The organism is Thermaerobacter nagasakiensis, assembly GCF_055396825.1.
This window is the reverse complement of record NZ_AP043740.1, coordinates 172,591-287,933: the sequence shown is the minus strand read 5'-3', so window position 1 is coordinate 287,933 and position 115,343 is coordinate 172,591. Positions and strand designations below refer to the sequence as shown.

At 72.0% G+C, this 115,343-nt stretch carries 92 protein-coding genes and 1 pseudogene (2 of these 93 only partly in view); 76 read left to right on the top strand and 17 right to left on the bottom strand.

Features of this window, described 5'->3' with window-relative positions; genetic code table 11:
* Together glmM and glmS are read left to right on the top strand one after the other, a co-directional pair.
* A protein-coding gene (gene glmM / locus ACZ5T9_RS01200; RefSeq protein ID WP_464833508.1) for a phosphoglucosamine mutase crosses the window boundary here: on the top strand, positions 1-1,284 show its 3' portion. It extends 78 nt beyond the left edge of the window; 1,284 of the gene's 1,362 nt are visible here — the last part of the coding sequence; the start codon falls outside the window, past its left edge; it ends in the stop codon at positions 1,282-1,284.
* Positions 1,285-2,184: 900 nt separating this feature from the next.
* On the top strand, positions 2,185-4,014 hold the full coding sequence (gene glmS / locus ACZ5T9_RS01195) for a glutamine--fructose-6-phosphate transaminase (isomerizing) (protein ID WP_464834466.1): 1,830 nt from the start codon (positions 2,185-2,187) through the stop codon (positions 4,012-4,014).
* 187 nt (positions 4,015-4,201) lie between these two features.
* On the opposite strand, the gene ACZ5T9_RS01190 is transcribed toward glmS, so the two are convergent.
* Positions 4,202-5,521 (bottom strand): chromate transporter, encoded by a 1,320-nt coding sequence (locus ACZ5T9_RS01190; RefSeq protein WP_464833506.1) that lies wholly within the window; start codon positions 5,519-5,521, stop codon positions 4,202-4,204.
* A gap of 17 nt (positions 5,522-5,538) precedes the next feature.
* Positions 5,539-7,167: an ABC transporter ATP-binding protein/permease gene (locus ACZ5T9_RS01185; protein ID WP_006904611.1), complete on the bottom strand. Its 1,629-nt coding sequence runs from the start codon at positions 7,165-7,167 to the stop codon at positions 5,539-5,541.
* Positions 7,168-7,599: 432 nt separating this feature from the next.
* On the opposite strand from ACZ5T9_RS01185, the gene ACZ5T9_RS01180 reads away from it, so the two are divergent.
* The 5 genes from ACZ5T9_RS01180 to ACZ5T9_RS01160 all read left to right on the top strand — a co-directional run bounded on the left by ACZ5T9_RS01180 (position 7,600) and on the right by ACZ5T9_RS01160 (position 12,916).
* A complete protein-coding gene (locus tag ACZ5T9_RS01180; RefSeq protein ID WP_006904610.1) occupies positions 7,600-8,484 on the top strand; it encodes a GntR family transcriptional regulator in 885 nt (294 codons plus the stop codon).
* 66 nt (positions 8,485-8,550) lie between these two features.
* Entirely contained in the window at positions 8,551-9,495 is a 945-nt protein-coding gene (locus ACZ5T9_RS01175; protein ID WP_464833505.1) for a ribokinase, read from the top strand.
* Positions 9,496-9,659: 164 nt separating this feature from the next.
* Positions 9,660-10,613 (top strand): nucleoside hydrolase, encoded by a 954-nt coding sequence (locus ACZ5T9_RS01170; protein ID WP_464833504.1) that lies wholly within the window; start codon positions 9,660-9,662, stop codon positions 10,611-10,613.
* A gap of 329 nt (positions 10,614-10,942) precedes the next feature.
* On the top strand, positions 10,943-11,770 hold the full coding sequence (gene deoC, locus ACZ5T9_RS01165; RefSeq protein WP_006904607.1) for a deoxyribose-phosphate aldolase: 828 nt from the start codon (positions 10,943-10,945) through the stop codon (positions 11,768-11,770).
* Between the two features lie 243 nt (positions 11,771-12,013).
* Positions 12,014-12,916 carry an MBL fold metallo-hydrolase gene (locus ACZ5T9_RS01160; protein ID WP_464833503.1) on the top strand — a complete coding sequence of 301 codons (903 nt, stop codon included), beginning with the start codon at positions 12,014-12,016 and terminating at the stop codon, positions 12,914-12,916.
* A gap of 9 nt (positions 12,917-12,925) precedes the next feature.
* On the opposite strand, the gene ACZ5T9_RS01155 is transcribed toward ACZ5T9_RS01160, so the two are convergent.
* Positions 12,926-14,032, bottom strand: coding sequence for an aminopeptidase (locus tag ACZ5T9_RS01155; protein WP_464833502.1), 1,107 nt, complete (start codon positions 14,030-14,032; stop codon positions 12,926-12,928).
* Between the two features lie 169 nt (positions 14,033-14,201).
* Here ACZ5T9_RS01155 and ACZ5T9_RS01150 point away from each other — a divergent pair, with 169 nt between their 5' ends.
* Positions 14,202-14,894 carry a class I SAM-dependent methyltransferase gene (locus tag ACZ5T9_RS01150; protein ID WP_464833500.1) on the top strand — a complete coding sequence of 231 codons (693 nt, stop codon included), beginning with the start codon at positions 14,202-14,204 and terminating at the stop codon, positions 14,892-14,894.
* 132 nt (positions 14,895-15,026) lie between these two features.
* Here ACZ5T9_RS01150 and pdo read toward each other — a convergent pair whose 3' ends face one another.
* From pdo to ACZ5T9_RS01130, 4 genes are all read right to left on the bottom strand, one after another.
* Complete coding sequence (pdo, locus tag ACZ5T9_RS01145) at positions 15,027-15,677, bottom strand: protein disulfide oxidoreductase (RefSeq protein ID WP_464833499.1); 651 nt, start codon at positions 15,675-15,677, stop codon at positions 15,027-15,029.
* Positions 15,678-15,791: 114 nt separating this feature from the next.
* Complete coding sequence (locus ACZ5T9_RS01140) at positions 15,792-17,261, bottom strand: FAD-dependent oxidoreductase (protein ID WP_464833498.1); 1,470 nt, start codon at positions 17,259-17,261, stop codon at positions 15,792-15,794.
* A 110-nt stretch (positions 17,262-17,371) separates the two neighbouring features.
* The gene (locus ACZ5T9_RS01135) at positions 17,372-17,773 is read right to left on the bottom strand and encodes a DUF302 domain-containing protein (protein ID WP_006904601.1); all 402 of its coding nucleotides are present in this window, start codon (positions 17,771-17,773) and stop codon (positions 17,372-17,374) included.
* A 168-nt stretch (positions 17,774-17,941) separates the two neighbouring features.
* Positions 17,942-18,307 carry an ArsR/SmtB family transcription factor gene (locus ACZ5T9_RS01130; RefSeq protein WP_006904600.1) on the bottom strand — a complete coding sequence of 122 codons (366 nt, stop codon included), beginning with the start codon at positions 18,305-18,307 and terminating at the stop codon, positions 17,942-17,944.
* A 346-nt stretch (positions 18,308-18,653) separates the two neighbouring features.
* Here ACZ5T9_RS01130 and ACZ5T9_RS01125 point away from each other — a divergent pair, with 346 nt between their 5' ends.
* The 64 genes and pseudogenes from ACZ5T9_RS01125 to ACZ5T9_RS00810 all read left to right on the top strand — a co-directional run bounded on the left by ACZ5T9_RS01125 (position 18,654) and on the right by ACZ5T9_RS00810 (position 98,836).
* Positions 18,654-18,995, top strand: a complete 342-nt coding sequence (locus ACZ5T9_RS01125; protein WP_006904599.1) for a rhodanese-like domain-containing protein — start codon at positions 18,654-18,656, stop codon at positions 18,993-18,995.
* 23 nt (positions 18,996-19,018) lie between these two features.
* Positions 19,019-20,221, top strand: coding sequence for an MBL fold metallo-hydrolase (locus tag ACZ5T9_RS01120; protein ID WP_464834465.1), 1,203 nt, complete (start codon positions 19,019-19,021; stop codon positions 20,219-20,221).
* A gap of 15 nt (positions 20,222-20,236) precedes the next feature.
* Positions 20,237-20,845 carry a sulfurtransferase TusA family protein gene (locus ACZ5T9_RS01115; RefSeq protein ID WP_464833495.1) on the top strand — a complete coding sequence of 203 codons (609 nt, stop codon included), beginning with the start codon at positions 20,237-20,239 and terminating at the stop codon, positions 20,843-20,845.
* A 75-nt stretch (positions 20,846-20,920) separates the two neighbouring features.
* Positions 20,921-21,319, top strand: coding sequence for a DsrE/DsrF/DrsH-like family protein (locus tag ACZ5T9_RS01110; protein WP_464833494.1), 399 nt, complete (start codon positions 20,921-20,923; stop codon positions 21,317-21,319).
* 117 nt (positions 21,320-21,436) lie between these two features.
* The gene (locus tag ACZ5T9_RS01105; RefSeq protein ID WP_464833492.1) at positions 21,437-22,210 is read left to right on the top strand and encodes a sulfite exporter TauE/SafE family protein; all 774 of its coding nucleotides are present in this window, start codon (positions 21,437-21,439) and stop codon (positions 22,208-22,210) included.
* 365 nt (positions 22,211-22,575) lie between these two features.
* A complete protein-coding gene (locus tag ACZ5T9_RS01100) occupies positions 22,576-24,081 on the top strand; it encodes a YVTN family beta-propeller repeat protein (protein ID WP_464833491.1) in 1,506 nt (501 codons plus the stop codon).
* Between the two features lie 388 nt (positions 24,082-24,469).
* Complete coding sequence (locus tag ACZ5T9_RS01095) at positions 24,470-24,868, top strand: holo-ACP synthase (RefSeq protein ID WP_464833490.1); 399 nt, start codon at positions 24,470-24,472, stop codon at positions 24,866-24,868.
* A 206-nt stretch (positions 24,869-25,074) separates the two neighbouring features.
* Complete coding sequence (locus ACZ5T9_RS01090; RefSeq protein WP_464833489.1) at positions 25,075-26,910, top strand: NAD(P)H-hydrate dehydratase; 1,836 nt, start codon at positions 25,075-25,077, stop codon at positions 26,908-26,910.
* Between the two features lie 231 nt (positions 26,911-27,141).
* Positions 27,142-28,332 (top strand): alanine racemase, encoded by a 1,191-nt coding sequence (gene alr, locus ACZ5T9_RS01085; protein WP_464834464.1) that lies wholly within the window; start codon positions 27,142-27,144, stop codon positions 28,330-28,332.
* An 89-nt stretch (positions 28,333-28,421) separates the two neighbouring features.
* The gene (locus ACZ5T9_RS01080) at positions 28,422-28,640 is read left to right on the top strand and encodes a hypothetical protein (protein WP_006904590.1); all 219 of its coding nucleotides are present in this window, start codon (positions 28,422-28,424) and stop codon (positions 28,638-28,640) included.
* 1 nt (position 28,641) lies between these two features.
* Entirely contained in the window at positions 28,642-28,992 is a 351-nt protein-coding gene (locus tag ACZ5T9_RS01075) for a type II toxin-antitoxin system PemK/MazF family toxin (RefSeq protein ID WP_006904589.1), read from the top strand.
* A gap of 70 nt (positions 28,993-29,062) precedes the next feature.
* Positions 29,063-30,094 (top strand): asparaginase, encoded by a 1,032-nt coding sequence (locus tag ACZ5T9_RS01070; RefSeq protein WP_006904587.1) that lies wholly within the window; start codon positions 29,063-29,065, stop codon positions 30,092-30,094.
* 91 nt (positions 30,095-30,185) lie between these two features.
* Positions 30,186-31,109 carry a uracil-DNA glycosylase gene (locus ACZ5T9_RS01065; protein WP_464833488.1) on the top strand — a complete coding sequence of 308 codons (924 nt, stop codon included), beginning with the start codon at positions 30,186-30,188 and terminating at the stop codon, positions 31,107-31,109.
* A complete protein-coding gene (gene tsaE / locus ACZ5T9_RS01060) occupies positions 31,106-31,591 on the top strand; it encodes a tRNA (adenosine(37)-N6)-threonylcarbamoyltransferase complex ATPase subunit type 1 TsaE (protein ID WP_006904585.1) in 486 nt (161 codons plus the stop codon). The genes ACZ5T9_RS01065 and tsaE overlap by 4 nt, the downstream gene beginning before the upstream one ends.
* Positions 31,588-32,670: a tRNA (adenosine(37)-N6)-threonylcarbamoyltransferase complex dimerization subunit type 1 TsaB gene (gene tsaB, locus ACZ5T9_RS01055; RefSeq protein ID WP_464833487.1), complete on the top strand. Its 1,083-nt coding sequence runs from the start codon at positions 31,588-31,590 to the stop codon at positions 32,668-32,670. Before tsaE ends, tsaB begins: the two co-directional genes overlap by 4 nt.
* 190 nt (positions 32,671-32,860) lie before the next feature.
* Complete coding sequence (gene rimI / locus ACZ5T9_RS01050) at positions 32,861-33,466, top strand: ribosomal protein S18-alanine N-acetyltransferase (protein ID WP_464833486.1); 606 nt, start codon at positions 32,861-32,863, stop codon at positions 33,464-33,466.
* Entirely contained in the window at positions 33,463-34,524 is a 1,062-nt protein-coding gene (gene tsaD / locus ACZ5T9_RS01045; protein ID WP_006904582.1) for a tRNA (adenosine(37)-N6)-threonylcarbamoyltransferase complex transferase subunit TsaD, read from the top strand. Before rimI ends, tsaD begins: the two co-directional genes overlap by 4 nt.
* A gap of 16 nt (positions 34,525-34,540) precedes the next feature.
* Positions 34,541-35,191 (top strand): acyltransferase, encoded by a 651-nt coding sequence (locus tag ACZ5T9_RS01040; RefSeq protein ID WP_464833484.1) that lies wholly within the window; start codon positions 34,541-34,543, stop codon positions 35,189-35,191.
* Between the two features lie 279 nt (positions 35,192-35,470).
* The gene (gene murC / locus ACZ5T9_RS01035) at positions 35,471-36,907 is read left to right on the top strand and encodes a UDP-N-acetylmuramate--L-alanine ligase (protein WP_464833483.1); all 1,437 of its coding nucleotides are present in this window, start codon (positions 35,471-35,473) and stop codon (positions 36,905-36,907) included.
* 214 nt (positions 36,908-37,121) lie between these two features.
* Positions 37,122-38,609 (top strand): IMP dehydrogenase, encoded by a 1,488-nt coding sequence (guaB, locus tag ACZ5T9_RS01030; protein WP_464834463.1) that lies wholly within the window; start codon positions 37,122-37,124, stop codon positions 38,607-38,609.
* Positions 38,610-38,676: 67 nt separating this feature from the next.
* Entirely contained in the window at positions 38,677-40,101 is a 1,425-nt protein-coding gene (locus tag ACZ5T9_RS01025) for a bifunctional folylpolyglutamate synthase/dihydrofolate synthase (RefSeq protein WP_464833481.1), read from the top strand.
* 153 nt (positions 40,102-40,254) lie between these two features.
* On the top strand, positions 40,255-41,439 hold the full coding sequence (locus ACZ5T9_RS01020; RefSeq protein ID WP_464833480.1) for an acetyl-CoA C-acetyltransferase: 1,185 nt from the start codon (positions 40,255-40,257) through the stop codon (positions 41,437-41,439).
* Positions 41,440-41,546: 107 nt separating this feature from the next.
* Complete coding sequence (locus ACZ5T9_RS01015) at positions 41,547-42,977, top strand: molybdopterin molybdotransferase MoeA (protein WP_464833479.1); 1,431 nt, start codon at positions 41,547-41,549, stop codon at positions 42,975-42,977.
* The gene (gene moaC / locus ACZ5T9_RS01010; protein ID WP_464833478.1) at positions 42,974-43,594 is read left to right on the top strand and encodes a cyclic pyranopterin monophosphate synthase MoaC; all 621 of its coding nucleotides are present in this window, start codon (positions 42,974-42,976) and stop codon (positions 43,592-43,594) included. Before ACZ5T9_RS01015 ends, moaC begins: the two co-directional genes overlap by 4 nt.
* A gap of 66 nt (positions 43,595-43,660) precedes the next feature.
* Entirely contained in the window at positions 43,661-44,185 is a 525-nt protein-coding gene (locus ACZ5T9_RS01005; protein ID WP_464833476.1) for a MogA/MoaB family molybdenum cofactor biosynthesis protein, read from the top strand.
* Positions 44,186-44,460: 275 nt separating this feature from the next.
* Complete coding sequence (gene groES, locus ACZ5T9_RS01000) at positions 44,461-44,787, top strand: co-chaperone GroES (RefSeq protein ID WP_006904573.1); 327 nt, start codon at positions 44,461-44,463, stop codon at positions 44,785-44,787.
* An 18-nt stretch (positions 44,788-44,805) separates the two neighbouring features.
* The gene (groL, locus tag ACZ5T9_RS00995) at positions 44,806-46,425 is read left to right on the top strand and encodes a chaperonin GroEL (RefSeq protein WP_006904572.1); all 1,620 of its coding nucleotides are present in this window, start codon (positions 44,806-44,808) and stop codon (positions 46,423-46,425) included.
* Between the two features lie 195 nt (positions 46,426-46,620).
* Entirely contained in the window at positions 46,621-48,195 is a 1,575-nt protein-coding gene (gene guaA, locus ACZ5T9_RS00990; RefSeq protein WP_464833475.1) for a glutamine-hydrolyzing GMP synthase, read from the top strand.
* An 889-nt stretch (positions 48,196-49,084) separates the two neighbouring features.
* Positions 49,085-52,105, top strand: a complete 3,021-nt coding sequence (locus ACZ5T9_RS00985) for an ATP-binding protein (protein ID WP_464833474.1) — start codon at positions 49,085-49,087, stop codon at positions 52,103-52,105.
* Between the two features lie 83 nt (positions 52,106-52,188).
* Positions 52,189-54,564 (top strand): ATP-dependent helicase, encoded by a 2,376-nt coding sequence (locus ACZ5T9_RS00980; RefSeq protein ID WP_464833473.1) that lies wholly within the window; start codon positions 52,189-52,191, stop codon positions 54,562-54,564.
* A 185-nt stretch (positions 54,565-54,749) separates the two neighbouring features.
* Entirely contained in the window at positions 54,750-57,044 is a 2,295-nt protein-coding gene (gene ligA / locus ACZ5T9_RS00975) for an NAD-dependent DNA ligase LigA (RefSeq protein WP_464834462.1), read from the top strand.
* 535 nt (positions 57,045-57,579) lie between these two features.
* The gene (locus ACZ5T9_RS00970) at positions 57,580-58,740 is read left to right on the top strand and encodes an ABC transporter ATP-binding protein (protein WP_464834461.1); all 1,161 of its coding nucleotides are present in this window, start codon (positions 57,580-57,582) and stop codon (positions 58,738-58,740) included.
* Positions 58,737-59,765, top strand: coding sequence for an ABC transporter ATP-binding protein (locus ACZ5T9_RS00965; RefSeq protein ID WP_006904563.1), 1,029 nt, complete (start codon positions 58,737-58,739; stop codon positions 59,763-59,765). Before ACZ5T9_RS00970 ends, ACZ5T9_RS00965 begins: the two co-directional genes overlap by 4 nt.
* Positions 59,766-60,175: 410 nt before the next feature.
* The gene (locus ACZ5T9_RS00960) at positions 60,176-61,927 is read left to right on the top strand and encodes a peptide ABC transporter substrate-binding protein (RefSeq protein WP_464833470.1); all 1,752 of its coding nucleotides are present in this window, start codon (positions 60,176-60,178) and stop codon (positions 61,925-61,927) included.
* A 245-nt stretch (positions 61,928-62,172) separates the two neighbouring features.
* Entirely contained in the window at positions 62,173-63,102 is a 930-nt protein-coding gene (locus ACZ5T9_RS00955) for an ABC transporter permease (protein ID WP_006904561.1), read from the top strand.
* A gap of 4 nt (positions 63,103-63,106) precedes the next feature.
* A complete protein-coding gene (locus ACZ5T9_RS00950; RefSeq protein WP_464833468.1) occupies positions 63,107-64,078 on the top strand; it encodes an ABC transporter permease in 972 nt (323 codons plus the stop codon).
* Positions 64,079-64,094: 16 nt separating this feature from the next.
* Positions 64,095-65,105: an ABC transporter ATP-binding protein gene (locus ACZ5T9_RS00945; RefSeq protein WP_464833467.1), complete on the top strand. Its 1,011-nt coding sequence runs from the start codon at positions 64,095-64,097 to the stop codon at positions 65,103-65,105.
* A gap of 3 nt (positions 65,106-65,108) precedes the next feature.
* Positions 65,109-66,158 (top strand): ABC transporter ATP-binding protein, encoded by a 1,050-nt coding sequence (locus ACZ5T9_RS00940; RefSeq protein WP_006904558.1) that lies wholly within the window; start codon positions 65,109-65,111, stop codon positions 66,156-66,158.
* A gap of 517 nt (positions 66,159-66,675) precedes the next feature.
* Positions 66,676-68,394, top strand: coding sequence for a peptide-binding protein (locus ACZ5T9_RS00935; protein WP_464833465.1), 1,719 nt, complete (start codon positions 66,676-66,678; stop codon positions 68,392-68,394).
* Between the two features lie 90 nt (positions 68,395-68,484).
* A complete protein-coding gene (locus ACZ5T9_RS00930) occupies positions 68,485-69,456 on the top strand; it encodes an ABC transporter permease (protein ID WP_464833464.1) in 972 nt (323 codons plus the stop codon).
* Positions 69,453-70,514 carry an oligopeptide ABC transporter permease gene (opp4C, locus tag ACZ5T9_RS00925; RefSeq protein ID WP_464833463.1) on the top strand — a complete coding sequence of 354 codons (1,062 nt, stop codon included), beginning with the start codon at positions 69,453-69,455 and terminating at the stop codon, positions 70,512-70,514. The genes ACZ5T9_RS00930 and opp4C overlap by 4 nt, the downstream gene beginning before the upstream one ends.
* A gap of 38 nt (positions 70,515-70,552) precedes the next feature.
* A pseudogene (locus ACZ5T9_RS00920) lies at positions 70,553-71,575 on the top strand (ABC transporter ATP-binding protein); the annotation flags it as partial.
* 185 nt (positions 71,576-71,760) lie between these two features.
* On the top strand, positions 71,761-72,816 hold the full coding sequence (locus ACZ5T9_RS00915) for an ABC transporter ATP-binding protein (RefSeq protein WP_464834460.1): 1,056 nt from the start codon (positions 71,761-71,763) through the stop codon (positions 72,814-72,816).
* A 401-nt stretch (positions 72,817-73,217) separates the two neighbouring features.
* Entirely contained in the window at positions 73,218-74,573 is a 1,356-nt protein-coding gene (locus ACZ5T9_RS00910; RefSeq protein WP_464833462.1) for a M20/M25/M40 family metallo-hydrolase, read from the top strand.
* Between the two features lie 87 nt (positions 74,574-74,660).
* Complete coding sequence (locus ACZ5T9_RS00905; RefSeq protein ID WP_464833461.1) at positions 74,661-75,875, top strand: M24 family metallopeptidase; 1,215 nt, start codon at positions 74,661-74,663, stop codon at positions 75,873-75,875.
* A 173-nt stretch (positions 75,876-76,048) separates the two neighbouring features.
* Positions 76,049-76,342 (top strand): Asp-tRNA(Asn)/Glu-tRNA(Gln) amidotransferase subunit GatC, encoded by a 294-nt coding sequence (gene gatC / locus ACZ5T9_RS00900; RefSeq protein ID WP_006904550.1) that lies wholly within the window; start codon positions 76,049-76,051, stop codon positions 76,340-76,342.
* On the top strand, positions 76,339-77,808 hold the full coding sequence (gene gatA, locus ACZ5T9_RS00895; RefSeq protein WP_464833460.1) for an Asp-tRNA(Asn)/Glu-tRNA(Gln) amidotransferase subunit GatA: 1,470 nt from the start codon (positions 76,339-76,341) through the stop codon (positions 77,806-77,808). Before gatC ends, gatA begins: the two co-directional genes overlap by 4 nt.
* On the top strand, positions 77,805-79,445 hold the full coding sequence (gene gatB, locus ACZ5T9_RS00890; RefSeq protein ID WP_464833459.1) for an Asp-tRNA(Asn)/Glu-tRNA(Gln) amidotransferase subunit GatB: 1,641 nt from the start codon (positions 77,805-77,807) through the stop codon (positions 79,443-79,445). Before gatA ends, gatB begins: the two co-directional genes overlap by 4 nt.
* Positions 79,446-79,639: 194 nt before the next feature.
* Positions 79,640-83,350, top strand: a complete 3,711-nt coding sequence (locus ACZ5T9_RS00885) for an efflux RND transporter permease subunit (RefSeq protein WP_464833458.1) — start codon at positions 79,640-79,642, stop codon at positions 83,348-83,350.
* 360 nt (positions 83,351-83,710) lie between these two features.
* On the top strand, positions 83,711-84,466 hold the full coding sequence (locus tag ACZ5T9_RS00880) for a geranylgeranylglyceryl/heptaprenylglyceryl phosphate synthase (protein WP_464833456.1): 756 nt from the start codon (positions 83,711-83,713) through the stop codon (positions 84,464-84,466).
* A complete protein-coding gene (gene dat, locus ACZ5T9_RS00875) occupies positions 84,441-85,319 on the top strand; it encodes a D-amino-acid transaminase (protein WP_464833455.1) in 879 nt (292 codons plus the stop codon). The genes ACZ5T9_RS00880 and dat overlap by 26 nt, the downstream gene beginning before the upstream one ends.
* Before the next feature lie 24 nt (positions 85,320-85,343).
* Positions 85,344-85,856, top strand: a complete 513-nt coding sequence (locus ACZ5T9_RS00870; RefSeq protein ID WP_464833454.1) for a metallophosphoesterase family protein — start codon at positions 85,344-85,346, stop codon at positions 85,854-85,856.
* Positions 85,857-85,983: 127 nt separating this feature from the next.
* Complete coding sequence (locus ACZ5T9_RS00865) at positions 85,984-87,852, top strand: ABC transporter substrate-binding protein (protein ID WP_464833453.1); 1,869 nt, start codon at positions 85,984-85,986, stop codon at positions 87,850-87,852.
* A 298-nt stretch (positions 87,853-88,150) separates the two neighbouring features.
* Positions 88,151-88,519 carry an NADH-quinone oxidoreductase subunit A gene (locus tag ACZ5T9_RS00860; protein WP_006904542.1) on the top strand — a complete coding sequence of 123 codons (369 nt, stop codon included), beginning with the start codon at positions 88,151-88,153 and terminating at the stop codon, positions 88,517-88,519.
* The gene (locus ACZ5T9_RS00855; protein ID WP_006904541.1) at positions 88,510-89,091 is read left to right on the top strand and encodes an NADH-quinone oxidoreductase subunit B; all 582 of its coding nucleotides are present in this window, start codon (positions 88,510-88,512) and stop codon (positions 89,089-89,091) included. Before ACZ5T9_RS00860 ends, ACZ5T9_RS00855 begins: the two co-directional genes overlap by 10 nt.
* A 199-nt stretch (positions 89,092-89,290) precedes the next feature.
* Positions 89,291-89,947: an NADH-quinone oxidoreductase subunit C gene (locus tag ACZ5T9_RS00850; RefSeq protein ID WP_006904540.1), complete on the top strand. Its 657-nt coding sequence runs from the start codon at positions 89,291-89,293 to the stop codon at positions 89,945-89,947.
* Positions 89,948-90,082: 135 nt separating this feature from the next.
* On the top strand, positions 90,083-91,258 hold the full coding sequence (locus tag ACZ5T9_RS00845) for an NADH-quinone oxidoreductase subunit D (RefSeq protein WP_006904539.1): 1,176 nt from the start codon (positions 90,083-90,085) through the stop codon (positions 91,256-91,258).
* Positions 91,258-92,220 (top strand): NADH-quinone oxidoreductase subunit NuoH, encoded by a 963-nt coding sequence (nuoH, locus tag ACZ5T9_RS00840; RefSeq protein WP_006904538.1) that lies wholly within the window; start codon positions 91,258-91,260, stop codon positions 92,218-92,220. The genes ACZ5T9_RS00845 and nuoH overlap by 1 nt, the downstream gene beginning before the upstream one ends.
* Positions 92,221-92,236: 16 nt before the next feature.
* Positions 92,237-92,716 (top strand): NuoI/complex I 23 kDa subunit family protein, encoded by a 480-nt coding sequence (locus ACZ5T9_RS00835; RefSeq protein ID WP_006904537.1) that lies wholly within the window; start codon positions 92,237-92,239, stop codon positions 92,714-92,716.
* Positions 92,713-93,453 (top strand): NADH-quinone oxidoreductase subunit J family protein, encoded by a 741-nt coding sequence (locus ACZ5T9_RS00830; protein WP_464833452.1) that lies wholly within the window; start codon positions 92,713-92,715, stop codon positions 93,451-93,453. Before ACZ5T9_RS00835 ends, ACZ5T9_RS00830 begins: the two co-directional genes overlap by 4 nt.
* On the top strand, positions 93,453-93,767 hold the full coding sequence (nuoK, locus tag ACZ5T9_RS00825) for an NADH-quinone oxidoreductase subunit NuoK (protein ID WP_116901165.1): 315 nt from the start codon (positions 93,453-93,455) through the stop codon (positions 93,765-93,767). The genes ACZ5T9_RS00830 and nuoK overlap by 1 nt, the downstream gene beginning before the upstream one ends.
* Before the next feature lie 70 nt (positions 93,768-93,837).
* Positions 93,838-95,721, top strand: a complete 1,884-nt coding sequence (gene nuoL, locus ACZ5T9_RS00820; protein ID WP_464833450.1) for an NADH-quinone oxidoreductase subunit L — start codon at positions 93,838-93,840, stop codon at positions 95,719-95,721.
* Entirely contained in the window at positions 95,721-97,271 is a 1,551-nt protein-coding gene (locus ACZ5T9_RS00815) for a complex I subunit 4 family protein (protein WP_006904533.1), read from the top strand. Before nuoL ends, ACZ5T9_RS00815 begins: the two co-directional genes overlap by 1 nt.
* A 2-nt stretch (positions 97,272-97,273) precedes the next feature.
* Positions 97,274-98,836, top strand: a complete 1,563-nt coding sequence (locus ACZ5T9_RS00810) for an NADH-quinone oxidoreductase subunit N (RefSeq protein ID WP_006904532.1) — start codon at positions 97,274-97,276, stop codon at positions 98,834-98,836.
* A 140-nt stretch (positions 98,837-98,976) separates the two neighbouring features.
* Here ACZ5T9_RS00810 and ACZ5T9_RS00805 read toward each other — a convergent pair whose 3' ends face one another.
* From ACZ5T9_RS00805 to extP, 8 genes are all read right to left on the bottom strand, one after another.
* Positions 98,977-99,390: a universal stress protein gene (locus ACZ5T9_RS00805; protein ID WP_242823390.1), complete on the bottom strand. Its 414-nt coding sequence runs from the start codon at positions 99,388-99,390 to the stop codon at positions 98,977-98,979.
* Between the two features lie 35 nt (positions 99,391-99,425).
* Positions 99,426-100,757, bottom strand: a complete 1,332-nt coding sequence (locus ACZ5T9_RS00800; RefSeq protein ID WP_464833449.1) for a cation:proton antiporter — start codon at positions 100,755-100,757, stop codon at positions 99,426-99,428.
* A 111-nt stretch (positions 100,758-100,868) separates the two neighbouring features.
* On the bottom strand, positions 100,869-101,666 hold the full coding sequence (locus ACZ5T9_RS00795; RefSeq protein ID WP_006904528.1) for a hypothetical protein: 798 nt from the start codon (positions 101,664-101,666) through the stop codon (positions 100,869-100,871).
* A gap of 170 nt (positions 101,667-101,836) precedes the next feature.
* Complete coding sequence (locus ACZ5T9_RS00790; protein ID WP_464833447.1) at positions 101,837-102,889, bottom strand: c-type cytochrome; 1,053 nt, start codon at positions 102,887-102,889, stop codon at positions 101,837-101,839.
* Between the two features lie 30 nt (positions 102,890-102,919).
* Positions 102,920-103,048, bottom strand: a complete 129-nt coding sequence (locus ACZ5T9_RS00785) for a hypothetical protein (protein WP_006904526.1) — start codon at positions 103,046-103,048, stop codon at positions 102,920-102,922.
* Between the two features lie 150 nt (positions 103,049-103,198).
* Entirely contained in the window at positions 103,199-104,062 is an 864-nt protein-coding gene (locus ACZ5T9_RS00780; protein ID WP_006904525.1) for a QcrA and Rieske domain-containing protein, read from the bottom strand.
* Between the two features lie 48 nt (positions 104,063-104,110).
* On the bottom strand, positions 104,111-104,890 hold the full coding sequence (locus ACZ5T9_RS00775) for a menaquinol-cytochrome C reductase (protein ID WP_464833444.1): 780 nt from the start codon (positions 104,888-104,890) through the stop codon (positions 104,111-104,113).
* 98 nt (positions 104,891-104,988) lie between these two features.
* Positions 104,989-105,759: a selenite/tellurite reduction operon b-type cytochrome ExtP gene (gene extP, locus ACZ5T9_RS00770; RefSeq protein ID WP_006904523.1), complete on the bottom strand. Its 771-nt coding sequence runs from the start codon at positions 105,757-105,759 to the stop codon at positions 104,989-104,991.
* 658 nt (positions 105,760-106,417) lie between these two features.
* Here extP and nrdR point away from each other — a divergent pair.
* From nrdR to ACZ5T9_RS00755, 3 genes are all read left to right on the top strand, one after another.
* The gene (gene nrdR / locus ACZ5T9_RS00765) at positions 106,418-107,038 is read left to right on the top strand and encodes a transcriptional regulator NrdR (protein WP_464833442.1); all 621 of its coding nucleotides are present in this window, start codon (positions 106,418-106,420) and stop codon (positions 107,036-107,038) included.
* 15 nt (positions 107,039-107,053) lie between these two features.
* Positions 107,054-110,872, top strand: coding sequence for an LAGLIDADG family homing endonuclease (locus ACZ5T9_RS00760; protein WP_464833441.1), 3,819 nt, complete (start codon positions 107,054-107,056; stop codon positions 110,870-110,872).
* 472 nt (positions 110,873-111,344) lie between these two features.
* Positions 111,345-112,091 carry an SDR family oxidoreductase gene (locus ACZ5T9_RS00755; protein WP_464833439.1) on the top strand — a complete coding sequence of 249 codons (747 nt, stop codon included), beginning with the start codon at positions 111,345-111,347 and terminating at the stop codon, positions 112,089-112,091.
* A 146-nt stretch (positions 112,092-112,237) separates the two neighbouring features.
* On the opposite strand, the gene ACZ5T9_RS00750 is transcribed toward ACZ5T9_RS00755, so the two are convergent.
* Positions 112,238-113,293, bottom strand: a complete 1,056-nt coding sequence (locus tag ACZ5T9_RS00750; protein ID WP_464833438.1) for a DMT family transporter — start codon at positions 113,291-113,293, stop codon at positions 112,238-112,240.
* 162 nt (positions 113,294-113,455) lie between these two features.
* Between ACZ5T9_RS00750 and ACZ5T9_RS00745 the strand changes: the two genes are divergently transcribed.
* Positions 113,456-113,890, top strand: coding sequence for a CBS domain-containing protein (locus ACZ5T9_RS00745; RefSeq protein ID WP_242823306.1), 435 nt, complete (start codon positions 113,456-113,458; stop codon positions 113,888-113,890).
* 240 nt (positions 113,891-114,130) lie between these two features.
* On the opposite strand, the gene ACZ5T9_RS00740 is transcribed toward ACZ5T9_RS00745, so the two are convergent.
* A protein-coding gene (locus ACZ5T9_RS00740; protein ID WP_464833437.1) for a tetraprenyl-beta-curcumene synthase family protein crosses the window boundary here: on the bottom strand, positions 114,131-115,343 show its 3' portion. 104 nt of this gene lie beyond the right edge of the window; the window shows 1,213 of its 1,317 coding nt (coding positions 105-1,317); its start codon lies beyond the right edge, outside the window; the stop codon is at positions 114,131-114,133.

Genomic DNA, 115,343 nt, shown 5'->3' with positions numbered 1-115,343 from the left:
GGCCGGGCCCTGGCCCGGGTGCTGGAGGAGCGTGGCGGCGGACAGCCCCGGATCGTGGTGGGCCGGGATACCCGCGCATCGGGAGAGCTGCTGGAGGCGGCATTGAGCGCCGGCCTGATGTCGGCCGGCGCTCTGGTGGTGCCCCTGGGGGTGATGACCACGCCCGGGGTGTCGTATCTCACCGGGGCCCTGGGAGCTACGGGCGGGGCCGTGATCTCCGCCAGCCACAACCCGCCGGAGTACAACGGTATCAAGTTCTTCGACCCGCAGGGGCGCAAGCTGCCCGACGAGCTGGAGGAAGCCGTCGAGGGACTGGTGGCCGAAGCCGGCGGCGGGGCCGGGTTCGTCCCGCCGGTGGGCGGAGCCGTGGGGCGCCGGCAGGCGGCGGCGGACGCCGGCGACCGGTACCTGGCCCACCTCCGGCAGGTGGCCGGGACCGGCCTGGAGGGTCTCCGGGTGGTTCTGGACTGCGCCCACGGCGCCGCCACTCCCTGGGCGCCGGCGGCCTGGCAGGCGGTGGGGGCCCGGGTGACGGTGATCCACGACGCGCCCGACGGCACCAACATCAACGTGGGCTGCGGCTCCACGGCTCCTCAGGCGCTGGCGCAGGTGGTGCGCCAGCAGGGGGCCGATCTGGGCCTGGCCTTCGACGGCGACGCCGACCGGGTCATCGCCGTGGACGAGCGCGGCCACATCGTGGACGGCGACGCCATCCTGGCCATCCTGGCCCTGGACATGGCCGCCCGGGGCGAGCTGGCGGGCAACACGGTAGTGGCGACGGTGATGAGCAACCTGGGGCTCGAGCGGGCCCTGAAGGCCGCGGGCCTGCAGCTGGTGCGTACCCGGGTGGGCGACCGGCACGTGTTCGAGGCCATGGAGCAGGGCGGGTTCGTCCTGGGCGGCGAGCAGTCGGGGCACATCATCCTGCGACACCACGCCGTCACGGGGGACGGCATCCTCACCGGCCTGGCCCTGGCGGCGGTCATGGTGCGGGCGGGCAAGCCCCTTTCCCAGCTGGCGGCGGTGGTGCAGCCCGTGCCCCAGGTGCTGCTCAACGTGCCCGTTGCCCGGCGGGACGGCTGGGAGGAGGAGCCGTCCATCCAGGCGGCCATCGCCGCGGCCCGGCAGCGGCTGGGCGAGGACGGTCGCATTCTGGTGCGGGCCTCGGGCACCGAACCGCTGATCCGGGTCATGGTGGAGGGAGACGATGCTGCCCTGGTCCGAGAGCTGGCGGAGTCGGTGGCGGGCGCCATCCGGCGCGCCCTCGGGTCGCCGGCCGATTGACAGGGGACGGGCCGGGGCGCATAGAATGGGGTGCCTGCAACAGGGTGGTGCCCTGGCGGGTTGCCCGGCCCAGCACCGGGTCGCCGGCCAGGCACCCCCGCGCAAGGGAGTCGCAGGGCACCGGGGGCGCGCGGCGGCATGGTGAGCGCCGGTGTCCGGGGAGGAGGTGAGGGCCGAGGGCCGGTGGCGGGCAGGAGCTGGTAGCCGGTAAGGCGGAAGCCGATCCGAACGCCGCCCATGGGGAAAGGGAGCCGCGAGGTGCGGCCGTCACGGACCGTCCGGTAGCGGGTTCGTCGCGGTGCACCATGAGGGTTTGCCAGGACAGACCGAAAGCAGGAACGGAGCCTGCTAGCGCCAGGACTCGCCGGCGGCAGGCCGGCGAGTTGACGAGGACCGGGCGTATCGAAGGTTTCGGCGGATCGCCCGGCGGTTGGCCACGACCGTGAGCGGCCCGGCAAAACCCGGGAGCGATCCCGGGGACAAGACGGGCCAGGTGGCGCGAACCCTCACCCGCCATCCCGCCTCCAGTGCATCGCCCTTCCCCATGCCCTCAGCGGGTTTCCCCGTGCTGTTTTCCCAGAAGGGTGTCCGTGTCAACGGGCCGTGCCAAAGGGCGCCCTGCGCGCATCGTTGGCGGCTGCCGCTGCGGTCGGCGCGGCGCGACCGGGGGTTCTCGTGTGCGCCCGGGTTGTGGGGTCCTGGTCCTGCGGCGCCGGCCCAGGGGCCGTCCTGTGCGGTTGCACGCCAGGGCACCCCGGGCAGGCGGGCCGTTCCGTCCTGACCGGCCGGCGGGCCCGCATGCAGGCCGGCCGGCTCGCATGCATCCCGGTTCAACGCTCGAGGCAGCGGCTGCGCAACAGGTGTAGCCAGGCGGAGGCTGCGAGGAGGGACATGGCGAACATGTGCGGCATCGTCGGTTACGTCGGACCCAAGCAGGCCGTTCCCATCCTGATCGGCGGCCTGCGGGCGCTGGAATACCGCGGCTACGATTCGGCGGGCATCGCCGTCAGTTACAACGGCACGGTGGACGTCCGCAAGCGCCAGGGGCGCATCGACGGCCTGGAGCAACTGCTGAGCCAGCGACCCCTGCGCGGCACGGCCGGGATCGGCCACACCCGCTGGGCCACCCACGGCCGCCCTTCGGACGAGAACGCCCATCCCCACACCGACTGCACGGGCGCCTTCGTGGTGGTGCACAACGGGATCATCGAGAACTACGCCGAGCTGCGGGACGAACTGGCGGCCCGGGGTCACCGCTTCGCCTCGGAGACCGACACGGAGGTTGTCGCCCACCTGCTGGAAGAGCTGTACGACGGCGACCTGGTGGGGACGGTGCGCCGCGCCGCCCAGCGGCTGCAGGGTGCCTATGCCCTGGCGGTGCTGACCCGGCGGGAGCCCGGCAAGATCGTCGCCGTCAAGCAGGCCTCGCCCCTCATCGTGGGCCTGGGTGAAGGCGAGAACTTCCTGGCATCGGACATCCCGGCGCTCTTGCCCCACACCCGCCGCGTGATCCCGCTGGAAGAGGGCGAGATGGCCGTCCTGACCCGCGACGGCGTCCAGCTGCTGCGCCTTGACGGCACCCCGGTGGAACGGGAGCCGATGTTCGTCCAGTGGGATCCCGGCCAGGCGGAGCGGGGCGGCTACCCCCACTTCATGCTCAAGGAGATCCACGAGCAGCCGCGGGCCGTGCGGGATACCCTCTCGGGGCGGGTGCACCCCTCGGGGGAGGGTGTGATCCTGGACACGGTGCGGTTCGACCCCCAGTGGATCCAGCAGCTGCGGGCGGTCTATCTGGTGGCCTGCGGCACGGCCTACCATGCCGGCCTGATCGGCGGCCGGCTGATCGAGCGGCTGGCCGGCATCCCGGCGTGGACGGAGATCGCCTCCGAGTTCCGTTACCGGGAACCCCTGGTGGACGAGCGCACCCTGTTCGTCGCCATCAGCCAGTCGGGCGAGACGGCCGACACCCTGGCCGCCATGCGGGAGGCGAAGCGCCGGGGTGCCCGGGTGCTGGCCATCACCAACGTGGTCGGCAGCTCCGTCGCCCGCGAGGCCGACGACGTGGTCTACACCTGGGCCGGGCCCGAGATCGCCGTGGCGTCGACCAAGGCCTACACCACCCAGATCGTCGCCCTGACCCTGCTGGCCGTGCACCTGGCCGAGCTGACGGGCTTCACCGGGCCCCTGGGCCGGAAGAACCTGCTGGAGAGCCTGCGCCAGCTGCCCGAGGCGGTGGAGGCCGCCCTGCACGTGGAGGAGGACATCAAGGCCATCGGGGAGGCGGCCGGCGGCTGGCGGGATGCGTTCTTCATCGGCCGCGGGCTCGACTACTTCACGGCCCTGGAAGGCCAGCTCAAGCTGAAGGAGATCTCCTACATCCACGCCGAGGCCTATCCGGCGGGCGAGCTCAAGCACGGCACCCTGGCCTTGATCGAGCAGGGGACGCCGGTCATCGCCCTGGCCACCCAGCCGGCCCTGCGGGAGAAGATGATCAGCAACATCGAGGAGGTCCGGGCCCGCGGCGCCACCGTCTACGCCGTGGTCCGGCGCGACCTGGGCGGCTTCGAGCGGTACGCACGCCAGACGGTGAAGCTGCCCGTGGTGCATCCCTTGCTGATGCCCGTGGTGGCGGCGGTCCCCTTGCAGCTCCTGGCGTATTACGCGGCCGTCGCCAAGGGCACGGACGTCGACAAGCCGCGCAACCTGGCCAAGAGCGTGACCGTGGAGTAAACCGTCACCGGATGGCACACCGGGGCCGGGATGCCGGAAAACCGGTAGACCGCGAAGATCCCGCGTCCTGAGCCGGATTGCAAGGGACGGGCGCCGCGGAGCGAAAACGAAGCTGAAGCCGGGCAGGCCGGAGGTTTCCCAAAGTCGCCTGCTCGGCTTCGTTTCTTGCCCGGGTGGCGTCGCCCGGTCAGCGGGGCAGCAGCAGGCCGGTGGCCGCGCCCGCCGCAATCAGCCAGGCCGAGTTGAGCCGGGTTCGTCCCAGGATGAGCAGGGCGCCGGCGAACAGCCCCGCCGTCCAGAGGTTGAACACGGCGGTGCGGGCCAGCTGCCAGGTGACCCCCGCCATCAGGGCGAAGGAGGCAACGTTGAGCCCGTCCAGGGCCGCTGCCAGGACCGGGGAGCGCCGCAGCCGGTCCGCCAGGGGCCGGATGGCCGCCACAAAGACGAAGGCCGGCAGGAAGATGGCCACGGTGGCCACGGCTGCCCCCGCCCAGCCGCCGGTGACATACCCGACGAAGGTGGCGGTGGTGAAGACGGGCCCGGGGGTGAACTGGCCCGCGGCGATGGCGTCCAGCAGCTGCCGCTCGGTGAGCCAGCCCAGCCGCTGGACGAAGTCCCGCTGCAGGAAGGCCAGCAGCACGTACCCGCTGCCGTAAAGGACCGACCCGATCTTCAGGAAGGTGAGGAACAGGGTACCCAGGCTGAAGGGTACCGGCGCCGTACCCGCCGCCGCCAGCAGGACGCTGCCCAGGCCGGGGCCGCCGGCCGTTCCCAGGACGCCTACCGCCAGGGTGGACCGCGGCGGCCGCTGGCGGGACTGGTGGTGAGGTTGGTGGCGAAGGGCGGCGGCCCCGCCCCCCAGGGCCGCTGCGGCGAGAAGCAGCAGCAGCTCATGGACACCGGCCAGGTAGAGGGCCAGGATCGCCAGGGCCAGCGCGGCCCGGCCTGCCGCGGCCGGAACCCCGCCGGCCGAGCCCGCGCCGGCCCGCAGGGCGGTGGCCAGCTGGCGCCGGGAAACCGGGACGGGGACCCCCCGCCCGCCAGGCTCCGGCCGGTCGCCGCCGGCAGGCGCTGCGGCCGGTCGGGCGGCCGGGCGGAAGACGGTGCGGCCCAGGCTCCACAGCGCCTGGACGACGATGGCCAGGACCACGGGCAGCGCGCCTTCGAAGAGGCGCTCGGCCACCGGCGTCCGGCCGTAGACGGTGTACGCATGGGCCAGCACCCCGACCATCACCGCCGCCGGCACGATGAAGCAGGCGCCTGCGGCCAGCCATCCCCGCCAGCCGGCCCGTTCCATCCCCAGGTGCATGGCCAGCTCGGTGGAGTTGGGCCCGGGGATCAGGTTCGTGATGCTCAGCAGGTCGAGGAAGCGCCGGTCGTCCAGCCAGCGCCGGCGCCGGACCAGTTCTTCCTGCATCATGGCAATGTGGGCGGCGGGCCCGCCGAAGGCCACCACCCCCAGCCGGAGGAACACCGCAGCCACTTCCGCGACGCTGCTTCGTCCCAAGACCGATCCTCCTCCCGTCAGGCGATGCTGCCCAGCCGCCCTGTCCTGCGCGCCCAGGCCCATTGCCGCCGCGCCACCAGCCATCCCACCCCAAGCCAGAGGAACGCCACGCCCCAAGCGGCAAGCAGCACCGGCCCCAGCGGCCCACCCTGCCACGTTGACCGCAGGCCGTCCACCACCCGCGCCAGCGGCGAGACGGCATTGAGAACCTTAAGCGGAACCGGTATGGCACCCGGAGGAAGAAAGAACCCTGAGAAAACCAGCAGGTAATACAGGAACACCTCTACCAGCGAACCGACTTGTTTGTAACGAAGGGATAGTCCCAGGGCGACCAGGCCGCAACCGATCATCCCTCCCAGGCCCGCCAGAGCCAGGGGAAGTGCTGGCCAGCCCACGGTTCCCCATCCGCTCAACAGGGCACGGGGGCCGGTCAACACCGCCGCGATGACCGTGAACATGGCAACCCAGGTGCAGGAGAGCGCCAGCTCCACGCCTACCGTAGCGGCCAGCCACCGGGCAGGGTGGGTGCGGGTGACCAGGACCTGCTGGGCCGTTCCCAGATAGGCCTCCTCCAGGGCCATGTTCCCCATCTTGGCAACCACGTGGGCGCTCAGGTACCAGAGTCCAAAACCCAGCACCCGCAAGGCCAGTTCCGCCGGCGGCGCTCCGGGGACCGCAAACAAGGCGCCCAGAAAGAAGATGCACTTGATGGAGAGACCCACCAGGAAGTCCAGCCAGTACCGCCGGTACTCCGCCCGCTTCTTGATCCAGGCCGCCCGCAAGGCGTTGCCGAAACGGGGTTGCGCCCCCGGCGGCAGGGTCAGGCTGCGGGAAGATTCAGCTCTCGATGCGCCCTTGGAGGTAAGCCGCCCCGCTGCCTGCCGGATCGCGTGTGGGTGTTCCGTCCCGGTGGCTGTCTTCCTGACCACGGCCAGATAAAGGGCTTCCAGTGCCTCGGGTCCGCCAACCTCATCGGGTGTCGCCTCGATCAGGATCCGGCCACCTTCAAGGATCAGGTAGCGTGTACCGACGGCGCAGGCAAAGCTGGCGTCATGGGTGGCAATGAGGAGGCCGAGGGCGGGATCCATCTCGTCCCGGATGAACCGGCGCAGGTTGTGCTGGGCTTCGATGTCCAGACCCAGGGTCGGCTCATCCAGCAGCAACAGCGGAGCCCCTCGGGTGAGGGCTACAGCCAGCGCCAGCTTCTGGCGCTGGCCCCGGGAAAGGGACTGGGTGAGGTGGCCCGCCTGCTGATCCAGGCCCAATGCTGTGAGGGCCTGAAGGGCGCGCCGGCCGGCTTCCGCCGGCGGCCACCCGTTGAGCAAGCCGAAATACAGTACGTTTTCCAGGGCCGTCAGGTAGGCGTAACTGTTGCCCGCGTCTTCGAACATCACGCCCACGCCCTGGGCGCGCCATCGCGCGGGGTGAACCGGCACACCGCCCAACCAGATCTGGCCCCGGTCGGGCTGGACGAGGCCCAGGATACACCGGATCAGGGTGGTCTTGCCCGCACCGTTCCGGCCGAGCAGGATCACGCGCTCACCCGGGTCGATGCGCAGGTTGACGCCGTCGAGAGCCTTGGGCCCGTCCGGGTACCGCTTCGCAAGATCACGTACTTCCAACAGGGGAACGGGATACTGCTCCATGCCCCTTGTGTTCGCCGCCGGCAGGCGGTGTCCTGGCCCGCCGGCGGTGCCCGTTCTGCCGGAGGGGCCGGTGTGGCAGTCATGCCCAGCCCGGGGCCGTCACGAAGCCGTGACCGGCCCGGGATGGTCACGAATGTGAATGAAAATTCATGGGTCCACCCCGTTGACGCTTTCCTCCGCCCCATGATAGCCTCCAGATGGGGCATGTACGTCTATAGACCTCTACCCCAGCCTCTGCTGGGGTCCCATGGGTACGCCCAAGGGCACCGGCGGCCCGCCGGCGCGGCGCGGTCCCGGTGCCCGTGGGCCTTTGGGGGGGCAGCAAAGACTCTCCCGTCGAACGAGGGCACCCAGCCCTAGCGGCATGGCCGCCTTGGGTCGTCGCACCCGGGTGCCGGTGGCCAGGAGTCGAGGGGAACCGGGGGGATGGCGGTGGACGGACCGCAGCTCGACCGGACCAGTCCCGTTCCGCTCTACCTGCAGATCAAGGAGTGGATGCTGGACCAGATCCGGACGGGCCGCTGGCCGCAGCGCTACAAGCTGCCTGCCGAGGAAGACCTGGCCGGTGCCGTCGGCGTGAGCCGCGGCACCCTGCGCAAGGCCATTGCCGAACTGGTCCGGGAGGGCGTGCTGCACCAGATCCACGGCAAAGGCACCTTCGTGACCGCCGGTGGCATCGAGCAGCCGCTGGCCCAGCGCCTTTCCGCCTTTTCCGAGTTGCTTGAAGAACGCGGCATCCGCTACAGCACTCGTGTGCTGCAGCAGCGGGTGGAGGAGCCTGCCGGGCGGGTGGCGTCCCTGCTCCGGCTGGAACCCGGGCAGCAGGTGGTCCACCTGGCCCGCATCCGGCTGGTCGAATCCTGTCCGGTGGCCTACATGGAGAACTACGTCCCGGTCCACCTGGCGCCGGGGCTCGAGCGGGTCGACTTCGCCCGGCAGGGGCTGTTTCGCACCTTGGAGCAGGATTACGGCCTGACCCTGGCCTGGGGCCAGCGCACCTTCGAGGCCCTGGGGGCCGAGGGCGAGGTGGCCGAATACCTGGAACTGCCCGCCGGGGCACCGGTGTTCTACATCCAGCAGGTGGTCTACCTGGACGACGGCCGCCCCGTCGAGTTTTCCGACGTCTGGCTGCGCGGCGACCGGTTCCGCCTCTCCGCCGTGATCCGGCGTCCCCGGGAGGGACGCGGCGAGGGCCGGGGCCGGGAACCGGCGGGGCTGCCGCGTGGCCTGCAGCCGGCGGGTGCCGGCCTGGAACCGGGGAGGCCGGCGCCCGCGGGGGCATGGCCGGATCCCAGCGGGGCCAAGCTTTGCTTCTAAGTCGCCCGTTGATCCGTTTCCTTCGCGCCGATCGGCGGCATGTCGGCGTGCCCAGGGGGATTCGCCATGGCAGGGCAGAGTGGGGGCCGGCGGCCCGTGGTGACGGTGGTGGGCAGTTTCGCCGTCGGCCTGACCTTGCGGGCCGACCGCTTCCCGGTGGCCGGTGAGACGGTGGTGGGGCGGGACTTCGACCGCGGGCCCGGCGGCAAGGGCAGCAACCAGGCCGTTCAGGCCGCCCGGCTGGGTGCGGACGTGGAGTTCGTAGGGCTGGTGGGCGACGACGACCTGGCTGCCATCGCCTGGGAACTCTACCGCCGGGAGGGAGTGGGCACCCGGTACCTGGGCGTGGTGCAGGGCCGGAACACCGGCGTCGGCTTCATCGTGCTCAATGCGGCGGGGGAGAACCTGATCGTCCTGGACCCCGGCGCCAACGAGTGCCTGGAGCCTTCCCACGTGGAACGGGCTCGGGAGCGCCTGGCCCGGAGCCACGTGGTGCTGACGCAGCTGGAGATCCCGGCCCGGACGGCGGTCCAAGCGTTGCGCCTGGCCCGGGAGGCGGGGGTGACGGCCATCCTCAACCCGGCCCCGGCCCGGCCGTTGCCCCTGGAGGACCTGGCCCTGGCGGACATCGTCACGCCCAACGAGACGGAGCTGCGCATCCTGCTGGGCCTGGCCCCCGACGACCCGTCCGATTCCCTGAACCTCTGCCGGCGCCTGCTGGATGCCGGCGTGCGGACGGTGGTCCTGACCCGCGGCGCCCGCGGCGTGCTGGTGGTCGAACCCCGCGGGGTGACGGAGGTGGCGGCCTTCCCGGTCCCGGTGGTGGACACCACCGGGGCGGGCGATTCCTTCAGCGCCACCCTGGCGGTTTCCCTGGCCGAAGGACGGCCCCTGATGGAGGCGGTGCGGCGGGCAGCGGCGGCCGGAGCCCTGACCTGTACTGCCCTGGGGGTCATCCCGGCCCTGCCGCGGCGGGAACAACTGGAGGCGTTCCTTGCCGCCCGCGGCTAGCGGAGGGCCCGGCGGAGCCGGGGCTGCCGGCGGGGACGGGCCGCAGGCGGCGCCGGTCGAACCCGTCCCGGGCGGCAGGCGGTGGCCGGCGAGGCGGCAAGGTTCCGGCCGGCTTGATCTGCCGGCACGGGCTGTGCCCAGGTCGCGCAGAGGAGGAATGGGGATTGCCGGTTCGCTTGATCGTCGACACCGATACGGCGGGGGATGACGTCAACTCCCTGCTCATCGCTCTGCTCCATCCCAACATCCAGCTGGAGGCCGTCACCATCTCGGTAGGGAACGTGGGCTTCGAGCAGCAGATCGAGAACGCCCTCTACACCATCGAGATGGCCGGGCGCAGCGGCCAGGTCCCGGTCTACCCCGGCTGTGCCGTTCCCCTGGTCAACGAGTGGGTGGCGGCGGACTACGTCCACGGCCGCGACGGAATGGGCGACTCCTTCTTCCCCCGGGCGCGGCAGCGCCCCGAGCCCCAGCATGCCGTCGACGCCCTGATCGAGCGGATCCACGCGGCACCGGGTGAGCTTACCATCCTGGCCCAGGCGCCCCTGACCAACATCGCCGTGGCGGTGACCCGGGACCCCTCCATCGCCCGCAAGGTGAAGACCCTCTACATCATGGGGGGGACCTACTTCGCGCCCGGGAACATCACCCCCGCAGCGGAGTACAACTTCTACGTCGACCCCGAGGCCGCACGGATCGTGTTCCGGGCGGGGTTCGACATCCGGCTGGTCGACTGGGGTCTCTGCGTCCGGGACACGGTGCTGGATGACGGCGACCTGGAGGACATCCGCCGGCTGGATACGGAGCTGGCCCGGTTCTACCTGCAGGTGAACCGCGTGGTGCGGCAGTTCAATGAGACGGTGGGCATCCGGGGCGTGACCCACCCCGACTCCATCGTGGCGGCCATGATCGCCGATCCGGCCATCGCCCGCGGCTGGCAGCCCTGCCAGGTGGACATCGAGACCCGGGGCGAACTGACCCGCGGCGCCTCGGTGATCACCCCGGCGCAGTACGCGGGCGTGGAGAAGCGGGTGGAGAAGCCCAACGCCCAGGTGTGCCTGGGCGCGGACCGGGAGCGGTTCAAGGCCCTGCTGATGGACATCCTGGCGCGGCGGTAAGCTTGCCGCGGCCGCAGGCGGGCACGAAGCCGGCGGCATGGACAGCGAGGCGTCCGGCCGGCGGGACAGCGGTACGGCGGGCGGTGGCGGGACCGCAGGAAGGGCGCCGGTGGTCGCAGGGCGTGGCGGCCAGTTGCCCACCGGACGGCTCGCGCGGCCCGCCCGCCTGGCCCGCTGGACGGGGGCCGAGACCGGCCTGGTCCGCTGGACGGGGGCCAAGACCGGCCGGTCAGGGGGCATGGCGGCCGGCCAGGGCAGGAGGACGGCCGGGCGGGGCAGCGGGGTGCCGCGGGACGGGGCAGCAGGCAAAGAAGGAGGCGGGTCGTCCTGTGACGGCAGAAGGTTATCCCAGCGGGGCGGTGGCCGGCGGGGCGGGGCGCAGCGGGGCGCGTCTCGCCCGGTTCATCCAGTCGACCCTGATCGCCAGCGACGTGACGGAGGAACAGGTGGTGGCCCACTGCCGGGCGTGCCTGGAATACGGCTTCCACGCGGCCATGGTGCCGCCGCTGTGGGTCCCGGTGGCCCGCCGGGTCCTGGCCGGCTCGCCGGTGCGGGTGGCGTCCTTCGTCGACTTTCCCCTGGGCTGCATGACCACCTCCGCCCGGGTGGCCCAGGCCCGGGAGCTGGCCGAACTGGGCGTCGACGAGATCGACGTGATGGTGCCCCTGGGCCTGTTCCGCAGCGGCCGGCTGGACGACTTCCGCGCCGACCTGGAGGCGGTGGTCCGGGCGTCCCGGCCGGCCGAGACCAAGGCCATGCTGGAGCTTCCCCTGCTGAACGCTGCCGAGCGGGAGCAGATGGTCCGGCTGGCCGTGGCGGCCGGTTTCGACTGGGTCAAGAACGCCAGCGGCGGTGCCGTGGGCGTGGCCACGCCGGACGACATCCGCTTCCTGCGCCAACGGGTGCCCGCCGGCGTGCGGGTCAAGGCTTCGGGGGGCATCAAGACGGCGGCCCAGGCCTGGGCGCTGATCGACGCGGGGGCCGAGCTGCTGGGCACCAGCGCGGCCGTGGCCCTGGTGACGGGGCGGGCCGGTGGGGACGGGTCGCCGTCCCGCCGGGGCGGCGACGGGGCCGCCGGTTCTTCCCGGGACGAACCGGCCGGCCACGCCGGTGCGGGCGCGGTCGGCCCCGGGCGCGACCCGGCGGTCACCTATTGACGGCATGCGGGGCCATGGCCACGGGCGGGTGAGGGCGGGCGGGGTCATCGCCCTCGACGGGACGCTGGCGGGGAAGCCGGGCCCCGCCAGCAGGTGAGGAACGGCAGGCGATGGAAGAAGGGCCGGAGGCGCGGGTCGCCCCGGCCCTTCCCGTGCCGATCCGGGGCGCCCTTTGGGAAGCCAGGGCACCCTTGAGAAGCCCCGCCAGGGGGAGCGGGGTGCGACGAAGGGAGTGGCGGCGCCATGGAACCGGTCCCGCTGACAGCGAGGGTCACCCTGTTGCACGGCGCGGTGAACAGCGGGCTGGTGCGGACTGGGGACGGCCTGGTGCTGATCGACACAGGCCTTGACCGGTCCGCGGCCAACAAGATCCTGCGGGCTGCGGAGGCCACGGGGGAGCCCGTGCGGGTGGTGCTCAACACCCATGCCCACGCCGACCATTTCGGCGGCAACGCCCAGATCCTGCGCCGCACCGGTGCCCGGGTCTGGGCCCCCGCCGGGGAGGCGGAGGTGATCCGCCACCCCCTCTACGAGCCGGTCTACCTGTTCGGCGGGGCGGCGCCCGTGGCGGCCCTGCAGAACCGGTTCCTCCTGGCGGAGCCGTCGCCGGTGCATCAGGAGCTGGTACCCGGGCAGGTCCTGGAGCTGGGCGGCGTGGCGCTGGAGGTGGTGGACCTGGCCGGCCACAGCCTGGCCCAGGTGGGGTTCTGCGTCGACGGCGTGTTCTTCGCCGCGGACAGCTTCATGGGCCTCGAGCCCCTGGCCAAGCACCCCATTCCCTACCTGGTGGACGCCGGGCGGATGCTGGCATCCCTGGACCGGGTGCGCCAGGTGGATGCCCGCTGGTTCGTCCCCGGCCACGGCCCGGCGGTGCCGGCGGGCCCGGAACTGCAGCAGGTGCTGGAGGCCAACGCGGCGGCCGTCCGCCGCCTGCTGGACTGGGCTGCTGCCCGCCTGGGGCAGGGGCCCGCGGGAACGGAGGACCTCCTGGCCGAGCTGGCCCTGCACCTGGGGGTGGCCATGGACAACCCCGCGGCCTACGTGCTGAACCGCACCGCCCTGCTGGGCGTGCTGGCCACCCTGGAGCGGGAGGGTGCCGCCCGGGTCGAGGTGCGGGAGGGGCGGTGGTGGTGGGCGGCGTCGTGACCGCCCCACCTACCCCTCGATGAGGAACCGCCCCTCGCGGTAGATCAGCTCGCCGTCGGCGTAGATCTCGCCGCCCTGGCGCAAGTCGCAGATCATGTCCCAGTGGATGGCGGACCGGTTCTTCCCCCCGGTAATGGGGTAGCTGGCCCCCAGGGCCAGGTGGACGGTGCCGCCGATCTTCTCGTCAAAGAGCAGGTTGCGGCTGAAGCGGGTGATCTGGTCGTTGGTGCCGATGGCGAACTCGCCCACGTAGCGGGCGCCCTCGTCGGCGCCCAGCAGCGCCTCCAGCAGGTCCTGCCCGCGGGCTGCCCGGGCTTCCACCACCCGGCCGTCCTCGAAGCGGAGGCGGATGTCCTCGATCTCCTTCCCCTGGAAGATCCCCGGGAAGCTGAAGCGGATGGTGCCGCGGACGCTCTCTTCCACCGGGCCGGTGAACACCTCGCCGTCGGGGAAGTTGATGTGGCCGTCGGCGTTGATCCAGGTCCGGCCGGCCACCGAAAGCGTCAGGTCGGTGCCGTCACCCACCACCCGGATCTCCCGCACGCCGTTCAGGAACGCCACCAGCCTCTGCTGGCGCCGGCTCACGGCCTGCCAGGAGGCCACCGGGTCGTCGTCGTCCAGGCGGCAGGCCGCGAAGACGAACTCCTCATAGTCGCTCAGCGACATGCCGGCTTCCTGGGCCAGGGCCTGGGTGGGGAAGAGGGTGACGCAGTACTTGCCGCCCTGGCCGATGCGGGACATCAGCTTGTCGGCCAGAGGCCGCCGCGCCTCCTGCATGATGGCCAGGCGGCGAGGGTCGACGCCGCTGAGGGCCTTGACGTTGTGGGGCGCGTGGATCACCAGGGCGTGCCGGTATTCCTCAAAGGCGATCCGCTCCAGGGGGGTCAGCACCCGCAACTGCTCTTCCGACGCTTCCTTCAGGTAGATCTCACCCAGCCCCTCCAGCTGGGCCAGGACCTGGGGAAAGGCACCCACCCGGAGGGCTTCCCGGTAGATGGCCTGGACCAGGGGCGTGGCCAGGTCGGAGGTCTGGATGAGGAAGTGGTCGCCGGCCTCCAGGCCCAGGGAGTAGCGCACCAGCACCTGGGCCAGCTTCCGCACGCGGGGGTCGGTCACCGTCAACGCTCCTTTCCGGTCTTAGGATTGCGACGCGGGGGCGCGGGGTTCCTCCCGGTGGCAAACTACCGGTACAGTAGCACCGGGAACGACCAGTCCCGGCCGTCGTCCTGCTGACCGCGGAGGCCGGGCCGCCGTTCGGGGTCCGAAGGAAGGGGGAGGTGGGGGCATGGCATGCCCGCCGTTTGCGCCGAACCATGACGGCGCGGCCAGCCACCCCGCGCCGGAGGCTGGGCGCCACGGGCGCAGGGGCCACGGCGCCGGGCACCACGGACCGTGGGAGGCCCAGGTCTCCTGGGCGGAGATCTTCGAGCACCAGCAACGGCGTCAAGCCCTGGTGGAGGAATGGCTGGAGTGGCTGGATCTCCGGCCCGGGGATCACCTGGTGGACCTGGGTGCAGGTCCGGGGCTCACCAGCCTGCTGGCCGCCCACCGGGTGCGGCCCCATGGCCGCGTGTACGCGGTGGACCACTGGCCCGAGGCCCTGCGCTTTCTGCGCCGGCAGGTGGAGGGGGAGGGCCTGGACAACGTGCACGCCGTCCAGGCGGACATCGCCCAGGACGACCTGGCCGGGGTCATCCCGCCCCAGCATGCCCGCAAGGTGGTCCTGGCCCATGTGCTCCACCATATTCCGGATCCCCGGGCGGTCCTCGGTCGCCTTCATCGCTGGCTGTTGCCGGGCGCCCGCATGGTGGTGGCGGAGTTCGATCCGGAGGGCGCCGGCGAGGTGGGCCCGCCCCGGGAGGAGCGCATTGCTGAAGCGGACCTGGCCGGATGGTTGGCCGGTGAGGGCTTCACGATCCTGGGCCGCAAGCACCATCCGGAGCATGAGCAGTACGCCATCCTGGTGGAACCGGCCTGACCGGGGTATCCGAGCCCCTGCCGGCCGCCCGTGGCCCCAGCCGGCCGCGCGTGCGCGCTGCCGGCAGGGCACCACGACAACCCGCCGGCCTCCCCTGGAGACCGGCGGGTTGTCGTGGGCGAGGGAACCCTGTCAGGAAAGGGCCTCCTTGATCAACGCCAGCAGGTGCGGTTCCGGTGCCGCGCCTTCAACGGCAGCCGACCCGTTCACCACGGTCTTGGGAACACCGAAGACCGCGAACCGGTTGGCCAGATTGGGGAACTCCATGGCCTCGATGGCGTCAGCCCGCACCCGGTCGCTGGCGAGGGCCATCTTGTGAGCCAGGCGGACCGCCCGGGGACAGTACGGTCACGTCGGCGTGACGAATACCTGCAGGTGGACGTCGGTGTCCAGCGACCGCAGGTATGCCTCGGTTTCCGGGGACAGCCCCGCGACACCGCGGGAGACGTCGACGATGTCGTCGATCAGCGTCCCGAACTCGTAACCGGCCGGAATGCCGTAGAACCGCATCCCGGTGTCGCTGCCGTCCGCCCGGGCGAACAGGATGGCCGGGACCATGTCGACGCCGTGGCGCTCGGCCAGCTCGGGTTCCCGTTCGACATCGTGGACCTCGAGGGTGATGCGGTCGTCGAGCTCCGCCACCGCTTCCAGCAGCTGGCGGGTGTCCTCGCAGTAGGGGCACTCGTCTTTGTCCGCGCGGACGAACAGCTTGAGGACCACCGGTGATTCCATCGCCTCAAAGCGCCGCTGGATCTCCCGCCGGTCCTGCTCGGAGATCTTCATCCCTTCCGTCACCTCCTCTCGGGGATCCCTCTCTTTGCGGATCCCGGGAGCCCCGGCCGGGCGGCGCGCCGGCTGCCGGTTGGCGCCGAACGGGCACCGCCCGACCGGAAACCTTCAAAACCTCCAAAACCAGTGAAACCAGCGCTCTCGGGAACAGTGTTCCCGCCTGCCGGGGCGACCGGCTGCATGCGCCGCCGGAGACGCATCTAGTCCGCCGCCCCGGATGGCGTTCATGGCCTGGCGAGCGGCCACCAGCACCGGATCCCACACGGGCGCGAAGGGGGGTGCGTAGGCCAGGTCCAGTTCGTAGAGCTGGTCCACCGTCATGCCTGCATGGAGGGCTGCCACCAGCGCGTCGATGCGCAAGACGGCGTCGACCGGTCCCGCCATCTGGGCGCCCAGCAGGCGGCCGTCAGGCCCGTGGACCAGCCGTACGTGCAGCTTGCCGGCACCGGGGTAGTAGTGGGCGCGGGAGCCGTGACGGATCGTCGTGGCTGCGGCCTCCAGGCCCGCCAGTGCGGCCTCGCGGGTGGTCAGGCCCGTCCGGGCGACACCCAGGTCGAAGACCTTGACGATGGCCGTACCCAGCACCCCGGGGAAGCGGGCGTGGCCGCCGGCGGCGTTCTCGCCGGCCACACGCCCCTGCTTGTTGGCGGTGGTGCCGAGGGGAATGTAGGCGCGCCGGCCGCTGACGCGGTGGAGGGTGTCGGCGCAGTCGCCGGCGGCATAGACCGCCGGGTGCGACGTCCGCATGAACTCGTCCACCTTGATCGCCCGCCCGGCACCCAGCTCGATGCCCGCCGCCTCGGCCAGCTCGGAATTGGGCCGCACGCCCACGGCCACCAGGACCAGATCGGCCGGCAGGGTGCGGGCGTCGGTGTCCAGCGCCCGCACGCGGCCACCGTCGCCCAGCACGGCCCGCGCCCCCTCGCCCAGATACAGCGCCACACCGTGGCGGCGCAATTCAGCGTGGACCAGCTCGGCCATCTCCGGGTCCAGGTTCGGCATGACCTGGGGGAGGCGCTCGACGATGGCCACCTCCATCCCGACGGTGACCAGGGCCTCGGCCATTTCAAGCCCGATGTAGCCGCCGCCGACGACCACCGCCTTGCGCCGCCCCTGGGCCACCAGGGTCCGGGCGTGCTCGCGGACGGCGATGCCGTCCTCGACCTGCCGGACGAAATGGACACCCTTCAGGTCGAGGCCGGGGATGGGCGGCTCGACGGGCCGGGCGCCCGTGGCCAAGATCAAGGTGTCGAACTCCACCTGTCGCTGGCGCCCGGTCACCAGGTCGCGTACCTCCAGGTAGTGTTCGTCCGGATGAATGGCCGTGACCTCGTGCTGGACGTGAACGGCGATGTCGCGTTTCTGGCGGAAGAACTCCGGCGTGTAGACCACCAGCTCACCGGGTTCGCGAACCAGGCCGCCGACGAAGTAGGGCAGGCCGCAAGACCCGTACGAGACGAAGCCGCTGCGCTCGAACACCTCGATCTCCAGGTCAGGATCGAGGCGACGCGCCCGGGAGGCGGCGCTCATGCCGGCCGCGACGCCCCCGACCACCACCAGGCGCTTTCTCCGGGACATGGTCCACCATCTCCTGTGGGCGCGGGGCGGCGGCGGGTACGCCGGGCCGCTCGCCCCGCACCGGTCCCCACCGGCGCGGCCTGGCCGCCCCGGAACAGGATGCGGCGGCCTCAGCGGGCCGCCGCATCCACCGCCGCGCGCAGCTCCTGTTCCACCTCGGTCGCCAGGTCACGAAACCGCTCGTCGCCCAGCAGGCCGATCAGCGTCTGCGGGCGCAGCAGGCCGATCTTCGTGCGGTTGCCGTCGTTGCGGTCGGCGTACACCACGATCTTGCAAGGCAGCAGGTAACCGACCTTCTGATCGGTCTCCAGGGCCTGCTTGGCCTTGGCGGGATTGCAGACCTCGAAGATGTGGAACTCGGGTTCGAGGTGGAAGCCCTTCTCTTGGAGCTTCTCGTTGACGTGCAGGTGCCAGAGGGCGCTGAACTTCCGTTCCGCCAGCGCGGACTGCAGCGCTTGGATGGCCTCGTCCACCGGCTTGTCCGTGGCCACCGTATAGTCCAGCTCCGCCATCGCCGATCCCTCCCTGCGGTTCCTACCTGCGCTGGGCCCTGACCCGTTGGGCTGATGTGTCAACGGGCCGGCAGGCCCGGTGGGGGTTGTGCGGCGTGACCTGCCCGGTACGGGGCGCCGGCGCGCTTGGGGGCAGCCCCGCAAAGCATGGCGTACGGGCTCGCCTCGTCACGGCTGCCCGGGTTGCGGACCGGCGCCGCCCTGAGCGGCCAGCATCGCACTGCGCCGCAAGTGCTCGAGGAGCACGTGGCGCACGGCCTGGCACGCTTCCAGGATCTCGCGCGAGGCGAGCCGGTAATACACGTTGAGCCCTTCCTTCCGCGACTCCACAAGCCCGTACTGGCGCATGAGGGCCAGGTGCTGGGAGAGGTTGGCGGTGGTGGTGTCGACGACCCGCGCCAGCTCACCGGCCGTCATCTCACCGCCGGCCAGGGTATAGAGGATCTCCAGGCGCTTGGGGCTGGCCAGCACATGACAGAGTCGCGCCTGCAGCTCCAGCAACTGCTTTTCCGTGTCCGTCCGCTCCGCAGTCATGGGCTACCGCTTCCCCGGCTCCTTGCTAAGTAACTTCTAAACTACTCCCAATATGATCCCCCGTGCGCCCGCTGTCAAGTCGATCTTCTCCTGCGCCCCGGCGCGTCATCCGGATCACGGTGGGCGCACCGCGTGCCCCCGGCCCAACCCGGCGCCCGGTCCGGCCGGAACGGCCGGCACGAATCCGCATGGGGGTTGCGCGCGGGGCAGGCACCTCGTAAACTGGTTGCTAGTTTCAGTAGTTGCTTAATCTCAAATAAGAATAGGCGTCATCCGGCCGAGCCCGGCAGGTGGCCCGCAGGCGCCCCGGACCGCTGGTCCGGCCGGGACCAAAGGGGGGAACACCATGGCGATGCGCGCTCCGTGGCCGGACACCGTCACGCCCGAGGAGCTGCGCCGGCGGCTGGAGGCGGGCAACGCCCCGCTGATCATCGACGTGCGCGAGCCCGACGAGTACGCCGGCGGGCACATCCCGGGCGCGCGGTTGCTCCCGCTGGGGCAGGTACCCGTGCGGTACCGGGAGTTGCCGTCCGACCAGGAGATCGTCCTCGTCTGCCGGAGCGGGAACCGCTCCGGCCTGGCCCAGCAATGGCTGCAGGGGATGGGTTTCCGCAACGTCCGCAACCTGGTGGGCGGCATGCAGCGGTGGAAGGGCCCGGTGGAATACGGCCCCGGGCGGGGTCGCTGAGGGGAGGGACAGAGGTGGAGCCGATGACGCGTGCTCCCTCGGAAATCGATGCCGCTGAGCTCAAGCGGATGCTGGACCGGGGCGAAACCCCGTTCCTGATCGATCTCCGCAACGACGAGGAGTTTCGCCGCTGGCGGATCGAAGGCCGCCAGCCCCTGCAGGTGATCCACGTGCCGTACTACGAGATCCTGGCCGAGGCCGAGGAAGACGACCTCGTCGCATCCGCCAAGGCCTACGCGCGCCGGCACTGGGTGGACCACCTGCCCCGGGAAGGGCGGATCGTGGTCGTGTGCGCCCACGGCGGCACCTCCGGGTATGTGGCCCAGGGGCTCCGCGAGCTGGGCTATGACGCCGTCAGCTTGCGCGGCGGCATGATCGCCTGGGGCGACCATTACGAATTCGTCCCCGTGGTGGAGGAAGAGGGCCTTGCCGTTTATCAGATCAACCGCCCGGCCCGCGGCTGCCTGAGCTATCTGGTGGCCTCGGAGGGGGAGGCGGTGATCATCGACCCCCTGCGCCACGCCGAGCGCTACCTGGAGTTCGCGCGCCGGCACGGCCTGACCATCACGCGGGTCCTGGACACCCACGCCCACGCCGACCACATCAGCAGCGGCGCGGAGTTGGCAGAACAACTGGGCGTGCCCTATCACCTGCACCCCTACGACGCCATTCACCCCATGGACGTGTTGCCCGCTACCTTCCGCTACCAGCCGGTGTACGACGGGCAGGAGTTCCGTGTGGGCCGTGCCACCTTGCGTGCAATCCACGTGCCCGGCCACACCCTGGGCCAGGTGGTCTACCTGCTGGACGGTCGCTACCTATTCAGCGGTGACACCATCTTCGTGGAGTCCATCGCCCGGCCGGACCTGGGTGGCCGGGCCGAGACCTGGACGCCCCTTTACTACCGGTCCCTTCTGCGCCTGATGGAACTGCCGGACGCGACGCTGGTTCTTCCCGGGCACTTCAGCCGGCCGCAGGAAGCGGACGCCCGCGGCCGCGTCGCCGGTACGCTGGGCGACCTCAAGCAGTCGAACGAGGGCCTGCAGGCCCTGGCAGCAGGCGAGCGGGCTTTCGTCGACTTCATCATGGGCCGCTTGCCGGAGTTCCCGCAGCAGTACGTGGACATCAAGCGGGTGAACACCGGTTTGCTGCGGCCGAGCGAGGAGCAGGCGTCCGAGCTCGAACTGGGGCGCAATGTCTGCGCGCTGGCGGAAGAAGCAGCCTGAGGGAGGGAGTCGTCCGTGAACGCTACGTTCAAGCCGAGCGCCACCGTGGATGCCCGCGGCCTTTCCTGCCCGTTGCCGATCGTGCGGGCGCGCAAGGCGATCGATGCCCTGCAGGTCGGGGAGATCCTCGAGGTGCTGGCGACCGACAAGGGCGCACCCGCCGATTTCCGGGGCTGGTGTGAGCAGACGGAGCACAAGTTCCTGGGCGTGGTGGAGGACGAAGGTTTCCTCCGGCTGTATGTCAAGAAGCTGGTCCCGGAAACCAAGGAGAAGGGACAGCTCTTCGAGCGCGAGATCAGCAGCCAGGAACTGGCCCGGCGCCTCGAGGCCGGGGACGCCCTGACCGTTCTCGACGTGCGGGAACCGGAGGAGTACGAGGCCGGCCATATCCCCGGTGCCCTCTCCGTACCCATCGAGACGCTGTCCGAGTTTGCCGCCAGGCTCGACCGCACGGCGGAGATCGCCGTGGTCTGCCGCAGCGGCCGCCGCAGCGCCTATGCCTGCCGCATCCTGCAACAGGCCGGCTTCGAGAAGGTGGTCAACGTCGTGCCGGGCATGTCCGCCTGGTCGGGCCCGGTCGAGCAGGGCGGTGCCGGGGACGCCCCGGCACCGGCATCCCGCTGACGTCACGCCGGCGTTCGGGTGCCACGGGTCAAAACGGGCTTCCGGAACGGCGAATTCAGGAGGGAGGGGTCCACGGTGTCCGTCCGTCGCGTGGCCATCATCGCCAGCCACGGGAACATCGACGACGCGTACAAGGTGCTGAACATCGCCACGGCAGCCGCCGCCATGGGGGCGGAGGTCCAGGTCTTCTTCACCTTCGATGGCCTGAAGATCATCCATAAGGAAGCGAACCGGCAGTTGCCGGTGCCCGAGCACCTGCAGCCGGCGCTGGAGGGCTTCAAGAAGAACAACGTGCCTTCGGTGCCTGAGCTGCTGGAGATCGCCCGGGAATCGGGAGTCAAGCTGATCGGCTGCCAGATGACCATGGACGTCATGGACATCGGTCTCGACCAGCTGGTGGACGGGGTCGAGCCCGGCGGAGCGGCCACCTTCCTGGCCTTCGCCGCTGAGGCGGACGTCAACGTCACCTTTTGAACGGTGGGAACGGGCGCCCGGGACCGGACCCGGGCGCCCGGTGCACCCCGCGGCCATGTGCGGTAACGGGGCGCTTCAGGAAATCTGAGGACATGGGACAAGGGGAGGAAGGTCCGGATGAGCGCCCTCCTTTTCCTGATCGGCCTGGCCGGCGGGTTCTTCTCGGGATTGCTGGGGCTCGGCGGTGCGATCCTCATGGCTCCGCTGCTCCTGTTCGTCCCGCCGCTGTTCGGCTTCCCGGCTCTGGACATGAAGCAGGTGGCCGCCATCACCATCGTGCAGGTGTTCTTCGCAGCGCTGTCCGGCATGGTGGTCCACTGGCGCAACCGGTTCGTCCACAAGGATCTGGTCCTGACCATGGGAGGAGCCAGCGCCCTCGCCGCCCTGGCGGGCGGCCTGCTGTCCGATCTGGTGAACCCCCGCGCGTTGCTCCTTCTCTTCGCCGGCGTTGCCACGGCCGCGGGCGTGCTGATGTTCCTGCCCCGCCGGGAAGAAGATCCGGACGCGACGGCGGACCACGTCCGCTTCAATCGGCCGCTGGCGGTGGCCATCGCCCTGGCGGTGGGGTTGGTGGGCGGGCTCGTCGGGGCGCCGGGCGCCTTCATCTATGTGCCCTTGATGATGTACGTGCTCAAGATTCCCACCCGGGTCACCCTGGGCTCGACCCTGGCCATCGTCCTCTTCACCGCGGCCTTCGGCATGGTGGGCAAGGTGGCGACGGGGCAGGTCGACTGGCCGCTGGCGCTGGCGCTGGTGCTGGGTTCGGTCCCCGGGGCCCAGGCGGGGGGGTATCTGTCGAAACGGGTCCGCGCCGGTGCGCTGCGCTGGATGGTCGCCGTCGTGGTCTGGGGGTCCGTGGTCCAAATGTGGCGCCAGGCCGTCTCCGGGTAACAGATTGTGCCGGCCGGGCAGGCCTCATCGCAAGAGGATTTCGGTCGCCAGCACCGAATACGGTGCAAGTGATATGGCAGTGCAAGTGATACGGAAGTGCAAGTGATACGGAGCTTCGATGCCGCGGTGACCGGCGGCCTGCGGGCCAGCGATGCCCTGAACATCTCAGGCCTGTGCGTGCAAGGCGCTGGTTCCCCGCGGCAGTGTCGTGCCTTGAAGGGGGTCCGTCGATCATGGGAGGGCACCGTCACGCGTCCGTGGAGCCATGCCGTGCTCGCGTACGTCCCGGCTCGCATGGGGCCACCCGCCTTGGCCTGGCCGGGCTGGTGGCCGCATCGCTGTTGCTCGCCGCGTGCGGCGGGGTGATGACCCCGGCGGCAACCTTCGATCCCGACTACGAGGTGCGCTGGTACGAGTCCCAGAACGCTGCCGGGCCGGAACTTGATCCGAAGTGGGACGGTAACGGCTGGCTCTACGTTGCCGACGAGGTGAGTCAGGGTGTCACCGTGGTCGACCTGGCCACGGGCGAGCCGGTGCAGTTCATCCGCACCGAGGGCGGGGTACCGCACCACCCCTACATTACCAAGGACCAGCGCTGGGTGCTGGTGACCATCCGCTACGGCGACTGGGTGGCGGCCATCGACACGGAGAACGGCAACAAGGTGCGCCGCATCGACCTGCCCAAGTCGGCCGACGGCAAGCCGGCGGGACCGCTGCACATGGGCATGACGCCGGACGGCCGGTACGCGCTGGTCACGCTGAACGGCTCCGGCGCCGTGGCGGTGCTGGATGCCACGGACCCCAAGTTGCTGCGTGTAGTGGAGGTCGGGAAGAAGCCCCGTGACGTGGTGGTCACCCCCGACAGCAAGAAAGCGTACGTGAGCCTGCAGGCCGACACGCGGGTGGCGGTGATCGACCTGGCGAACTGGAAGGTCGAGCACATCACCCGGACGGATACGGACTACGGCAGCGGTTCCGGCAGCGGCCTGGGGATGTCGGCCGACGGCAAGTACGTGGCCGTCGCCAATACCCTGGATGATGAAGTGATCATCATCGACACGGCGACGGACCAGATCGTCCACCGGGTCGGGAACGTGCCCAAGCCGGTGAACGTGGAGTTCCTGGGCAAGACCCACGTCATCTCCACCGGCAACCGTTCCGACGGCTCCTTCTCCTTCATCGATGCGGACAAGGGCCAGCTGATCAAGACCGTGAAGACGGGGGGCGGGGCCAACATCGCCTACTACGGTCCCGACGGCAACGTGTGGGTGAACCACAACGGCGCCCAGCACATCAGCGTGCTGGACTTCGAGACCTTCGAGGTCATCAAGGAGATCCCGGTCGTCCAGAACCCGCACTGGATCTACTTCTCGCCGGACGGGAAGACCGCCTACGTCACCAACTGGGGCGCCAACTCGATCTCCATCATCGATGTGGAGAAGATGGAGCGCGTCAACACCGTGACGGTGGGCCTCAACCCGAACGGCCTGGCGCTGAAGTCCAACGTCCCGCCGGACGTCATCGCCCGGTGGCAGGAGAACAAGGACCAGGCCAAGGAGGTCATCGCCAAGGCCGCCAGGCTGGTGATGCCGGAGCCCCGCTCGGAGGCCGAGGCGTTATTCTTCCAGAAGTGCACGATCTGCCACGACGTGGGCCGCATCATCCGCAACAACGCCCGGGGTGACCAGTGGGACGCCATCGTGGAGAAGATGCGGGGCAACGGGGCTCCCATCAACGACCAGGAGGCCAAGATCATCGCCGAGTATCTCAAGAGCGACCAGCACCGTAGCCTCAACATCAAGACCGAGCTCCAGATCGAAAAGCCGTTGGACCCGGCCAAGGGGTACGACGACGATCCCGCCATGCCTTAGGCGGGAGCTTGCGGCCAGGCCATCGGAAGCCGCCGCAGGAGCAGGATGCTCAGGCCGGCAGCCAGGGGAGGTCCGGCAGAGTAGGCCTGGCGACGTCACCGCAAAAACCAGCCCGGCGGGTGAGCCGGGCCAACCGTCACCATGCTGCCGAGCGCCCTTCCCGCAGTTGACGGGAAGGGCGCTCCGCCTATGGCGGGTGCACCGGCCGGGCGGGACCGCTCGAGGCGTCCACGGCCGGGAACCCGCACTGCAGCCCCACCCGCTCGCCGGAGGGGCAGCGCGCTCCCTGGCAGGGCCGTTTCATCCCGGACCGCCCGGTCTCCCGTTCCCGGTACCTTTTACCGGGCCGCCCGCTGCGCTAGAAAGAGGAGAGAGGGGAGCGAAGGGCGTGATCGTCGGGACCGGGATCGACATCGTGCAGGTGGAGCGCATCGAAGCCATCCTGCGCCGCCGGGGGTGGCGCTGGGCGGAGCGGGTCTTCTCTCCGGACGAGCTGGCCGCCGCCGGCACCGGGCCCCACAGGGCCCGGCGCCTGGCGGCCCGCTGGGCGGCCAAGGAGGCCTTCGCCAAGGCCTTGGGCACGGGCCTGCGGGGGTTGCGCTGGCGGGACATCCGGGTCCGCCAGGACGAGGGGGGCCGCCCGTGGCTGGAGGTCGCGGGCCGGGCGTCCGCCCTGGCCCGGGCGGCCGGCGTCCGACGCATCCACCTCAGCCTCTCCCACGACGGCCAGTGGGCGGTGGCCCAGGTGATCCTGGAAGGGGCCGGCCCCGGGGAGGGACGGCCGTGAGGGCGGAAGAACCGGCCGGAACCGCAGGGCCCGAATCTGTAGGTCCCGCAGCCGGGATGCCGGCCCCACCCGGCCGGGCATCCGGGATGCCGGGAGGGGCCGCCTCGCTTCCTGGACAGCCGCCGGCGGCTGCGACAGGGGTTTCCGCCACCGGCGTCGCACCGGGCGGCCGTACCGTCCTGGAAGCGGAACCCCGCCCTGCAGGGGTGTGGATCCTCTCCGCTGCAGCGGTCCGGCGCGGCGACCGCCTGGCCGCCGAAGCCGGGCTGGGCGGCCCGGTGCTCATGGAGACGGCGGGGCGCACGGCGGCCACCCTGCTCTGGAAGGTGGCAGGCCCCTTCTCGCCGCGGGAGCCCGTGGTGGTGCTGGCCGGCGGCGGGAACAACGGCGGCGACGGGATGGTGCTGGCCCGCTGGGTGGCCCGCTGGGCGGGGCCTGCCGCGGTGAAGGTCTTCCTGCTGGCGGAGCCTGCCCGGTTGCGGGGCGAGGCGGCGGTTCAATGGTCGTTGCTGGCCCGTTCGGGCGTGCCGGCGATCGCGCTGGCGGGCGAACCGGCCCCGGGCGCCCGGCAGGAAGCCCGCCAGAACCCTGGGGCGGAGGGCGGGGTGGTGCCGGCGGCGGACGCGTTCTTCTACCACCTGGAAGCCGCCGTCGCCCGCGCCCGGGTGGTGGTCGATGCCCTGCTGGGCGTGGGTGTGCGGGGTGCCCTGCGTCCCCTGGCCGCCCGGGCCCTTCAGGTGGTGGGAGCTGCGGGGGTGCCGGTCTTCGCCCTGGACTTGCCCTCGGGCCTTGACGCCGACACCGGGGAGGCGGCGCCGGTGGTGCCGCGCGCCACCTGGACCGTCACCTTCGCGGCGGCCAAGTGGGGCCTCTTGCTCGGCCAGGGCCCGGAACGGGCCGGGCAGGTCTTCGTAGCCGACATCGGCTGGCCGCAGGAGACCGGCACAGGCGCGGGTGGGACGGGCAGTGAGACGGAAGCCGGCGCGCCCGGCGGCGGCAGCGAAGGATTTCCCTCCGCCCGCGTCCTCGAGGCGGCCTCCGTGGCGGCCCTCCTGCCCCACCGGCCCTGGGATGCCCACAAGGGCTGGGCGGGGCACGTCGTCGTGGCCGGCGGCCGCCCGGGCCAGGTCGGGGCCGCGGTCCTGGCGGGCACGGCCGCCCTGCAGGCCGGGGCGGGCACCGTGACCCTGGCCGTGCCCGCCCCGGTGCGGGCCGAGGCCGCGGTCCACCGCCCGGAGATCATGACCTGGGCCCTTCCCGCCACAACCGGCGGCGAGTGGGATGCGGCGGCCGCCACCGCGCTGGCGCAGCGGGAAGGGGAGCGCCGCGGCCGGGTGGTTCGGGTCATCGGCCCGGGGCTGGGCCAAAGCCCGGGGGCGGCGGCCTGCCTGGCCGGATGGCTTGGACTCGACGGTCCGCCCGCTACCCGCGGGCCCGAAGATCCTGGGCCCGGGGCTGGTTCGCCTGCCGGTGTCCCGGCGTTCCCGCCCACCGTTCTGGACGCCGACGGGCTCAACCTGGCGGCCCGCCTGGGCATCGACCGCCTGCGGGAGCGGCCGGGATCCTTCCCGCTGGTCCTGACGCCCCATCCCGGCGAAGCGGCGCGGCTGCTGGGCTGGACCACGGCCCAGGTGCAAGCCCGGCGGCCCCTGGCGGCCCTTGAGCTGGCCCGCCGGTCGGGAGCGGTGGCCGTCGTCAAAGGGGCCGGCACCCTGGTTGCCGGGCCGGCGGGCGATCTGTACGCCTGCACCCGCGGCCACCCGGGCATGGCCAGCGCCGGCATGGGCGACGCCCTGGCCGGCATCGTGGGTGCCATGCTGGCCCAGGGGCTGGAACCTCTGGCCGCCGCCTTGGCGGCCGTGTTCCTCCACGCCCTGGCGGGGGAACTGGCAGCGCCTGCGGCCGGCGTCCCCGTCCAGGCCACGGAGGTCATCGCCCGGCTCCCCGCCGCCTTGCAACGGGTCCGGCGCGGGCTGCCCCGCAGCGCCGAAGCCCTGGGCGTGCCGGGAGTGGCGTGGTTGCGGCCGCCGCTGGCCGGCTGAGACGGCCGGGGAGTCCGGCCGCTTGGCCGGCCGCCTCTTGGGATGGCCCGGTGGCCGGCCTGCCTTGCGGACCGCTGGGGAAGCTGTGACGGCGAGACGGCCGCCGGCGGGACTTGCCGCCGCCGGCGACAGGGTCCCGGGCCGGACCGGCGAACCCATTGAGGTGCGGCCGTGGCCGGGGAGGGCCACCGGCGGCGCCGTTTCGACCACGTCACCGCCAGCGGAGGAGGAGTGGCCTTGGAAGGGCCGGGCCGGGGGCGGCCGGTGCGCCCCACCTGGGTGGAAGTCGACCTGGACGCCATCGCCCACAACGTGCAGACCCTCCAGCGGCTGGCCGCCCCCGCGCAGCTCATGGCGGTGGTCAAAGCCGATGGTTACGGCCACGGTGCGGTGATGGTCGCCCGCACCGCCCTGGCCCACGGCGCCCGGCGCCTGGCCGTGGCCGTAGTGGAAGAAGGCGTCCACCTGCGGCAGTCCGCCATCGCTTGCCCCATCCTGGTCATGGGCTGGATCCCGCCCTGGCAATACGCCCTGGCCCTGCGTTATGAGCTGGAGCTGGCGGTCAGCAGCGAGGAGGAGGCCCGTGCCCTGGCCGAGGCCGCCCGGCGGGACGGCCGCAAGGTGCGGGTCCACATCAAGATCGACACGGGCATGGGGCGCCTGGGCCTGCGCTGGGACCAGCCCCGGCTGGCGGAGGTCGTCGCCCGCATCGCCGGCCTGGGCGGCCTGGAGGTGGCCGGCGTCTTCACCCACCTGGCCACGGCCGACGACCCCGAGGCTCCCTTGACCGAAGACCAGCTCGGTCGCTTCGACCGGGTGCTCCAGGCCCTGGACGAACGCGGCCTGCGGCCGGGCTTGCGGCACGCTGCCAACAGCGCCGCCCTGCTGCGGCTGCCCGGGGCCCGGTACGACCTGGTGCGGCCGGGCATCGCCCTGTACGGGCTGGAACCCTTCCCCGGGGCGGTGGCGGCCTTCGGCCTCCAGCCGGCCCTGGCGTGGAAGACCCGGGTTGCCCTGGTCAAGGAGGTGCCGCCGGGCACTCCCATCAGCTACGGGGCCACCTTCGTCACCCGCCGCCGCTCCCGGATCGCCACCCTGCCTGTGGGATACGCCGACGGCCTGCGCCGGGCGCTGTCCAACCGCGGGCAGGTGCTGGTGGGCGGCCGGCGGGTGCCCATCGTGGGCCGGGTCTGCATGGACCAGGTGATGGTCGACGTCAGCGATGCCGGCCCCGTGGCCGTGGGCGACGAGGTGGTGCTGATCGGCCGCCAGGGCGGCGAGCAGATCACCGCCGACGAGATGGCCGGCTGGATGGACACCATCGGGTACGAGGTGGTGACCGGCATCGGCCGGCGGGTTCCCCGCATCTACTTACGCGGGGGCCGTCCCGTGGCGCAGGCGCCCCTGTCCCACCTTCTCTGAGGGAGCCGGTGGCGGGAAGGGAGCCGGCGGGCCGGCGGGCGCCGGTTCGTCCAAGCACGGGGAGCGAGGACCGCAAGGGGTGATGGGCGGTGGCGGAAGACGCCCAGTGGCAGGCGGTGGCCGCTGCGGCCACGCCTTCGCCCCCGCCGGCAGGAACCGGCGCGGGCACGGCAGGGTCCAACTTCACCGAGGAGGGCTTGCGCCGCGGCTATCAGGAGATGGGCCCCCTCAACCAGCGGCTGGCAGAGGAATGGCTCCCCGGGGAACTGGAACCCCGGCGCTGGGATTGGGGTGGGGAGGGCGGTTGACGTGGACGTCCGCCGCGGCGACATCTTCTTTGCCGACCTGAGCCCCGTGGTGGGGTCCGAACAGGGCGGCATCCGTCCCGTGCTGATCGTCCAGAATGATGTGGGCAACCGGTACAGCCCGACCACCATCGTGGCAGCCATCACCTCCCAGATCAACAAGGCCAAGCTGCCCACCCACGTGGAACTGCCGGCGGGCAGCTACGGGCTGGAGAAGGACTCGGTGGTGCTCCTGGAGCAGATCCGCACCATCGACAAGCGGCGGCTGCTGGAGCGGGTGGCGCGGCTGGATGCCGGCGCCATGCGCCGGGTCAACCTGGCGCTGGAGATCAGCCTGGGCCTGCGCGAGATCTAGGACCCGCCGGCAGCCAGGACCAACCGGCAATCCAGGACAAACCCGTGCGAAGGCGATTGGAGACGGTGGCATGGAACCCGAATGGCTGGTGGAAGTGACCCGGGGCGGCTGGGTGGAGAGCCGCCATGCCGGTCACGCGGTGGTGGTGGACAAGCAGGGCCGGGTGGTGGCGGCCCTGGGCGATCCCGAGCACATCACCTTCCTGCGGTCAACCCTCAAGCCCTTCCAGGCCCTGGCGGTGGTGGCGGCGGGTGCCGCCGGCGCCTTCGGCTTCGATGACGCCGAGGTGGCGCTGATGTGCGGTTCCCACGCCGGGGAACCGGAGCACGTGGAACGGGCGGCCGCCATGCTGGCCAAACTGGGGCTGGGGCCGGAGCACCTGGCCTGCGGGCCCCACCCCCTGTCGAGCCCCGCGGCCGTCGAGGCCCTGAAGGCGGCGGGCGGCGAGCCCACCCGGCTGCACAACAACTGTTCGGGGAAGCACGCCGGCATGCTGGCACTGGCGCGGTACCGGGGCTGGCCGGTGGAGGGCTACCACCGGCCGGACCACCCGGTGCAGCAGGCGGTACGCCAGCTGGTGGCGGCCCTGACGGGTCTCGAGCCCGGCGGTCCCCGCTGGCGCGAGGCGGTGGACGGCTGCGGGGTGGTCACCTTTGCCTTGCCCCTGGTGGACGTGGCCCGCATGTTCCGGTACCTGGGACGCCCCGACCTCTTGCCCCCCGGTCTCGACCACCTGGGACCGGCTCTGGAACGGATTCGGCGGGCGCTGATCGCCCATCCCACCATGATCCGCGGGGCCGGCCAGTTCGACACCGAGGTCATCCGGGCCACGGGCGGGGCGTGGATCGGCAAGGTGGGGGCGGAGGGATATTACGCCGGAGCCCTCGACACCGGGCACGCCGTGGCGCTGAAGATCGCCGACGGCCAGGATCGCGCCCGGCCCGTGGCCATTCTGGCCCTGCTGGGGCGGCTGGGCCTCCTGCCGCCGGGGGCCGGGTCCCTCCAGGCGCGGTGGGGCCGGGTGGCGGTGACCAACACCCGGGGTGAGACGGTGGGCGAGATCCGGCCGGCGGGCCGACTGGCCGGCGGGCCCTCGAGGTAGGCGATCCCCGCGGCGAGCCGAACCGGCATGTGGTGGAGGGACCGTGGCCGGGGAGGGGACCGGCAGCCGGTGGAGGAGGCGGCCTGGTACCGTGGCACGACCGGAAGCCGAGCTGATGCGCATCCACGACATGGCGACGCTGGAGCAGGTGGTCAAAGGCTGCACCGCCTGCGGCCTGCGGGCAGGGTGCCGAGGGGTGGTCTTCGGTGACGGCAACCCGTCGGCCCGCCTGATGCTCATCGGCGAGGGGCCCGGGGCCGACGAAGACCGCCTGGGGCGGCCCTTCGTCGGCCGGGCCGGCCAGCTGCTGGACCGCATCCTGGCGGCTTGCGGGTTCGACCGGCAGCGCCACGTCTACATCGCCAACATCGTCAAGTGCCGGCCGCCCGGCAACCGCACCCCCACCCCGGAAGAACGGGCCGCCTGCCTGCCCAACCTGCGGGCCCAGATGCGGCTGGTGCAGCCCGTGATCGTGGTGCTCCTGGGATCCACCGCCCTGCAGGCGCTGGTCGACCCCGCCGCCCGCATCAGCCGGGCCCGCGGCCAGTGGATCGTCCGGGACGGGGTCTGGTACATGCCCACCTACCACCCGGCGGCCCTCTTGCGTAACCCGGCCCTGAAGCGGGAGTGCTGGCACGATTTCAAGAAGGTGATCGACAAGTACCGGGAACTGGTCGACCCGGCCCACGTGGCGCCCCACTACCCGCCGGGTGCGGAAGGGCCGGCCCCGGCGGCGGACCGGCGCCGCGTCCCGGCGGGCGAGGAACCCTGGGCGGCGGGGAGCGCCGCGGCCGCGGGGAGCGCTGGCGGGCCGGTGGCCGGCGCGGCGGGAGCCGCAGCGGAGGAAGCCGCTGCGACCCGGGAGCCCGAGGGCGGGACCCCACCGGCCGGCTCCAGGGACCGGGTTCCGCCTGGCGACAGCGTGCCGTCCGGGAACGGCGTCCCGCCCGGGGACGGCGTCCACCAGTTGAACCTCTTTGACCAGGCGGGCGGCGAGGGGGGGAGCCGCCGGTGACGGGCTCCCGGACCGTGACGATCCCCTCCGCGGAGGCGATGGAGCGGCTGGGTGAAGGCCTGGCCGCCGCCCTGGCGCCGGGCGACTGGATCGCCCTGACCGGACCCCTGGGGGCCGGCAAGACCACCCTGGTCAGGGGACTGGCCCGCGGGCTGGGCTACCGCGGGCGGGTGGCCAGCCCCACCTTCACCCTGGTCCACCTCTACCGGGGCCGCCTGCCCCTGTATCACCTGGACCTGTACCGCCTGGAGGGCGAGGAGGCCTTGCGGGACGTGGTCGACCCGGCGGAGATGGAGGCGTCCGGCGCCGTGGTGGTGGAATGGGCCGACCGGGCGCCGGGGTGGATCCCCGCCGGAGCCCTCTGGCTGGAGCTGGCTCCCCTGCCGGCGGGGGAGGGCCGCCGGGTGACGGCCCGGGCCCAGGGGCCGCGGGCCGCGCGTCTCCTTGACACCCTCCCGGGAAAGGACGGCGGCTGGCATTGACCTGGATCCTGGCCATCGACACCTCGGGGCCCCGCTGCGGGGTGGCCCTGGTGCGGGACGGGGAGCCCGCCGGGGCGGAAGAACTGGCCGCGCCGGGCACCAACCGCGCCCTGATGCCGGCGGTGGACCGGCTCTGCCGGCAGGCCGGCATCGGCCCCCGGGATTTGGGCGGGGTGGCGGTGGCCTTGGGCCCCGGCTCCTTCACCGGCCTGCGCATCGGGCTGGCAGCGGCCAAGGGGCTGGCGGTGGCCCTGGGCTGCCCCCTGGCCGGCGTCGGGACGCTGGATGCCGTGGCCCTGGCGGCCGCTGGGGCACCCTCCGCACCCTCCCGGGACGGGGCGGCCGGCCGCCTGTGGCTGGTGGCGCGGCCCGCCCGGCGCGGGGAGTTCTACGCAGCGATCTACTCGCCGGGCGGCCGTGGGGCCGAAGCCGCCGGTGATCCTGCCGCGGCGGACGGGCCCGCCGGGACGGCGACCAGCAACCCGGTGGCCGCGGCCCGGCCGGCAGGCAGCATCCCGCTCCTCCGGCGCCTGTGGGGTCCCGGCCTGGTGAGCGCCGCGATGTTGCGGGAATGGCTGGCCGGGCCCGCGGCGGTACCGGCGGTAGCGGCGGTGCCGGCGGTGCCCCCGGCGCCGGCCGATGCCTCCCGCCTGGCCGGCGCTGAACGCGACACCCGGGCGACCCCGGGGGTGGCGGCCGGGGGCTGGGTGCTGGTCATCGACCCGGTGCACGGGGCCGAGTTCGCGCCGGGCGGCCGGGACGGGGCCAGGGCAGGCCGGGAGGACCGGGAAGCCCAGGGAGACCGGGGGGACCGGGGTGGCCGGGCCACGGCGCCGGCGGGGGAGGGCCCGGCAGGTTCGGCTCCCGGCCCGGGACCGGGGCCGGGCCCCATGGTGGTGCCCGACCCCGGGGCCGTTCCCCTGGCGGTGGCCCGGCTGGCCCAGGACCGGCTGGCGGCGGGGGGCGACGACCCCGGCACCCTGGCGCCCCTGTACCTGCCCGCCGGTTCGACCTACCGGCCTTACGTTCATCCCTCTGCCCACCCCATCCCCCCGTCCGGGACGGGGCGCAGCTCCTGACGGGCAGGTGGGCTGCGGTGCACGGGTTTCCCCCGCCCGCCCACTGGCCGGGGCGGGACATGGCCCACCGCCCGAAGGCCCCTGGCTGCCCGGGGGGAGCCGGCGACGCGCGGTAACCCCTGCCGTGGCCCGACACGCCCCGGCAGGGCAAGATGCTATGATGGAACTGCCCTCGCGGGAGGTGAGCGGGGTGGCCCTATCCCATGACGTGCAGAGCCAGCCCGGCGAGATCCGCATTGACCCCATGACGCCGGGCGATTTGCCGCTGGTGCTGGCCATCGAGCGCCGCTCCTTCCCCACCCCCTGGTCGGAGCGGGCCTTCGCCAGCGAGCTGCGCGACAACCTCTATGCCGACTACATCGTGGCCCGCCACGGGGACCGGCTGGTGGGGTACGCGGGCATGTGGTGCATCCTGGACGAGGCCCACGTCACCACCATCGCCGTCGACCCCGAGTTCCGGGGCCGGGGGATCGGCAACCGCCTGCTCACCGCCCTGGAAGAACGGGCCCTGCGGTACGGCTGCCGGCGCATGACCCTGGAGGTGCGGGTGAGCAACCACGTGGCGCAGCGGCTCTACCTGCGCCATGGCTTCCGCCCCTGCGGGATCCGGCGGGGTTATTACGTGGACAACGGGGAGGACGCCATCATCATGTGGCGCGACCGCCTGGACCCGCCGGGACCCGTGGCGGCGGAGGGGGAGGACGCCCCGCCCACCGGCCGGGATGCCGGGCTCCAGGCCGGGACGGAGCCGGCCACCGGTGCCGGCGCGGCCCCTGGCGGGAGCGAGCGCCCGTGAGCCGGCCCCACCTCACCCTGGGCATCGAGACCAGCTGCGATGAGACCAGCTTCGCCGTGGTGGCGGGCGGCCGCCGCATCCTGGCCAACGTGATCCTCAGCCAGACGGGCGAGCACGGCCGCTACGGCGGCGTGGTGCCCGAACTGGCGTCCCGGCGCCACGTGACCAACGCCGTGCCCCTGCTGCAGGAGGCCCTGGCCCGCAGCGGCATCACCCTGGCGGAGGTCGACCTGGTGGCGGTGACCCGCGGGCCGGGCCTGGTGGGCGCCCTGCTGGTGGGGGTCTCCCTGGCCAAGGCCCTGGCCTGGGCCCTGGACAAGCCGCTGGTGGGCGTCCACCACCTGGCGGGGCACATCTACGCCAACTTCCTGGCCGGTCCCGGGGACGAACCGGCCCCCGAGCCCCGCTACCCCGCGGTGGCGCTGGTGGTGTCGGGCGGCCATACCGACCTGTTCCACCTGCAGGAGGGCGGGGGCCTGGCCTGGCTTGGCGGCACCCGGGACGACGCCGCCGGCGAGGCCTTCGACAAGGTGGCCCGGGAGCTGGGGCTCGGCTACCCGGGCGGGCCGGTCATCGACCGCCTGGCCGAGCGGGGCGATCCCCAGGCCTTTCCTTTCCCCCGGGCCATGCTGGACGACGACTCGCTGGATTTCAGCTTCAGCGGCCTCAAGACGGCGGTGCTCTACGAGCTGGAGCGCCGGGGATGGCGCGACCCGCAGCGGCGGGGCGAGCTGGAGGCCCGCCTGCCCGACCTGGCCGCCAGCTTCCAGCAGGCCGTGGTGGACGTCCTGGTGGCCAAGACCCTGCGGGCCGCCCGGCAGGTGGGGGCGCGGCAGATCTACCTGGCCGGCGGCGTGGCGGCCAACCGGCGCCTGCGCCGGGACCTGGAGGCCGCGGCCCGGGAGGCCGGCCTGAACCTTGCCTGCCCGCCCCCGGTTCTCTGCACCGACAACGGGGCCATGATCGCGGCGGCGGGGTATGCCGCCTGGCGGCGGGGGCGCCGGGACGGGCTGGAGCTGGACGTCGATCCCGACCCGCCCCTGGACGAATGGTTTTAGCGCGGGAGGGGTGGCCATGGTGGCGGCAGGGGACGGGCAGGCCCAGGCGCGGCGCGGAGGCGGCCGGCCGCCGGGGGAGATGGCCTGGTCCCAGGCCCTGGCGGCCGCCGGAAGCGGCAACCCAAGGCCGGGCGGGGCCGGTTCGTCCGGCGGGGAGGGGGCCTGGCAGGCGGTGCCGCGCCAGCAGCGGCTGCGCCGGCACCCGGTGCCGCCGGGGCGCAACTCGCTGCACTACTGGCGGGAGGCCAAGAGCCTGCCCCGGGTGGCGTGGAACTTCCTGGTGATCTCCCTCTGCCGGATCCTGCCCTGGTTCGGGGTGAAGAACTTCCTCTACCGGCGCCTGGGGATGAAGGTGGGCCGGGACGTGGCCTTCGGCCTCATGGCCATGGTGGACGTCTTCTGGCCGGAACTGATCGAGGTGGGCGACAACAGCATCATCGGCTACAACACCGTGCTTTTGGCCCACGAGTTCCTCATCGGCGAGTACCGGACGGGGCCGGTGGTCATCGGCCGCGACGTGATGATCGGAGCCAACTGCACCGTCCTGCCCGGCGTGGTGATCGGCGACGGCGCCGTCGTGTCGGCCCACTCCCTGGTCAACGCCGACGTGCCCCCGGGCGCGGTGGTGGGTGGCGTGCCGGCCCGGCCCATCGGCTGCCGGGGCTGAGGGCGGCGGTTCCGCGCATGCCGCCGGGGCCGGCGGCGGCCGGGAGCAGGCCGCCGGGTTGCTGGCCGGGCCGGTCCCGCCCGGTGCGAATGTTTTCCAGCCCGCGACCCCAAGCTAGCCTTCAGAAGCTCTGGCTATAGGCCCCGGCAGGCCGCCGTGGCAACCCGCGGGCCCGCGGCATACATCGTGAAGTGCGCCGGGCGGCCGGCGGTGGACAAGGGAACGGGCGGCGCGATGCGAATTCATGGGGGCATAGATGCAGGGAAGGTGGAACGGGCGATGGAGGAACCGGGGTACGCGCCCCCCATGGACTGGTCGGGCAAGCGGGTGCACTTCATCGGTATCGGCGGTTACGGCATGAGCGGCCTGGCGCGCGTGCTCCTGGCCCGGGGCGCCCGGGTCAGCGGGTCGGACGTGCGCCCCTCCGATCGCACCCGGTGGCTGGCCGGGAACGGGGCGGAGGTCCACATCGGCCATGATGCCCGCCACGTGGCGGGTGCGGACCTGGTGGTCTACAACACCGACGTGCCGGCCGACAACCCGGAGCTGGTCGCCGCCCGCCAGGCGGGCATCCCCGTCTGGCACCGTTCCCAGGTCCTGGCCGACCTGCTCAACCACCGGCAGGGCGTGGCGGTGACGGGCACCCACGGCAAGACCACCACCACGGCCATGACGGGCCTGGTGCTGGTGGCCGGCGGGCTCGACCCCACGGTGCTGGTGGGCGGCGAGGTGCCGGAGTTCGGTGCCGCCACGGCGCGGCTGGGACATGGCCCCTGGGTGGTGGCCGAAGCCTGCGAGAGCGACGGCACCTTCCTGCGCTACTTCCCCCGGATCGCCGTGGTCACCAACGTGGAGCCCGAGCACCTGGACCACTACGAGGGCGACTTCCGGCGGCTGCTGGATGCCTTTCGGGGCTTCCTCGGCAACGTGCGGCCGGGCGGCCTGGTGGTGGCCTGCGGCGACCACCCCGTGGTCCGGCAGCTGCTGGCCGGTCTGCCGGCCGGCCGGGTCCGGGTCGCCCGTTACGGCGTGGAGGCCGAGGACTGCCACCTGCGGGCCCGGGACGTCCAGACCGGCCCGGAGGGAACGCGCTTCAGCGTCTGGCAGGACGGCCGGCCCCTGGGCGAGGTCACCCTGGCGGTGCCGGGGGAGCACAACGTGCTGAACGCCCTGGCCGCCCTGGCGGTGGGGCTGGAGGTGGGCGTTCCCTTCGGCGTCGCGGCGCAGGCCCTGGCGGGGTTCCACGGTGCCAAGCGGCGCTTCCAGGTGATCCACGACCGGGACGGCATCCTGGTGGTGGACGACTACGCCCATCACCCGACGGAGATCCGGGCCACCCTGCGTGCGGCGCGGCAGCGCCGGGGCGCTGCGGGGCGGGTCATCGCCGTCTTCCAACCCCAGCGCTATTCCCGCACCCGCCTGCTGATGGACGAGTTCGCCCGGGCTTTCGGCGACGCCGACAAGGTGATCCTTACGGAGATCTACGCCCCGCCGGGCGAGCGCCCCATCCCTGGCGTCTCCAGCGCCGTCCTGGCCGAGCGCATCGCCCAGGAAGAGGGGCGGCCCGTGGATCTCTTCGCCAGCCGGGAGGACCTGATCGAGCACCTGCTGGCCACGGTGCGGCCCGGCGATCTGGTGCTGACCATGGGCGCCGGCGACATCTGGACGGTGGCCCGGGACCTGGCCCGGCGCCTCCAGGCGGTGACGCCGGCCTGACGGGTCGGCCGCGACCCGTACACTGGTCGCGATCCGTACACTGGTTTCCGGTCCCCATTGAAAGGCCCACCCTGCCGTGTTACGTATGGAACCAATAACCCGGGTGCGCCGGGCGGCCGGCTTCGTCCCCGGCCCGCCCGACCGCCATGAACCCGGTGGGGAGGGGCGAAACGTGAGGGCCGATCCGATCACGGCCGGACCGGCCGGCGACGGGCTGGCCGGAGGAACCGGCCGCGCGGCCGCCGGCAAGATCGCCGGCGAAGGACTCACCTTTGACGACGTGCTGATCATCCCCGCAGCCTCGGAAGTGCTTCCCCGCGACGTCGACGTCTCCACCCGCCTGACCCGCCAGCTGCGCATCCGCATCCCTCTGGTCTCCGCCGCCATGGACACCGTCACCGAGGCCCGCCTGGCCATCGCCCTGGCGCGGGAGGGCGGCATCGGCATCATCCACAAGAACATGCCGCCCGAGCGGCAAGCGGCCGAGGTCGACAAGGTCAAGCGCTCCGAGCACGGGGTGATCGTCGACCCCTTCTCCCTCTCACCCCATCACCGGGTGCGCGATGCCCTGGAGCTCATGGCGCGCTACCATATTTCCGGTGTCCCCATTGTCGACGGCCACGGGATCCTGGTGGGGATCATCACCAACCGGGACGTGCGCTTCGAGGAGGATCTGGAGCGGCCCATCGCCGAGGTGATGACCCGGGAGGGCCTGGTGACGGCGCCCGAGGGCACCACCCTGGCCCGGGCCCGGGAGATCATGCGGCAGCACAAGATCGAGAAGCTGCCGCTGGTCGACGGCGCGGGCCGGCTGCGGGGGCTCATCACCATCAAGGACATCGAGAAGGCGATCCGCTACCCCAACGCGGCCAAGGACGAGCGGGGGCGCCTTCTGGTGGGAGCGGCGGTGGGCGTGGGCCCGGCGGGCCTCGAGCGGGCCGATGCCCTGGTGGAAGCCGGCGTCGACGTGCTGGTGGTCGACAGCGCCCACGGCCACACGCGCAACGTCCTGGAGACGGTCCAGGCCCTCAAGCGGCGCCATCCCCAGGTGCCCCTCATCGCCGGCAACGTGGTGACCGCCGAGGGCACCCGGGCGCTGATCGAAGCGGGGGCCGACGCCGTCAAGGTGGGCGTGGGGCCGGGCTCCATCTGCACGACCCGGGTGGTGACGGGGGCTGGCTTCCCCCAGCTCAGCGCCATCCTGGACTGCAGCCAGGAGGCGGACAGGTTCGACGTGCCGGTCATTGCCGACGGGGGCATCAAGTATTCGGGCGACATCGTCAAGGCCCTGGCCGCCGGCGCCAGCGCGGTGATGATCGGCAGCCTGTTCGCCGGAACCGAGGAGGCGCCGGGCGAGCTGGAGATCTTCCAGGGCCGCAGCTTCAAGGTGTACCGGGGCATGGGCTCCCTGGGCGCCATGAAGGAGGGGGGCGCGGAACGCTACTTCCAGGAAGGCGAGGCGAAGTTCGTCCCCGAAGGGGTGGAGGGCCGCGTACCCTATCGCGGCCCCCTGTCGGAGACGGTCTTCCAGCTGGTGGGCGGCCTGCGGGCGGGCATGGGCTACGCCGGGGCGCCGGACATCGAGACCTTGCGCCGCCAGGCCCGGTTCGTCCGCATCACCAGCGCCAGCCTGGTCGAGAGCCACCCCCACGACGTCACGGTGACCAAGGAGCCCCCCAACTACTGGCTGGGCCGGGTCTGAACGTTCGGAACACCTTCTGAGCCCGGGCGGGACGAGCCGGCCCGGCCGCCAAGGTGGGACGCCAGGGTTGCAGGAACGGAAGAGCGGTGCGGAAGGGCGGGCGCCGGGCCAGGCAGCGGTAGCCTACCTGCAGGGGCTCGGCCGTTTCGGCATGCGCCTGGGGCTGGAGCGCATCCGTGGCCTGCTGGAGCGGCTGGGCCACCCCGAGGAGGGCCTGCCGCCCGTCTACCACATCACCGGAACCAACGGCAAGGGGTCGACGGCCAGCCTGATGGAGGCCATCCTGCGGGCGGCGGGCTACCGGACGGCCCTCTTCACCTCCCCCCATCTGGTCCACTACGAGGAGCGGTTCCGCTTCGACGGCCGGCCGGTGTCGGGGGTGGAGCTGGCCGCCGCCGTCGAGCAGGTGCGGCGGGCAGCGGCGGCCCTGGCGGCCGGCGGAGGGGTGGAGCCGCCCACGGAGTTCGAGGTGGCGACGGCCGTGTTCTTCCTGCTGGTCCAGGCGCGGCGGCCCGACGCCGTGGTGCTGGAGGTGGGCCTGGGCGGCCGCTATGACGCCACCAACACGGTGCCGCGGCCGGTGGTGGCGGTGGTCACCAACGTGGCCCTGGACCACACCGACCGGCTGGGGCCCACGGTGGAAGCCATCGCCTACGACAAGGTGGGCATCGCCCGGCCCGGTGTCCCCCTGGTGACGGGCGCCCTGGATCCGGCGGCCCTGGCGGTCCTGCGCCGGGAGGCGGCGGCCCTGGGGGCGCCCTTGTGGGAGGTGCGCCCCGAGGAGGCGGCGCCGGAGGCGCGGGATCCGCGGGACCAGGGCGGGCAGGCGGCGGTGGCCACCTACCGGCTGCGCTCGGCGGGTCCGGACGGGGCCTGCTGGGACTACCGGGGGCCGGCCCCGGTCCCCGCCCGCTGGGACCGGCTGCCCCTGGCCCTGGCCGGACCGCACCAGGTGGCCAATGCCGCGGTGGCGGTGACGGCGCTGCTGGCGGCCGCCGCGACGGAACGGGGCCTGCCGGTGACCCGGGAGGCGGTGGAACGCGGCCTGGCCGCTGCGCGCTGGCCCGGCCGCATGGAGCGGGTCCGGTGGCGGGGCCGGGAGATCTGGCTGGATGGGGCCCACAACCCGGCCGGCATGGCGGCCCTGGCCCGGACGGTGGCGGCCCTCTGGCCCGATCGCCGGGTGGTGCTGGTGGCCGGCATGCTGGACGACAAGGACGTGGAACAGGCGGCGGCCGCCATCGCCCCGGTGGCGGCGCGGGCGGTGGTGACGGAGCCCCCCTCGCCCCGGGCCGCCCGGGCGGAGCGGCTGGCCGGGGCGCTGGCCGCACATGGGGTGGCGGTGGCCGTCCAGCGGGAGCCTCTGGCGGCCCTGGAGCGGGCCCTGCAGGAAGCAGGACCGGGCCAGCCCGTGCTGGTCTGCGGCAGCCTCTACCTGGTGGGGACGGTGCGCGCCCAGCTGCTGGTCCCCACGGCGGCACCCGGCGGCTGACCTTGCGGCACGCAGGGAACGGACCCTTACAGCCCGAACTGCCCGGTAGAGGCCGGCCCTGTCGCCCCGGCGGGTTCGCCGGCGGCGTCCCCGGGGCCGGGGCATCGCCTCGGATTTGCTCCATTGAGGCCGGCCGTGCGGGGGGAGAGTTCGGTGAAGCAAACCGTGATCATCGACGGGGCACGGACGCCCTTCGGCAAGTTCGGCGGGGCCTTGAAGGACGTCCCGGCGGTGGAGCTGGGCGCCGTGGCGATCCGGGCGGCCCTGGAACGGGCCGGGGTCGCCGGCGACCAGGTGGACTACGTGCTGATGGGCATGGTCGTCCAGGCGGGGGCGGGCCAGATTCCCTCCCGCCAGGCGGCGGTCAAGGCGGGGTTGCCGGTGACGGTGCCCTCGGACACCATCAACAAGGTCTGCGCCTCCAGCCTGCGGGCCGTGAACCTGGCGGATGCCCTGATCCGGGCCGGGGATGCGGCCGTGGTGGTGGCGGGCGGCATGGAGAGCATGAGCCAGGCGCCGTACCTGGTGCGCCAGGCCCGCTGGGGCGCACGCATGGGCCACGGCGAGCTGGAGGATGCCCTGCTCACCGACGGCTTGCTCTGCGCCTTCGGCGGCTGCCACATGGGCGTGTACGGCAGCCGGGTGGCGGCGGAGTACGGCATCACCCGCGAGGAGCAGGACCGCTGGGCGCTGCGCAGCCACCAGCGGGCCGTGGCGGCCATGGACGCGGGGCGGCTGGCGGAGGAGATCGTCCCCGTGGAGGTGCCGGGGCGCAAGGGCCAGGTGACCCGGGTGGAGGCCGACGAGGCGCCGCGCCGGGACACCAGTTACGAGAAGCTGGCCGCCCTGCCCCCGGCGTTCGAGAAGGACGGCACGGTGACGGCGGGCAACGCCCCGGGCATCAACGACGGCGCCGCCGCCCTGGTCCTCATGGAGGCCGAGCGGGCCCGGGCCCTGGGCCTCAAGCCCCTGGCCACCATCGTCAGCCAGGGGCAGGCCTCGCTGGACCCGCCCTACCTGCACACCGTGCCCTATTACGCTGCCGAGCGGGCCCTCCAGAAGGCCGGCCTCGGCTGGGACGACATCACCCTCTTTGAGGTGAACGAGGCCTTTGCCGCCGTGGCCCTGACCACCATGAAGCTGGGCGGCTGGGACCCGGAGAAGGTGAACGTCAACGGCGGGGCCGTGGCCCTGGGGCACCCCATCGGTGCCAGCGGCGCCCGCATCCTCCTGACCCTGGCCTACGAGCTGCGGCGCCGGGGCGGCGGGTACGGCATCGCCACCATCTGTAGCGGTGGCGGCCAGGGCGAGGCGACCCTGATCCGGGTGGATTCGTAAGCCCCGGGCGTCGTCCCGCCGGCACAGGTTGCGGCTCGCAGGCTCGCCCGTCCTGCGGCCTGCGGGCGCGCCCAGGCGGCGGCCCGCAGCGAGGGGAGGTGCCTGCCGTGGCGGGGTACGAACCCGAACCAGGCCACGAACCGGACGTTGCGGCTCGCGCCGGGGAACCCCGGGCCCCCGCGCCCGCGGGGGCGGGAACCGCGGCCGGTAGCGCATCCCAGGGACCGGTCCCGGATCCGGGCGGTGGGCCGGCACCGGCTTCCTCGCCGGAGTCCGGCCTGCCGGGCGGTGGCTTCCGGGCGCCCTTCCCCAGCGCCGGGCTCCCCACGGTGGCCGAGGCCCTCCAGCGGATCCTGGCGGCGGCAGGGCGGCCGCCCCTGGCGACGGAAGAGGTGCCCCTGGCCGCGGCCCTGGGCCGGGTGCTGGCCAAGCCCGTCTACGCCCCCGAGGACGTCCCGGGCTTTCACCGGGCGACCGTCGACGGCTATGCCGTGCGCAGCCAGGACCTGCGGGGCGTGGAGCCCGGCCGGCCCGCCCGCCTGCAGGTGGCGGGCCGGGTGCTGGCCGGCCAACCCGCCCGGGTGACGGTGGAACCCGGCCAGGCGGTGGCCGTGCCCACGGGCGGGATGCTGCCGCCCGGCGCCGATTGCGTGGTCATGTTCGAGCACACCACCCGGGAGGGACCGTGGCTGCTGGTGCACCGCTTTGCCGGCCCCGGCGACAACGTCATCGCCCGGGGCGAGGACGCCGCCGCCGGCCTGGCCCTGTTGCCGGCCGGGCGCCGGCTGGGGCCCGCGGAGCTGGGTGCCCTGGCGGGCGCGGGCGTCACCCGCCTGACCGTGGCCCGGGGACCTCGGGTCGCCCTGCTGCTGACCGGCGACGAGGTGGTTCCTCCCGGCCGGGAGCCTGCACCCGGCCAGATCCGGGACATCAACGGGGTGGCCCTGGCGGCCGCCTTGCGGCAGGATGGCGCCGAACCCCTGGACCCCGTCTACGTGCCGGACGAGCCGGACGCCTTCCGGCAGGCCCTGGGGGCCGCCCTGGCGGCTGCCGACCTGGTGCTGATCTCGGGCGGCAGCTCCGTGGGCGAGCGCGACCTGACGGCCGAGCTGGCCGCCGAGCTGGAGCCGCCCGGCGTGATCCTCCACGGCATCGCCCTCAAGCCGGGCAAGCCCACCCTCTTCGCCATGGCGGGGCGCAAGCCGGTGTTCGGCCTTCCCGGCAACCCCGTCTCGGCGCTGGTGGTCTACCGGCTGCTGGTGCGGCCGCTGATCCAGCGCTGGCTGGGGCTTGCACCCGAGCCCGGTCCCGGCCCCCGCATCCGGGCGCGCCTGGAGACGGCCCTGCGCCGCCCGCCGGGCCGGGAAGAGTACGTACCCGTGGCCCTGATCTGGCGCGGGGGCGAGTACGGTGCCCGCCCCCAGCCCCGCAAGTCCGGCCTGATCTCGGCCCTCACGGGCGCCCAGGGGCTGGTCCACCTGCCCCTGGAGATCGAGGGCCTGCCGGCGGGTGCGGAGGTGGAGGTGATCCCCTGGTGAGGGAGCCCTTGCCTTCCGGACAGGGAGCGGTTCCCGGCGCCGGGGCGCCGGCCGGCGCCGGAGGGACCGGGCCGGGCCTGGCGGCAGGGGACCAGGGATGGACCCACCTGGACGGGGCGGGCCGGGCCCGGATGGTGGACACCAGCGGCAAGCCCGTCACCCTCCGCGAGGCCGTGGCCCGGGGCCGGGTGCGCATGGCGCCGGCCACCCTGGCCCGCCTGCGCGCGGGCGACGTGCCCAAGGGGGACGTCTGGGCCGTGGCCCGGGTGGCGGGCATCCTGGCGGCCAAGGAGACCGGCCGGCTCATCCCGCTCTGCCATCCCCTGCCTCTGGACGCGGTGGCCGTCGACTTCCGGCTCGGCGCCGAGGGCGTGGAGATCCAGGCCACCGCCCGCACCACCGCGCGCACGGGGGTCGAGATGGAAGCCCTGACGGCGGTCACCGTGGCCGCCCTGACCCTGATCGACATGTGCAAGGCCCTGGACCGGGGCATGGTGATCGAGGCCGTCCGCCTGGTGCGCAAGACCGGCGGGCGCAGCGGCGAGTACACTCGCCCGGACGAGCCGGCCTGGGAGGACCTGGGCGAGCCGGTGGGGCCCCCGGGCCCGCAGCCATGACGGAAACCCGTGCCCCCGGGGCCCCGCAGACCCGCAACCCGGGGGACCGGAAGGGAAGGTGAAGGCGTGCGGGTGGCGATCCTGACCGTGAGCGACGGGGTGAGCCAGGGCTGGCGCCGGGATGAGAGCGGCGAGTACCTGGCCCGCTGGGCTGCCGAGGGCGGGGCGGTGGTGGTGGAGCGCGGCGTCGTGCCCGATGACCGGGACGCCATCGCCCGCTGGCTGCGGGCCGCGGCCGGGCGGGCGGACATCGTCTTCACCACCGGCGGCACCGGCCTGGGGCCCCGGGACGTCACGCCGGAAGCCACCCTGGACGTGGTGGAGCGCCTGGTGCCCGGGCTGCCCGAGCGGATGCGGGCCGCCACGGGCGCGGCCAACCCCATGGCCTACCTTTCCCGGGGGGTGGCGGGCATCCTGGGCCGCACCCTGATCGTCAACCTGCCGGGCAGCCCCCGGGGGGTGGCCGAGTGCCTGGCGGCGCTGGAACCCTTGCTGGCCCATGCCGTGGCCATCCTGCAGGGGGGCGGTCACGACGCGCCGGGCCACCCTCTGCCGCCCCCGCCCTCAGGCGCACCCTCCGGCCATGCCTGACCCGCCACGCATAAAGCGCCCCTCGCGCGGGAACAGGATAAGCGGCCGAGTTGGGAGCGGCGGCCAAATCGGGGCTTGACGACCGTTTTTGGCCGCCTTACCATAGTCGGTGGCTTAGCACTCTCCGAAAGGGAGTGCTAACAGGACAGGCGTCGTAGCGGCCCGGGGGCTCCGGCCCGCCGGCCCGCCGGCCGGTCATCCTGCAACCCATCATCCAAGCGCTGTGGCCGGGCGCCCCGGAACCAACCTGCATCCTTTCAGGGAGGTGCACGGCGGTGAGCGTTCAGCCGCAGCCCAAGGGAGGGACCGTTTCGGTGAAGCTGCGCCCTCTCGGCGACCGGGTGGTCGTCAAGGTGCTGGAGGAAGAGGAGCGGACCAAGGGCGGGATCATCCTGCCGGACACGGCCAAGGAGAAGCCCCAGCAGGGTGAGGTCCTGGCCGTGGGCACGGGCCGCATCCTCGAGAATGGCCAGAAGGTGCCCCTGGAGGTCAAGGAAGGTGACCGGGTCATCTTCTCCAAGTACGCCGGCACCGAGGTCAAGCTGGATGACGAGGAGCTGCTGATCCTCAGCGAACGGGACATTCTGGCCATCGTTCAGTAACCGAGGAGGGGAAGCGGCATGCCGAAGCAGCTGGTCTTCAACGAGCAGGCGCGGCGCAGCCTCGAAAAGGGGCTGAACACCGTCGCCAACGCCGTCAAGATCACGCTGGGGCCCAAGGGCCGCAACGTGGTCCTGGAGAAGAAGTTCGGCTCCCCCACCATCACCAACGACGGCGTGACCATCGCCCGGGAGATCGAACTCAAGGACCCCTTCGAGAACATGGGCGCCAAACTCCTGACCGAGGTGGCGACCAAGACCAACGACGTGGCCGGTGACGGGACCACCACCGCCATCGTGCTGGGCCAGGCCATGGTCCGCGAGGGCATGAAGGTGGTGGCCGCCGGCGCCAACCCGATCCTGGTCAAGCGGGGCATCGAGAAGGCGGTCGCCGCCGTGGTGGAGGAGATCAAGCGGATCGCCAAGCCCGTGGAGACCAAGTCGGCGACCCAGCAGGTGGCCTCCATCTCCGCCAACGACGAAGAGATCGGCAAGATGATCGCCGACGCCATGGAGAAGGTCGGCAAGGACGGCGTCATCACGGTCGAGGAGAGCAAGACCCTGGACACGACCGTCGAGGTCGTGGAGGGCATGCAGTTCGACCGGGGCTACCTGTCGCCGTACTTCGTCACCGACCCGGAGGCCATGGAGGCCGTCCTGGAGGACCCCTTCATCCTGATCACCGACCGCAAGATCTCCTCGGTCAATGACCTGTTGCCGGTCCTCCAGCGGGTGGTGGAGCGGGGCAAGCCGCTGCTGATCATCGCCGAGGACGTGGAGGGCGAGGCCCTGGCCACCCTGGTGGTCAACAAGATCCGCGGCACCCTGCAGTCCTGCGCGGTGAAGGCGCCCGGCTTCGGCGACCGGCGCAAGGCCATGCTGGAGGACATCGCCATCCTCACCGGCGGCCAGGTGGTCTCCGAAGACCTGGGCATCAAGCTGGAGAACGTCACCCCTGACATGTTCGGCCGCGCCAAGAAGGTGGTCGTGGAGAAGGAGAACACGACCATCGTCGAAGGCGCCGGCGATCCGCAGAAGATCAAGGCCCGCATCAACGTCATCAAGCGGCAGATCGAAGAGACCACCTCGGACTTCGACCGCGAGAAGCTGCAGGAGCGGCTGGCCAAGCTGGCCGGCGGCGTGGCCGTGATCAAGGTCGGCGCGGCCACCGAGGTGGAGCTGAAGGAGAAGAAGTACCGCATCGAGGACGCCCTCTCCGCCACCCGGGCGGCGGTGGAGGAGGGCATCGTCCCCGGTGGCGGCTCCACGCTCGTGCACGCCATCAAGGCGCTGGACAAGGTGGAGGCCCGCAACGAGGACGAGCGGATGGGCATCGAGATCGTCCGCCGCGCCCTGGAGGAGCCCCTGCGCCAGATCGCGACCAACGCCGGCCTGGAGGGCTCCGTGGTGGTCGAGCGGGTCAAGCAGCTGCCCGACAACGAGGGCTTCGACGCCCTGACGGGCGAGTACGGCGACATGTTCGCCCGGGGCATCGTCGACCCGGCCAAGGTGACCCGTTCGGCGCTGCAGAACGCGGCCAGCATCGCCGCCATGGTGCTGACCACCGAGTCGCTGGTGGCCGACCTGCCCGAGGACAAGAAGGAAGCGGCCGGCGGCGGCATGGGCGACATGGACTTCTGATCCGGTCGCTGCGAAGGAACCGGCCCGATCGGGGTGGCCGCAAGCCGCTGGCGCGCGGCACCCTTCCCGGAACACAGCACGCCGCGGGGCGGAACCCCGCGGCGTGCTCTTTCAGGGGGGACCGGCGTGTCAAGGGGGACCGGCTTCAGGCCGGGCCATGGTATCATGCCGTCAATGAAAAGGAGCGATGGGACCATGTCCGATGCCCGTTCCCCCCTTTCCCCGGCCGAACCCGCCGAGCGGGTGGTGATCCTGGACTTCGGCTCCCAGTACGGCCACCTCATCGCCCGCCGGGTGCGGGAGCTGGGGGTGTACTCGGAGGTCCTGCCCCACAACGCGCCGCTGGCCCAGATCCTGCGCCACCGGCCGCGGGGCGTGATCCTTTCCGGCGGTCCGGCCAGCGTCTACGAGCCCGGTGCCCCCCAGTGCGATCCCGGCCTGTGGCATGCCGGGGTGCCCGTTCTGGGCATCTGCTACGGCATGCAGCTCATGGTCCACCAGCTGGGCGGGCGCGTGGCCCGCGCGGAAGAGCGGGAGTACGGCCCGGCGACCCTGGAGGTGGAGGAACCCGGCCGCCTGCTGGCCGGCCTGGGGCCGCGCCTGGACGTGTGGATGAGCCACGGCGACCGGGTGGAAACGCTGCCGCCGGGCTTCACCGTCCTGGCCCGCACGGCCGCCTCGCCCTTTGCCGCGGTGGAGGGAGGCGGCGGCCGCTGGCTGGGTGTCCAGTTCCACCCCGAGGTGGGCCACACCCCCCGGGGCCGGGAGATCCTGGCCAACTTCCTCTACGGCGTGTGCGGCTGCCGGGGCGGCTGGACCATGGCCGGCTTCGTCGAGGAAGCGATGGCCGCCCTGCGCCGCCAGCTGGAGGGAGCCCGGGCCCTCTGCGCCCTGAGCGGCGGGGTCGACTCCACCGTGGCGGCGGTTCTGGTCCACCGGGCCATCGGGCCCCGGCTGGCCTGCGTGTTCGTCGACACGGGCCTGCTGCGGGCGGGGGAGGTGGAGGAGGTCCAAGAAAGCCTGGCCGGGCTGGGCATTGAGCTGCGGGTGGTCGATGCCCGGGACCGGTTCCTGGCCGCCCTGGACGGCATCGCCGACCCCGAGGCCAAGCGCAAGGCCGTGGGCGAGACCTTCATCCGCGTGTTCGAGGAAGAGGCCCGCCGCCTGGCCGAGGAACTGGGCCCCATCCCCTTCCTGGTGCAAGGGACCACCTATCCCGACGTGATCGAGAGCGGGGGCGGCGTCGCGGCGACGATCAAGAGCCACCACAACGTGGGCGGCCTGCCCCCGGACCTGGCGTTCCGGCTGGTGGAGCCGCTCCGCTACCTGTTCAAGGACGAGGTGCGGGAGGTGGGCCGCCGGCTGGGGCTGCCGGAGGCCATCGTCCAGCGGCAGCCCTTCCCCGGCCCGGGGCTGGCCATCCGCATGGCGGGGCCCGTGACCGCCGAGCGGCTGGAACGGCTGCGGGCCTGCGACCGCATCGTCCGGGAGGAGATCCGGCGGGCCGGGCTGGAGGGTCGCCTCTGGCAGGCCTTCGCCGTCCTGACGGGCACGCCCACCGTGGGCGTGATGGGCGACCGGCGCACCTACGGCGAGGCGGTGGCCGTGCGGGCGGTGACCTCGGGGGACGGCATGACGGCCGACTGGGCCCGCCTGCCCCACGAGGTCCTCGACCGTATCGCCCGCCGCCTGGCCAATGAGGTGGAGGGCGTCAACCGCGTGGTCTACGACATCACGTCCAAGCCCCCGGCGACCATCGAGTGGGAATGATGCCAGCAGGGTCAGGCCTGGGGGAGTGGGCCGCAGGGAGGCGCGGGAGGCGCCGGACCTGGGCATGGCCGCCGGAACCCGGCTCCAAAGCCGGGTTCCGGGCTTCCGGACCCCGGCCCGGGCGGTGGCCCCGTCCGCATGGGTCTGGCCCCCGGCGAGGGGCTTCCGGCCCGTGACCCTGGAGTCCGGCGGGGAGCCCCGGGTCCCAGACGCCCTTCGACAAGAAGGGCGTCTGGGCAAGGGACAGGTTGGCCGTGGCAGCGGCGAAGGATGTATGTAGCCGGACTGGTGCCGGCGCTGCAGCCTGCCTGTGCCACAACATGACGAAAAAAGTCGAAGCACGGTCCTATTTTTTCGAATTTAGGAGGATCTTGCGGGTGCTTGTCGTAACCTTTTCCTAGCAGGGCCGGAGGGAACGGGCCGGGCCGCGACAAGGAGCGGCCGGTCGCCGCCCGGGATCAGCGGGAGGGGCGGGACCGGCCGGACGCGGGTGGAGGTGACGGGGATGCTTTACCGTGCGGCGAAACTGCTGGCCGGTGTGCTGGCGGCGCTGACCATCGTGGTGAACTATCAGGTCAGCTGGCCCATGTAGTCCCTTGCCGGAAGGGTTGGGCCCGGACCCGCAGCCCTGGCCGGCCTGGCTGCAGGCACCACCACGCCCCTCGCACCCGGGTTACCACCATCAAAACACGGGCGCCGGTGGGGTGTAAAGGCAGGTGGAACCGGTCCGGCGGGCCCTCCGGCCCTCGGCCGGGGCTGCGGAGCCGGCTGCTGCGACGCGAAAGCCGCGTTCGCCGGGGCGAACGCGGCTTTCGCGTGGGCAGGGGCACCGGCACCGCGACTCCGGCCCGGGCTCCTGCGGCTGCACGCCGCCGGGGAGGGTTGCCGCTTGGACCAGCGAAGTGGAACCGCTATGAAGCCTTCGGGGACCGTCGCCCGGTACATGCTGGCCGTGGCCACCTTGGGCCTGGCGGGCCTGGTGGTCCAGGCCGTGCGCTGGCCGGTGCCGCCGTCGGTTCTGGTGCTTGTGCTGGGTTGTGCCCTGCTGGTGGCCGAACTGTACCAGGTGCCCGCCCCCGGCGGGGAGGCGGTCTCCATGGGCTCCCTGGTGGTCCTGGTGTCCCTGTGGCTCCTGGGGCCGCCCGTGCCCATCTGGGCCGAGGTGGTGGGCTGGAGCTTGCTGGCCCTGCGCCGGCGCTCTTTCGGCCTGGTCACGGCCTTCAACATCGGCCAGACGGTGCTGGCCGTGCTGGCCGCCGCCGCGGCCTTCCGCTTCACCGGCGGCGCGTGGGGCCAGCCCCTCGTGGCGGGCGACACCGCCACGCCCTACCTGGCCAGCGCCGTGGCCTTCGGCCTGGTCAACGCCACCCTGGTGGCGGTGGCCTTCGCCCTCTACAAGCGGGTTCCCCTGGGGCAGCAGGTTCGCACCTACCCGGTGGCCGACAGCTGGCGGCTGGCGGTGTCCGCCCTGCTGGCCCTGGGCGTCTACATCCTCTTCACCCGCCACGGCTATCCCCCCGCGGCCCTGGCCGCCTTCCCCGCCGTGACGGTGGTCCACCACTACGTGGCCACCGTCTGGACCCGCCACCTGCGGCAGCGGGCGGTGGAACGCTTCCTGCGCACCCTCCAGGCCGACCCCCAGGGCCTGCGCCGGGCCGACATGCTGGTGCGGCTGGTCACCGAGCTGGCCGAGGCGCTGGGGGTGTCCGGGCGGGACGTCGACAACCTGCGCCAGGCTGCGCTTCTGCACGAGGCAGGCGGGCCGCGCCCCCTGGGCATGGACGACGGCGATCCCGCTCCGGCCCAGCTGGCCCGCCACGCCGTGGCCTCGGCCCGGGAGGTGGCGCGGATCGCGGTGCTGGAGCCGGTGGCGAGGGTCCTCCGGCACCACCACGAGCATTGGGACGGCAGCGGCGGGCCCGACGGCCTGGGGGGCACGGCCATCCCCCTGTGCAGCCGGATCCTGGCCGTGGCCGAGGACTATCTTTTCGCCCTGCAGCGCTGGGGCGATCCCGGGGCGGCCTGGGAGGCGGTGCAGGGCCGGGCCGGCAGCCGGTTCGACCCCCGGGTGGTGGAGGCCCTGGGACAGGTGCGGGGCAGTGTGGCCTGGCTGCCCGAGCGGGGACTGAGCGTGGCCGGGGAGCTGGCCGTGGCGGCTGAGCAGCTGCGCCGGTTCGTCCGGGAAGCGGGGCGGGGGGTGAAGGGCCGGGGTACGGGCTTCGACGACGAGGTCCTGGTGCGGCAGGCGGCGGGAGCGGTGGTGGCTCTCTCCCACCTGACCCGGGTGATCAACGCCACCCTGCGCCCGGACGAGGTGGCCGAGCGGGTCCTGGACACCTTCCTGCAGGTCGTGGGCGGGCGCGTGTTGTGGCTGGTTCCGGGGGGCCGGGCCGGCGTGCTGCGGGTGGCGGCCCTGCGCAACGGGCCGCCGGGCCTGGTGGGCGGAGAGCTGGATCTGCACCGCCCGCCCTTCCAGCGGCTGCTGGAAGGGCGCAGGCCGCTGCTGGCCCGGCTGGAACCCGGCCAGGGGCCGGACTGGCTGCTGGCGGGCCAGCGGCGGTGGGTGCTGGCCCTGCCCCTGGTGGCCAGGGACCAGCTGCTGGCGGCGGTGGTGGTGGTCCGGGACGAGCCCCTCCCCCAGGCCCTGAGCCAGACGGACCTGCTGGCGGTGGTGGCCAGCCAGGCGGCCCTGAGCCTCGACAACGCCCGCCTGTTCGAGCAGGTCCAGGCGCGCCTGCAGGAGCTCACCGCCCTGAAGCGGTTCCAGGACCTGATCTTCGAGCAGGTGGGGACAGGCATCGTCGCCGCTGACGCCGCCGGCACGGTCACCCTGGTCAACCGCGCGGCGGCGGCCATCCTGGAGCGGGCCGGCTGGGCGCCGGCCGTGGTATCGCGGCCGCGGCCCTTGGGGGCGAGCAACCCCTGTGATAGCATGCTTCTGGAACAGCTGGAGGCGACCGAGCCCCTGCCCCCGCGCCTCTTGGAGCTGGAGGGGCGGGACGGGTCACCGCTGGCCGTGGCGGTCCGGGCCTTTCCCCTGGTGGGACCGGACGGGGAGAAGGCCGGGGCCGTGGTGTTGTTGCAGGACGTGACCCAGGAACGGGAACTGGAACTGCGGGCGCGGCGCTCGGAGCGCCTGGCGGCGGTGGGCCAGCTGGCGGCGGGCGCTGCCCACGAGATCCGCAATCCCCTCACCGCCATCAAGGGGTTCATCCAGCTCCTGGACCGGCGGCTTGAAGGCGAGGCAGCGGGCTACATCGACATCGTCCTGCAGGAGATCGAGCGGATCGAGACCATCGTCAACGACCTGCTGCTGCTGGCCCGCCAGCCCCGGCTGCGCCTGCGCCGCGTGGATGTGGGGGCGCTGCTGCAGAGGCTGGTGGACATGATCCGGCTGGACCAGGCGGCCCGGAGCTGTGTGGTGGAGCTGCGGGTGAGGGAGCCGCTGCCGCCCGTGGTGGCCGACGAGAGCCAGCTGCGGCAGGTGTTCCTCAACCTGATCCGCAACGGCCTGGACGCCATGCCGGAAGGCGGCTGCCTGCAGATCCGGGCCTTCGCCAATCCCGCGGCGGGGACCGTGGTGGTCGAGGTGGAAGACCGCGGGCCCGGGATCCCGCCCGAACATCTGGGCCGGATCTTCGACCCCTTCTTCTCCACCAAGGAGGGGGGTACGGGCCTGGGCCTGGCGGTGAGCTACGGCATCGTCCGCAGCCACGGCGGGCATATCGACGTGGAAAGCGAGCCGGGCCGAGGCACGCGCATGCGTGTGGTGCTGCCCGTCGACGGTCCCCCGCCCACGGCGCCCGCCTCGTCGACGGCGGGCGAGCCGGAAGCCGCCGGCTCCCCGGCCCCGGGCGCGCAGCCGGGGCCTGCGGGCCGCGTGGGGGGAAAGGGCCGGACCGGCTCCTGACCGGCCTCGGGACGGTCCCTGTCCACAAGAGCCGGCCCGGCGTGATCCGGGACCGGCAGGTCCGGCGTGGGGAGGTTCTGGTTTTGACGGATTTGCTGGCAGATCTGAACCCTGCCCAGCGGGAGGCGGTCACCCATCCCGGCGGTCCCGTGCTGGTGCTGGCCGGGGCCGGGAGCGGCAAGACCCGGGTGCTGACCCGCCGGGTGGCCTACCTGCTGGAGCAGGGGGTGGCGCCCCACCAGATCCTGGCCATCACCTTCACCAACAAGGCGGCCCGGGAGATGCGGGAGCGGGTCGAGCAGCTGGTGGGGGCCGGCGCCCGGGACATGTGGATCGGCACCTTCCACGCCAGCTGCGTGCGCATCCTGCGCCGGGACGGTTACCGCATCGGCTACGATCGCAACTTCGTCATCCTGGACGAGGACGACCGCCGTGCGGTGCTCCGGGAGGTCCTCAAGGAGCGGAACCTCAGCGAGACCCGCTACCCGCCCAACGCGGTGGGGGCGGCCATCTCGGCCGCCAAGAACCAGCTGCTGGATCCCGAGCAGTTCGCCGCCCGCTACCGGGACTTTTACCGCCAGCAGGTGGCCATGGTGTACGCCGCCTACCAGCAGCGGCTGGAGCGCAACGGCGCCATGGACTTCGACGACCTGCTGATGCAGGCGGTGCGCCTGCTGGAAGAGGCGCCCGACGTCCTGGCCTACTATCAGCGCCGGTTCGTCCACATTCTGGTGGACGAGTACCAGGACACCAACCACGCCCAGTACCGGCTGCTGCGCCTCCTGGCGGCAGGGCACCGCAACCTGTTCGTGGTGGGCGACCCGGACCAGAGCGTCTACCGTTGGCGGGGCGCCGACATCACCAACATCCTGCGCTTTGAGGAAGACTATCCCGACGCCCGGGTGGTGCGGCTGGAGTTGAACTACCGCTCCACGGCCTCCATCCTGGGAGCCGCCCAGGCGGTGATCGAGCACAATACCCAGCGCAAGGAGAAGCAGCTGCGCTCCGTCCACGGGGAGGGGGCGCGGGTGGTGGTCTTCGGCGCCGCCGACGAGCACGACGAGGCCTGGTTCGTGGCCCGGGAGATGGAGCGGTTGCACGCCGAGGGCCACGAGTACGGGGAGATGGCCGTTCTCTACCGCACCCACGCCCAGTCGCGGGTGGTGGAGGAGACCCTGCTGCGCCGGGGCATCCCCTACCGCATCGTCGGGGGCCTCAAGTTCTACGAGCGCAAGGAGGTCAAGGACATCCTGGCCTACCTGCGCCTGGCGGTGAACCCCGAAGACCGGATCAGCCTGCGGCGGGTGATCAACGTGCCCCGCCGCGGGATCGGGGAGGCCACCCTGGCCCGGCTGGAGGCGTACCTGGACCGGGAGGGCGCCGGCCTGCTGGAGGCTCTGGCGGCCGCCGAGACCATACCGGGCATCACCCGTCCCCAGGCGGCCGCCCTGCTGGCCTTCGGCGGAGTGATCGCCGACCTGCGGGCGGCGGCGGAAAACCGGCCGGCCTATGACGTCATCGCCCTGGCCCTGGAGCGCACGGGCTACCGGGAGATGCTGGAGCAGGAGCAGACGCCCGACGCCATGACCCGCCTGGAGAACCTCAAGGAGCTGCTCTCGGTGGCCCGGGACTTCGAGCGCCAGCGGGGGCCGGGCGACGCGCCCCTGGTCGACTTTTTGGCGGAGGTGGCCCTGGTCAGCGACGTGGACCAGCTGGAGGAAGGGGCCCGGGCCGTCTCCCTGATGACCCTGCACAGCGCCAAGGGCCTGGAGTTCGACGTGGTCTTCATCACGGGGATGGAAGAGGGGGTCTTCCCCCACAGCCGTTCCCTGGACGACCCGCAGGAGCTGGAGGAGGAACGCCGCCTCTGCTACGTGGGGATGACCCGGGCGCGGCAGCGGCTCTACCTGTGCTTCACCCGCCAGCGGACCCTGTTCGGCGCCACCCGGCGCCAGGTGCCCTCCCGCTTCCTGGAGGAGGCCGACGAGCGCTACCTGGAGTGGCAAGGACTGCCGCCCGGCGGGGGCGATCCGGACCTGGACGAGGAGGAGCCCCTCTGGGGCGGGAACGGTCGCCCCGGGCGCGGGTCCAGGGCGGCTTTCCCGGGAAGCTTCCCGGGGACCTTCGCGGGGGCAGGCGGGACCGGCCGGCCCGGCGGCCCATGGGGTGCCGGGCGGGCCGCCCGGGCCGGTTCCACCGGTCCGGGCAGGGGTGCTGCGGGAGGAACCGGCGGCGCCGGCGGCGCCCACGGCGGGGCGGGCGCGGCGGGGAGCGCCCTGTCCGGGCGCGTCCCCGGGGGCGATTTCCGGCCCGGGGAGAGGGTGGTGCACCCGCGCTTCGGCCAGGGCACCGTGATCATGCGCCGGGGCGAGGGGGACGACGCCGAGGTGACCATCGCCTTCCCCGACGCCGGCCTCAAGACCTTCATCGTGCGCTACGCCAACCTGCGGCGGGCTTGAACACGCCGGGGCAAGGGGGAGTGGTCATGGACGGCCAGGGGGACCTGTGGAGCGCGGGGGAGGGCGCGGGAGCAGGCCCGCAGGCCGCGGGGGATGGGGCTCCAGCGGCGGACAAGGGTATGGGGGCGGCCGGGGCCGGGGGAGGGGTGCCGGCGGGCCGCCCGGCGGCGGGCGTTCCGGCCGACCTGGAGGCGGCCCGGGCCCGGGTGGAGGCCCTGCGCGAGCAGATCCGGCATCATGACTACCTTTATTACGTGCTCGACCGGCCCGAGATCGACGACGCCGCCTACGACGCCCTGATGCGCCAGCTGCGGGAACTGGAGCAGCGGTTCCCCGAGCTGGTCACCCCCGACTCGCCCACCCAGCGGGTCGGGGGCCGCCCGGCCGCGCCCTTTGCTCGGGTCGAACACGCCGAGCCCATGCTCAGCCTGGACAACGCCTTCAGCCGGGAGGAGCTGGAGGCCTTCGACCAGCGGGTCCGCCGCGCGGTGGGGGACGACGTGGCCTATGTGGCGGAGCTGAAGATCGACGGCCTGTCCATCGCCCTGACCTACGAGGGAGGCCGGTTCGTCCGCGGCGCCACCCGCGGCGACGGTGAGGCCGGGGAAGACGTCACCGCCAACCTGCGCACCATCCGCAGCCTGCCCCTGCGGCTGCGGGACCGGGAGCGACCGGTGCCCCGGCGGGTGGAGATCCGCGGCGAGGTCTACATGACCTTCGACGCCTTCCGCCGGCTCAACCAGGAACAGGAGGCACGGGGGCTGGCGCCCTTCGCCAACCCGCGCAACGCGGCGGCCGGCTCGGTGCGCCAGCTGGATCCGGCGGTGACGGCCTCCCGGTCGCTGAACCTGTGGGTCTACGCCCTGGCGGGCTGGGAGGGCGACGAGCCGGCGCCGCGCAGCCAGTGGGAGGTGCTCCAGACCCTGCGGGCATGGGGGCTGCCCGTCAACCCCCACGCCCGGCGGTGCACCGGCCTGGACGAGCTCTTCGCCTACATCGACGAGTGGGCGGAGCGGCGCCACCAGCTGCCCTACCTGACCGACGGCATCGTGATCAAGGTCGACGACCTGGAACAGCAGCGGCAGCTGGGGGCCACGGCCCGCAGCCCCCGCTGGGCCATCGCCTACAAGTTCCCGGCGGAGAAGGCGCGGACGCGGGTGCGGGACATCCTGGTCAGCGTGGGCCGCACCGGTGCCCTGACGCCGGTGGCGGTGCTGGATCCCGTGCTGCTGGCGGGGACCACCGTCAGCCGGGCCAGCCTGCACAACGCCGACTACATCCGGGAGAAGGACGTGCGCATCGGCGATCTGGTGGTGGTCCACAAGGCGGGGGAGATCATCCCCGAAGTGGTCGAGGTGGTGAAGGAGGCCCGCACGGGCGCCGAGCGGCCCTTCTCCATGCCCGAGCGCTGCCCCGCCTGCGGCAGCCCGGTGGTGCGGGTGGAAGGCGAGGCGGCCACCCGCTGCCCCAACGCGGCCTGCCCGGCCCAGCAGCTGGAGCGCATCCGCCACTTCGCCTCGCGGGACGCCATGGACATCGAGGGGCTGGGGCCGGCCATCATCGAGCAGCTGGTCGGCCGGGGGCTGGTGCGCGACGTGGCCGACCTCTACCACCTGGAGCCGGAGCCCCTGGCCCAGCTGGAACGCATGGGTCCCAAGTCCGCCGCCAACCTGGTGGCCGCCATCGACGCTTCCCGGGGGCGGCCGCTGCGCCGGCTGCTCTACGGCCTGGGCATCCGCTTCGTGGGCGAGCGGGTGGCCGGGCTCCTGGCGCGGCACTTCGGCACCATCCAGCGCCTGATGGCGGCGGGGCCGGACGAGCTGATGGCCGTCCCCGAGATCGGGCCCCGCATCGCCGAGAGCGTGGTCACCTTCTTCCGGGACGAGCATAACCGCCAGCTGATCCGCCGGCTGGCGGAGGCGGGGGTGGAAGCGGCGGCGGGCGCGCCGGAGCCGGGCAGTGCCGCGGCGCGGGCGGTGGTAGCGGCGGCGACGGCCGCGGGCGGGCCCGCGGGAGCAACGGGCACGGCGCCTGGTGGCCCGGCGGCTGCAGGGGCGCCCGGGACCGCGGCGGGCGGCGTCGCAGGGGCGGGCGCGGGGGTGGCTGCGGCCCGCAGGGCAGGCGCCGGGGATGGGGCTGCCGGGGCCGGGTTCGTCCCTGGAGCCGGCCCCGGGGCGGGAGCTGGTGCCGCCGGTGCGCCGGCCGCTTGGCCCGATGTCCCGCCCGAGGTGCGGGAGCGGGTGGCCGGCAAGACCTTCGTGTTCACCGGCGGCCTGGCCAGCATGACCCGGGACGAGGCCCAGGAACTGGTGGAGGCGCTGGGCGGCCGGGCCACCGGCAGCGTCAGCCGCAAGACGGACTACGTGGTGGCCGGCGAGGGGGCGGGTTCCAAGCTGGCCCGAGCGCGAGAGCTGGGCATCCCCGTGCTGGACGAGGCGGCCTTCCTCCGGCTTGTCGGCCGCGAACCGGCGGGAGGGTGAGGGGCGGCCCCCCGCACAAGAGGTGCGGGATCCGGCGGCGCATCCCGCCATGCTCCGGTGGAACGGCAGCCCGGCCCAGGCCCGGCGGGACGGCCGGAGTCCCCCTGGCGGCGACCATGCCCGGCCGGAGCCCCTGCGTGGCCGGGCGGAACCCCGCAGGCCCGGGGAGCGCGCGGGGAAAGGGGCATCTGCCGCCTGCGGCTGCCGGCGGGAAGGATCCCGGCATCCTGCAGCGAACCAGTGCAGGGAATTGCTACCGGACATGCTGCGCACCGGCCGCCGCCGGCCCCGCCGGCGGCGCTCCGTCTACCGCACCTGGGAGGAACCCGCGTTGCCCGAGGCAGCCCAGTCCCCGTTTGCAGCCGGGGCCGGGGCGGCGCCCCCGTTCCCCGGCCGGTCGCCGGTCCCTGCCGGCCCTCCCTCGCCCTCGCCGGTCCCGCCCGGGACGGGGTCCCGGCCCGCTGGCGGGGCGCCCCGGACCGGTACGGCATCGGAGGCGGCGGGCCGGCCCGGGAGGGCCGAACCCCTTCTGGAAGTGCTCGACTTGCGCACCGAGTTCCACGCCGGCGGGGTCCGCTTTGCCGCCGTGGACGGTGTCAGCTTCACCATCCACCGCGGCGAGACGGTGGGCCTGGTGGGGGAGTCCGGATCAGGGAAGAGCGTGACCTCCCTTTCCATCCTGCGGCTCGTCCCCTCGCCCCCCGGCCGCATCGCCAGCGGCTCCATCCTGTTCGAGGGCCGGGATCTGTTGCGCCTCGGCGAGGCCGAGATGCGCCGTATCCGAGGCAACCGCATCGCCATGATCTTCCAGGAGCCCATGACCTCCTTGAACCCCGTCTTCACCGCCGGCGAGCAGATCGCCGAGGCTCTGCGCTGGCACCGCCGCCTCCCCCGCCGGGAGGCGCAGGCCCGGGCGGTGGAGCTGCTGCGGCTGGTGGGCATCCCCGACCCGGAGGTGCGGGCGCGCCAGTACCCTCACCAGATGTCGGGGGGCATGCGCCAGCGGGTGATGATCGCCATGGCTGTAGCCTGCGACCCCCAGCTGCTCATCGCCGACGAGCCCACCACGGCCCTGGACGTGACGGTGCAGGCCCAGATCCTCGATCTCATGAAGGACCTGCGCCGGCGCCTGGGCACGGCCATCCTGCTGATCACCCACGACCTGGGCGTGGTGGCCGACATGGCGGACCGGGTGCTGGTGATGTACGCCGGCCGCATCGTGGAGGCGGCGCCGGTGGACGACCTGTTCGCCCGGCCGCTCCACCCGTACACGGAGGGCTTGCTGGCCTCCATGCCCCAGCTGCACCGGCGCGCCCAGCGGCTCCACGTGATCCCGGGCCAGGTGCCGAGCCCGGCCCGGCTGCCGGCGGGGTGCAGGTTCCACCCGCGCTGCCCCTACGCCATGGACATCTGCCGCCACCAGGAGCCGGCGCTGAAGCCCGCCGGCGAGGGGCGCTGGGTGGCCTGCTGGCTCCGGGACGAACCGGCCGCCGGCGGAGCCCCGGCGGCGGGGGCCGCCCGGGCGGGCGGTAACCCGGGCGCCGGCGACCCCGCGGCCGGTGGAGACGGCCGGGCCGGCGGCGTCCCGGCCGCCAGGGCCGTCCCGGCCGGCATGGACGGCGCGGCGTACGGTGATCGCCTGTCCGCTGGGGCCGACCAGCGGCCCGGCGCGGCCCCGGGAGGGATCCGCCCATGAGCCGCCCGCTAGTCGAGATCCGCGGCCTGAAGAAGTACTTCCCCGCCGCCGGCGGCCGGCTGGGCCGCCCGCGCGGCTGGGTACGGGCGGTGGACGGCATCGACCTCGACATCTTCCCGGGGGAGACCCTGGGGCTGGTGGGCGAGTCCGGTTGCGGCAAGACCACCACGGGGCGGCTGGTCCTGCGGCTGCTGGAGCCCACGGCCGGTTCGGTCCGGTTCGACGGCACGGACATCTTCCAGCTGCGCGGCGCGGCCCTGCGGCGGCTGCGGCGGGACATGCAGATCATCTTCCAGGACCCGTTCGGTTCCCTCAACCCGCGGCGGACGGTGGGGGACATCATCGGCGAGGCCCTGGCCGTCCACGGCATCGCCCGCGGCCGCGCGCTGCGGGAGCGGGTGGCCGAGCTGTTGGAGCTGGTCGGGCTTGCTCCCGAGCATGCCCGGCGCTACCCCCACGAGTTCTCCGGCGGCCAGCGCCAGCGGATCGGCATCGCCCGGGCCCTGGCCCTGAACCCGCGGTTTGTCGTCTGCGACGAGCCCGTCTCGGCCCTGGACGTGTCCATCCAGTCCCAGGTGATCAACCTGCTGGAAGACCTGCAGGACCGCTTCGGCCTGACCTACCTTTTCATCGCCCACGACCTGTCGGTAGTCCGCCACATCAGCGACCGGGTCGGGGTGATGTACCTGGGCAAGCTGGTGGAGCTGGCACCGGTGGATGACCTGTTCCGCCGCCCCCTGCATCCCTACACCCAGGCCTTGCTGTCCGCCGTGCCGCTGCCCGACCCGCCCCGACAGCGGCAGCGGGAGCGCATCGTGCTGCAGGGCGACGTGCCCTCGCCGGCCAACCCGCCGGCCGGCTGCCGTTTCCACACCCGCTGTCCCTTTGCCGAGGCCATCTGCCGCCAGGAAGAACCGGCCCTGCGGGCCGTGGAGGGCGGCCGCCTGGTCGCCTGCCACCTGGCCGAGAAGCTGCCCACCTCGGGTGCCTGGGAGGCACCGGCCGGCGTGGCCGGCGGGGGATGATCCGGCCCGGGAAAAAGCGCGGCCAAGCGGCGCGGATCCCAGGGGTCTTGGGTCCTCGGTGCGCCCTGGTCCTCCGCCCTGCCGGCGCACGGGACCCCGAAGGTTCGAAGCCGGTGGGGCCCGTCATGTCCAGGCGGGCACCGGTCCGATGCTTCAGCGGCGGCGTCCCTTCCAAGGGGCCCGCCCGCAGCCACGGTGGTGCGGCGCTGACGGTGGGGACCGCCTGGGAGGGACGCCGGTTATTCCCTGTGAAACGGACCGTATCACAGGAGGAAATCGCGCGACCGGCGAGAACATCCCTACGGTGTATGCTGCTTGTCGAAAGAAAAATGACCGGTGAAAGGAGGTGAATCCCCATTCGAACCGGTCTTGCGCCGAGGAAGGCGCAAACCAGCATCAGGGGGGTACCCATGTTGAAGCGTAATCGCAAGCTGTTCGCGCTGTTTAGCCTCCTGGTGGTTGCGGCCCTGGTCCTGTCCGCCTGCGGCAGCGGCGGTGGCAGCCAGGGTGACAACAACCAGCAGCAGGAGGAACCTCAGCAACAGGCTGGCGGGCCCGACAGCCCCAACTACCTCAAGCTGAATCTGGGCGACGAGCCGCCGAGCCTGGACCCGCAGCTGGCGACCGACACGATTTCCTTCCAGATTATCGGCGCCACCTACGAGGGCCTGGTACGCCAGGACCCCAACGGCGAGATCAAAGAGGGCAGCGGCATGGCGGAGAGCTGGGAGGTCTCCGAGGACGGGCTGACCTGGACCTTCCACCTGCGCGACGCGCAGTGGAGCGACGGCAAGCCCGTCACGGCCAACGACTTCGCCTACGCCTGGAAGCGGGCCATGGACCCGCGGCTGGCCTCGCAGTACTCCTACATCATCGCCCCGTACATCAAGGGCGGTAATGATGTGGCGAACGCCTGCGGTGACGACGGCTCCTGCGAGGGCGACGATGCCAAGATCGAAGAGGCCCTCAACAACGTCGGCATCGAGGTCGTCGACGAGAAGACGCTGAAGGTCACTCTGAGCCAGAACGTTCCCTTCTTCCTGAACCTGCTGACCTTCGGCACCTGGCAGCCGGTGCGCCGGGACATCGTCGAACAGTACGGCGACCAGTTTGCCACCGATGCCGACAAGGCCGTCTACAACGGCCCCTTCATCGTCAAGGAGTGGAACCACAACAACTCGCTGCGCATCGAGAAGAACCCGAACTACTGGGATGCTGCCAACGTCAAGCTTGACTATGTCGACTACGTGATGGTGAGCGACGCGGCGGCGTACATCAACGCGTACGAGGCCGGCGAGATCGACGTCACCGGCGTGCCGGCCGAGTTCAAGGAGCAGTTCGAGCAGACCCACGCCGACGAGCTGGGCCGCTACGCCGACGGGGCCACCTTCTACCTGGTCCTGAACACGACCAAGAAGCCGTGGAACAACCCGAAGGCGCGCCAGGCCGTCTCCTACGCTATCGACCGGGAGACCTACACCAACGCCCTGAACAAGGGCATCGGTCTGCCGGCGGTGAGCTACACCAACCCGGTGATCACGGCGCCGGGCGAGCCGGGCGTCAGCTTCGAGGAGAAGTACGTCCGCCCGCTGAACCTGTTCCCGGCCAAGGCCGACCCGGCCAAGGCGAAGCAGCTCTGGCAGGAGGCCCTCCAGGAGGAAGGCCTGACCGAGGTCCCGACCCTGGAGTTCGTCGGTGACAACGGCGACGTGGTCAAGACGCGCCTGGAGTTCTTCCAGCAGCAGCTGAAGCAGAACCTGGGCATCGACATGCAGATCGTCCAGGTGCCCTTCGAGGAGCGGCTGGAGCGGCAGCGCACCCAGAAGTTCGACATCATCATGGCCGGCTGGGGTCCCGGCTATGACCACCCGCTGACCTTCCTGGATATGTGGGTGTGCGACGGGCCCTACAACGACGGCAAGTACTGCAACGAGGAGTACGACAACCTGGTCAAGCAGCTCCAGCAGGCGAAGGACCCCGCCCAGCAGCGGGAGATCGCCATCCAGCTGGAGAAGCTTATTGGCCAGGACGTGCCGATCGTGCCGATCTACCACCGCGAGGTGCTGTACGCGCAGAAGCCCTACGTCAAGAACCTCATCCGGCGGGCCATCGGCTACAGCCCCGAGTTCAAGTGGGCGTACACCGAGGGCCGCGGCCAGTGAGGTCGTAGGGCGGTCAGGCGCGGTCCGTCCTGGAAGGAGACGATAGGCCGGGTCCGGCCGGGCGGGCCCCGTGGCCGCACCGCGCGGCGGAGGGGCCCGCCGGCCGCCCTGACCCGAGGCTTGCGCACCCGACGACGAGACCGGTTGGGACGATGGGATCCCGGCCTCGTGCCGGGATCTCGTGCGTCTGCTGCGTTCGTCCGATGATTGGTGATGCTGGTCGGGGGAGGAAGGGGGGACGTCGCATGCGCCGTTACATCGCCCAGCGCCTGGTGCTGATGCTGGTGTCCATCTGGGCCGTGGTGACCGTGACCTTCGTGTTGATGCACGCCATTCCGGGGAATCCCTTCGCCGATCCGCGGTTGCGGCCCGAGATCCTGGCGCTGATGATGGACAAGTACGGCTTGAACGATCCGCTCTGGGAGCAGTACCTGCGTTACTGGGGCAACCTGCTCCAAGGCGACCTGGGTGTGTCGTTGAAGAACATCGGCCAGAGCGTCAACCGGATGATCGCCGAGGGTTTCCCCTGGTCCGCCTGGATCGGCGGCCAGGCGCTGGTCTTCGCCTTGGTCGTCGGGCTGACCCTGGGCACCATCGCCGCCTTGAACCGTAACCGCTGGCCCGATTACACGGCCATGGTCATCGCCGTCCTGGGTGTCTCGGTGCCGAGCTTCGTCATCGCCGTGTTCGCCCAGTGGCTGTTCGCGGTGAAGCTCAAGCTGGTGCCGGTGCTCTGGAACGGGACCTTCGTCGCATCGATCCTGCCCTCCCTGGCCCTGGGCGGGACGATGCTGGCCACGCTGGTCCGGATGATGCGCACCCAGATGCTGGACGTGATGGGCCAAGACTACATCAACACGGCCCGAGCCAAGGGCCTGTCCCAGGGTGAGGTCATCTGGCGCCACGCCCTGCGCAACGCGATCCTGCCCATCGTGACGATCCTGGGCCCGCTGGTGGCGGGCATCCTGACGGGCACCGTGGTCATCGAGGCCATCTTTGGAATCCCCGGCCTTGGCAAGTATTACGTTGAGAGCGTATATCAGAGGGACTATCCCTTGATCTTGGGGACCACGGTGTTCTATTTCATCTTCCTGATCGTCGCCAACTTCCTGGTCGATCTCTCCTATGGGATCATCGACCCGCGGATTCGGCTGACGAACCGGGCCAGGGGGTGAGTCCATGGCGGTGAACCGGGCGGCGAGGCCGGCGTCGGCGACGGGACCCGATCTGACGCCGGACCTCTTCCAGCCGGCGCCCATGGCCGCCGGCGAGGCGGAGGCCATCGTCCGGCCGAGCCTGACCTTCTGGCAGGACGCTTGGATCCGTTTTCGCGCGAACCGGCTGGCCATGCTAGGTATGGTGCTGCTGATCTTCATGGCCCTGGGATCGTTGTTGGGCCCCGTGATCTCCTATCACGTCGGGGGCCACACCTTTGACTTCCAGGATTACGCCAACATCAACAAGCCGCCCTCGGCCCAGTACTGGTTCGGCACCGACCAGATCGGTCGCGACCTGTTCACCCGGGTCTGGATGGGTGGGCGGATCTCGCTGTTCATCGGCATCGTGGCCGCGCTCCTGGAGCTGATCATCGGCGTGCTCTACGGCGGGATCTCGGGCTATCTGGGCGGGCGCGTCGACGAGATCATGATGCGCATCATCGACGTGCTCTACGGCATCCCGTACCTGCTGCTGGTGATCCTGCTGCTGGTGGTCATGAATCCGGGGTTGCCCACCATCATCCTGGCCATGGGCTTGACGGGCTGGGTCGGCATGGCGCGGCTGGTGCGCGGCCAGATCCTGCAGCTGCGGGAGATGGAGTTCGTCCTGGCGGCCCGGGTGCTGGGCGTGCCCACCATGGCGCTGATCCTGCGCCACCTGGTGCCCAACGTGATGGGGCCCATCATTGTCAGCCTGACGCTGACCGTACCGGGGGCCATCTTCGGGGAGGCGTTCCTGAGCTTTATCGGGCTGGGCGTGCCGCCGCCGCGGGCCAGCTGGGGTACGTTGATCAACGAGGCCTACACCGTGATGCGCATCTGGCCGTGGCAGTTCGCCTTCCCGGCCCTGGCCCTGAGCATCACCATGTTCGCCTTCAACGCCGTGGGCGACGGCCTGCGGGATGCGCTGGATCCGCGCCTGCGGGCCCGGTAGAGAAAGGACGAAGGCCATGGAGAAGCTGCTGGAAGTCCGCGACCTGCGCGTCCACTTCCGCACCCACGGCGGTGAGGTCCAGGCGGTCCGCGGCGTCTCCTTCGACCTGCACAAGGGTGAGACGCTGTGCATCGTGGGGGAGTCGGGCTCCGGCAAGTCCGTCACGGCCCAGACCATCATGCGCCTGATCCCTATGCCGCCGGGGCGGATCGTGAGCGGCAGCATCCGCTTTCAGGGCAAGGACCTGGTCAAGCTGCCCGAGCGGGAGATGCAGAAGATCCGGGGGCGGTCCATGGGCATGATCTTCCAGGATCCCATGACCTCCCTCAACCCGACCATGACCATCGGGCGGCAGATCACCGAACCGCTGATCAAGCACCAGGGGATGCGGCCCGACCAGGCCATGGCGCGCGCCATCGAGCTCCTGCAGATGGTCGGGATCCCCAATCCGGAGACCCGGGTGCGCCAGTACCCCCACCAGTTCTCGGGGGGCATGCGCCAGCGGGCGATGATCGCCATCGCCCTGGCCTGCAACCCGGCGCTGCTGATCGCCGACGAGCCCACCACGGCGCTCGACGTGACGATCCAGGCCCAGATCCTTGAGCTCATGCAGGATCTGAAGCAGCGGCTGGGAACGGCGATCATCCTCATCACCCACGACCTGGGCGTGGTGGCGCGCATGGCCGACCGCATCGCCGTGATGTACGCCGGCCAGATCGTGGAGCAGGGGTCTGCGGAAGAGATCTTCCACCATCCGAAGCACCCCTACACGGAGGCGCTATTGCGGTCCATCCCGCGACTTGACGACCGGCGGGACCGGCTGCAGGCCATCCCGGGGACGCCGCCGGATCTGTTCGCACCGCCTGCGGGCTGCGCCTTCGCCGCCCGCTGTCCGTACACCATGCGGGTCTGCCACGACCACGACCCCGCGCTGGAGGAGATCCGGCCCGGGCATTACGCCAAGTGCTGGCTGCACCATCCGTACGCGCCGGTGGTGGGTCTCAACGCCGAGGAAAGGGGGGCGTGAGCAATGGCCAAGGGTGGAACGGCGACGGCGGTGGCGGCGCGGGACGCTGCGGGGCCCGGGCGGGAGCAGCCGGCCCAGGATCGTCCGCTGCTGGAGGTGCGCAACCTCAAGCGCCACTTCGAGGTCGGCCGTGGCGCCGTCCTCAAGGCTGTGGACGGCGTCTCCTTCCAGATCCGGCGCGGTGAGGTCCTCGGCCTGGTGGGCGAGTCGGGCTGCGGCAAATCCACAGTGGGGCGCACCATTGTCCGCCTGTACGACCCCACCGAGGGGCAGGTGCTCTTCGACGGTCAGGACGTCCACAAGTTGGCGGGCCAGGACCTGATGCGCTTCCGCCGCCGCGCGCAGATGATCTTCCAGGACCCCTACGCCTCCCTCAACCCGCGCATGCTGGTGTCGGAGATCATCGGCGAGGCCCTGGACCTGCACGGCATGGTGAAGGGGCGCAAGGAGCGAACGGAGCGCATCCACGAGCTTCTGAACCTGGTGGGACTGAACCGGGAGCACGCCAACCGCTTCCCCCACGAGTTCTCCGGAGGCCAGCGGCAGCGCATCGGCATCGCCCGCGCCCTGGCGGTCAAGCCCGAGTTCATCGTGGCCGACGAGCCCATCTCGGCCCTGGACGTATCGATCCAGGCCCAGATCGTCAACCTGATGACCGACCTCAAGGACCAGTTCGGGTTGACCTACATCTTCATCGCCCACGACCTGTCCATGGTCAAGCACATCAGCGACCGGGTGGCCGTGATGTACCTGGGCCAGATCATGGAGCTGGCGCCCAGCGACGAGCTCTACCTCCGGCCCCAGCATCCTTACACCCAGGCGCTGCTCTCGGCGGTGCCCATCCCTGACCCCAGCGTGGAGCGCACCCGGGAGCGCATCGTGCTCAAGGGCGACGTGCCGAGTCCGGTCAACCCGCCGCGGGGGTGCCCCTTCAACACCCGCTGCCCCCTGGCGGAGAAGATCTGCTTTGAAGAGCGCCCCGCGCTGGAGGAGATCGCCCCGGGCCACTGGGCCGCATGCCACCTGGTCAAGGGGACCGGCGCCGCCGCGTGAGGGGTCCGGCGGCAGCCCCTGGCGCCGCCCGGCGAGAGGTCATGGCCAAGGCGCGGCCGGGGCGAACCCCCCACTCGACGAACCGGCAAGGCGCCGGAGGACCGTGACGGTCCTCCGGCGCCTTGCTTTTCTGCGTTCAAACGGCCCGGTGAGCGTCGCGTGGTGGCCGGTTCCGCGACATCCGGAACGGCGGCGGGGAGCGAAGGGCACGGCTGGTGGGCGATAACAGGCCACTGTTTATGGTTCCACGACCTGATTTCGGAAGGAGAGGGGCCGTGTCGCGGAGTATTCCTTCCGACAACCCGGGAGCTCCCAGGAGAAGGGGGGCACCAGGTGGGGGTGGGAGCGGCCGGAGTCGACTGGAGACTGTGCTTGGCGCCGCGTGGACCCGTTGCTGCCATGGCGCGGCGCTTGACGGTAGGGGCGCTCCGGGAGCCGAAGCTCTCGAGCAGGCCAAGGGCGTGGTGCCCGCTCCGCAGGCTCCCGGCAAGGCTGTAGTGCGAGGGAGGTTGTGAGGGTGGTTCGTACGAGCCGACTCGGTGCTGTTCTGGCCATTTTGCTTGTCGCCGCCTTCGTGCTGGCGGCATGCGGCCAGGGAGGCAGCCAGGCCCCTGCCCAGGGGGAGCAGGGGCAGGAACAGCCGGCCGGGGGTGAACAGGCCGGACCCAAGAAGGGCGGTACCCTGACCGTCGGTACCTTCTCGGACATCATCACGATTAATCCGCTCTTCATCGACGACGTGCCGTCGCAGGAAGTGGCCAACCTGGTGCTGGCTTCCCTGTACGATGTCGACCCCAAGGGTAATCTGGTGGTCAGCGAGACCTCCCTGGCCGCCGAGATGCCCGAGATCAGCGAGGACGGTCTCACCTACACCGTGAAGCTGAAGGACACGCCCAAGTGGACCGACGGCAAGCCCGTGACCGCGGAGGATGTGGCCTGGACAATCGAGATGTACCGGACCCCCGAGGTCGGCTCGCCCGCCATCGCGTCCTTTGACAAGGTCGACAAGGTCGAAGTGGTGGACGAGCATACCGTCCGGGTCACCTTGAAGCAGGTTTACGCGCCTTTCATCTACGCGTTGGGGGGCCTGCAGCCGCTGCCGAAGCATGCCTTCGAGGGCGTCGCTCCGGCGGACCTGCAGAAGCAGCCCTACGGCACCGATCCCGCCAAGACCATCACCAACGGCCCGTGGAAGTGGACGGAGTGGACGCAGAAGCAGTACGTGACGCTGGAACGCAACGAGGACTACTGGGGACCGGAACCCTACATTGACCGGGTGGTCTTCAAGATCTACGCCGACCAGAACACCCTGGCCCAGGCCATGCTGAACCATGAGATCGACGTCCTGACGGGCGTCAGCATCAACACCCTGCCTGCCCTGGAGGGACAACCCGGCATCAACATCCTGGAATCGCCGGGTCCCGTGTATGACTATCTCGGCTTCAACTTCAACCCCGACAACTTCCCTGACGGGTTCGTACCGTGGGAGAGCCAGAAGACCCGCCAGGCCATCGCCCATGCCATCAACCGGCAGGGTATGGTGGACAGCATCCTCAAGGGGCACGGCACCATCCTGAACGGGCCCTTCCTGCCCGGGTCGTGGGCCGACGCCGGAACAGCCGTCAACTACGAGTACGATCCCGAAAAGGCGAAGCAGCTTCTGGCGGAGGACGGCTGGACGCCCGGGCCCGACGGCATCCTGCAGAAGGACGGGCACAAGTTCGAGTTCACCCTGCAGACCAACGCAGGCAACGAGCGGCGCGAGCATGTGGTGTCCGTCATCCAGCAGAACCTGCAGGAGGTCGGCATCAAGGTCAACATCCAGACCCTGGACTTCTCCAGCTGGGTGAACGACTACATCGTGCCCGGCAAGTACCAGGCCATCGTCCTCGGCTGGCGCCTGTCTCTCGACCCGGATGCCGAGTCCATCTTCAGCTCCAAGTACTTCCCGCCCAACGGGCAGAACTCGGGCTGGTACAAGAACGAGGAGATCGACCGGCTCTGGGTCGAGGGGTACTCGACCACCGACCAGGAGGAGCGCAAGCAGGTCTACGCCGAGATCGCGCGCCTCATCTCCCAGGACCTGCCCTACGTCTTCCTCTACACCCAGAATGTCATCGCTGCCTACAGCGACCGGGTGAAGTGGGCGGAGGAAGACAAGCCCGTCCTCACCCTGCCTGACGGGTGGCAGTACAACATGGAGAAGTGGTGGCTGGCCGACGCCGGCAGCCAGTGAACCATCGGAGGCGAATCACCGGGGTCAGGGCGGGGCGGCCTCAGGCTGGCCCCGCCCGCCTGCCCCGAGGGCAGAGGGGGCATCCGATCGTTGGCGGAGTACCTGGTGCGCCGGGTGTTGCAATCCCTGCTGGTTCTCTGGCTGGTCACCGTGGTGACCTTTGCCATCATCCACCTGGCTCCCGGCGGGCCCGTTCAGATCTTCCTCCAGCCCGGGCTCTCGCCGGCTGCCATCGAGCAGCAGATCAAGAACCTGGGGCTCGACCGGCCCATTCCCGTTCAGTACCTGGACTGGCTGGGGGATCTCCTGCGCGGCGACCTGGGCCATACCTTCAAGGGCTACATTCCGGTGGCCCAGATCATCTGGCCCACCTTCAAAAACACCCTGATCCTGATGGGAACGGCATGGGTGGTAACGCTGCTCCTTGCCATCCCCTGGGGTGTTTACAATAGCGCCCGCCAGTACGGGCTGTCCGACACCCTGGCGTCCCTGGTGGGCTACGCAGGCCTGGCCATGCCCTCCTTCTGGCTGGGCATCATCCTCCAGCAGGTGTTTGCCCTGAAGTTGAAGTGGTTGCCCCTGTCGAACATGTACACCTACGGCCGCGAGGGCGACTTGTTGGATCTGGTGCGCCATATGGTCCTGCCGGTGGCCACCCTGGTGATCATCAACCTGGCCGCCTACCTGAAATACGCTCGGGCCAGCATGCTGGAAGTTCTCGGCCAAGACTACATCCGCACCGCGCGGGCGAAGGGCGTGCCCGAGCGGCGGGTCATCTTCCGCCACGCCCTGCGCAACGCCTTGATTCCCATCATCACCATTCTCGGGCTTGACCTGCCCTTCGTGGTCTCCGGTGCCGCCCTCACCGAGGCCGTGTTCAACTGGCCCGGCATGGGGCAGCTCTTCGTCCAGATGGCTTTCGCGCGGGAATACCAGGTGCTGATGGCCATCACCCTGATCGTCACCGTGGTGGTGGTGATCGGCAACCTGCTGGCCGACGTGCTGTACGCCGTGGTCGATCCCCGGGTGCGCTTGACGGGGAAGGGGGTGCAGTCCGCATGAGCCATCCCCTGCCGTGGCAACCCGGCGCCGGTCCCCAGGGAGAGGGGCCCGGTGCGGGGGGGCCGGGCGTCGCGGGCCCCGCGGAACTGCCCGTGGACGGGGCCGAGCCCGCGGGACCGGCGGTGGCCCTCTGGCGAGTGGCGCTGCGCCGGTTCTTCACCAACCCATGGGCGGTGGGCGGACTTCTGGTCCTGTTGTTCTTCATCGGCGTGGCCGTGGCGGCGCCGTGGATTGCCCCGCACCCGCCGGAGAAGATCGACCTGCTCAATGTGGACGCGCCGCCCAGCCCGGATCATCCCCTGGGCACCGACGGCATCGGCCGCGACATCCTCTCCCGCTTGATCTACGGCAGCCGGGTTTCCCTGGTGGTCGGGTTTGCCGTGGCGGCCGGCACCATGTTGCTGGGATCACTGGTGGGGGCCCTGGCGGGCTATTTCGGCGGCTGGGTCGATACCGTGTTGATGCGGCTGATCGACGTCATGCTGTCGTTCCCCTCCCTGTTCCTGAATATCCTGGTACTGGCCATCTTCGGCTCCGACTTCAAGTACCTGATCTCCATCCTGGTACTGACCAGCTGGATGGGGGTGGCGCGGCTGGTCCGCGGCCAGTTCCTGCAGCTGCGGGAGATGCAGTACGTGGAAGCGGCGCGGGCCATCGGCACCCCGGCCTGGGAGATCATCGTCCACCACCTGTTGCGCAACGCCACGGCGCCCCTGATCGTCAACGCCACCCTGATGATCGGCGGGGCGATCCTGGCCGAATCGGCCCTGTCCTTCCTCGGCCTGGGGGTCCAGCCGCCCCAGACCAGCTGGGGCCAGATGCTGAACAACGCCCAGGAGTACATGCTGACCAACCCCATGCTGGCCGTGTACCCGGGCGCCTGCATCTTCTTGACGGTCCTGGCCGTCAACTTCGTGGGCGACGGGATCCGCGATGCCCTCGACCCGCGGCAGAAGGAGCGGATCGGGCGGGGCATGCGGCTGGCCGCCCGGGCGGCGGTGGCCTTCGGCCGCCGGCATGCCGGCGAGCTGGAGGTTCGGGGAGGTGAGGCCCGTTGATCCGCAAGGCGTGGGCTGCGGCGCCGGCCGGAGCACCGCTGCCGGCGACCGGTGCCGCCGGGGGCACCAACCCGGCGAGAGAAAGCCGGCCCCTGCTGCAGGTGGAGGACCTGACCGCCGGGTTCATCACCCGCCAGGGCCCCCTGCTGGCGGTGGAGGGCGTCTCCTTCCGCGTCGACGTGGGGGAGACGGTCTGCCTGGTGGGTGAGTCGGGCAGCGGCAAGAGCGTGACCTCCCTGGCCATCATGCGGCTGCTGGAGTATGACAACGGGGCCATCTTTGGAGGCCGGATCCTGCTGGACGGTACCGACCTGGTGGCCCAGAGCCAGGAGGCCATGCGCCGGATCCGCGGGCGCCACGTGGCCATGGTGTTCCAGGAGCCCATGACGGCGCTGAATCCGGTCTTTCCCATCGGCGACCAGATCGCCGAAGCGGTGATGCTCCACGAGGGCAAGAGCCGGGCGGAGGCCTGGTCCCGGGCGGTGGAGATGCTGCGGCTGGTGGGCATCCCCGAGCCCGAGGTGCGGGTGCGCTAGTACCCCCACCAGTTCTCCGGCGGCATGCGCCAGCGGGCCATGATCGCCATGGCCCTGGCGTGCCGCCCCCGGCTGCTGATCGCCGACGAACCCACCACGGCCCTGGACGTGACGATCCAGGCCCAGATCCTCGAGCTGCTGCGGCAGCTCAAAGCCGAGCTGGGCATGTCCATCCTGCTCATCACCCACGACATGGGCGTGGCGGCGGAGATGGCCGACCGCATCGTGGTACTCTATGCCGGCCGGGTGGTGGAGGAAGGGCCGGTGGACCGGATCTTTGAACGGCCCGCCCACCCCTACACCATGGGCCTGCTCTCATCGGTGCCGGATCTGGAGCGGCCGCGGCAGCGCCGGTTGTGGGCCATTCCCGGCTCGGTGCCCAGCATCGACCGGATGCCGCGGGGGTGCCGGTTCCACCCGCGCTGTCCCTACGCGGAGCCCAGGTGCAGGGAAGAGGAGCCGCCCCTCTTGCCCTGGGAAGGGGGCCACGTCGCCTGCTGGCTGGCGGAACAGGTGGCTGCACAGGGGCTGCGGTTCGGAGAGGCCCCTGCCGGGCCGGCCGGGTTTGCTACCGGAAACCCGGAGGAGGCCGGGCTGGTTGCGGGGCACCGGGGTGCAGGGGGCAGCCTGCTGCATCCGTCCGGAGGCCCGGCGGCTTCCGGCGGCGGCCGGGCCGAGGCAGCGGGCGGTGCTGGGGAGGTGACCGGTTGATGGCAGCGGTCGAACCCGCAACCCCCGCGGTCCGGCCGGCCGGGGCAGCAGGCACCGGCGAAGCGCCAGGCCAGGCCGGCCAGGGGGGCGAACCTCTGGTCAGGGTGGAAGGACTCAAGAAGTACTTCCCCATCACCCGCGGCATCCTGTCCCGCACCGTGGGGCATGTGCGGGCCGTGGACGGCGTGTCCATGGAGATCTACCCCGGGGAGACCTTCGGCCTGGTGGGCGAGTCGGGCTGCGGCAAATCCACCCTGGCGAGGCTGATCCTGCGGCTGGTCGACGCCACCGAAGGGAAGGTCTGGTTCGACGGCCAGGACCTGTTTGCCCTAACGCCGGCCGCCATGCGCCGGGTGCGGCGCCAGATGCAGATCATCTTCCAGGATCCCTTCGGCTCGCTGAACCCGCGGTTCACCGTGGCGGACATCATCGGCGAGCCGCTGCGGGTCCACGGCATGCGCCGCCGGGCCGACCGCGATCGCCGGGTGGCGGAGCTCCTGGAGCTGGTCGGGCTGAACCCGGCCTGGCGCCACCGGTTCCCCCACCAGTTCTCCGGCGGCCAGCGCCAGCGCATCGGCATCGCCCGGGCCATCGCCCTGAACCCGCGCTTTGTGGTCGCCGATGAAGCCGTCTCCTCCCTGGACGTGTCGGTGCAGGCCCAGATCCTCAACCTGCTGGCGGACTTGCAGGAGCGGCTGGGGCTGACGTACCTCTTCATCGCCCACGGGCTCAACGTGGTCCGCCACGTCTCCACCCGCGTGGGGGTGATGTACCTGGGCCAGCTGGTGGAGGTGGCGCCCGTGGACGAGCTCTTCCAGCACCCGGCCCACCCCTACACGGCGGCCCTCCTGTCGGCGGCTCCGGCACCCCACCCCCGGCGCCGCCGGGAACGGATCGTCCTGCAGGGCGACGTGCCGTCGCCGGCCAGCCCGCCGCCGGGTTGCCGGTTCCACCCCCGCTGCCCCTTTGCCCAGCCTCGCTGCCGGGAGGAGATGCCGGCGCTCCGGGTGCTGGGCCCGGGGCACGCGGTGGCCTGCCACTTCCCCCTGGAGTGAGGGGGCGGCCGGCGCGGTAGAAGGGCACGGCCGGGACCCGCGCCGCCGGCTCCGGCTTCGCCCGGGGCCGCGGCGAGCCCGGCCGCCGGCCGCCGGCCAGGGTACGCGGCCCCTGCCCGCGCAGTCATGGCACGGGCAGGGGCTTTCATGCCGGGAGGGAATGCCCCCGCCCTCGTGGAAGGTGGGGCACCGGCGCCCCCGTTGCCGCCGTGACCGTCAAGGGCGGGGCCAGGGGCCCGTGGTGCTGGCCCCTGCGGCGCCTATCATGCCGGCGGTACCGGCCTCTGCGGCGCCACGCCGGTGGCGCTGCCCCCTGCGGCGCCGCGGCCATTCCGGCCGGCCGCTTCCATACCGAGGTCTGCGGCCGGCCACGCTGATTGCGGAGAAGGAGGAGTTCGACCTTGGAAGGTGCCCTTGCCTACAGCCGGGCCCACCGGGAGACGGCGCTGGACGACCTGCGCACCCTGCTGCGCCAGCCCTCGGTGGCGGCCCAGAACCTGGGCATGGAGGACTGCGCCCGGCTGGTGGCATCCATGCTCGAGGGCATCGGCGCCACGGTGGAGGTGGTTCCCCTGGAGGGGGGCTTCCCCGTGGTCTATGGGGAGATCGACGCCGGTGCACCTCGCACGCTGCTCTTTTACAACCACTACGACGTCCAGCCGCCCGAGCCCCTGGAGGAATGGGAGGTCGACCCCTTCGCGGCCGAGATCCGCGACGGCCGCCTGATTGCCCGCGGGGTGGCCGACAACAAGGGCAACCTGATGACCCGCATCAAGGCGGTGGAGGCGTGGCTCAAGGGCGAGGGCCGGCTGCCGGTCAACGTCAAGTTCGTCATCGAAGGGGAAGAGGAGATCGGCAGCGTCCACCTGCACCAGTTCATGGACCGTTACGCGGACCGGCTGGCCGCCGACGGCGTGGTCTGGGAGTCGGGCGGCAAGGATGCCCGGGGGCGGCCTGCCATCTCCGCGGGGTGCAAGGGCATCCTCTACGTGGAGCTGGTGGCCCGGGCGGCCAACCAGGACCTGCACTCCAGCCTGGCCGCCATCGTGCCCAACCCCGCCTGGCGCCTGGTGCAGGCCCTGGGCACCTTGAAAGACGTGGCCACGGACCGGGTGCTGATCGAGGGGTTCTATGACGCAGTGCGCGGCCCGACCCCAGCCGAGCGCCGGCTGCTGGAGCAGTTCCCCCTGGAGGAAGACGAGATGCTGGCCTCCTGGGGGCTTGAGCAGTTCATCGGCGGCCTGCGGGGGACGGCGCTGCAGGAAAAGCTGCTCTACGCCCCCACCTGCACCATCTGCGGCCTGGTGTCGGGCTACACGGGCCCGGGGACCAAGACGGTGCTACCCCGGGAGGCTCGGGCCAAGATCGACTTCCGCCTGGTCCCCGACCAGCGGGCCGAGGACATCCTGGCGAAGCTGCGGGCCCACCTGGAGCGCCACGGTTTCGGCGACCTGGAGATCGTGGTGCTGGGCCCGGAAGATCCGGCCCAGACGGACCCGGACCACCCCCTGGTAGGCGTGATCCGTGACACGGCCCGGGAGGTTTACGGGGTCGAACCCGTGGTGCGGCCGCGGGCGGCGGGGACAGGCCCCATGTTCCTCTTCCACCGCATCGGCCTGACCGCCACCGTGGACGGGGTGGGCATCGGCCACCACGGCTCCCTGGTCCACGCGCCCAACGAGAACGCCTACGTGGACGACTACTACCGCGGCATCGAGCACGTGATCCGCATCCTCGACCGGTTTGGCCGGATTTGACGCGGTTTCCCAGTTCCACCGTTCACCGGATTCCACGCTGCGTGGGCGCCACCAGGCGCACTGCATGGAGGGGGCGGCGATGGGACGATGACCGTTCACACCGGTGGCCACCAGCACGACTGGCGCATCAGCGACGCCGAGCTCCTGCGCCGGCGCCGCCGGGTCCAGGAGGAACTGGCCCGGCAGGGGGCGTCGGCCTTCATCACCTACAGCCCCACGTCCATCTTCTATCTGACCAACTTCCATTTCATCCCCACCGAGCGGCCGGCCGCCCTGGTGCTGGACGAAACCGGCCGCTGCGGGCTGCTGGTTCCCCGCTTGGAGCTGGAGCACGCCCAGCTGGTCGCCCTGGTGGACGAGGTGCGGGACTACCCCGAGTACCCCGGCGAGATCCACCCCATGGATCACCTGGCCCGCTGGCTCAAGGACCGGGGCCTGGGGGCGGCCCACCTGCTGGCGGAGGCCGCGGGCTACGGCTCCTCCTGGGGCTACCAGGGGCCGGCCCTGGCGGAACTGCTGCCGGAGGCCCGCATCACCGTGGATGCCAAGCTCATCGAGCGGCACCGGCTGGTCAAATCCCCCGAGGAGATCGCCCTGATCCGGGAGAGCTGCCGCTGGGGCAACCTGGCCCACGAGCTGCTCCAGGAGTATTCGGTCCCCGGGGCCAGCGAGGTGGAGATCAGCCATCAGGCCTCCCACGAGGCCACCATGGCTATGATCCGGGCCTTCGGCCGGGCACGCCGGCCGGTGGGGCCGCTCTCGGCCCTGGCCACCTTCCGCGGCCAGGTGGGGCCCAACAGCGCCCTGCCCCACGCGGTCACCATCAACGCCATCCTCAAGCCCGGCGACGTGCTGGTGACGGGTGCCGCCGCCTACGTGGGCGGGTATTTGAGCGAGCTGGAGCGGACCATGTTCGTGGGCGAACCCAGCGCCGAGCAGGTCCGGTTCTTCCGGCACATGGTGGAGCTGCAGGAGGTGGCCTTTGGCGCCATCAAGCCGGGCGTGCCGTGTTCCGCCGTCGACCGGGAGGTGCGCCGCTACTACGACGAGCACGGCCTCTGGCCCTACTGGCGCCACCATGTGGGGCACAACCTGGGCCTGCTGGCCCACGAGGCGCCCTTCCTGGACATCGGCGACGAGACCCTGATCGAGCCGGGCATGGTCTTCTCCGTCGAACCCGGACTCTACGTGCCCGGCCTGGGGGGCTTCCGCCACTCGGACACGGTGCTGGTCACCGAGACGGGGATCGAGCTTTTGACCTACTACCCCCGGGATCTGGAGAGCCTGATCTGCGGGCTGTGACGGGATGGGGCGCGAGGATCAGCAAGGCCGGTGACGCCCCCGCCGCGGCGGGCCGGGCGGCGCTGCGCGCCGTCCTGCGCCGGGGGGTGCTCGGCCTGCGGCGGGCGGCGCTGCCGGTTCCTCCGGGGCCGGGAAGGCTTGGTGTATAATGGCCGCACGAAAGGAGGACGAGCATGGCCGACATCACGCGGGAGGAGGTGCGGCGCATCGCCGCCCTGGCCCGGCTGGGGCTCGATCCGGCGGAAGAGGAGCGCCTGGCCGGCCAGATGGTCCGCATCGTCGAGGCCATGGCCCAGCTGCGCCGGGTCGAGACCGGCGACGCCGAGCCCCTGACCCACGTTCTGGGCGGCCTGGGCAACGTCACCCGGCCCGACGAGCCCCGGCCGGGGACGGACCGGGAGGCGTTGCTGGCTGCCGCCCCCGATCGCAACGGCCCATTCCTGCGCGTTCCCCGGGTGATCGAATGATGGAGGAACTCTGGTTCGAGCCGGCCCACCGCCTGGCCCAGCGCCTGGCGAAGGGGGAGGTCAGCTCGCGGGAGCTGACCCGCCTCTTCCTGGACCGGATCCAGGAGCTGGACGGCACGGTGGGGGCTTACCTGACGGTGACGGCGGAGCTGGCCCTGGCCCAGGCCCGCGAGGAAGACGAAAAGCGCCGCCGGGGCGAGGCGGCGGGGCCCCTGGCGGGGGTGCCCGTGGCCGTCAAGGACAACCTTTGCATCCAGGGCGTTCCGACCACGGCGGCCTCCCGGCTGCTGGCCGGATACCGGCCGCCGTACACGGCCACGGCGGTGGAGCGGCTGCGCCGGGCGGGGGCCGTGATCCTGGGCAAGACCAACATGGACGAGTTCGCCATGGGGTCGTCCACGGAAAACTCCGCCTTCCGCATCACCCGCAACCCCTGGGATCCCCAGCGGGTGCCCGGCGGATCCAGCGGCGGGTCGGCGGCGGCGGTGGCGGCGGGCGAGGCGCCGGCGGCCCTGGGTTCGGACACCGGCGGCTCCATCCGCCAGCCGGCGGCCTTCTGTGGCGTGGTAGGGCTCAAGCCCACCTACGGCCGGGTGTCCCGCTACGGCCTGATCGCCTTCGCCTCGTCCCTGGACCAGATCGGCCCCCTGGCCCGCGACGTCACCGATGCAGCCTTGCTGCTGGAGGCCATCGCCGGCCAGGATCCGGCGGACGCCACCTCGGCGCCCGTGCCGGTGGCCGCCTGGCGCGACGCCCTGACCGGGGAGGTGGAGGGCCTGCGCATCGGCCTGCCCCGGGAGTTCTACGGCGAGGCGGTGGAACCCCCGGTGGCGGAGGCGGTCCGGGCGGCGGTGGAGCGGCTGGTGGCCGACGGCGCCGTGGCGGAGGAGACCTCCCTGCCGTCGGCGGAGCACGCCCTGCCCGCCTACTACCTGATCGCCACGGCGGAGGCTTCCTCCAACCTGGCCCGCTACGACGGCGTGCGGTACGGCTTCCGGGCCGAGGCCGGCGACCTGGCGGGCATGTACCTGGAGACCCGGAAGAACTTCGGCCCCGAGGTCAAGCGCCGCATCCTGCTGGGCACCTTCGCCCTGCGGGAAGGCTACTACGACGCCTACTACCGCAAGGCGCTGCAGGTGCGCCGGCTGATCAAGGACGACTTCGACCGGCTCTTCGCCACCTTCGACGTGCTGATCACCCCCACCTCGCCGGTGGTGGCCTTCCCCCTGGGCGCCCGCACCGAGGACCCGCTGGCCATGTACGCCGCGGACATCTGCACGCTGCCCGTCAACCTGGCGGGCCTGCCGGCGGTGTCGGTCCCCTGCGGCTTCGCCGGCGGGCTGCCCGTGGGGCTGCAGATCATCGGCCGGCCCTTCGCCGAGGACGCGGTGCTGCGCGTCGCCTACGCCATCGAGCAGCGGTTGCAGCTGGACCTGCGGCCGCCTGTGGGGAGGGTTGCGGCATGACGGGTGCGGCGGAGGCCCATCGTGCCCACGACGCCGCGGCGATGCCGCCCGGGGCCGCCATGGCGCCGGCCGCGGCGACTGGGGTTGCGGTGCGTGATGCCGCTGCGGGGCAGGCCGCTGCGACCCCTGCCGCCGGAGGCCCGCGGCCGGCGGCCGGTTCGTCCGCGGATCCGTGGCAGGAGCAGGACGGGCTGCGCTACCGGGTGATCGTGGGGCTGGAAGTCCACGTGGAGCTGCGCACCCGGACCAAGATCTTCTGCAGCTGCCCCAACCAGTTCGGCGCCGAGCCCAACACCCACGTCTGCCCGGTGTGCATGGGCCTGCCCGGCACCTTGCCGGTCCTCAACCAGCAGGCCCTGGAGTACGCCGCCCTGGCGGCCCTGGCCCTCAACTGCCGCATCGCCCGGGAGACCAAGTTCGACCGGAAGAACTACACCTACCCCGACCTGCCCAAGGGCTACCAGATCTCCCAGTACGACCAGCCCCTGGCCACCGGCGGGTGGGTGGAGATCGACACGCCGGACGGCCCGAAGCGCATCCGCATCCGGCGGCTGCACCTGGAGGAGGACGCCGGCAAGTCCGTCCATGACCAGGACGCCACGGGGACCCTCCTGGACTTCAACCGGGCGGGGGTGCCCCTGATCGAGATCGTCACCGAGCCCGACCTGGCCTCGCCCGAGGAGGCGCGCCTGTTCCTGCAGGAACTGCGGGCCGCCATCCTCTACACCGGCGTCTCCGACGTGCGCATGGAGGAGGGCTCCCTGCGCTGCGACGCCAACGTCAACGTGGTGGTGGCGGGGGCCGGGCCGGGCGGGACCGACCTGCGCACCCCCATCAGCGAGATCAAGAACCTCAACTCCTTCCGCTCGGTGGTGCGGGCCCTGGAGCATGAGGTGGCCCGGCACCTGGATGCGGTGCGCCGGGGCGAGCCGCTGCAGCGGGAGACCCGCCACTGGGACGAGGGGCGGGGCGTGACCCGGCCCTCCCGCGGCAAGGAGGAGGCCCACGACTACCGCTACTTCCCCGAGCCCGACCTGCCCCGGCTGGTGCTGGACGAGGCCTGGGTCGAGGGCTTGCGGGCGCGGCTGCCGGAGCTGCCCCGCCAGCGCCGGGCCCGGTACGTGGACGAACTCGGCCTGCCGGCCTACGACGCGGGCGTGCTGACCGCCGATCCGGCCCTGGCCCGGTTCTTCGAGGACGTGGTGGCGGCAGGGGTGGCGCCCAAGGCGGCCAGCAACTGGATCATGAGCGAGGTGCTGGCCCACCTCAACGCCACGGGGCGATCGGTCCAGGACCTGCCCTTCGGGCCGGGCCAGCTGGCGGCCTTGCTCCGGCTGGTCGACCAGGGCACCATCAGCGGCAAGATCGCCAAGCAGGTCTTCGCCATCATGCTTGAAGAAGGTGGCGACCCGGAGGTCATCGTCCGGGAGCGGGGCCTGGTGCAGGTGACCGACGAGGCCCAGCTGGCCGAGTGGGTCGACCGGGCCATCGCCGAGAACCCCGAGGCGGTGGCCAACTACCGGGGCGGCAAGGAGACGGCCCTGGGCTTCCTGGTCGGCCAGGTGATGCGCTTCAGCAAGGGCAAGGCCAATCCCCAGCGGGTCAACGAGCTCCTGAGGGAGCGGCTGAAGGGCTAGATGGCCGGACCGGTGGCTCCGGCCGGGCTGGCCTGCGGGGAGCAGCCCGGGTGGACCGGGTGGACAGGAGGGCGGCCCAGCAGGTCGCCCGCGGTCCAGGGAGCGCAAATGCGGGGATAAAAGGGGGGCCGGCGGGCCACCCTCCCAACCGGCGGCGCCGGCGCGCCGCCGGTCCTTTTCGGGGAGGGTCCGCGGTGCCGGTCTGGCGCTGGGCCATCGCACGGCCGGTGGCCACCCTGATGGCCATGGGGGTGCTGGTGTGGGCCGGGTTCTTCGCCCTGCGCACCTTGCCCGTCGGCCTGTTGCCTGCCCTGAACCCGCCGGTGCTGACGGTGGTCGCCTCCCTCCCGGGGGCCTCCCCCGAGGCCATCGACCAGCTGCTGGGCCAGCCCCTCACCCAGGCTCTGCGGACCGTCAACGGGGTCGAAGAGATCACCACCCGCTCCGGTGACGAGACGGCCGTGGTGGTTTTGCGCTTCCACTGGGGGACCGACCTGGAGGCGGCCCGGGAGCAGGTGCACCAGCGCCTGGACGCCGTGCCCCTCCCGCCCGGGACGGGCCGGCCCCAGATCCTGCGGTTCGACCCCCAGCAGCTGCCCGTCATGGAGATCAGCCTGGCGGGGCCCGGTGACGCGGTGGAACGGGCCCGCCGGGCGGAAGAGGTCCTGCTGCCGCGGCTGGAGGCGGTGCCCGGCGTGGCCGCCGTCACCCTGCGCGGCGCTCCCGCGGAGCGGGTGGAGGTGGTGCTGGACGCCGCAGCCTTGCGGCGGCACGGGCTGGTGCCGGGGCAGGTGCAGGTCGCCGTGGCGGCGGCCGCCGCCACCGTGCCGGCAGGCGCCGTGGCGGGGAGCGACGGGAGCCGCCGCTGGCCCGTGGAGGTGGAGGGCGGGTTCCACCGCCTGGAGGAGCTGGAGCGGGTGGTGGTCGGCCTGTCCTCGCCGGTGGCGGTGCCGGCTCCGGCGGCACCGGCGGCGCCGGGCGGTGTCCCCGGCGTCCCCGGCGTCCCGGGCAACGACCCCGGCCTGCCGCTCCCGCCCGGCAGGACGCTGGGGGACCTGCTGCGGGACCCGGGAGCGTTGCTCCGGAAGCTGGGTGGCGGGCCGCTTCCCGGACTGTCCCCTTCTCGGTCCCGGGACGGGATGGCGGGGGGAACGGATCTCGCCCAGGCCCCTGGTGGCGCGGCCCCCGGTGGTCGAACGGGGCGGGCTCCGGGGTCCGATGGCGCGGCGCCCGGCCGGGTTCCGGGGTGGGGCGCCGCGGCCGGGGGTGGAGGGGACCCGGCCGCGGTGGCGGCCGGCGTCTTCGGCCGGGCCGCGGGGCAGGGGACGCCGGGGCTGGCCGGCGCCGTGCCGGTGCGGCTCGGCGACGTGGCCCGGATCCACATCCGGCGGGATCCGCCCGGCAGCCTGGAGCGGCTGAACGGCAGGGACGGCCTGGGCCTGGTGATCTACCAGGAACCCGCGGCCAACACCGTGTCCGTCAGCCGGGCGGTGCGCGCGGCCCTGGCGGCCGCCCTGGCCTCCCTGCCGGGCTGGCAGGCCACGGTGACCTACGACGGCGGCCTGCTGGTGGAGCGGGCGGTGCGGGGCGTGGGGCAGTCCCTGCTGGCCGGCAGCCTGCTGGCCGTGGCCATCCTCTGGCTCTTCCTGCGCCGCGGCCGGGCGGTGCTGGTCATCGCCGCCGCCATTCCCGTCAGCGCCTGCGCCACCCTGGCCGCCATGCACCTGGCCGGCATGACCCTCAACGTGATGAGCCTGGGCGGCCTTGCCCTGAGTGCGGGGGTGCTGGTCGACCAGGCCATCGTGGTGCTGGAGAGCATTGCCCGCCGCCGGCAGGAAGGCCTCCCTGCCGCCGAGGCCGCCGCGGCCGGCACCGAGGAGGTGGCGGCCGCCATCGCCGGCTCCACCGTCACCAACCTGATCGTCTTCCTGCCCGTGCTCTTCCTGGGCGGGCTGCCTGGCCAGCTGTTCCATGACCTGGCGGTGACCAACGCCCTGGCCCAGGCCGCCTCCCTGCTGGTCGCCGTCACGATGGTTCCCGCCCTGGCGGCCTGGTGGCTGGAAGAACCGGCCACGGCGCCGGCCGGCGCTCCAAGCCCCCAGGTTCCCGCCCCAGCAGCTGCCGGCCCGCGGTCTCCCGCCGGCGGATGGCCGGCCGCCGCACCGTTCGGCCGGCCCGCTGCGCCCGCCTCCGCCGCCGACACCGGAGGGGCGGGCGCAGCCGGCCGGTTGCCGCGGCCCGTGGAGGCTTGCCTGGCCCGCCCGGGCCTGACGCTGCTGGCGGCCCTGGTGATGGTGGCCGCTTCCATCCCGGCGGCGGCGCGCCTGGGGACTGAATTCCTGCCCGCGGTGGACGAGGGCGCTGTGGACATCGCCGTGACCCTGCCCGAAGGGGCGTCCCTGGCCGCCACCGCCGGCGCCATCCGGCAGGTGGAGTCGGCCCTGGCCGGCCTGCCCGGGATCCAGGCGGTGATCAGCCGGGCGGGCGGCGGCCCGTGGCCGGGGCAGGCGGGAGGGCCGAATCAGGGGCTGGTCAGGGTCCAGCTGGCGGCAGGGGCCGGTTCGTCCCAGGCTTGGGCCGAGCGCATCCGCCGGCTCCTGGCCCGGGCCGGGGAAGGCCGCGGCGGCCTCGGGGGAGCCGAGGTCACCGTGCGGCCGCGCAACCTCTGGGCCGAAGTGGGGGCCGGGGCGCCGGTGGTGGAACTGGCGGTGCGGGCTCCCGACGCCGCCACCTTGGCCCGGGCGGCGGAACGGGCTCGCCGTGCCCTGGCGGCCACCCCCGGGCTGGCCGACGTGGCGGTCGATCTGGACCGCAGCGAGCCCCGCCTGGCCGTCCGGGTCGACGCGGCGGCCGCGGCGGGCTTTGGGCTGGCCCCGGTCCAGGTGGGGCAGCAGCTGCGCCTGGCCCTGGCCGGCGAGACGGTGGCCCGGGCGCGCGTGGAAGGGCGCTGGCTGCCCGTGGTCCTGCGCCTCGGCGAGGCGCCGGCCGGGACGGCCATCCCGGTCCTGGCAGGCGGCGCGGGCGGCGCAGGCGGCGCAGGCGCCGCGGCGGCTGCCGGGGGCGGGGAAGGTGCCGCGCAACCCCCGGACGGCGGGGGCCTTGAAGATGCCGGAGCACCGCAAGGTGCTGGCAGCGGGGGCCTGGCGGGCCTGCCCGTGGCCGGAGGAACGGGCTGGGCGCGGCTGGCCGACCTGGCCCTGGTGCGCCCTGGCCACACGCCGGCCGCCCTGGTGCGGCGGGACGGCTGGCTGGCGGCGACCCTGACGGCCCGGGTCCAGGGAGTTGACCTGGGCACCGCCGTGGCCCGGGCGCGGGAGCGGGTGGCCGCCGTGCTGCCGCCGGGCGCCGCGGTGGAACCGGCGGGCACCGCCGTGCTGATGGCCGAAGGGTTCGGCACACTGGTACCGGCGGCCCTGGGCGCCCTGCTTCTGATCTACATGGCGATGGCGGCCCAGTTCGAATCCCTGGTGCATCCCCTCCTCATGATGGTGACCCTGCCCCTGGCCCTGACCGGCGCCGTGGCGGGCCTGGCCGCCACCGGCCATGCCATTGGGCTGACGGCGGTGATGGGGGCCGTGGTCCTGGCGGGGATCGCGGTCAACAACGGCATCGTGCTGGTCGACGCCGCGCGCCGTTACCGGGCGGCCGGTGCGGATGCCGCGACCGCCATCCGCCTGGCCTGGAGCCGGCGGCTGCGGCCGGTGTTGATGACGGCCCTGACCACTTTGCTGGGCTCCCTGCCCATGATCCTGGTGCCGGGGCAGGGCAGCGAGCTGGAGGTGCCCCTGGCGGCGGTGCTGGTGGGCGGCCTGTTCACCTCCACGGTCCTGACCCTGGTGGTCTTGCCTTGTGCCTGGCTGCTGGCCGAAGGCCGGCGACGGCCCGGTGCGGCCGGCCGGGCCTGAACGGGGGTCGCCGGCGGTCCGCGCTGGTGCGCCGCCGCCGGCCTCCGGCACGCCGCCGGCCTCCGGCACGCCGCCGGCGGGGCTCGCGGTCCTCTCCAACGCGGCCCCCGACCCAGGCACTTCACCTGACGGGGCCGTGCTGCTCCTCCGCCGCGGCCACCGGCCCCGGCACTTCGCCGGCGGGGCCCGCCGCCGCCCTGCAGCGCCGCGACTGCCCGCCGGGGGTGGGAGGAGCCATGATTCGCCAGACAACAGGGCAGGGTCCGCGGCCGCCGGTGGCGAAGCGAGCCTGCCGGGCCCGCCCCGGGCCCCGGCCGCCTGTGCGCCCGGGGCCGGCGACCAGAGCATGGGGGGAAGGGGATGGACTGGCGGAACTGGCGCCATGTGGTCAAGCTGGATCCCGCCCGCCCGCTGGATCCGGCGGTCATTGCCCGGCTGCCGGCCACCGGCACCGACGCCCTGGTCCTGGGCGGCAGCGACGGCATCCGGCGCGGGGCCGTGTTCGGCCTGCTGGGTGCGGCCCGGGAGACGGGGCTGCCCGTGGCCATCGAGGTCTCGTCGGTGCAGGCGGTGGTGCCGGGGGCCGACTGGTACCTGATCCCCATGGTGCTCAACACCACCGACCCCCGCTGGCTGGTGGGCGCCCACCAGGAAGCCTTTGCGAACCTGCACCGCATCGCGCCGGGCATTCCCGTTCCCTGGGACCGGGTGGTCACGGTGGCCTATGTGGTCTGCAACCCCGCCGCCACGGTGGCCCGGGTGGCGGCGGCGCGGCCGCCGGAAGGACCCGCGGCGGTGGCGGCCTGGGCGACGGTGGCGGAGAGGCTCTTGCGCGCAGACATCGTGTACATTGAGTACAGCGGCCGGTTGGGCGACCCGGCGTGGGTCGAGGCGGCGGCCGGTGCCCTGCGGAGGGCCCGCCTGTTCTACGGCGGCGGGCTGAGCACCGCCGAGCAGGCGGCGGTCATGGCCGCCCGGGCCCACACCGTGGTGGTGGGCAATGCCCTCTACCGGCCGGACGGGCTGGAATGCATCCGGGCCACCGTGCGGGGCGCGCGCCAGGTGCGGCCCGGAGCGGGAGGGGAACCCTTTGCCGCCGGAAGTCGTCTTCCTTAACGGATCCTTTGTTCCCTACGAGCAGGCCGTGGTGCCCGTGGAGGACCGCGGCTTCCTCTTCGCCGACGCGATCTACGAGGTGATCCGCTGCTACGGCGGCCGGTTCTTCCGCCTGGACGATCACCTGGAGCGGCTGGAGCAGAGCGCCGCGGCCCTGGACATCCCCCTGCCCTATGACCGGGCCCGGTGGGCGGCCCTGCTCGACGAGCTGATCCGGCGCAACGGGGTGCGGGACGGGTCGGTGTACGTCCAGGTGAGCCGCGGGGTCGCCCCGCGCAGCCATGCCTGGCCCCAGGGGCTGCAGCCCACGGTGGTGGCCATCGCCCGGCCGGGCGGCACGCCGCCGGCGGAGGCGGTGGAGCGGGGCGTCAAGGCCATCACCGTGCCGGACAATCGCTGGGGGCTCTGCTGGGTCAAGACCACCGGTCTCCTGCCCAACGTCCTGGCCAAGCAGCAGGCGGCACGGGCGGGGGCCTACGAGGCCCTGTTCGTCCGGGACGGCCTGCTGACCGAGGGCACGTCGAGCAACGTGTTCGTGGTGCTGGACGGGGTCTTATACACCCACCCCCTGGCCAACATCCTGCCCGGCGTCACCCGGGCCGTGGTCCTCGACGTGGCGCGGCAGGCGGGGCTGGCGGTGCGGGAACAGGCCATCCCCGCCGTCTGGCTGGAGCGGGCGGAGGAGGTCATCCTCTCGGGGACCAATAGCGAGGTGCTGGCCGTGGTGGAGGTCGACGGGCGGCCCGTGGGCGGCGGCCGGCCCGGACCGGTGTTCGCCCGCTTGCGGGAGGGCTACCTGGCGCGGGTGGCCGCGGAGACCGGCGCAGCGGTGGAACCGGGCCCGGGCGCCTGACGGCGTCTCCGGAAGGTGAGCCCGGTGGCGACGCGGGTCCTGGTGCTGTCCGACACCCACATCCCCGGCCGGGCGCGGGCACTGCCCCCGGCAGTGCTGGAGGCGGCTGCCGCGGCCGACCTGATCATCCATGCGGGGGATCTGGTGAGCCTGGACGTGTATGATGAACTGGCCCTGCTGGCGCCGGTCGTCGCCGTCCACGGCAACGTGGACGACCCGGAGGTGGTCCGGCGGCTGCCGCCCCGGGTCGTGGTGGAACGGGACGAGGTCCGGGTGGGGGTGACCCACGGGCATCTGGGCCGGGGACGGTCGACCCCCGAGCGGGCCCTGGCGGCCTTTGCCGGCGAGGCACCGCCGCCGGCGGTGGTGGTCTTCGGCCACAGCCATCAGCCGCTGGTGGAGCGGCGGGATGGGGTGCTGTTGCTGAACCCGGGTTCGCCCACCGACCCGCGCTGGGCGCCGGCGCCGAGCTATGGGTGGCTGGAGCTGGAGGGGGGCGAGGCCCGGGCGCGGCTGGTCCAGCTGCCCCGGCGGTAGGGACGGGGGAAGGGCGGCCGTCCCCCGCGGGGCCTGCGGCGGGGCCCGGGCAGGGCAGGCCAGGCCCTGGCCGCGGCGAGCCGTGGGTGAGCAACGGGTAGGGAAACGGCTAGGGAGAGGATGGCGCTTGACCGAGCAGACCCTGAGCTGGCGGCGCCGCCTGGGGGCGGCATTGATCCTGGCCCTGGTGATCACCGCCGTGGCAGGAATCTGGCGCATGGCCGGCACCCCGGGTCGCGCTCCCGCGATGCCGGCCGGCGGTGGCGCGACGCCTGTACCGGCGCCCGGGGACGGCCCCCAGCCGCCCCAGCTGGTGCTGGGCAGCCTGGGCGGGTTTGAAGGGTGGAACCCGCTCTTGACGGAGCGCGATCCCCTGCAGCCGCTGCTCTTTCGCAGCCTGGTGCGGTACAACGACCGGATGGAGGTGGAGCCCGACCTGGCCGCTTCCTGGGAGGTGGGCAAGGACGGGCGCGTCTACACGCTGCACCTGGCGGAGGCCACCTGGTCGGACGGGCGGCCCGTGACGGCCAGCGACGTGGTCTTCTCCCTGACCACTCGCCTCCACCCCCGGGCCGATCGCCTGGCGGCCTACAACCTGGCCGCCTTGAACGGCGCCGCGACCTACCTGGCGGAGCTGGAGCGGCTGGACCGGGACCGCCAGGCAGGCCTGCTGGACGAAGCCGCCTGGGAGGCCCGGGCCATGGCGGCCTACGACCGCTGGCTGGAGCGGGGGGCGGTGCGGGCTCCCGATCCCCGGACCGTGGTGGTCACCTTTTCCGAGCCCTACGCGCCGGCGCTGGAGCTCTTCACCCTTCCCGTCGTTCCCGCCCACGCCTTCGCCAGCCGGGCCGAGGCACTGGACCCCCGCCACCCCTTCCACACGGGCCACCCCGTGGGTTCCGGGCCCTATCGCCTGGACAGCTGGGTGCCGGGTGTCCAGGCGCGACTGGTGGCCCGGGAGGACCTGCCGCCGGAGCAGGCCCCCGGATACCCGCTGGTGGTAGTCCGGTTCTTCCACGAGCAGGAGGAGCTGGACCGGGCGGTCCTGGCAGGCGAGGTCGACGCCGGCAGGCTTTCGCCGGAGGCCGCCCGCCAGGTGGTGGCGGGACAGGCGCCGCTGCGCCTGGTGGAGTTCCCGGACCTGGGCTATACCTACCTGGCATACAACCTGGCCGACCCGATCCTGGCCGACCCGGCGGTGCGCCGGGCCGTGGAGCAGGCCGTTGACCGTCCGGCCCTGGTGGGCGCGCTGTTCGGCCGCTATGCGGAGGTGCTGGCGGGACCGGGCCTGCCCGGGACCTGGTGGGCGGCGCCCCAGGCCCCGCCGCGCTATGACCCGGAGGCCGCCCGCGCCCTGCTGGAACAGGCCGGCTGGGTCGACGGCGACGGCGACGGCGTGCGCGAGCGGGGCGAACAGCAGCTGGCCATCCGGATCATCACCCACCGGGAGAACCGCTACCGCGAGGAGGCCGCAGAGATGCTGGCCGGGTTCCTCCGCCAGGTGGGCATTGCCGCCGAGGTGCAGGTGGTGGACTGGCCCGACCTGGTGGCGGTCCTGCGGGAGGGCCGGTACCAGGCGGCCCTTCTCGGGGTCGGCGTGGGCGTCGACCCCGACGGGTACGCCCTCTGGCACTCCGCGGGCCACCTCAACTTCACCGGGTTGCACGACGCGGAGGTGGACCGGCTGCTGGAGGAGGGCCGGCGCGGCGGGGACCGGCGGGTGATCTACCGCCAGGTCCAGCAGCGGCTGGCCGAGCTGGAGCCCGCCCTGTTCCTCTGGCAGGAGATCCTGGTGCTGGGCGTGCGGCAGGGGGTGGAAGGCCCCATCAGCGGCTCCCCGGGCGGGTTCTTCTGGAACGTGGCCGCCTGGCACCCGGCGGACGAACCTGGCCCCACCGGCGGGCCGGCAGCGGCAAGGGGCGGGACCTCGAAGGCCCGGCGGCAGCCGGCGCATGCCGGCGGCGCGCCCGGGGTACACGGGGCGGCCTCCCGGTGACCGGCGCCGGGGACCGGCGAGAGGGGGGAGCCCGGCCCCGGCCCGGTGAAGCTCCGGGCGGCGCCCTCCGGGCAGCGCCCTGAGAGTGCACCAGCCCGCATGGCGCTTTGGTTGACACCCATTTTTGCTTCTCCATATAATGTGGATGGCTTTCGGGCGGGCTCCTTCATGTTCCGAATTTCACGAAGTCCCGCCCGTCGCCTTTCTTACCTCTTGCCCGGTGACGCCCACCCGGTAACGCCGGCCGGTAGACGGTGTCCGGTGGCGGCAGCCCGCCGGGGGAACGGGGGTCGGCCAGTTGGATTCCCGGATCTGGATCGACGTGCTGGTCTTCCTCATCGCCGGGGCCAGCTTCCCCATGGTCAACGTGGCCGTGAGCCGGCTGCTGCGGCGCGACTGGCGCGAGCCCAGCAAGCTCACCACCTACGAGACCGGGATCCGCCCCTACGGCGATGCCCGCGTGCGGTACAGCATCCACTATTACATCTTCGCCCTGATCTTTCTGGTGTTCGACGTGGAAGTGGTCTTCCTCTATCCCTGGGCCGTCCGCTTCCGCGAGCTGGTCCAGGCGGGTCCCTTCGCCTTCATCGAGATGGCCCTGTTCATCGTCATGCTGGGCGTGGGTCTGATCTACGCCTGGAAGAAGAAGGTGTTACGATGGGTGTGACCAACCCGCGGGTGACGGGTCCCTCCGGCATCACCGTGGCCGACTTGGCCTGGGACGAGACGGACCCCGAGCACCTGATCGACCGGGCGGCGGAGCGCCTGCCTGGGGTCTGGGAGTACCTTCCCGGCGTGATCACCACCAACCTCCAGACCCTGGTCAACTGGGGCCGCAAGAACTCCCTCTGGTACCTGCTCTTCGGCATCGCCTGCTGCGCCATCGAGATGATGGCGGCCGGCGCCTCCCGGATCGACCTGGACCGGCTGGGGTCGGTGTTCCGTGCCTCGCCGCGCCAGGCCGACATGATGATCGTGGCGGGGACCGTCACCGAGAAGATGGCGCCGGTGATCAAGACCCTGTACGACCAGATGGCCGAGCCCAGGTACGTCATCGCCATGGGCGCCTGCGCGTCCAACGGCGGGCCGTACTACCAGGGCTACAATGTGGTCGACGGGGTCGACAAGATCGTTCCTGTGGACGTGTACGTGGCCGGGTGCCCGCCGCGGCCGGAGGCGCTGATCTACGCCATCATGAAGCTGCAAGACAAGGTGGCCCGGGCGAACCTGCCGGCCTGAGATCCGACGTCGCAGCCCCGCGGGGAGCGGGGCTGGCGTTTGCCTGGGGACCCGCACCGGCGGCGGCCGCCGGAGCGGACGAGCCGGCGCCCCGGGCCGGGCCGGGCGGGGCCCGCCAGGTAGGGCGCCGGGACGGACCGCTGTGGAGACCCGGCGGCCCCGGCCCGGCGGCGGGCCCGAAGAATGGGGGGAAGAACCTGTGGCCGAGCACCCTGAGGCGGCGCCCGCCCAAGCCGGGGACGACCGCCCGCTGCACACGCACCAGGACGACAAGCCCCTTCTCGAAGCGCTGCCGCTTCCGGCGGAGGGGACCTTCGTCGATCCCAAGGCCAAGAAGAAGGCGCCCGCGGGGGAGGCCGGCGCCGAGCCGGCGGTGGATCCGGTGGTGGCCCGCCTGCGGGAAGCCTTTCCCGACGTGAGCTTCGATCCGGTGGCTGCCACCGCCGACGGCTGCCCCATCGTGACCGTGCCTGCGGAGCGGTGGCTGGAGGTGGCCCGGTTCCTCCGCGACGATCCCCAGCTGGGTTTCGACTACCTGTCCGATCTCTGCGGCGTCGACTACAAGGACGCCCTGCAGGTGGTCTACCAGCTGCGGGGAGTGGGCCACGACCGGCGCCTGACGGTCAAGGTCAACGTGAGCAAGGAGCAGCCGGAGGTCCCCAGCGTGGTCGAAGTCTGGCCCGGCGCGGGCTGGCACGAGCGGGAGGCCTTCGACATGTTCGGGGTCCGCTTCAGCGGCCACCCGGACCTGAGGCGGATCCTGATGCCGCCGTGGACGCCGGACGACGTCTTCCCGCTGCGCAAGGACTTCGTCGACCGGCGGCCCAAGCGGGAGCGCAAGGTGCGGCCGCGCTGACGGCCGGCGGAGCCGGCGCCCGGCCCGCCCGCCGGCCCGGCGGAGCGGGTGCCGGTGAGGGCGCGGCGAGGAGACGGAAGGGCATGAGCGCGCCGGAAGGGCTGGTATGGGCATAGGGAAGGCGAGGTGAGGGCCGTGAGCCTGACGCGGGAACCGGTGCAGCCGCTGGAGCTGGATCCACGCCTGGGGGACCGGGTGCGGATCGAGCCCCTGGAAGGCGGGCGCCAGACCATGACCATGAGCATGGGCCCCCAGCACCCCAGCACCCACGGGGTGTTGCGGGTCGTGCTCAGCCTGGACGGCGAGACGGTGGTCGACGCCCAGCCCGACATCGGCTACCTGCACCGCAACTGGGAAAAGATCGCCGAGTACATGACGTACGCCATGACGGTCCCCTTCTCGGACCGGAACGACTACCTGGCCGCCATCACCAACGAGCTGGCCCTGGTGCAGGCGGTGGAGAAGCTGACGGGCCTGGAGGTGCCCGAGCGGGCCCAGATCCTGCGGGTGATCTTCTCCGAGCTGCAGCGCATCACCAGCCACCTGCTGTGGTTCGGCACCTTCGGGCTCGACCTGGGCGCGGTGACGGCGTTCCTCCACGCCTTCACCGCCCGCGAGTACTGCTACAAGCTTTTCGAGCAGGCCACCGGCGCGCGGTTCCTCTACGCATACCTGCGCATCGGCGGGCTGCGCAACGACGTGCCCGACGGCTGGATCGAAGATTTGCTCTCCTTCCTGGACCAGCTGGAGAACAAGTACTGGCCCGAATTCATGAAGCTGCTCATCGAAAACCCGATCTTCATCCGCCGCACCCGGGGCATCGGGGTGCTGAAGCCGGAGGTGGCCGTGGCCTACGGCGCCAGCGGGCCGGTGCTGCGGGGTTCGGGCATCAAGTACGACGTGCGCAAGGCCGACAACTACCTGCCCTACGACCGGTTCGAGTTCGACGTTCCGGTGGGGGAGAACGGCGACGTCTACGACCGGGCCCTGGTCCGCATGTACGAGATCCTGGAGAGCGCCCGGATCATTCGCCAGGCCGTCAAGGAACTGCCCGACGGCCCGGTGATGGCCAAGGTGCCGCGGGCCATCCGGCCCTACGGCGAGGTGTACCACCGGGTGGAAGGGCCGCGGGGCGAGGTGGGCGTCTACCTGGTGGCGGCCGGTGACACCAACGCCTACCGGGCCCGCTGGCGCTCGCCCTGCTTCGTCAACCTGCAGCTGCTGCCGATCCTGGCGCGGGGGCACCTGGTGGCCGACGTGGTGGCCATCATCGGCAGCATCGACATCGTCCTCGGGGAGGTCGACCGCTGATGCCGGAGTGGCTGGTGGCGGTGCTGTGGGCCATCCTCAAGGCCACCATTGCCCTCGCCTTCATCGGCGTGAATTTCATGTTCCTGGTCTGGCTCGAGCGGAAGGTGTCCGCCCGCATGCAATACCGGGTGGGGCCCTACCGGGTCGGCAAGCCCCACGGCTGGGCCCAGCTCTTCGCCGACGCCATCAAGATGTTCTCCAAGGAGGACGTCATGCCCGCGGCGGCGGACCGCTGGGTCTGGGCGGCGGCGCCGGTGGTGGTGTTCGCGCCGGCGGTGCTTTTGTTCGTCATCCTGCCCGTCGGGCCCGGTTTCGGCGTCCAGCCCGACTTCAACCTGGGCCTGCTGTTCCTCAGCGCCGTCTCGTCCTTCACCCTGTTCGGCATCTTCATGGCCGGCTGGGGTTCCAACAACAAGTACTCCCTGATCGGTGCCATGCGGGCCGCGGCCCAGCTGATGGCCTACGAGATCCCGCTGGTGCTGGCGGTGCTGGGCGTGGTCATGCTGGCGGGCAGCCTCAGCCTGCAGGACATCGTGGAGGCCCAGCAGCGGTACTGGTTCGTCTTCCCGCAGTTCCTCGGCTTCATCGTCTTCCTCATCGCCGCCATCGCCGAGCTGAACCGCACGCCCTTCGACCTCGCCGAGGCCGAGTCGGAGCTGGTGGCGGGCTACTTCACCGAGTACAGCGGGATCCGCTGGGGCATGTTCATGTTCGCCGAGTACACCAACCTGTTCACCATGTCCGCCATCGCGGCCAGCCTGTTCTTCGGCGGGTGGAACGGGCCGATCCTGCCGCCGGTGGTGTGGTTCCTGATCAAGACCTACGCCTTCGTCCTGCTGGCCATGTGGATCCGCTGGACCCTGCCGCGCATCCGCATCGACCAGCTGCTGGACCTGGGCTGGAAGTTCCTCGTCCCGGTGGGCCTGCTGAACCTGGTCATCACCGGGTTGTTCCTGGTCTGAAAGGCGGTGACCACGGATGAGCGTCCTGGCTGAGATCTGGCAGACCGCGAAGAGCCTGGTGGCGGGCCATGCCGTGACTTGGCGGTCGGCCGCCCGCCCGCCGGTGACGGTGAACTACCCGGACGAGCGGCCCGACCTGCCCAAGGGCTACCGCGGCATCCCGGTGCTCAAGACCAACCTGGAGACGGGCGACCTGAACTGCACGGCCTGCGGCCTGTGCGCCCGCTCCTGCCCCGTCAACGTCATCGAGGTCATCGAGGAGACCGACGAGAACGGCAAGCGCCTGCGCCGGCCCAAGGTCTTCAACATCGACATGTCGCGCTGCATGGTCTGCAACCTGTGCGTCGAGGCCTGTCCCTTCGACGCCCTGGAGATGGCCAACCACTTCGAGATCGCCGACTACTCGGTGCCCAACCTGATCTTCAACAAGGAGCAGCTGGCGGAGATCTGGAAGCAGTACGACGCCGTCCGGCTGGCTGGGGGCGAGAAGCCATGAGCGGGACGGCCGTCATCTTCGCCGTGCTGGCGGCGGTGGTGCTGCTGGGGGCCTGGCGGGTGGTGACCAGCGAGCAGATCGCCCACAGCGCCCTGTTCCTCGGCCTCACCTTCGTCGGCATGGCGGGCCTGTTCATCCTGCTCAAGGCGCCGACCTTCGCCCTGCTGCACGTGCTGGTGTACGTCGGGGCGATTCTGACCGTGGTGGTCTTCGCCATCATGCTCTCGGACCCCGAGGAGCTGCGGGGCGCGGGCGACCTTCCCCTGGGCGAGCGCCTGCGGCGCCGGTTCCTTTCGCCCTACTACGGCTGGCTGCCGGTGGTGGTGGCCGGGGTGCTGGTGGCCGTGATCCTGGCCGGCCTGGCTGCCGCCCAGCTTCCCCGGGTGCCCCTGGGCGAGCCCGTGGCCGACGACCTGCGGGCCATCGGGGGCGAGATGTTCACCCGCTACGCCATCCCCTTCGAGGTGGCCTCGGCCGCGCTGTTGGCGGCCCTCATCGGCGCCATCGGCCTGACGCGGCGCGAGACGGCGGAAGAGCGCGGTCGTGGCGGGCGCGACGGGGGGGCGGCCCGCACGGCGCCGGTCGCCCGGGTGCCGGGCGCCATGGCGGCCCAGGACCTGGGTGACGGGGTGCCGCAGGCCGGGACGCCCGCCGGATCCTCGCCGGCCGGGAAGCGGGTGACGGCGGCGGCCGGTTCGTCCGGTGGAGCCGGTGCGGCAGGGGAGGTGGGCCGCTGATGGGCGGCATTCCTTTGCTGGATTATCTCGTGGTGGGGACCCTGCTCTTCGGCATCGGCCTGTGGGGCGCCCTGACCCGCACCAACGCCATCCGGATCCTGATGTGCATCGAGCTGATGCTCAATGCCGTCAACCTCAACCTGGTGGCGCTGAACCAGTACCTGGACCCCGGGTCGGTGGAAGGGCAGATCTTCGGCCTGTTCATCATCGCCATCGCGGCGGCGGAGGCGGCCATCGGCATCGGCATCGTGCTGATGGTGGTGCGGCGCCGCGGCGAGGTGGACATCAACAAGATCCGGCTGATGCGCGGTTGAGCCCGCGACGGTCAGGCCGGGGTGCGATACGGAACGGGCTGGGTACGGACGGGACTGCGAGGTGAGCGGCGTGGTGGAATCGGCCTGGTTGATCCCGCTCTTCCCCCTGGCGGCCTTCGTGCTGACGGTGTTCTTCGGCCGCCGGCTGGGCGAGCGGGCGGGCTGGATCGGCGTCACCGGCATGCTGGCGGCGGCGATCCTGTCCCTGGGCGTATTCCGGGACGCGGTGGCCCGCCCCGAGGCCTACGAGGCCGCGTGGCGGTGGCTGCAGTTCGGCTCCTTCGAGCTGCGGGCCGGGTTCCGGGTCGACAACCTGGAAGCGGCCCTGCTCTTAATGGTGTCCTTCGTCAGCTTGATGGTGCACGTCTTCTCCCTGGGCTACATGCATGGCGATGCCCGCTACAACCGCTACTTCGCCCTGATCTCCCTGTTCACGGCGGGCATGCTCGGGCTGGTCATCGCCGACAACGCCGTCTTCTGGCTGATCTGGTGGGAGATCATGGGCGCCTGCTCCTACCTGCTCATCGGCCACTGGTTCGAGGAGCGGGAGAACCAGGCGGCGGCGTACAAGGCCTTCATCACCACCCGCATCGGCGACGTGCTGATGATGGCCGGCTTCTGGTACATGTTCCACCTGACGGGCAGCCTGCGTTTCGCCGACTGGCAGGCCTGGGTGGAGCACCAGGCGGGGGCGGGGGCCCCGGACTTCGCCCGGGCCATGACCGTGGCGGCCCTCCTGATCTTCGGCGGCGCGGTGGGGAAGTCGGCCCAGGCGCCGCTGCACGTGTGGCTGCCTGACGCCATGGCCGGTCCTACGCCCGTCAGTGCCCTGATCCACGCCGCCACCATGGTGGCCGCGGGCGTGTTCCTCGTCGCCCGGACCTACTTCATCTTCGCCGAGTCGGCCACGGCCCTGGCGGTGGTGGCCTTCCTGGGGGCGTTCACGGCCTTCCTGGCGGCCAGCATCGCCGTGGTGCAGACCGATATCAAGAAGGTGCTGGCCTACTCGACGGTCAGCCAGCTGGGCTACATGGTCATGGCCTTGGGCGTGGGCGGCTACGCGGCCGCCATGTTCCACCTGTGGACCCACGGCTTCTTCAAGGCCCTGCTCTTCCTGGGCTCGGGGGCCGTCATCCACGCCGTGCACACCCAGGACATGCGGGAGATGGGCGGCCTGGCCGGCAAGATGAAGCTGACGGCCCTGACCTTCATCGTCGGCACCTTGGCCCTGGCCGGCATCTGGCCCTTCGCCGGGTTCTACTCCAAGGACGAGATCCTGCTGGCGGCCTACCACTCCCCCTACCCGGTGCTCTTCTGGGTGGGCACCCTGACCGCCGGGCTGACGGCCTTCTACATGACCCGGGCCGTGGTGCTGACCTTCTTCGGCCGGCCGCGGGACGTCCACAAGTACGAGCACGCCCACGAGGGCGGGCCGGAGCTGCGCTGGCCGCTGGTTTTGCTGGCCATCCCGGCCTTTGCCGCGGGCTTTCTGGCCCCGGCCCTCTTCGGCGCGCCGGTGCACGAGTTCATCACCTTCGGCGAGCACGTGGCGGCTCACGAGCCCGAGTCCGTCGTGGTGCTGCTCGGCACCCTGTTCGCCGTGGGCGGCATCCTTCTCGCCATCGTGGTGTACGGTCTGGGCTGGATCTCGCCCGAGACCCTGCGCGCGGCCTTTGCCACGCCCTACTTCGTCCTGCAGGAGAAGTGGTTCTTTGACCGGGCCTACCAGGTGGTGGTCCTGGGCGGTTCGTCCGCGCTGGCGCGGCTGGTGGCCGGCTTCGACCGGCTGGTGGTGGACGGCATCGTCAACGGCGTGGCGCGCCTGGTGGCCGGCGTGGGCGAGGTGGTGCGGCGCTGGTCCACCGGCCTGGTGCAGGGGTACATGCTGACCCTCTTCGCCGGCGTGGTGGTGCTGGCGCTGCTGATCCTGCAAGTGACGGGAGGCCTGAGGTGATGTCCGCGTCGCTGCCCTATCTCAGCCTGATCCTGGGGGTGCCGGCGGCGGGCGCGCTGCTCACCCTCCTGATCCCCCGGGAAAACCACCGGGCCATTCGCCTCGTGGGGACCGTGGCCCTGGCCGTGCCGCTGCTGCTGGTGGCGGCGGTCTGGGCCGGGTTCGACCCGGCCGCGGGCGGCCCGCAGTTCGTGGAGCGCTACCGCTGGATCCCCACCCTGGGCGCCTGGTACTACCTGGGCGTCGACGGGCTGTCCCTGCCCCTGGTGGCCTTGACGGCGCTGGTCGCGCCCCTGGCGGCCCTGGCTTCCTGGGGCATCGAGCAGCGCGTCAAAGAGTACTGGGTGCTGCTGGGCATCCTGGTGACCGGGATCTTCGGCGTGTTCCTGGCGCTGGACTACCTGCTGTTCTACGTGTTCTTCGAGCTGTCCCTGATCCCCATGTACTTCCTTATCGGCATCTGGGGCGGCCCGCGCCGGGACTACGCCTCCCTGAAGTTCTTCATCTACACCCTGGTCGGCAGCATCGTGCTGATCGTGGGCATCCTGGGCCTGTACTTCCTCACGGGCGCCAGCACCTTCGACATGGTGGAACTGGCGCGCCGGGCGCCGGCGGCGGTGCCGCAGGCGCTCAAGCTGCCGCTGTTCCTGCTGCTCTTCGCCGGGTTCGCCATCAAGACGCCCATGTGGCCGGTGCACACCTGGCTGCCCGACGCCCACGTGGAGGCGCCGACCCCCATCAGCGTGATCCTGGCCGCGGTCCTGCTGAAGATGGGCACCTACGGCATGATGCGCATCACCTGGCCCACCCTGCCCGACGTGGCCCGGGACCTGGCCGGCACCCTGGCCGTGCTGGCGGTGATCGCCATCCTCTACGGCGCCTTCACGGCGCTGGGCCAGCGGGACTTCAAGCGGCTGGTGGCCTACTCGTCGGTCAGCCAGATGGGCTTCGTGGTCCTGGCCCTGGCGGCCGCGGCGGCGGCGCCGGCGGCGGCGGAGGCGGCCCAGCTGGCGGGGCGCGATCCCCAGGTGGTGCTCCAGGCGGGCCAGTCCGCCACCATGGCGGCCGTGTTCATGATGGTGGCCCACGGCCTGGCCTCCGCCCTGCTGTTCCTCCTGGTGGGCTTCTGGTATGACCGCACCCACACGCGGGATTTCGACCGGCTGGGGGGCATGTTCCGTACCACGCCGGTGGCGGCCACCTTCCTGGGCATCGCCGCCTTCGCCAACCTGGGACTGCCCGGGTTCAGCACCTTCATCGGCGAGTTCTTCACCCTGATGGGGACCCTGCCGGTGTTCCCGGTGGCGGTGTACGTCGCCCTGATCGGCCTGGTGGGCGGTGCCATGTACAACCTCACCATGCTGCAGCGGGTGGCCATGGGCGGGCCGAAGCCGGAGTGGCACGGCCTGCCTGATGTGTCGGCCCGTGAGCTGGCGACCTTCGTGCCCCTGGTGGCGGCCATGCTGCTTCTGGGCTGGATGCCGGGGTTGCTGACCCAGGTCTTGAGCACGCCCGTCGCGCAATTCGTCGCCAAGTTGGGGGGGATGTGAGGATGCCAGTGCCATCGGCTGGAGAACTGGTCTATCTCCTGCCCGAGATCGTCCTGGTCTTCACGGCCATGCTCCTCCTGCTGGCAGACGCCTTTGCGGGCGGGCGGGCGGAAACCCAGGGGGCCGTGGCCTCGGGGGCCGGAACCGGGTCCGTGCCGTTGAGCAGCGCCCAAGAGGCGCGTCGGGACTGGATCGGCTATCTGGCCGTGCTGGGCGTGGTGGTGGCCATGATCCTGATCCGGCGCGACCTGACCCAGCCCGGGCCCATCCTGGGGAACATGGTGGCCAGCGACGGCTACGCCGCCTTTTTCAAGGCCGTGTTCCTCATCGCCACGGCGCTGGTGGCGCTGATTTCCATCGACTATGTGGCCGCCCGGGGCATCGCCGCGGGGGAGTACTTCAGCCTGCTGCTGCTGGCCACCACCGGGGCCCTGTTCATGGCGGGCGCGGCCAACCTGCTGACCTTCTACCTGGGCCTGGAGCTCCTGTCCCTCAGCTCCTACGCCCTGGCCGGCCTGATGCGCACCGATCCGCGTTCCCAGGAGGCCTCGCTGAAGTACTTCCTCAACGGCGCCCTGAGCTCCGGCATCCTGCTCTTCGGTATCTCCCTGCTCTACGGGGCCACGGGCACCTTCGACCTAGTCGAACTGGCCCAGCAGGCGGGCCAGGCGCTGCAGGGCGGCGCCACCGCCGGGCCGCTCCCGGCGCCGGTACTGGCCCTGGGCATCGCCTTCCTCCTGGCCGGCCTGGCCTTCAAGGCGGGTGCGGTGCCCTTCCACCTCTGGCTTCCTGACGCCTACCAGGGCGCGCCCACGCCCATCACCGCCTACCTGGCGGTGGCGTCGGAGGGTGCGGCTTTCGCCGCCATCCTGCGGGTGTTCTACGGCGGCCTGGGCGGCGCGCAGGGCAGCTGGCAGCTGGCCTTCGTCCTCCTGGCCGTGCTGACCATGACCGTGGCCAACGTGGCCGCGCTGCGGCAGACGGACGTCAAGCGCCTGATGGCCTATTCGTCCATCGCCCAGGCAGGGTACATCCTGGCGGCCGTCGCCGCGGCCACCGAGCTCAGCCGGCCGGCCGTCCTGTACTACGTGATGGCCTATACCTTCATGAACGTGGGGGCCTTTGCCGTGATCACCGCCCTGCAGGTCCAGGGCGAGGGCCGGGAGGTGCGGGATTTCGCCGGCCTGGCCCGCCGGGAGCCGCTGCTGGCCGCCCTGCTGGTGGTGTTCCTGGTTTCCCTGGTCGGCCTGCCGCCCACGGCCGGGTTCATGGCCAAGTTCTCGGTGTTCCGGTCCCTGGTGGCCGCGGGCAACTACTGGCTGCCGGTGGTGGTGGCCCTCAACAGTGTGATCTCCGTGGGCTACTACTACAACTTGGTGCGGTACATGTACGTGGTGTCGCCGGAGAAGGAGCCCGTCCCCGACACCCCGGTGGCGGTGCCGGCGCCCATCTGGACCGTGCTGGTGGTGTGCGTGTTCTTCACCCTGGTGCTGGGGCTCTGGCCCGAGGCCTTCGTCCGGTGGGCCGAGGTGTCGCTGATGGCCATGGGGGGCCGCAGCTTCTAAGCCGGGCCCAGGTTGCGTGGTGCAAGGTCCCGCAGGAAAACGGACAGGGGCCGGCGCGGTCAAGCGGCGCCGGCCCCTGTTCCTTGGCCCCCGGTCCTTGCGCGCCAGGTCCTTGCCTGGCAGGCCTGGTCCTTGCCTCGCTACTGGACGACAAGCACCGGCCCGTCCCAGTGCTCGATCACATAGGCGCTCACGCTGCCCAGCAGCGCCGCCTGCAACCGGCCCAAGCCCCGGCGACCGACCACCAGGAGGTCCGGCCTTTGTTCCCGGGCCACCGCCACGATCTCGTGGCCCGGGTCACCGCGGCGCAGCAGCTGGAGGACCGGGGGCCGGGGCTCGGGCAGGCGCCGGGCGGCGGCCTCCAGGATGGACCGGCCGAGGCGCTCCGATTCCTCCATGAACCGGTACACGGCGTCCAGACCGACGAACAGGTCACCGCTCATGCCGGCGACGCAGTGGACCAGGATCACCTGGGCGCCTTCCCTTCCCTGGATGAGGCGCCCGGCCATGTCCACGGCCCGGGCCGAGGGCGGCGAGCCGTCGACGGCGACCATCACTTTCAAACGGTTCCGACCCCCTTCCGGCGCCATCAGCCGGCTTCTCCCGAACGGGCGCCCGGGATGGGCGAGTAGGCGGCGGCACCCGACGGCGATCCGGGAGCCCTGCCGAAGGACCAGCGCAGCAGGATGGGCGTGATCAGGGTGGTGAAGAGGGTCATCACCACCATGACGGAGAACACCGCCTGGGAGATGACGCCCTCCTGAAGCCCGATGCCGGCCACGATCAGGGCGACCTCGCCCCGGCTGACCATGCCGATGCCCACCCGCAGCGCCTCCATCCAGCCGAAGCCGAAGGGGCGCACCCCCAGCCCGGAACCCACGATCTTCCCCAGGACCGCCGCCACCAGGATGAGGACGAGGAAGCCCGGGCCGCTGGCGGCCACCGACTGGACCAGGTCGGCTTCGAGGCCGATGTTGACGAAGAAGATGGGGACGAAAAAGCCGTAGGCCAGGATGGCCAGCCGTTCTTCCACCGCCTGCTTCAACTCGGGGACCAGGGCGAGCATCACGCCCGCCATGTACGACCCGGTGATGGCCGCCACGCCGCCCAGTTCCTCCGCGGCGACGGCCAGCAGCAGGCCGGAGACCAGCGCCATGGCAAACTGGGGTTCCGTGCCAGGCCACCGGCCAGCCTGGCGGAGCAACCAGGGCAGGACCCACCGCCCAGCGGCGAGGGCCGCCGCGAAGAAGGCGGCCATGCGGAGGAGGATGAGGGCCACGGTCGCCAGCCCGGCCCCACCGGCACCGGCTGCGGGCCCTTCGGGACCGGCGGCCGCGGCGGCCTGGTCCGCCAGGGGTGCCGCGGCCATCCCGGCCTGATGCAGCGCCACCACCACCGAGAGGATCACGATGCCCATCACGTCGTCGATGACGGCGGCACCAAGGACCGTGGTGCCTTCGCGGGACCGCAGGCGGCCCAGTTCCAGCAAGGTCTGGGCGGTGATGCTGACGGAGGTGGCGGTGAGGATGGTGCCGATGAAGATGCTCTCGTAGACGGGAAAGCCGAAGGCGAGGCCCAGGGCCGTGCCGCTCAGGAAAGGCAGGGCCACCCCGCCGGCGGCGCCGGAGAAGGCGGCCGCGCCCACCTTGCGCATCTCCTGCAGGTCGGTCTCCAGGCCGGCCAGGAACATCAGAAAAATCACACCCAGCTCGGCCAGGTCGCCCACCAGATGCTCGAGATACTGGGGATCGGAGAACAGCGGCCAGTGGAGAATGTCCAGCAGGGTGGGACCCAGCAGGATCCCGGCCAGCAACTCCCCAAACACGGCAGGCTGGCCGAGCCGCTTGGAAAGCGCGCCGGCACCCTTCGCCGCGGTGATGACCAGCGCCACCAGAACCGCCACCTGCAAGAACGAGGGCATGTCCAGCAGGTCCTCCTCCGCCAGGGAACGGTCCGGCGGCGGCAACGCGTCCGGGACCGTTCCCGTACGTCCCCCGGCCGGAACGCCGGCCGGACGGGCTCCCCTCGCTCCTCAGGAGCGCGAGGGGTTGCCGGCCTGCCCGCGCCGCCCTGCGGCACCGGAGGCATCAGCCGGCCGGGATGGCTCCCCGGCAGCCGCCGTGGCGTACCACGCGGCGAGCCGCTCCGTCACGTGAGGGGATCCCTGGGCCTCGGCCGATGGCAAAACCAGCCGGCCCAGATGCTCGGGATTCAACTGCCAGCAGCCGTGCTCCAGTACCGGCCCGCCGGCCGGGCGCCGGGTCAGCACCAGGACCGGCTGCAGGGGTTCCGGCCAGGTTAGGCCGGCGGCGGCCAGGGACTCGCCCAGGGACCTGGTCCGTGCCTGCAGCAAGTCGCAGGCCCGCCGGAGGTGCTTGCGGGCCGATCGTGGCCGGGCGGCGGCCGACAGATCCAGCGTACCCAAAACCCACGCGCGGTTGGAGCCCACCAGCAGGATCTCCGCACCGCCCCGCCCGGCTGGACCCCTGTGGGCCGCGGGCAGGGCCACCCGCAAGATCCCCGGTGGCAGCTGGTCCACCGCGTCCAGCAAGCGCCGCCGGCCGTCGGCCACCTGCAACAAGGTGAAGAAGCGGGCCGCCGCCAGCCCGGCCCCCACCAGGCACCAGAATCCGAACATGTCCAGGATGTTCACGCCGGTCAGCTGGCGCAGGCGGAACAGCGAACCCGCGCCCCAGCCGAAGGCAAGACACGCCGCAGCCCAGCCCCAGGGGAGCGACGGGGGTTGCAGCGGGGTGCCGATCCAGCCTTGCCGGTTGCCGGCCACGGGGGTGGCCGCAGCCGGGCCTGCCGTGCTGGAGGAACCGCCCATACCCTCACGACCTCCTGTCCAGCGGGCGCCAGGGCCCTCAGACGAAGGATCTGTACAAAGCGCAGAGGGGCACCGGCCATCGGCACCCGGTGCCCCTCCCTTGCGACGCGGTGCGATGTCGCCACCAGCGGGGCGGCCTGAAGCAGCCCTGAAGAAGGCAGGGGCGGTGGTCAGGAGCCACCGCCGGCGCCACCCTGGGAACCGGACCCCCCACCCTGGCCCTGTCCCTGTTCGCCGGCACTGCCGCTGCCTTCAGCCGGGTTGGGCTCCTGGGCGGCGCGCTGGTCCACGTCGCCGAGACCCATCAGGAAGCGGGCCAGCAGGCGAATCTCTTCCTGCGACATGGCATCCTTGTACGGCGGCATGATGCTGCGGAACTTCTCCGCTTCCTTGCGATACACCTCGGTCAGGTCCACCGGGGTGCCCTGACCGTGCCACACGGAGGGCATCCGCTCCCAGGGCTCGAAGGACTGCGGGTCGCTGATCCAGCGCTCGGTGAACTCCTGGCTGGGGAGCCACTCCCCGGCGCGGGTCAGGTTGGGCCCGACCACCCCGCCGTAGCTGCCCAGGGTGTGGCACTGGACGCAGTTCATCGTGACGAAGAGCTCCTTGGCCCGCTGGTTCTCTTCGTCCGTCAGGCCCGCCGCCTTGACGTCCAGATCCTGCGCCGTCACCGGCCGGGTGCGCTGTTCCTGCTGGCCGGTATCCTGGTTCTGGACGTACTCCGTCACGGTGAGGCGCGCTACCTCGGGAGCCGCGGCATGCTTGCTGGGCTCCTGCCAGTTCCCGTACATCAGGAAGGTCACCAGGTCGCGGATCTGCTGCTCGTTGAGCGGCCCGTTATCCGCGGTCGACCAGGTGGGCATCCGGGTGTACGAGTGGATCTTGCCGTCCTCGATCTCCCACGTGTTGTGGTCGAACCCCGGCCGGCCCCGGGCGATCACCTTGGTCAGGAAGTCCTGGATGGTCGCGGCCTGGATGGGTGTCTTGCCCTCGGCCCGGAACTCCTCCCGGTTCAGGGGGGGACCGATGATGCCCTCGCCCACCGGCCCGTGGCACAACATGCAGTTCTGGGCGTAGAGCTGGGCGCCGTGGGCGGCCTGTTCTTCCCGCGCCGCCGCCGACGCCTTGGTCATGCGCTGGCTTTCGAAGAGCCAGTACCCCTGGATGATCAGGATCAGCACCCAGAGCAGTGACAGGGCGACGACCTTGCGCTTGCTCAAGGCTGGGACTCCTTTCCGCGCGGGCGGGAGTCAGTCGTCCTCGCCGGACTTCTCCAGCGGGCGTCCCGTGAACCGCTCCACGGTGTCAACCGCCACCAGGCAGAGAAAGATCACGATCATCACGGCCAGAAGTTCAACGGATTCCAGTACCTCGAACATGGTCCCAACCTCCTCGCCGTGGCACCCGGCCGCACCGGCCCCTGGCCCCCGTCGCAACCGGCGGGGCGAAGCGGGCACGGGACGCCCTCGCGCTCCGCCGGATCCGCCTCCGGACGGCCTCCCCGGGGAGCGCCCCCCGGGACGGCCGGATTAAGAGACCGGTGTCAGCTGGCTGGGGTCAAAGGCCTGGCGCTGCTGCACACGGCCGGTGTCGACCCACACGTTGCCCGCGGCATCGATCTCGATGGGGAAGTAGTCCATCGGCCGCGGGGCAGGGCCGCCGATCTTCTCGCCGACCTTGTTGAACTGCGAACCGTGGCAGGGGCAGCAGAAGCAGCCGCCCGCGTCGGGCCGTTCTTCCGGCTTCCACGGTACCGTGCAGCCCAGGTGGGTGCAGCGCCAGTACAGGGCGATGAGCCCCTGCTCGGTGTGGACCAGGTAGAACTTGCCCGCGTCCACCTTGGTGACCGACCCCACCGGGAAGTTGGACACCGGCCCGATGTTGATCTTCTGCCCGAAGAAGCCCACCTTCCGCGGCCAGAAGTAATAGGCGAAGTTACCGGCGAACTGGCCGAGCCAGAGCAAGGCCGATCCCCAGAGGGCCCAGTGCAGGAAATCGCGGCGCGTAACGGGCTCGTCCCGGCGGGCGGCGGCACCATGCCCGCCGGCCCGGGCCGCGGGCCTGGCCGCCGCACCGGCTGCGGACCCCGGCCCTGCGGCGGCACCGCCCTTGCCGGCTCCGGCCCCCGCCTTGGCGGCTGCCGCCTTGGCTGCGGCTGCCCTGGCTGCGGCCAGCTTTTCCGGATCCACCTTGGGCCGCGCCGGCGTGCCGGCGGCCTCCTGGCCCCCCTGGCCTCCCTGGCCCGCAGGCGCTCCGCCCGCGGCGACGGGAGTATCCTGGGGGGTGCCGGACGCTCCGCCTGCGGGCTCGGCCCGGTCCGGGCTTCCCGCTTCAGCGCCTGTCGCCGGCTGATCCTTGCCGGCTTCCGGGCTGCGCTCGCGTTCGTCGGCCATGTGCCAATCCCTCCAGCCATCAAGAGCATCCCGATGCCTAGTACCCGATCAGTGGGGCGGTTCCAGCTGCCACGGCCACACCAGGTGCAGGCTCTCGCCGCGGAAGCCGGTGCCGATGATGGTCAGAACGAAGTAGGAGGCGACGAACACCGTGAACAGCGCGATGATGGTCTCCCGGGTGTTGGCCTGGTAACGCCGGCGCACGATGACCGCCAGGACGCCCGGCACCGCCGCCATGACGATCAGCGGAATCACCACGCCGGCGATGTGCTCCACCAGCTGCGCCTGGGCGTGGATCGCCTCGGGGCTCATGAACAGGCTGAACACCGCGGCGACCAGGCCGCGGGTGCCGATGTAGTCGACGCCCCCCACGTTGACCGCGAAGAAAGCGTCAAACAGGATCAGGCCCAGCACGATCAGCGACGTGTACAGGAAGGAGAACTTGAAGATCCGCAAGCCCTTCTCGCCCGCGAACCACACGCCGGTGTCCGAGGGGTCCGTATCGATGTAGGGGATGGCTGCGATCAGGACCAGCACGAGCCCCGGCACGATGACGCCGGCCAGGCTGGGGTGCATGTGCAGCAGCAGCTCCTGCAGGTTGAGGAAGTACCAGGGCGCCTTGGCCGGGTTGGGCGTGTGGGACGGGTTGGCCAGCTCCAGAAGGGGCGCCTTGATCAGGATGGCCAGAAGCGACAGGCCGATGGTGTAGATCAGGGCCCCGACGAATTCGATCAAGAGCAGATGGGGCCAGACCGTCACCTGTTCCTTGGGGTTCGGCCGCTGCGGCTCCTCGCCGGTCGCGGCCGGAGCCGGTTGTGGCTGTGCCACGGGACTCCCTCCTCGTGCCCTCCGTTGCTGGCGTGTTCGGCGGATGCGGCCTCTGGCCGGGCTCGGGCGGCGAACCGCCCGTCTCCCCGGCTACTGCCTCAGCGGGAGAAGCCGTCCTTGCGGACCCGCCAGAAGTGCATCCCCATGAACACGGCCGCCACCAGCGGCAGGGCGAAGACGTGCAGCGTGTACCACCGGATCAGGGTGTTCTGGTTGATGTCGTAGCCGCCGATCAGGAGGAACTTCAGCTTGTCGCCCACGAAGGGCGTCGCGCCGGCCATGTTGGTACCCACCGTCACCGCCCAGTAGGCCAGCTGGTCCCACGGCAGTAGGTAGCCGGTGAAGCTCATCAGGAACGTCAGCACCAGCAGGATCACGCCGATGACCCAGTTGAACTGCCGGGGCGGCTTGTAGGCGCCGGTGTAGAAAACCCGTACCATATGTAGAAACACCAGCAGCACCATGGCGTGGGCCGCCCAGCGGTGGATGTTGCGGAAGAACTGGCCGAAGGCCACGGTGGTCTCCAGGTCTTCGATGCTGAAGTAGGCCTGGGGGACCGAGGGGATGTAGTAGAACATCAGGATGACGCCGGTGACCGTCAACAGGATGAACATGAAAAACGACGTGCCGCCGAGCCCGAAGGTGTAGCGGAACGTCAGCGCCTGCCGGGTGATCCGGCCCGGGTGCAGGTGCAGGAACAGGCTGTTCAGAACCGCCAGGCCGCGGGTGCGCCGGTCCCGCGGGTAGGGGTTCATGTACATCGACTTCCAGAGGGCGCTGTTGAAGATCCAGTCGGCAAGCCGCCCGATCAGCGACTTGCGCCCCCCGGACGCCGGCGGCTGTTGCTCCGGTGTACCAACCCGGCTCAACGGGAAGCTCCTCCTTCCGGCCGACGATGGTTGCCGCCCTGCGGAGCCGGCCGCGCGGGACCAGGCCCCAGCCCTGGAACGGCGCCCTGTCGAGCAGGCGGGATGGGCGCCAGGGGGGCGGCGGGCCGGCGGGGCCGGATCGGTCGAGCCGCCGGCCGCAACCCGGGCCACCCGGGTGTCCGGACGCCGGAACCGCGGCCCAGCGGCCTGCCGGTTCGCACGGGGCCCCGCATGTCTACCACTCAGCACTACACAAAGTCGCTTTCCACCCGCAAGGGTCGCACACCGGATTATGCCTGGGCCGGCTCGGGCGACCATCCGAGCCGGCCCAGGCCAGGCCGGACGCCTGCCGCCCGTTCCCGGACACCGGGACCCTTGCCACGGCGAAGGCTCCCGAACCAGGGCGTTAGTATTCCCTCCCTGCGCAGGATCCCGTCCCACGACCTGTCAGGGGAGTTGCATCGGCGGCGCGCCTGTCGCACCCTGCAGGAGGCAGACCTTCGGACAGGTTCCTGGCACCCGGAAGGAAACCCGAGGGCGCTGGCGAATCCCGCCCTCGTAGATGGGACTACATATGGTGGAGAATGATGTCGCGGCGCCTAGATGTTGTTGTTCGGCGCCGCCGTCGTTCCCCCGGGCAGGGAAAGGAGGTGAGCCGGTGCGCTGTCCCCGCTGTCTCGCACCGGACACGCGGGTGCTGGACTCCCGCCCGACGGAAGAGGGCATGGCCGTCCGCCGCCGGCGGGAGTGCCAGGCGTGCGGCGAGCGCTTCACCACTTACGAAAAGGTGGAGGTCACGCCGCTCCTGGTCATCAAGAAGGACGGCCGGCGCGAGGCGTTCGACCGGGACAAGGTGCTGCGCGGCATGCTCACCGCCTGCGAGAAGCGCCCGGTCGAGCTGGAGCGCCTGCAGGCCATCGCCGCCGAGATCGAGCGCGAACTCCAGAGCCGGTATGACAAGGAAGTGGAGTCGCGGGTCATCGGCGAGATGGTCATGGAACGCCTGCGGCACCTGGACCAGGTGGCTTACGTTCGCTTCGCATCGGTCTACCGCCAGTTCAAGGACCTGGAGACCTTCCGCCGCGAGCTGGACCGGCTGCTGGGAGGGGACGAACCGGCTCCCGCTCCCCGCAGCGCCGGGGAGGCCTCCTCCGATCCTGCCGGGGACCGCCAGGCGCCGGCGGCCGCCGCCGGCGGCAGCGCCGGCCCGGTTCAAGCGGGGGACGGGCACCCCGCGGCCGGTATCGTGCGGGGGACAAGCCCGGTAGGCCCCCGCTGAAAAGGAGGACCGCCGATGGAACTCACGGGTATCCGGAAGACCGTGTTCCTGGATCGGTACGCCCGCAAGGGGCCCGACGGGAAACCGGTGGAATCGTCGCCGGAAGAGATGTGGGACCGGGTCGCCCGGGCCATCGCCGAGGTGGAGGAACCGGACCGGCGGGAGGTCTGGGAGCGGCGCTTCCGCCAGGCCCTGGATGGATTCAAGTTTGTTCCCGGCGGTCGTATCCTGGCCGGCGCCGGTACCGGGAACAAAGTGACTTATTATAACTGCTACGTGATCCCGTCCCCCGAGGACAGCCGCAAGGGGATCATGGACAACGTTTCGCTCATGGTGGAGATCATGTCCCGGGGCGGCGGCGTGGGCGTGAACCTCTCCACCCTGCGCCCGCGGGGCACCTACGTCAAGGGAGTGAACGGCACCGCCAGCGGTCCCGTGTCGTGGGCCGAGGTGTACAGCACGGCCACGGGCAGCGTGATCCAGGGCGGCAGCCGCCGGGGCGCCCTCATGCTGATGCTGGACGACGACCACCCGGACATCGAGGAGTTCATCACCGTCAAGCGGGACCTGACCAAGATCACCAACGCCAACCTTTCGGTGTGCATCAGCGACGCCTTCATGGAGGCCGTCCAGCAGGATCTGCCCTGGGACCTGAAGTGGAACGGCAAGGTGTACAAGACCGTGCGGGCCCGGGACCTGTGGGAGCTGATCTGCGAGTCGGCCTGGGCGTCGGGTGAGCCGGGCGTGGTGTTCATGGAGCGGGTCAACAAGCGCTCCAACACCTGGTACTGCGAGCCCATCAACTGCGTGAACCCCTGCTTCGTGGGGTCCACGCGCCTGGCCACCGCCGAAGGGCTCAAGACCATGGAAGAGCTCTACCGGGAGGGCCGTCCCGTCACCGTCCTCACCGACCTGCGGGCGGAGGACGCCGCGCTGCAGGTGGTGGGTGCGGGCGCCGGCTTCCCGCGCCTGGGGACCCGGTTGCGTCCGGCGGCGCCGGTCATGCTCACCCGGCGGCAGGCCGAAGTCATGCGGCTGGTCACGGAGCACGGCTTTGAGGTGGTGGCCACGCCGGATCATCCCTTCCTGACCCCGGCGGGCTACGTGGCGCTCAAGGACCTGCGCCCCGGCGACGTGCTGTTCCTGCAGTCCGGCGAGGGGGCCTGGCCGGCCGACCCGCAGCTGCCGGACGAATGGCACCGGGCGGTGGCCGCCCGCGGCCGCATGCGGGGGCGCATCGAGCGGGGCGAGGCCGCTCCGCCCCGAACCTGGAGCCGCGAACTCGGCCAGGTGCTGGGCTGGCTGACGGGCGACGGCTACGTGTACCGCGATCAAGGCAAGCCGCGGGTGGGGTTCGTCTTCGGTTGCGACGAGGCCGACGTCCTGCCGGTGATCCGTGAGCGGATCCGCCGCTGGTTCGGCGTCCGCGGAGCGGTCAGCACCAGGAACCACACCACGGCCCTGCTGTACGGTAGCACGGTGGCCACCTTCTTCGAGAGCCTGGGGGTCCGGGCCGTCAAGGCGCGGGAGAAGCGGGTCCCCGAGGCGTTGTGGCGCGCTCCCCGGGAGGCGGTGGTGGGTTTCCTGCAGGGGCTGTTCACCAGCGACGGCACCGTCAACCGGACCGACGCCAAGAAGTCCTGCTCGATCCGCCTGGCCAGCAGCTCGAAGGCGCTGCTGCAGGACGTGCAGTTGCTCCTTCTGAACCTGGGCATCGTGGCCGCGCTGCGGGAGCGACGGGCCGGTGGGGAGAGCCGGCTGCCCGACAGCCGCCGCCGGCTGCGGCGCTACGCCACCGCCCCGCAGTACGAGCTCATCCTGGACAAGGCCAACCGCGACCGGTTCCTCACCGAGGTGGGGTTCATGAGCCCGCGCAAACAGGAGAAGGTGGCGGCCTTCGTGGCCGGCAAGGCGCGGCGCTCCAACCGGGAGACCTACATCACCCGGGTGGTGGCGGTGGAACCGGCGGGCACCGCCGACGTGTACGACACCACGGAGCCGGTGACCCACTCGCTGATCGCCAACGGCCTGGTGGCCCACAACTGCGGCGAGCAGCCGCTGGGCCCCTGGGGCGTCTGCAACCTGGGCGCCATCAACCTGGCCGCGTTCGTCCACGAAGGCGAACTCGACCTGGAGGGCCTGAAGGACACGGTGGCCGTGGCCGTCCGGTTCCTGGACAACGTCATCGACGCCACGGAGTACTTCTTCCCCGAGAACGAGAAGGCTCAGCGGTACGGGGTGCGGCGCATCGGCCTGGGGACCATGGGCCTGGCCGACATGCTGATCAAGCTGGGTGTGCGCTACGGCAGCGAGAAGGCCTTCGAGGTCTGCGACCAGGTGTACCGGCTGATCCGCGACGAGGCCTACCGGGTGTCGGCGCTGCTGGCCCAGGAAAAGGGGCCCTTCCCCCTGTTCGACCGGGAGAAGTACCTGCAGGGCTGGTTCATCCAGCGGCTGCCCGAGGACATCCGGCAGCTCATCGCCCAGCACGGCATCCGCAACGGGTTCCTGCTGACCCAGGCGCCCACGGGCACCACCAGCCTGCTGGCGGGCGTGAGCTCGGGCATCGAGCCGGTCTTTGCGTTCTCTTTCAAGCGCACGGACCGGACGGGCACCCACATCGTCTATCACGAGCTCTACAAGGAGTGGCTGGAGAAGCACCCTGACGAGCCCGTGCCCGACTACTTCGTGTCGGCGGACCAGCTGACGCCGGAAGAGCACGTGCGCATGCAGGCGGTGATCCAGCAGTACGTGGACGCCTCCATTTCCAAGACCGTCAACGCGCCGCGGGAGCATACCGTCGACCAGGTGCGCACCCTGTACCGGTTGGCGTACGAGCTGGGCTGCAAGGGCATCACCTACTACCGCGACGGCAGCCGGGAAGGCGTGCTGCACAAGCTGGACGACGGCGAGAAGGGCCGGCAAGGCAAGGGGGCGGCCCAGGGGGCTGCGGCCGCAGGGGCCGGCGCGGGGCCGGACACGGGCGGTGCAGGCGAGCCCCAGCAGCCGGCGGTGGCGGTGACGGGGGCGCCCGGTACCCCGGGCGGCCTGCGGGTCACCTGGGGGCAGATCCGGCCCATCGAGCGGCCGAGCAAGCTCAACGGCTTTACCGTGCGGCGGACCACGCCGCTGGGCAACCTCTACCTGACGTTGAACACGTTCAACGGTTACCCCTTCGAGCTGTTCGCCCAGATCGGCAAGGCGGGCTCCGACGTGGCGGCCTTCACCGAGGCCATTGCCCGTCTGGTGTCCCTGGCCTTCCGGGCCGGTATCGACCCCCACGAGGTGGTGGAGCAGCTGCGCGGCATCGGCGGCAGCCGCTCCGTCGGCTTCGGCCCCAACCGGGTGCTGTCGGTGCCCGACGCCATCGCCCAGTTCCTTGACGACTACCTGGCCGGCAAGATCGAGCGGGATCCGGTGGATGAGGTGGCCGCCGGGCAGCTGACGGTCTTCCCCGGCGACCCCGCCCAGGAGGCGCGGGAGGTCGTGGCGGCGGCGCGGGCGGGCCAGGGGGCTGCCGCTGCGGACGAACCGGCCGGCGGCACCGGGGCGGGTCTCGCCGGCGATGCCGGGACCGGCGCCCAGGGATCCGGTGGGGCGGCCGGCAACGGCGCGGCCGGCAACGGCACGGCCCGGACCGATGGCGTCACGGAGGGCGGACGGGCCCTTGCCGCCGGAGGCACGGCGGGCCACGGGCGGCAGGGGGCAGCGCCCATCACCGGCGGCAACGGCCGGGAGCTCAGCATGAACCTGTGTCCGGAGTGCGGCAGCCACGCCCTGGTGCATGAAGAGGGCTGCAGCAAGTGCCTGGCCTGCGGCTACAGCGAGTGCTGAGGCGGCAGGGGCCGGGCGCCGGTGGCCGGGCACAGGGCGGGACACCGGAGGCGGAAGGGCAAGACGGGGCCTGAGGCCCCAGGGCAAGGGGGCGACCGGGCCGCCGCCCGGCCGCAACGGGCAGGGCCGGCACGGGCGGCGGAACCGGGCCCCAAGCCGGGCCGAGACGGCAGAGCCGTGGCAGGGGGCGGGGGCAGGATCCCCGCCCCCGCCTTCCATGGGGCCCGCCTGTCATCACCGGGGCCGGCCGGCGGCCTATGGTCCCAAGGCCTGCGCCGACGGCCTGCCGGTTGCCGTGGCCAGGATCAAGGGGGGTCGCTTGCACTGGCGGTCCGAACGTCACCTGCCGTCGGGAGCCAGGGCCGCCCCGCCGGGGGAAATCGTTTGACCTGCCGATCCGGCCAAAGAGCGGCTGAAAGGAACCTCGGGGGCCGGAGCGGCGGACCAAACCAAGGACCAGGGAGGGCCCAAGGTGCCGGAGCGGGAGCTGTCGGGGCAGGTGTGGGTGATCACCGGCGGCGCCGGGGCCATCGCCGGCAGCGTGGCCCGTGCCTTCGCCGCTGCGGGGGCGCGGCTGGTGCTGGCGGACGTGGCCGGCGCAGCCCTGGAGGCCCGGGCCCGGGAACTGGGGGCCGAGTTCGTCCCGGTGGACCTGACCCGGGCCGGGGAGGCCGAGGGGCTGGCCCGGCAGGTCCAGGCCCGCATGGGGCGGATCGACGGGCTGATCCACACCGTGGGCACCTACGCCGGTGGCCGGGTGCACGAGGTGGACCCGGCCCAGTACGACCGGCTCTTCGACCTGAACGTGCGGACCCTGTTCTACTGCGTGCGGGCGGTCCTGCCGGTGATGCTGGAGCAGGAGGAGGGTTTCATCGCCGGTTTCGCCTCCGGTCCCGCATGGCGGGGTGCCGGACCCCGCGCCGCCCTGTACGCGGCGGCCAAGGGCGCCGTGGCCACCTTCCTCCGCTCGCTGGACGAGGAGCTGCGGGAGGGGCAGCCGCCGGGTTCCGGAGGTGCACCCCCGTCCAGGGGGCGCATCCGCGTGGCCGTGGTCTACCCGATGGGCGTGGTGGACACCCCCGCCAACCGGAAGGCCATGCCCGGTGCCGATCCGGCGGGCTGGATCGACCCCGGCGAGATCGCTGCGGCCCTGCTCTTCGCCGCCACCCGGGGACCCGGCGGGAGGCTGCTGGAACTGCCCGTCTACCCGGGACGATGAGGGACGGCACAGTGACGGCCTGGCAGCCGCCCCGGCGGGAGGGGCGCCGGCCGGGCAGGCGGCGGAGGGAACCGCCCAGCCGGCGGGCCGCCGGGGCCAGGCCAGGGCGGCCCGGGCGTTGCCCGGGAAGCGGGCCGGCCCACCGCTCAGCCCGCGGCCGCCGGTCGTTGGGGACCTGTCGCCATGCGGCTCGAGAGCAGGAGGGTCGCCGCCAGCACCGCCGCACCGCCTGCCAGCATGGGCGGCGTGAAGGGAACGCCCAGCCAGAGGGTGGCCGAAGCGGCGGCGGCCAGCGGTTCCATGCAGGCCAGCAGGCTGGTCTGGGACGGGCGCAGGTGGCGGAGGCTGACCAGGTACAGGGTGAAGGCCAGCAGGGTGCCGCCCAGCACCACGAAGGACCACAGGCCCGCCGCCACGCCGTCCCAGGGGACGGGACGGGGACCAGGGTGCCACGGCGGCGCCACGATGCCCATGGCCGCCCCGCCCAGCGCCATGGCCCAGCCGATGACCAGTGCCGCCGGCCACCGCCGCAGGAGGCCGGCACCGGCCACGGTGTAGAAGGCCAGAGTCAAGGCCGAGACCAGGCCCCAGACCACGGCCCCGGCCGGTACGGCCAGCCGGCCCACGGACCCGCCCGTGGCCAACAGCAGCGTGCCGCCCAGCGCCAGCAGCAGCGCGGCCACCTCATGGTTACGGGGCCGGCGCCGCCAGCGCAGCACCTCGTACACCGTGACGAAGGCCGGCCCGAGGTATTGGAGGAACGTGGCCGTGGCCGCGTTGCCCAGGGCGATGGAGGCCATGTAGCTGTACTGAACCCCGACCAGGCCGCCCAGGGCAAAGGCGACCAGTTGCCGGCGGGACGCCCCGTCCCGCCAGGGCGCCAGGCGGTCGCGGGCGCCCAGCCACGGGCTGGCCAGAAGCAGCACCAGCCCCGCCACCAGCATGCGGGTGGTGACCAGCCACTGGGGGGTGACGCCGTAGCCCTGCATCAGCTGCTGGGCAGCGGTGCCGGAGAGGCCCCAGAGGCCGGCACCGGCCAGCACGCCGGCCACGGCCCGCCGCACCTGGGCGGCGGTGCTGCCCGTGCTCGCAGGGAGCCCGGTCGGGGAAAGGGCCTGGGGAGCAGCCATGATGGCTTGGTGATTCGTGGCCCCGGCCCGGGATCCTGCCGGTCCGGCCTGCTGGGCAGGCCCGTCGCGCAAGCCCGTTTCTCGGCCGCCGGGGGCCTCGCCGGGAGGTTCGGGGCGGTCCCGGCCTGCAGCGGCGCCGGGGCGCAGCGGCGCCGGGGTGACACGGCCGGTCCGGGCCGGGGCGTACCCCCATCCATGCTGGCCGGCCGCAGCTGGCGTAAGATGAAAGCGGTGATGGCCGTGAACGTGGCCTTCTTCCTCCTGCCCAAGTCCGACGTGGTCTGGCTCAGCCCCCGCAACACCCTGCGCCAGGCCATGGAGCGGATGGAGCACCATCGCTACACGGCAGTCCCCCTGGTCGACGACGAAGGACGCTACGCCGGCACCCTGACGGAAGGCGACCTGCTCTGGTACATCAAGGGCGCCCGGAACTTCTCCTTCGACCGGGCGGAGCGCATCCTGGTGGCCGAGGTGCCGCGCCGTTTCCGCTATGAGCCCGTCTCCATCTACGCCGAGGTGGCCGATTTGATCCGGCTGGCGGCAGCCCAGAGTTTCGTTCCGGTGGTGGACGACCGCGGCCTGTTCATCGGCATCGTGCGCCGGCGGGAGATCATCGAGTACTGCGCCCGGCTGCTCTTCGAGGGCGGTGATGCGGAGGGGGCGAGCTAGGCTGTAACCCGGCCGGCTCGGAGAGCCGGACTGGCACCCCGCCCGCCGAAGGGTGCCGTCTCGTGGCCGCCGGCTCGCTTGGCAACTTCACTGCGCTGGCGCGATGAAGATGGGCTTGACGCCGGCGCCTGCCACGCGGCTGCCACGCAGCCCGCCCCTGCCGCTACCCAGCCCGCCCACCCCCGTCGCCTGCCCGGCTACCTGCCCCGCCTCCGGCCCCCGCCGGGCAACGTCTGGCCTTCACAGGCGCCGCCACCGCCGGACGAACCGGCTGGCGGCCCGGCACAGGCGGGCGCCGGGCCCGCCGGCCGCCACCAGCTGCCGGGCCACGGGTTCCAGTCCCTGGCTCGCCACCTTGGGGTCCGTCAGGTACAGGCCCAGCAGGCCGTCGACCACCAGCCGGTGCAGGGCGGCCTCGGGCAGGCGTTCCGCCTGCCGGGCTGCCTGGCGGGCGAAGGCGGCGAGACCGGCCGCTGCCCGCTGGGGGTCGCCGTAAGGCCGGACCAGATTGAGGTCGCCTCCCGCCCGGTCCTCCGCCTGGTCGATGAGGTAATCCAGCAGGATGTGCAGCCCGCCGATCCAGGGGAAATAGGCGCCGGCCAGGGCCTTGACCCGGGCCGGGGACGGCTCCGCAGCCAGCAGGGCTTCCCGGAACAGGGCGAAGACCCCCAGGGTCGAGCCGCAGGCGGCGGCGAACTCCCACCAGGCCAGCCGTCCCTGCCACGGCCCCGCTTCCCGGCGGTACCAGGATTGCAGGCGGGCCAGGCGCCCTTCCCGGTCCCCGTGCTTGTTCACCTGCAGGTCGCTGTACAGGGACACCAGCCGCCGGACCGGCCCCGCCACCTGCGGGTAGCCGGGGAAGCGGGCCAGGGCCTGCTGGCAGGCCGCCACAAGGGACGCCAGATAGCCGCCGTCGTCCCGGTGGGGGTGAAGCCGGTAGTAAGACCCGCCGTCGCGGGCAGGTCCGGCCCAGCGGGGCGGGGCTTCCGGGACCGCCCGGGGCCCGGGCCCGTCGGGCCCGCCGGGCAAGGTCCGGGCGGGCGGGGGATCGCCTGGCAACGGCTCGCCGGGCAGGGGCCTGCCGTCTTCGCCGCGCCGGGACTCCCGGGGGCCTGCCGGCAGGGACCTGCCGGGCACCGCCACGGCGTCCAGCATGGCCTGATGCAGCTCCCGGTAGTCTGCCGGGTCCAGGCTGTCGCTGCGGTCGCAGAGGTTGTCCAGGTAGTCGCTGATGGTTTGCAGGGCGACCACAGCCTCAAGCAGCAACGGCCGCCGGTCCGCAGGCACCGCGGCGGCGAAGACCGCCCCACCCTGGCAGTGGAAGCGCTTGGCCCGCAGGCTGGCCAGGGCCTGGCGGCACAGCTCGGGGTCCGGGATGCGGCTTGCCCGCTCCTGCCAGCGCTGGAGGAGCCGGTCGACCACCGGCAGGACGGCGCCCACGTAGACGGCCAGG

Bases quoted from the DNA above. Each gene is read 5' to 3' on its own strand.
- glmS (WP_464834466.1), top strand. From the start codon at position 2,185: ATGTGCGGCATCGTCGGTTACGTCGGACCCAAGCAGGCCGTTCCCATC.
- ACZ5T9_RS01185 (WP_006904611.1), bottom strand. From the start codon at position 7,167: ATGGAGCAGTATCCCGTTCCCCTGTTGGAAGTACGTGATCTTGCGAAG.
- ACZ5T9_RS01175 (WP_464833505.1), top strand. From the start codon at position 8,551: ATGGCAGGGCAGAGTGGGGGCCGGCGGCCCGTGGTGACGGTGGTGGGC.
- ACZ5T9_RS01160 (WP_464833503.1), top strand. From the start codon at position 12,014: ATGGAACCGGTCCCGCTGACAGCGAGGGTCACCCTGTTGCACGGCGCG.
- ACZ5T9_RS01150 (WP_464833500.1), top strand. From the start codon at position 14,202: ATGGCATGCCCGCCGTTTGCGCCGAACCATGACGGCGCGGCCAGCCAC.
- ACZ5T9_RS01140 (WP_464833498.1), bottom strand. From the start codon at position 17,261: ATGTCCCGGAGAAAGCGCCTGGTGGTGGTCGGGGGCGTCGCGGCCGGC.
- ACZ5T9_RS01135 (WP_006904601.1), bottom strand. From the start codon at position 17,773: ATGGCGGAGCTGGACTATACGGTGGCCACGGACAAGCCGGTGGACGAG.
- ACZ5T9_RS01130 (WP_006904600.1), bottom strand. From the start codon at position 18,307: ATGACTGCGGAGCGGACGGACACGGAAAAGCAGTTGCTGGAGCTGCAG.
- ACZ5T9_RS01125 (WP_006904599.1), top strand. From the start codon at position 18,654: ATGGCGATGCGCGCTCCGTGGCCGGACACCGTCACGCCCGAGGAGCTG.
- ACZ5T9_RS01120 (WP_464834465.1), top strand. From the start codon at position 19,019: ATGACGCGTGCTCCCTCGGAAATCGATGCCGCTGAGCTCAAGCGGATG.
- ACZ5T9_RS01105 (WP_464833492.1), top strand. From the start codon at position 21,437: ATGAGCGCCCTCCTTTTCCTGATCGGCCTGGCCGGCGGGTTCTTCTCG.
- ACZ5T9_RS01100 (WP_464833491.1), top strand. From the start codon at position 22,576: ATGACCCCGGCGGCAACCTTCGATCCCGACTACGAGGTGCGCTGGTAC.
- ACZ5T9_RS01070 (WP_006904587.1), top strand. From the start codon at position 29,063: ATGGAACCCGAATGGCTGGTGGAAGTGACCCGGGGCGGCTGGGTGGAG.
- ACZ5T9_RS01040 (WP_464833484.1), top strand. From the start codon at position 34,541: ATGGTGGCGGCAGGGGACGGGCAGGCCCAGGCGCGGCGCGGAGGCGGC.
- murC (WP_464833483.1), top strand. From the start codon at position 35,471: ATGGAGGAACCGGGGTACGCGCCCCCCATGGACTGGTCGGGCAAGCGG.
- groL (WP_006904572.1), top strand. From the start codon at position 44,806: ATGCCGAAGCAGCTGGTCTTCAACGAGCAGGCGCGGCGCAGCCTCGAA.
- guaA (WP_464833475.1), top strand. From the start codon at position 46,621: ATGTCCGATGCCCGTTCCCCCCTTTCCCCGGCCGAACCCGCCGAGCGG.
- ACZ5T9_RS00965 (WP_006904563.1), top strand. From the start codon at position 58,737: ATGAGCCGCCCGCTAGTCGAGATCCGCGGCCTGAAGAAGTACTTCCCC.
- ACZ5T9_RS00960 (WP_464833470.1), top strand. From the start codon at position 60,176: ATGTTGAAGCGTAATCGCAAGCTGTTCGCGCTGTTTAGCCTCCTGGTG.
- ACZ5T9_RS00955 (WP_006904561.1), top strand. From the start codon at position 62,173: ATGCGCCGTTACATCGCCCAGCGCCTGGTGCTGATGCTGGTGTCCATC.
- ACZ5T9_RS00950 (WP_464833468.1), top strand. From the start codon at position 63,107: ATGGCGGTGAACCGGGCGGCGAGGCCGGCGTCGGCGACGGGACCCGAT.
- ACZ5T9_RS00945 (WP_464833467.1), top strand. From the start codon at position 64,095: ATGGAGAAGCTGCTGGAAGTCCGCGACCTGCGCGTCCACTTCCGCACC.
- ACZ5T9_RS00940 (WP_006904558.1), top strand. From the start codon at position 65,109: ATGGCCAAGGGTGGAACGGCGACGGCGGTGGCGGCGCGGGACGCTGCG.
- opp4C (WP_464833463.1), top strand. From the start codon at position 69,453: ATGAGCCATCCCCTGCCGTGGCAACCCGGCGCCGGTCCCCAGGGAGAG.
- ACZ5T9_RS00915 (WP_464834460.1), top strand. From the start codon at position 71,761: ATGGCAGCGGTCGAACCCGCAACCCCCGCGGTCCGGCCGGCCGGGGCA.
- ACZ5T9_RS00905 (WP_464833461.1), top strand. From the start codon at position 74,661: ATGACCGTTCACACCGGTGGCCACCAGCACGACTGGCGCATCAGCGAC.
- gatC (WP_006904550.1), top strand. From the start codon at position 76,049: ATGGCCGACATCACGCGGGAGGAGGTGCGGCGCATCGCCGCCCTGGCC.
- gatA (WP_464833460.1), top strand. From the start codon at position 76,339: ATGATGGAGGAACTCTGGTTCGAGCCGGCCCACCGCCTGGCCCAGCGC.
- gatB (WP_464833459.1), top strand. From the start codon at position 77,805: ATGACGGGTGCGGCGGAGGCCCATCGTGCCCACGACGCCGCGGCGATG.
- ACZ5T9_RS00880 (WP_464833456.1), top strand. From the start codon at position 83,711: ATGGACTGGCGGAACTGGCGCCATGTGGTCAAGCTGGATCCCGCCCGC.
- ACZ5T9_RS00855 (WP_006904541.1), top strand. From the start codon at position 88,510: ATGGGTGTGACCAACCCGCGGGTGACGGGTCCCTCCGGCATCACCGTG.
- nuoH (WP_006904538.1), top strand. From the start codon at position 91,258: ATGCCGGAGTGGCTGGTGGCGGTGCTGTGGGCCATCCTCAAGGCCACC.
- ACZ5T9_RS00835 (WP_006904537.1), top strand. From the start codon at position 92,237: ATGAGCGTCCTGGCTGAGATCTGGCAGACCGCGAAGAGCCTGGTGGCG.
- ACZ5T9_RS00830 (WP_464833452.1), top strand. From the start codon at position 92,713: ATGAGCGGGACGGCCGTCATCTTCGCCGTGCTGGCGGCGGTGGTGCTG.
- nuoK (WP_116901165.1), top strand. From the start codon at position 93,453: ATGGGCGGCATTCCTTTGCTGGATTATCTCGTGGTGGGGACCCTGCTC.
- ACZ5T9_RS00815 (WP_006904533.1), top strand. From the start codon at position 95,721: ATGTCCGCGTCGCTGCCCTATCTCAGCCTGATCCTGGGGGTGCCGGCG.
- ACZ5T9_RS00810 (WP_006904532.1), top strand. From the start codon at position 97,274: ATGCCAGTGCCATCGGCTGGAGAACTGGTCTATCTCCTGCCCGAGATC.
- ACZ5T9_RS00805 (WP_242823390.1), bottom strand. From the start codon at position 99,390: ATGGTCGCCGTCGACGGCTCGCCGCCCTCGGCCCGGGCCGTGGACATG.
- ACZ5T9_RS00800 (WP_464833449.1), bottom strand. From the start codon at position 100,757: ATGCCCTCGTTCTTGCAGGTGGCGGTTCTGGTGGCGCTGGTCATCACC.
- ACZ5T9_RS00795 (WP_006904528.1), bottom strand. From the start codon at position 101,666: ATGGGCGGTTCCTCCAGCACGGCAGGCCCGGCTGCGGCCACCCCCGTG.
- ACZ5T9_RS00785 (WP_006904526.1), bottom strand. From the start codon at position 103,048: ATGTTCGAGGTACTGGAATCCGTTGAACTTCTGGCCGTGATGATCGTG.
- ACZ5T9_RS00780 (WP_006904525.1), bottom strand. From the start codon at position 104,062: ATGGCCGACGAACGCGAGCGCAGCCCGGAAGCCGGCAAGGATCAGCCG.
- ACZ5T9_RS00760 (WP_464833441.1), top strand. From the start codon at position 107,054: ATGGAACTCACGGGTATCCGGAAGACCGTGTTCCTGGATCGGTACGCC.
- ACZ5T9_RS00745 (WP_242823306.1), top strand. From the start codon at position 113,456: ATGGCCGTGAACGTGGCCTTCTTCCTCCTGCCCAAGTCCGACGTGGTC.